This is a genomic window from Anaerotardibacter muris (genome assembly GCF_943192915.1).
GTDB classification, from domain to species: domain Bacteria; phylum Actinomycetota; class Coriobacteriia; order Coriobacteriales; family Eggerthellaceae; genus Anaerotardibacter; species Anaerotardibacter muris.
On record NZ_CALPCD010000002.1, the window covers coordinates 1 to 115,343 of the forward strand.

A 115,343-nucleotide genomic window follows, 5' to 3' on the forward strand; every position below is an offset into this window, starting at 1 on the left:
CGATGACGCCACGCGTCTCGTGAGTCGCGCAAGGCAGTATTATCCTCGCCCACGATAGCGGCGTCAAGGATTATTTTCAAAAACATCGGTAAAAAGTTTCGGCATTTAGAAAATCGCAGGTGAGATAAGAAAAGGGCACGCGATGTGCCCTTCATAAGTCGTTCACAAACTGGATCGATGTGCTATTTCTGAGCGCGCTCAGCCTCCTTTTGAGCCAGGCGCTCAAGGGAAACGATCTTGGTGACGAACGTGCCCTCTGAAACGATATCTCCTTCGTCGTCGCGCACCTCGATCTTCCAGAACTGCTTGTTCTTCTCTTGGTGGTCGAAGGTTGCGATCGCACGAATAGCACCGAACTTGCCAGGCTTCTTATGATCGATCTCCATGTGCACGCCGAACACACGCTCTTTGGAGAAGTCCGCGCGCAACTCTACCGCACGGCTCCCTGCCGCTTCGATGAGAGCTAGCGTCACGCCACCATGCAGGAAACCGAATGGCTGATAGAGATCGGGAGTCACATCGATCTCGGCCACCGTGCGGTCGGCGGTCTGTTCCGTGAAGCGAATACCGAGCTTGCCGTTGAAGGTCTCCGTATCACGCTTTCCTACGGCAACGAGGAATTCGTCCTGATTGCTCGGGTCGATCTCGTCCATCCAGCTCATCTCAGCAGCATACAAGTCGCTCATGATGCTCCCTTCACATGTGGTCTTCTTCTCTTTTCCCTAGTTTAGGCAACCTGTCCGCGCCAATCAATTCTTAGTTTTAGGCTACCTTGCAGATAAAAGACGTGGTCATTCACCTAATTTTAGCTGGCCTCACGCGTCTGGGCCTATAAGAGATGCCGATAATAGATAATGCGTCCATGTTCGTCTGAACAGGGCGTATGCAGGTGTGAGGGGTTAAACGGTCGCCTCGGGTGAGGTGATCTTCCTGTATCAATGTACAAAGAAATGCAGCTTTTAGGGGCTACTAGATGAACTAATACAGAAGCTTCTCGCACGAAGACCTCGATAAAGGAAAGACGAACGAGCTCGCATCATGCGGGCTCGTTTACGTTTACGCGCCTTCACGTTCGGGGACAGGTTCACCGTACGCGTGCGCGGTGCTGCGGATGTGAGGTAAGGGCGCAGAATTTACTTCGCATAGCTAATCTAAAAGATAGAACCCAGCCTGAGCTGGGTTCGTGTAAACAAAACTGGAGAGCAACCGCATGAGCCCGAAGGGCGAACAGGGTAGCGGGTAAATCATACACCCTTACCTTGCAGCCGCAGCACCCCAAAAGACTTCCGATTTGAACCTGTCCCCAAACTGTCCCGGACAGAATTGAACCCGTCCCCAGGTCAGAGGATGCGGCGAGATTCGATGGCGCGACCAAGGGTGACCTCATCGGCGAATTCGAGGTCGCCGCCAACAGGAAGCCCGCTGGCAAGACGGCTGACCGTGACACCCGTGGGCTTGATAAGGCGCGCAAGGTAGCTTGCGGTGGTCTCGCCTTCTACATTGGGGTTGGTCGCAAGGATGACTTCAGAGATGTTCGGATCTGAAAGACGAGCCATGAGCTCTGCTACATGAAGATCGTCAGGTCCGATGCCTTCGAGCGGAGAAAGCGCACCACCGAGCACATGATAGTGCCCCGAGAACGTTCCCGTGCGCTCGATGGGAGGGATATCGCGCGGTTCAGAGACCACGCAGATGATCGATCCATCACGCTTGGTAGACGCACAGATATCGCAGAGGTCGCCCTGAGCGTAATTGAAACATTGCGTGCAGAAATGCACCGTATCCTTCACTTCAGAGATCGCATCAGCAAGGCGGATCGCATCAGCCTTGGGGCTGTTGAGGATCCAGTAGGCGATACGCTGAGCGGACTTCGGTCCTACACCAGGAAGTCGCTCCAGTTCGTCAAGAAGGTTCTGTATTGCGGAAGCTGCGTACACAGACCTACATCAGTCCCGGGATGCTCATGCCGCCCGTGACCGCATTCATGCGCTGATTGCTGAGCTCAGAAACACCTGCGAGCGCTTCATTGACCGCAGCCGTGACCATATCTTGCAGCATCTCAACATCTTCTGGGTCGACCGCTTCAGGGTCGATGGAAAGAGCGGTGATCCTCATATCACCTGATGCCGTTGCGGTAACCATGCCGCCACCCGCAGTGGCCTCGAAGCTCATCGCTGCGATCTCTTCCTGGGCCTTGTTCAGCTCTTTTTGCATCTTCTGCGCCTGGCGCATCATCTGTCGCATATCCATAGAGAATGACTCCTCGTCTATCGTAGTGAGCGGTTATATCGTATCAAACTTCACACCGTCGCCGAAGCTTGCAGTGAGAATCTGCTTGATCTGATCACTCTCACTGACCTCGCCTTCTGGGACAGAGCTGCCGGCAGCCGCCGTCTGAGCAGGATCGCTTGTGGCTTGAGCTGCCTCAGAGGGGCTGGCTGGTACAGATGCAGGTTGAGCAGCAGGAGCTTCTGGCCGCGCCGTCGCTGCCATTGGTTCAGCTACGGGTACTGCGGTCGGTGCGGTGGGTGCTGGCACAGAGGTTTGTTCTGCGGCTGCAGGTTGATGATCTATTGGCATGCTGTCTTCGAAGAAAGGAGATTCGTCTTCGTAACGCGTCGCCGGTGCCTCCTGCGCAAGAGGCGACTGAGGTACAGGAGCTGAGGCTGGCACTGGGGCCTCTTGAGGCAAAGCTGCTTCAGGGGCTGCAGGGACCGAAGCGGGCTGACCTGCTGGCTGAGGTGCAGGTGCAGGTGCAGGTGCGGACGTAGGTGGAACTGCAGTTGCTGCGGCAGGCGCAGCAGCGGGTGCGACTTCAGGTTGAGGCGCTGGGGCTGCCGCAGGCTGCGGGGCAGCGGCAGGTGCAGACGTGGGTTGAGCCACAGATGCAGCTGCAGCTTGGGGAGTACCGCCGTGAGATTGGCCCATCGTCAACTGAAAAGGCACCGACCCACCGACCGCATCGATGAAGGTCTGTGCGAGCAGGTCCTTCACCTCCTTCTTCTGAGCCGCAGAATAAGCGAAGCTCGAATCAGGAGAGAAGACGATGTTCACTCCCCCATTGGTGGGGTCGGGCTCGATCTTCGCACCCATGAACAACACGCCACGAGCAGGATTGGTCTTACGCAAAGTAGTAGTGACCTGATGCCACATACGCTGAAGAGCAGCAGGATTGGCGAAATCGAACTGCGCAGGCGCAGCGCTCGGAGCTTGCTGGGGAGCTGATGCAGGAGCCGTTGCTTGCACGGGAGCGGCGGCTGGTGCAGGCGCGGTGGCAGGCGCTTGCGGTGATGACGATGCTGGAACAGGTGCAGCTGGCTGCGGCGCAGGCGTGGGCACCGCTTGCGGAGCGGGCGTAGGCTGAGGTGTTGGATTCGGTTGCGGCACAGGTGCAGGTTGCACCGTAGGTTCGGTCACGGCTACAGGAGCAGGTGCGGGTGCGGGCTGCGCTGCAGCGGCCGCCTGCGGTGCTGCTTGCGCTGCCTGCGAAGCTGGAGCAACGACCACGCCAGAAGGCATGGAGAGCATCTTCATCTCCACTTCTTCCAAGCGTTCAGCAAGCGCCTCCATGGTCAGATCGGATTCAGGGCGAAGCAGACGCGTGAGCGCGATCTCGAACGCAAGGCGTGAATTCGTGGTAGCACGCAGCTCCTTCATAAGATCGCCCAATACGCCTAGAGCACGACTCAAGCGCTCAGGACCGAACAGTTCGAGTTCAGATTCCATGGATGCGCGTGCGGTGCTGCTGACCGAGATCTCCACATCGGCGTCGGTCAAGCTCAAAAGGTAGAGGTTACGCATATGCTCTGCCAGATCCTGCACGAATTGAGCGATGTCAGCACCTGTTTCCACATAGCGCGAGACCCAGGTGAAGCACGCTGCCGCGTCGTGTCTGCCAAGCGCTTCCACGATCTCGAACAGACCTTCATCATCGAGCGTGCCCAAGATATTATGCGCGCCATCGAGCGTGACGCGGCCTTCACCGAAGGCTGCTAATTGCTCAAGAGAAGTGAGTGCATTGCGCATGCCACCACCCGCTTGATGGGCGATCAACTCGAGTGCTTCAGGGTCGAACTCGATCCCCTCTTGCACGCAGACCGCACCAAGACGCGCAACGATCTCATCCACGCTCAAGCGGTGGAAGTCGAAGCGCTGACAACGTGACTGGATGGTGTCGGGAACCTTTTGCGGGTCGGTGGTACAAAGGATGAACACCACGTGACTTGGGGGCTCTTCGAGGGTCTTGAGCAGCGCATTGAACGCTGCGGTCGAGAGCATGTGAACCTCGTCGATGATGTAGATCTTATACGTGCCACGCGAAGGTGCATAATGCACGCGATTGATGATCTCTTCGCGCACATTCTCCACACCCGTTCGGCTCGCTGCGTCGAGCTCGTAGACATCAGGATGGGTACCAGAAGCGATTAGCTCGCACTCTTCGCACGTACCATCAGGAGCGACCGTTGGAGCAAGCGCACAGAGCAACGCCTTTGCAAGGATGCGCGCCATGGTGGTCTTGCCCGTACCGCGCGGACCGCAGAACAGGTAAGCATGCGAGAGCTTCTCTTGCTCGATCGCATTCCTGAGCGTACGCTCGATGTGTTCCTGGCCAACCACATCTTCGAACGTGGACGGACGATATTTCCTATACAGTGCCTCTGCCATAGCTCTTATGCCTTCTCTTTCTTATTCTTCTTCGAGCTCAATGCCGTTTTGATCGCACCGATGATAGCCGGTGCGACCGATACTGCAACGATGCCGAGCACGATCACTTCGAAATGCTCTTGTACGAACGGAACACCGCCGAAGAAGTAGCCTGTGAGCACGAATAGGCTGACCCATGCGATGCCGCCGATGGAATTGAACAGCGTGAATTTGGAGAAGTTCATATGCCCCATGCCCGCGATGAAGGGTGCGAAGGTGCGGAAGAATGGCATGAAGCGCGTAATGACGATGGTAAGACCACCGTACTTCTTGAAGAAATAGTCGAGCTTGTCCATGCGTTCAGGAGTGAGCGCCTTCACCTTACCTGAATCGATGATGCGCGATCCGAAGAAGCGCGCGATCCAATAATTCGAGGTGTTACCCAAAATGGCTGCCGCGTAGAAGACCACAAGCGACGCTACGATATTCAAGCCTCCGCCATCAGCCGAGAACACACCTGCCGCGAAGAGTAATGAATCGCCTGGTAGGAAGGGAAAGAACACCACGCCCGTTTCCACGAACACGATGAAGAACAACGGTGTATATACCCACACGGGACCCAGAGCGATGATCCAGCCAGCGATGAACGCACGCGGGTCCTTCAACAGACCGATGAAGAAATTGATGATGTCCAACAGGCTTTCCTTCTCGCGAGGCGCACGCGCCACGGTTCGTTTCGCTTCTAGGATAAAAGACGAATATCCCGAATAGGCAAGGGCGCTCGTCAGCGGTCCCTTATGGCTGCTTCCTCCCGGACCTGACCAGGTTCGGAACTTGGCGCCGCCCAAGCCCATTCGAGATATTCACATCATGCACTGAGTGCAACGGTTGAAAGTATACCTGAATTGAAGGCGCGCTACAAAGGCAGGCCTGCCTGGCGCAAAACTTCCATAACGCTGCCGAGCATATAAAGACTGCCGCAAACGCAGATGAGCGGTGGGTTCGCCTTATTGCCCGCAAGCTGACGAGCACGATCTAAAGCCTGATGAACACCGAGTGCAACATCCGGTGCAGCACTTATGGGAAGAGGACGCTGCTCTGCGGTGGCAACGTCTTGGAGAACGCGAGCAAGATCGGCGGCAGAGAGCGCGCGAGGATTGAGTGGCGTGATGGTGATGATCTCACTGGCAACACGAACCAGGATCGGAGCCATCCCGCGATAGTCCTTATCTTCGAGCACGCCAGTGACCACGATGCGCTCGTTGTTGGGATAAGCCTGGTCAAGAGCGCCAGCGAGCGCTTCCATGCCTGCAACATTATGTCCCCCATCGAAGATGATGAGCGGATCTTCGCACACACGCTCGAAGCGTCCTGCCCACCGAGCCCGTAAAAGTCCCTGACGAATGGACTCTTCGGAAATATTCCAGCCGCGGGCGCGAAGCACATCGATCGCAACGAGCGCCGTAGCTGCATTGATGGATTGATAGGCACCGGCAAGTCCGAGCTTCAGATCCGTGCGGTCCCCATAAGTGAGCAGACCTGACGCGAAGGCAAGCTGCATAGGTTCGACCACTTCGAGCGTCGTGGCCTTCGCATGAGCGCTCTGTTCGAGAACTGCGAGCACTGATTTGCCTTGAGGCGCGCTGACAACAGGAACACCTCGCTTGATGATGCCCGCTTTTTCATGCGCGATCTGCGCAAGCGTTGAGCCGAGCAGTGCACAGTGATCGAGCGCGATGGGTGTGATGACCGAAACTTCTACGGTCTCGATCACGTTAGTGGAATCCAGTCGTCCGCCCAGACCCACTTCCGCCACTACGATATCGCACTGCTGTTGGGCGAAATACAGGAACGCTACTGCAGTGAGCAGCTCGAATTCGGTGGGATGCTCTTCCATGGCCTCGGCCGCGATGCGTACCTGTTCGGTCACCTTACCGAGCGATCCATAGGGGATGTTCTCGCCATTCACCCGAATGCGATCTTCGAAGCGATAGAGCGCAGGACTTGTGAAAAGACCTACCCGATAGCCTGCCTGCTGCATCACTGACGCGATGAACGCGCAGGTAGAACCTTTCCCGTTCGTTCCTGCCACGTGCACGAAGCGAAGCGAATCTTGAGGGTTTCCTAAACGCTCCAACAGCTCGCGCGTGCGATCGAGCCCTAAGCTCACATTTTGCCATCGTGGCGCATTGATATAGGCGATGGGGTCGATCAATTGACCGGCTTCCAGTCTTGGCCGACCACCACCTGGATGTCGGTCTTCAAGCTGTAATACACGCTGCCATAGACCGCGCGCCCTATCCCAAGATCGGCAACGATGGCCTCTGCGGCAGCTTCATCGTCTTGGCTTCGGTAGATAACGAGCGTTTCGGTATAGACGAAGGAATCGGCATTGCCCGTATCCTGGATGGTATAACCGTGCTGCTCAAGGATCTGGGCCGCTTGCGCTGCAAAACCATCGGTGCCTGAACCGTTTTGGACCACGATAGAGAGCTTGCTCTTATCCACGCCCGAAGTATCGATGCTCGTGTTCGGGTCGCCACCATTCAAGAAACGTTCCTTGGTCTGCGCCCACGTGGACGTATTCGGCGCGAAGCAGATGACATCATTGGAGAAGTACTGCGAACCAGGCATGGTGGAGGTGTAGAATGCTGCGCCATTGCCATAGATGGAAGCAAGGCTCGAGAGCAGGTCATAGGACATATCGGTCTTGATCGCCGAAGACACCACATCAGAATCGTTGATCCAGCCGAGGCCTTCTTTGGAGGTCATCTTATTGAGCAAATTGAAGAACAGCTCGAGCTGATTGTCCATACGTTGCGTGCGACCACTGGTGAAATTCGTCGCACTGACGAACGCGACCGCCTGCTCACCCGTAAGGTTCTGCTGTCCTGGAGGCACCACTACATGACCCACGCGCGGGTCATCGACACGATACTGGACATTCACCTCAACACCACCGATATCGTCCACGAGCTTCTCGAGGCCCTCTTCAGTGATACGCAGATAGTGTGCGAAGTCGATGTCGGTGTAATTCTTCACCGCGCGCACCAGTTCAGCCTCTCCCCCATGGCGGACCATATTGCGAAGCAGATCCTGTTCTCCCTGGTTGTAGCTGACCTTGATGTTGTTCGGGATGTTGAGCAACGAGAATTCGTTGTTCTGCTCATCGATGCGCAAGATAGAGATGAAGCTTGCCGCTTCAGAAGGTTCTTCATAGTTAGAAAGACCAACGAGCAGCACGTAGTAGGGCTGATCTTCTTCGACCGCCACCAATTCATTCGAGACTGCTTCGTCATTGAGGGCCATGGATGCTGAAGCGAACGTGCGGAAGGCGCACGATGCGATACCGAATACAAGAAGCGCCACGACCACTATGACCACACCTGCAAGGATGAGGTTATTACGGCGGCGACGCTTCATGAACTCTTGAGCGCGCGATCTGCTGCCAGCATGCTGGCTCGTGCGCTGATCGACAGAGTTCGTGGAAACTTCCATCTGATGGATCTCTGCTGAACGCTTGTTGACCGAGGCAGGAGAACGACGGCGCGTAGAATGCTTAGCGGTGGTGCCGCGAACTGACTGACGGAGCGTTGGGGCCGATTTGCTCGAGCGTCTCACGCTCGGACGGCGAGATGTGGATGATCGGGGCGTGGCATGGGTGCCGAACACAGCCGGCGAGCTCGTACGCTTCGAGCGGCGCGATGGCCCCGAAGAACGCGAAGGGCGCGATGAGCTGCGTTTTGTAGGCATAGATTCCCCACCATGATCCGAGCGCAGGGTAAGAACCTCGCCCGACTAGTCCGTTTAAGCTTCAATTACAGGATTCATTATAGGTCATTAGACCGTGATGCGCTCCACGCTCGCGCCCAGCGAGCGCAATTTACCCACGTAGTCCTCGTAGCCACGATCGATATGGTAGATATCGTGAATGCGCGTTTCGCCTTCCGCTGCCAAACCAGCGATGACGAGCGCAGCGCCACCGCGCAAGTCTGGCGAAGAGACCGGAGCGCCCTGCAGACCCGAGACACCAGTGATGAGCGCATGATGACCATCGAGGTTGATGTCCGAGCCCATGCGGTTGAGCTCAGCTGCGAACATGAAGCGATTCTCGAAGATGTTCTCAGAGATGACCGATCGGCCTTCAGCCAAGGCAGTGAGCAGGCAGAACTGTGCCTGCAAGTCGGTCGGGAATCCAGGATGCGGAAGCGTCTGGATGTCAGTAGCTTGAAGTGGTTCGGTACGCTGGACCGTGATGGAATCTTCAGAGGTGGTGACCGTTGCGCCCATTTCCTCGAACTTCATCATGACCGTACGCAGGAAATCGGGGTCGATACCTTCGACCGTGATGGGGCCACCCAACAAAGCACCGATAGTGAGGAACGTACCCGCCTCGATGCGGTCTCCCACTACCCAATGCTCGCAAGGATGCAGGTCTGCAAGCGGCACGCCCTGGACCACGATGGTAGAAGTGCCAGCACCCTGGACCTTGCAACCCATCTCGTTGAGCATGTTCGCCAGATCGACGATCTCAGGTTCGCGAGCCGCGTTGTCGATGACGGTGGTTCCTTCGATGGTGACCGACGCCATCAGCATATTCTCAGTAGCACCCACGCTCGGGAAATCCAAGAACACCTTGGCAGGATGGAGCCCGTTAGGCGAGGACGCGTAGAGATAGCCATGATCGTTAGCGAACGTGACGCCGAGCGCTTCGAGCACGCTCAAATGGATATCGATCTTGCGCTCGCCGATCTTGCAGCCGCCAGGCATCGCCACGCGAGCCTTACCGAAGCGACCGATGAGCGGCCCCAAGATAGAGATGCTCGCACGCATCTTCGAGACCAGTTCATAAGGCGTTTCGAAGCCAGTGGCATCTGCGGTGTCGATAGCAACGGTATGACCCTCGCGCTCGACCGTAGCGCCTAAGCTGCGCAACACTTCGATCATGATGTCGATATCAGAGATGTTCGGAACATTATGAAGAACGGACCTGCCTTGCCCGAGCAAAGCAGCAGCGATGAGCTTAAGGGCGGAATTCTTTGCCCCGCTCACGCGAACAGTTCCGGAAAGATTGCCGCAACCGCGTGTGACGATTATTTCTTCTGCCATAGCGCGCGTCCCATCATCAGCATGGATCTCTCACCCATTATAAAAGAGAACCCTCTGCTTGCTAGGCTTTCGCAAAACAAACAGAGGGCCTTTGAAGGTTTGGAGCTTGGATTATTCGCCCAAGACGAAGCGGGTGAAGCTGACGATCTCGATAGATGCGCCCAGATCCTTAGCGACCTGTGCGGTGTAGTCGGCAACGGACTTATCGGGATCCTTCACGTAAGCCTGCTCGGTGAGCACGTTTTCCTTGTAGTACTTCTCCAGACGGCCAGTAGCCATCTTCTCCTGGATGTTCTCGGGCTTGCCAGATTCAGCAGCCTGAGCCTTGTAGATCTCCATTTCGTGGGCGATGATCGCAGGGTCGACCGCGTCACGAGTTGCAGCGACTGGAGATGCTGCAGCGACCTGCATAGCGATATCGCGACCATAGGTCTTGAATTCATGCTTGAAGACCAGCTCAGGGTCGCCCAAATTGAACTCGACCAGAACGCCGATCTTGCCGCCGCCATGAACATAGCTTGCAACAGCACCTGTTGCCTGAGCGGCATAAGCGAAGCGTGCGAGCTGGATGTTCTCGCCCAAGGTATGGATAGCGTCAGTGATAACAGCCTCGACGGTCTCGCCTTCAACGTTAGAAGCACGCAGTGCCTCGACATCTGCAGGAGCATTCTCGAGAACAGCCTTCGCGATCTTCTCTGCATAGTGATGGAACTTCTCGTTCATGCCCACGAAGTCGGTCTCGCAGTTGAGCTCGACCAGAGCGCCAGCGCGCATGTCTTCGGTAACGCGAGCGACAACAGCGCCTTCGTTAGTAGCACGACCAGCCTTCTTCGCTACAGAAGCAAGACCTGCGGTACGAAGAACGTCAACGGCCTTGTCCATATCGCCATCGGCTTCAACAAGAGCCTTCTTGCATTCCATCATGCCTGCGCCGGTCATCTCGCGGAGTTCTTTGACCATAGCTGCGGTAACTTGTGCCATAGGTAGATCCTTTCTTGAAAGAGAAGGCAGGCCGACCATCGAACCTGCCCCTAGTTGATCAGTGAAGCGAAATGCTCGATTAACGAGGCATTTCCTCGGGGTTACCCTGAAGCTCTTCGTTGACAGGAGCCTGTTCTTCGACGACCTCTGCTGCTTCAGAAGGTGCTGCCATTTCCTCGACGGTAACCTCGGTGCCCGTACCAGCGATGACCGCATCAGCGATGAAGTCGCACAGCAGACGGACCGAACGGATCGCGTCGTCGTTAGCGGGGATGCCGAAATCGACATCATCGGGATCGCAGTTGGTGTCAAGAGTGCCTACGATAGGGATGCTCAGACGACGAGCTTCATGGATAGCGATCTGCTCGCGATTGGTGTCCACAACGAAGACTGCATCAGGGATGCGCTTCATATTGCGGATGCCGTTGAGGTTGGTCTGGAGCTTAGCCAGTTCCTTCTTCAGCAGGATCTGCTCCTTCTTGGGAAGCTTCTCCATGCGACCATCAGCCTCCATTGCCTCGAGCTCTTCCATGCGCTTGACGCGAGACTGGATGGTGACGAAGTTGGTGAGCATGCCGCCCAACCAACGGGAATTCACATAGGGCATGCCGCAGCGATTAGCAGCTTCAGCAACGGATTCCTGAGCCTGCTTCTTGGTGCCAACGAACAGCACGGTGCCGCCTTTAGCAGCGATACGGGATACCTCGGAGAATGCGGAGTCCAGACCATAGAGGGTCTGCTTGAGGTCGATGATGTAGATGTCGCCACGATTGCCGAAGATATAGGGCTTCATCTTAGGGTTCCAGCGACGGGTCTGATGACCGAAGTGCGTGCCTGCATCGAGCAGGGCTTTAAGATTGATCTTTGCCATGGTTCTCCATTCGTTAGTCCTCTGCACGGCTTCATCCCTGTTCCGCAACCTATTGGGCCACTAGCGAACGCAGGTCCACCATGCATGTGTGATAGATCAGCCGCTCCAAACGATCCGCGTATGAAGCAGCCTTGCTATTGTAGAGGAAGAACCCGCCCCTGCCTAGTACATACTTCGTGAACGGAGCAATGCGAACCGCAGCACCGAAGAGTCAGACGCCTGCGAGGTTCATATTCTCCCGCTACCCTGCTCGCCCTTCGGGCTCGTGCGGTCGCTCGATGTCCTATTAATCAAAATTTGCGCATCGAGAGAATCTGATACCTCACTGGCACCTGACTCTTCTTGCAGCCGCAGCAACCAGGGAGACTGCCATTCCTATGACAATCGGTCGCGGAGGGCTTTTAGCTTGTTAACGGTTTCACTGTTGAGACGATCGGCGACAGTGGCCTTGCGCTTGGTGCGCGCCTGGTTGTCGGATTTGGCTTCATCTTGCAGGTCATCTGCTTCCATGGAGAAGCCATTGGCGCTCATGCGCGTGACCATACCGCCGAAGACCGTATCTTGAATAGTGGCATCGCTCGTGACCACCAATACTTCGTGATCGCGCTCACGTGCATCATGGGCCAGCTTCTCGATCACCTTATCGGCGCTTGACCCATAGGGCGAGAACATCACCTTTACGCGGCCGATCTTCTGAACCTTCCCTGCCGATTCCGCGTTCTCTGCTGCATCGAACACCACCGTGACCGACTCGTACTCGCTGCCCGCAAAAGCCGCGACATCACTGATCAGCGCCTCACGAACTTGGTTGTATTTCTCGAACGTGTAGTCAGGCTGAGCGCGCATGGAACGATAGCGCGAACCACTGCGCAATACGTTATAGCCATCAACGATCAATATCTTCGTGCGTTTCTCTGCCATCGCTTGCCTTCGGTCTGCTCGTCTGCGCTTTCAGGTGCTACCTGCGCTCATGTTCAAGGCTTACCCTTGATCTTGCACGCGCGCCTGACGCATCCACTCATACATGCACGCGGTCGCCGCCTGAGCCACATTGAGAGAGCCAACTTGGCCTGCCTGCGGAAGACTGACCAAGAAATCACACTGCTCTTGCGTAAGGCGTGCAAGACCATTTCCTTCATTGCCCATGACCAAAGCGAGCTTGCCTGCCATGGGTGCATCCCAGATGCATTGCGGCGCTTTCTCGGTAGCGCCCGCCACCCAAAACCCGCTCTTCTTCAAGCGGTCGATGAACTGTGAGATATTGGCTACCTGAGCAACAGGAATATGCGAGACCGCACCTGCTGAGCTCTTATAGGTAGCTGCGGTAACTCGTGCGCTGCGCTTGTTGGGAATGACCAAGCCACTCGCTCCCACCACTTCGGCCGAACGCGCGATAGCACCCAGATTGCCCGCATCGGTGATGTGGTCGAGCACGATGATGAGCGCATTTCCGTTGTTCTCTTCGGCATGCGCCAACGCTGCATCGATGAGCGACTGAGCGCTGACATATTCATAAGGACGCGCTTCGAGCATGACGCCCTGGTGCGATCCTCGCTCTGATCGTTTATCCAGTTCAGCGCGCTTTACCTGCTTCACGGAAAGACCCATCTTGTGGGCTCGCTTCACGAGGTCGCTCATCGCTTTGTCGCCATGAGTGCCTTCTGCTACATAGAGGCACTGGACTGGCACGCCCACTTTGAGCGCCTCGAGAACAGGGCGCTTTCCTTCGATATATTCAGCCATAACGATCCTTGGTGTTCGGGTTCGACAACTGGCCCGACCTTTCTCATTCGCACGGGGTGCAAGACGATCAGCTTGAGCCAGTGAGCCTTATTATCTAACATTCTCCCAACAGTGACCAGCGCATCTGCGGTCAGCGCACCGGAGAGTGCTAGAATTCAGCCCTATGGAATTACTTCTCGACATCTTGAGCGACGCTGCCATCGACACCCTGCGCTTGGTGCCGTTCCTCTTCGTCACCTATCTGATCATCGAAGCCATCGAGCATCGAGCCAGCGATAGGACCGAAGAGCTGATCAAGAAAGCTGGCGTGGCGGGTCCGTTGGTCGGTGCGCTCGTGGGCATCTTCCCCCAATGCGGTTTTTCGGCGGCTGCTTCTACGCTCTATGCAGGACGCGTGATCACGCTCGGCACGCTCATCTCGGTCTATCTAGCAACCTCCGATGAGATGCTGCCCGTACTATTGGCTGAACAGGCCGACCTTAACATCATCGGTATGATCATGCTCTCGAAGCTGGTCATCGGCATGTTCATGGGCTTCTTGATCGATGCCATCCAGCGCTTCGTTCGCCGCGAGCGTCACGAGAAGATGAATATCCACCATATGTGCGAGCACGACCATTGCGGTTGCGGCGAAGAAGAAGGCGGTATCTTGCGCAGCGCCATCTCTCACACGCTGCAAGTGACCTTCTTCGTATTCCTCATCACGCTGGTGATCGATGGTCTCATCGACATCGTAGGACAGAATACACTAGCCGCATTCCTCGATACTCAGCCCGTGCTGTCGGTCTTGGTCTCCGCCACCATAGGTCTGATCCCTAACTGCGCGGCAAGCGTCGTGATCACCGAGCTGTTCTTGGAAGGCACCCTCTCCACGGCATCCATGATGAGCGGTCTGCTCGTTTCTGCGGGCGTGGGCATCCTGGTCCTGTTCCGCGCGAACCACTCTGCAAAGCAGAATATCGGCATCCTGGCCATCCTCTGGGGCACCGGCGTTGTTTGGGGGCTCATCTTCATGGTCGCGGGTATCACGTTCGCATAAGCGATAACGATGAATTTTTCGAGCTTGCGAACGAGCATGGTAATTTCCGCTTTATAATGGGCATATCAGTCTGTCAACTTTCGGTTCTCTGATAAGGACGTGAGACCTATCGCGACGAACGATACAACCAAGAACACCATCCTGATCGTCGATGACACGAAGATGAATCGTGACCTGCTCATCGACATCCTTGAAGATAAGTACAACATCCTCGAAGCTGAAGATGGCGAACAAGCCATTGCTATCCTGCAGCAACATGCAGCAGAGATCTCGCTGGTGGTATTGGATATGGTCATGCCCAAGGTCGATGGCTTTGGCGTGCTCGAGGCCATGAACAAATACCGCTGGATCCAGTACATCCCCGTCATCTGCATCTCCACCCAGGATGACCCTGAATTCATCGAACGCTCTTACAACATGGGCGTTACCGACTTCATCAATCGCCCGTTCGACGAGCTCATCGTCATCAGACGTGTGGATAACACGGTGAAGCTCTATGCCAAGCAGCGTCAGTTGATGAACATGGTCGCTAACGAGATCCTGGAAAAGGAGCGCAATGGCAACCTGATGGTCACCATCCTTTCGCATGTCGTTGAATTCCGAAACGGTGAGAGCGGCATGCATGTCATCAATATCGGCAAGATCACCGAGATCCTACTTGCCGAGATCGCAAAGCATACCAGCCAGTATCACCTGTCCTACACCGATCGCGACTTGATCGTGAAGGCTTCCGCCTTGCACGATATCGGCAAGATCTCCATCGACGAGCACATCTTGAACAAGCCCGGCAAGCTTACCGATGATGAATTCGAGCACATCAAGACGCATACGGTGATCGGTCACCAGATGCTCGCCGATGTGCCCTTCCAAGAAGAACCCCTTATCAAAGCTTCTCGAGAGATCGCGCGTTGGCATCACGAACGCTACGATGGTCGTGGCTATCCTGATGGATTGAAGGGCGACGAGATCCCTATTTCAGCACAGGTGGTCGCACTGGCAGACGTCTACGATGCGCTCACGAGCGAGCGTGTGTACAAGCCAGCCTTCAGCCACGAAAAGGCTGTTCAAATGATCTTGAATGGTGAATGCGGCTCCTTCAACCCACTGCTCTTGGAATGCTTGGTCGAAGCTCAAGACACCATCCAACAAGAACTGAGCAAGCCCGGTCAAGTATTCGACAGCTTCGAAGAGCTACAGGCCATCACTCCCGCGATCCAGAATACCGAATCGCTCGACGTGACCGAATACGTGCTCGGTCAGCTTGATACCGAACGCCAGAAGAATCACTTCTCGGCAGAAGTATCGCGCGAGCTGCAATTCGACTACAACGCTGCTTTCGATACGCTCTCCATCCCTGTATGGGCATCGAAACGCTTCGAGGTCCCCACCTCTATCTCGAACCCGACCGAAAACGAGAAGCTCATCGAAGTGGTGGGAGCAGATACCATCGAAGGATTGCGAGAAGCGATCCGTCAGACCACTCCGCATGATCCGCTGATCAGGCTCGATTTCACCATCAACGATAACGGCGATCGCTACGATTGCACTATCGTGGCCAAATCGCTCTGGGCTTACGACGACGAAGATGAAGCCCAGCTTACCGGCTATATCGGCAAGATCTTGCGTCGGGATAAACCCAGTGATTGGCTCGAAGCACCTTTCGAACTTTCGAGCGGTCACGGTACTACCTATATCCATAATGTCACCCCCGAAGAAACGAGCAACTAATGGCTAATCCTGTACCTACTGAATGTGTTGAAGCGCTCTACCAAGTCACTGGCGGTGACTACGAAGGCGTCGTGGCACGCCTGCGCAACAACGATCGCATCGCGAAATTCGTCACCATGTTCGCGGACGACCCCAGTTATCAGAACCTTATCTCGAACATGGAATCTCAAAACTGGGAAGAAGCTTTCCGCGCTGCTCATACCTTGAAGGGCGTTGCGCGCGACATGGGCTTCATCGTGGTTTCAGAGAATGCCAGCGAGGTATGCGAAGCGCTCCGCGCTAACAACCCCGATCTTGCCAAAGAGCTGCTTCCAGCACTTCAGGAAGAATACACCCGCGTTGCTGAGGCGATCGCGGCATTCCGCCAGTAGGCGATCGGGAGTTAGACGACCCTAGACGATCAAAAGCTTTCGCGGCCGCTATCAATGATGCGGCGCGGACACGCTGACGATGCCGACAACGCTGGCAAGCGCGCTCGAAGGGCGTGTTAGCAATGCCACAGCACCGTCACTCCTCTTCCTGCGGTAGCCTTCTGTGACCGCCGCATCCCTCAATACCAAAGGCCGTAAGACGAACAAACCCCGTCGCTTCATTGCAACGGGGTTTGTTATTGCACGATATTCGCCCGACAAGATCGAGCAGGCCATCGGGAGACGATAGCCCAATGCGCACGGGCAAACTTCGAACTACTTCGAACTAGATACCCTCTGCGTCGAAGCGCTTCTTGAGTGCTTCCTGATGGATGCCATACTGCAGAGCGATCTCTTTTTCGACCTTGCCTTCCTTGACCAAGTCGAACAGGCTCTGATCCATGGTGCGCATGCCAGCTTCGTTGTTCGCCGCGATGATGCTGTCGATCTGATGGGTCTTCTCTTCGCGGATCAGATTACGGATGGCAGGATTAACGCGCATGATCTCGAAAGCAGCGACCATACCGCCATCAACGCTGGGCACTAGCTGCTGACTTACCACAGCCTGCAAGACCATGGAGAGCTGCATGCGGATCTGACGCTGCTGATTCGCAGGGAAGGAATCGAGGATGCGGTCGATGGTATTCGCGCCACCCGTAGTATGCAACGTGGAGAAGATGAGCTGAGCCATCTCGGCAGCGGTCACCGCAGTGCCGATAGTATCCTGGTCGCGCATCTCACCGAGCAACATGATATCGGGAGATTCACGCATGGCAGAACGGAGTGCCTCGGAATAGGTAGCGATGTCGGTGGGAACTTCGCGCTGAGTGACGATGCACTTATCATGACGATGAACGAACTCGATAGGATCTTCCATGGTGATGATGTGACCGCTACGTTCATGATTCAAACGATCGATCATGCATGCGAGCGTGGTGGATTTACCAGCGCCTGCAGGACCCGTGACCAGCACCAATCCCTTTTGGAAATCAGCACAAGCCATGACTTCATCAGGGATGCCATAAGCTTCAGGGGTTGGGAGCGTGAACGGGATGATGCGGATGATGGCACTGAGCGAACCGCGCTGACGGAAGACGTTCACGCGGAAGCGGCCAAGGCCAGCGACCGCAAAGGAGAAGTCGTCGTCACGATTGTACGAATTGAGGAACGGTTCGATATCCCTTTCCGCAAGGCCGTAGATAGCACGAACGACCTCGGCTGTGTCAGCAGGCATCAGCGGTGCATCCCAGCGCACCTGCTTTCCGTCGACCTGATAGGTCAAGGGCAAACCAGCGATGACGAAGATGTCGGATGCATTCTGATCCACCATTTCCTGCAGTAATTCCCTAATCTTCATTTCTTCTTTCCTATCCCTTCGTAGCGTGTTCGATCCCGCTATTGATTCCGTTGATCCGTTCGATGTTCTTTCGATGTGAGCTATGAGCTTGACCAGAAGATCACATCGGGGTCGTCTTCATTCCATTCGGTCGAGGCGCGCCAGGCGATGACCTGATACCCCGACTTGTTCGGTATTGACACTTCTATATCCAAACGCCTGCCTCCAGGCTGTTCGAATGCAACCTTCAGCACGCCATTCTCGAACGTAGCGCCTTCAGGCAGATCGAGAGAATCGAGCGCTGCTGCGACCGTCGGTGATGCTGCGAGCGCTGCATCAAGTCTGGCAAGGAAGGTCTGGCCTTCAAGTTCGTTCGCATACATCTCGATGGTGGATGCTTCCTGACGCGAGGTGATGGACTCTTCAGCCCGCGAAGTAGTGAGTGCGAGCACGGCCATAACCGCCAAGCACAACACGATAGTGAGCACGAGGATGCTCACTGGCCCGACACGGACCGATCCCTGTCTTCCTGCCATCAACGCTCACCCGCCTTCACATACCGAGCAGTCTCGAGTTCGCAATAGAGCGTAGGGCCTTCTTCAGGACTTGAATCTTCAATATCGTAGACGCTGATGGTAGCCGTATAGAGCGTACCAGTGGACTGAGGCTCATCGGTGACCGAAGTGTAGGCGACCAGATCATCCACCACTTCTACTTCAGGCACGCTCAGTGGGTCGGCGGCGAAAGCTTCAGCCACATCAGCGGCAAGATGCACCGCTTCAACACGGCTGTAGTTATCTTCACCCTTCTGCTCTGCATAGGCGAACATCTCGATGAGCACCGAGAAGCAACCGCAGACCAGCGCCAACAAGATGAGCATCTCGATGATGAATGCGATACCTGAGCGACTGTGGGTCTGCTTTTGAGTAGTGGCACGAAAGAGCGGCTTCATCATGCAGCCCCCTCTTCACTACGCAGTGCGATATCAACACTGCCGCTGTCGGTATAGATGGTGAGCAGATTGTCCGAATAGGTGAAATCGAACAGCTCGGATTCGAACAGCTCGAGCGCTTTCTGAGGAGCGTAAGGGGTACCTGCCAGCGCATATTCATAAACGATCGAACCGCGATAAGAATACAGACGAGTCTCATAGCTTCCCGCGCCTTCCACGGTCTCGAAGAATACGAGCGAGCGACCTTCGGGGCCTTCACCTACGCGGATGGCATGATGGATGTCGTTGGAATGGATGACATTAGCAAGAAATGATTGTTCGACACGCTGCGTGCTCTCATCTTCCGCCAGATTGTTGAGCGACTGGTAGACATTGATGCCGAAGAAGAACGTGAAGAGTAGCACTACGATGAACAAGCCGAAGAGGACCGCAGCGAACATGCGATTGGTCGATTCGCTCTTGGGCTTCTTCGTGGAACGCAGCGCTGAAGGCTGGAAGACCGCATTGGTCTGGTCAACTTCGCCGAATGCGAAACGCGCTGGCGTCGAGAGTGCATCGGTGAGCAGCGGTGTTGCGATGGTCATATGCTTCTTCGAGCGCTTCATCGAGGCACCACCACGATACTAGGAAGCACGTTGCTGCCGAGCACCTCATAGATGACGACATAGTCTTCATGGTTCACGCGAAGATCGTAATTGTCTTCGAGATAGGAAAGATTCGTAGGGAACGATCCTTCGATAGCCGCACACTGCATCGCCGCATTCAGGATGGTATTACGGATCGAGGCTGCACCCTGTTCACGCGCGTTCGAGAAGACGACGTTGAGAGCGATAACGAGCGCAATGACAAGAGCGCACACCACGACCACCACGGTGATGATGCGATTGCGCGTTTTATTGCGCTGCTCTTTCGTTGGTTCCTTATACACGCTTGATCCTTATAACCTTGGATTCGCCATTCATTGAACGCAAGATCGGGTGTGACCCGCCGCTTAGCTGATCGACCCCATGACGCCGATAAGGGGCAGCATGACCGAGATGAGCGTTGCGCCCACCGCTACGGTAAGGAATGCCGCCATGATAGGCTCGACGCTGTCGATGACCTCGTCGATGTCGGAGATGGCTTCATTGAAGAACAGCGAGGAGAGCTGGATGAGCACATTATCCAAGCTGCCCGAACGGGAAGCGACCGTGAGCATGCGCACATACACCGCATCGAAGAGCTCGACCTCACTGATGGCTTGCACGATACTACGCGGATTTTCGCTATCGATCATGAGCTCATAGGTCTTCGCAACATTGCCCTTCAAGCGGTCATGGGTGACCGTTGCACGCGAGGCATCCATGGCCTCATCCGTATTCAGGCCCGATGCGATGTAGATGGCGAGCGCTGAAACGAAGCGGGAAAGGGCCAATTCATACATAGCATCGCGCGTGAGCGGTATCTTCTCGAGCCACTTCAAGAGCGACTGCCTGCCGCCTGGGAAGCGGGTCATGATCATAGCTACAACGAACACGATAGCCAAGACGAGCGTGACGACCAGCGCGACCCAGCCGATACCGATCGCGATGCTGACCTCGTTGAACGAACCAGCGGTGAGCGAACCAGAGAGGCGTTCGTAAACGCCGATGAACACTGGCAAGATGACGATGACAGCAAAGAGCAAGATGACGCTCATGATGCAGAGGAGCGCAGTGGGATAACCAATGCTCGAAGCGATCTTCGAGAACAGGCGCGACTCTTCGCTGTAGTAGACGCTCAAGCTACGCAGCACATCTTCCAGATGGCCAGAGCGCTCGCCCACCGCCACCATGTCGGTGGCATAGCGCGGGAACACGCCCGTATCCTGCATGGACTGCGCGAGGCTCTTGCCGCTGATGAGGCTTCGGTAGATCTGCTTGCAAGTTTTACCGAATGAGGTATCGCCCATATCATCGGCGAGCATATGGACCGCTTCATCGGTCTGGATGCCAACCGAGAGCATGAGTGCAACGCTATCGCAAAAGACGCTGACCGCAGCACTATCTGCAAGACGCTGTGCCATGATGTGTGCTCCTATCTGGCCCTGGCGAACAGGGGGCCAAACTATGGTTAGTGGCGCAGCTACCTTGACCACGCCAACGATTTCACTAGCTCTCTATTGTAGCGTTAACTCCATGAAAATACGCCGTGAACAGTCTATACTTGAAGAAATAGTAAGGTAAACGTGCAATTTTCTTGAGTTTGTTCGACAGCGAGCGCGCTTGCTTTCGATTTGCGCGGCATCTCGCTATAATGGTTCGACTAGGCTTGAGGGTCTTTCATGTCCTCTGGCCTGAAGATTCGCTGACACCATCCTGTTTGAGATGGGCACAGGAAGAGGGTCCCTGATCGGTGACTAGAACGCGCAACATATCTTTGCTCAGCTTGCTCTTTGCGCTGATCGCATGCGTGATATGCGCTTGTCTTCTGGTGGGCTGCGGCGGTGGTGGCGGTGCTACCAGCGAAGGAACCGCCGAAGATACCGCGGGCGACCCTTTCACCCCACCGAGCAACATCGCGCTGTCGGTCTTCAATGCTTCGGCAGCCACTGGTCAGAACAATGCATTCATCGACATATCCCAAGCATCCTTAGGATATGTGGGCGCCTCAGCAACTTCGGGCAGCCGCCTGAAGCTCCAAGTGACCAAGAACGGTCAGTCCATGAATTACGACATGCCCTCGGATGGCACACCTATCATCGCTCCGCTTGACATGGGCAATGGCACCTACACCATCTCGGTCATGCAGAACACATCGGGCTCGCGCTACGCTGAGCTGTATTCCACCAGCGTGAATGCCAAGCTCCAGACCGAACAAGCGCCTTATTTGGTTCCCAATGTCTTTTGCGATTACGATGAGAACAGCCAGGTGGTCTGGAAGGCCCGCGAGCTGACCCAAAACGCTGAAAATGAAGGCGATGCACTACGGCTCATCTACGAATGGATCGAGAACAATGTTTCATACGATAATGCGAAAGCCGAACAATTAGCGGGTAAGTCGGGCTATATCCCCGATCCCGATGAGACGCTCCAGACCCAGCGTGGCATCTGCTTCGATTATGCTTCATTGGCTGCTGCGATGCTTCGCAGCTTAGGGATCCCCTGCCAGATCGTGACTGGTTACGTTTCACCTGATGGCGTTTATCATGCCTGGAACATGGTGTGGATAGATGGCAGCTGGAAAGCCGCCCACTTCACCGTGAATCCTAAAGATTGGACCCGGGTAGACCTGACCTTCGCCGCTAATGGCGCGGGCTCCACCGTAGGCGATGGCAGCAATTACACCGACCGCTACGTCTACTGATCGCATGATCGGGAGCGGCGCAAGAACATCTGGGGCACTTTTGCCTCCGTCCCGCCTCCGTCCCCTTTTCGTCCTGGACGGTTTTCAAAACACGATTGGTGTGGCTTCAGGAAATACGTTATAATCTTGACCTCGTAAGGAACGGTCATGTATGGCTCGTTCTGAGCGAAGAAACTGGGCCATCGTCCAATGGTAGGACTCTGGTTTTTGGTACCAGCTATGTAGGTTCGAATCCTGCTGGCCCAGCCAGTTTCGACACAAGAAAGCCCCTCTGATCAAGAGGGGCTTTTGTTTTGCGCACGGCAGGCTTTTCTCAAAACAAGGTCAAGATCCAAAACGCCAAGATCAACTTACGCCACGGAAAAGATGACCTGTGGTCGTGCCATCGGCGCGAGAGACACGATCACCACTCTTGAGAGCGATATCGCGAGCACGCACGGCACGGGCAACCTTCTTGGTCACCTGCTCAACATTCATCAACGTCGTGTCCACCATGAAAGCAGAGATGCCTGCTGCGATAAGATCGGGGGCAGCGTGTGCCACATCGAATTCGACCGCGTTATACAAATGGCTGCGACCGAACGCGTCAGTAACGACGGGCAGTTCGTAACCTTTGCGATCCTTCAGGAAATGCGGGCTCTTTCGGCGTGCGCAATGTTCGCAGTCTTCATTACACGGCCCCTGGCTCATGAGCAAGCAATGCTCGGTCACCATCAGTTCAGTCTGACCGATGATGGTAAGACCCAACGGCACAGGGCTGACCTCCCCTAACTCTTCGATCTGATAGAGCGTCAACTCTGGCGAGAGCCACACTCGATCAGCACCGAAGTCGTGAGCCAGCTGCAGATCGATGCGGTTCGTGAACGGCAAGAATGGGCCGATCTCGAGCGCTGCTCCGAGTTCGGTGGCATGGATGACCTGACCGAGGTTCTGAACCATGACCGGTTTATCTTCCTTCACGCGATTCCACACATCGAAGCCGCCACGACGCTGCTCGTCACCATCGTGTGAGACCACGGGCATCACAGGGATGCACTGCTTCGGATAACCCGCTTGCTCAGCGGTCTCAGAGCGTTGGCCAGCGATGATCGCTTCACCGCGACGATAGTTCAACACGGGAACATAGATCAGGTCGGCACCTGCACGTTTTGCTGCACGCGCACACGCAGGATTCGTGGCAAGTACCGCGACCTTACAAGAACCTTTGCGGATACGCGGGGCATAAACGCGCGATGGCGCCCTCTCGAGCGAACGGTGGTCGAAGGGAGCGAGCAGTGCCTTCTCGAGCTGCTCACAAGCACGAGCACGTAACTTGTGGAGCGCGGAGAAGCCGATGCCAACGCCTTCATCGAGCTCGACCTCAACCGAAGAAGCGATGAAGGGCGTCGAGCCCAGACGATCGATATGCTCGACCACCTCCTCACGCGATACCGCCTTGGTACGCGCTGGCTCAACCATATCGCCTTCGACATTCACGCTCACCACATCAGGAAGCGCTGCAACGGCAGGAGCATCATCAGCTTCGAGCGCTCCCCCACGCCAGGGATTCGACGTAGAGACCTCGATAGAGAGCGGCTCGCCAAGAGCAAGCTTCGCCCTGATCTGGATGGGGATGCGCGAATCTGAAGCGCTATCGTGGAATGCCGCTTCTGCACTGCGTACACGAAATACGCGATCACCCTGACCGAGCGGCTTCTCTACCTGCATGACCACATGACCGTCAGGCAGCGTCTTCAGTTCAGAAACCTGGTGGATGACGTGTCCCTTATTGGTCCAGAACTCGATCACATCACCTTCGACGAGCGAAAGCGCTGGATCGATCTCCACCCGGCTCCCCTTCACCTTCACCACGCGACCCGCGAAGCTCCCGCGGTTATTCGGGCGACCGTAGCCCATGATCTCGTTGCCTCGCTGACCTTCAAGATAAGCCGTAGTGAATCCGCGCGAGAACGCATCAGAGAGTTGCTGGAGCTCTTCCTCGGTGGCGCGAGGCGCATTTCTCCAATCAAGATCCTCGAACGAGACGTCGTCATCGAGCTGCACGTGTGCCCACGTATAGAAGCGGTCGAGCACCGCGCGATAGACGCGCGTGACGCAGCTGACGTATTCGGGCGATTTCATGCGGCCTTCGATCTTGAGCGAAGAGACCCCCGCATGGATGAGTTCGGGGATTATCTCAGCTGTGCATAGATCCTTGGGCGAGAGCAGATGTTCACCAGGTGCCTCGAGCGGCTTGCGCAACGCCTTGTTCCGTAGTTCATAGGGCAGACGACATGCCTGTGCGCACATACCTCGATTAGCCGAACGACCTCCAACCATCGACGACATGAAGCACTGTCCCGAATAGCATACGCACAGCGCACCATGCGCGAAGCATTCGGTCTCTATGCCAAGATCGGCAGCGAAGTGGCTCAGATCAGCCACTTCAGCAAGCGAAAGCTCGCGCGCGAGCGTGACGCGTTTGGCACCGAGCGCGGCTTCGGCCACGATGCCGTCTTTAGTATGCGTGTTCATCTGAGTAGAGATATGCACGCGCGCACCAGGAATGGTGCGGGCGATCTCTTGCGCGAGACCACAATCCTGCACGATGAACGCATCGACACCTGCACGATAAGCCTGCCGCGCCAATTCGAGAGCATCCCAGATCTCGGAGGGCAATATCACGGTATTCACCGTCAGATACACCCTCACACCACGCAAGTGGGCATACGTGCAAGCCTCCTGCAGCGTTTCGATGGTGAAGTTATCGGCACTGCGACGCGCATTGAACGATGATGCGCCCAGATAGACCGCATCCGCACCCGCACTCACCGCTGCATGAAGGCAGGTCATATTCCCTGCTGGCGCTAAAAGTTCGATTCGTTTCATGGCTTCCTCTGAATATGGCACTGCACCAGAACAGCGCATGCGCTTCCCCGTGCAGGATCTACGAATATGATGTCGGCGGCATGTCTCACCTGAGCTTAGCCGCTACACGCTCAGAAAGACTGTCGGGCGAACCTAGGCGTCGGAAGCTTTCTGATCAGCGTTCTGGATCGCTTCGATGCCTGCTTCATAATGAGAGCGCACATCATCCAGGCGACTGCCATAGGTGCCATAGTCGAATTTGCCGTTCTCAGGTGCCTTCACGTCTTCGTAGAGCGCCACATAAGCCGCGAAAGCGCTCTGCAATTCCTCAACACCCTTCACATAATCGGACTGGATGTCCTTCATGTCGTCAGGCACCGAAAGATCCTTGAGCTTATCGACTGAATTATTGATATTGGCCAACTGCGTGCTGAGCGAAACGACTTCGCCATCTTTGATGATGGTGGCGAATTCGGTCATCTCTGCATCGATCTCTTCCATGATCTGGTTCACATTCGCCATGTACTGGCGGTTGAGCGTTTGAGGGTCGTTCGCCTGAGTGGCGCCCGATGCACAGCCTGTCAAGAGCAACGCACAAGCAATGCCAAGCGCCGCCAAGATGCCCGCAAAACGGGCCTGAAGAGAGATCGTTTTCGTCTTGTTCGTCATAGCTTCCTTCACTTTTTTCCTTATGGGAGCAGCTCCCTTGAGATCCGTCTTTTGAAGATGGTGCCTGCTTCGACCGATGAAGTGCCGCGTGCACAAGAGCAACTTGAAAGGACCCGCCAGAGCAACCATCTTTCGCTCGATGGCTGTAAGCGAGCATGCAGCTCTGTAGCCCTGTAGCTCTGCCTGTGGTCTTAGGTGCCTGAAGCAGCCCCTTCACCGGCTGTTCCTCCACCGCCTGAAGCAGGTGGTGTGGTGGTCCCGCCGCCAGCGCCCTCTCCGGTGCCACCAGCGTTGCCGCCTTCACTACCTGTTCCGCTACCGGCTCCTGCAGAGCCCGTACCTTCGTTAGCAGTGCCTTCATCATCAGGCTTCGTGGTCTCTGCGGGCTTCTCTTCTTCTGGCTCTTCGCCTTCAGCAGAAACATCTTTGCCCGACGAACCCGAGCCGTGACCGATATCGGTCTTAGTGAACTTGATGGTGCCCGCGCCTTCAGGGAAGTCTTCCTTTTCAGCATTGCGCAACAGCTTGTTCACAAAATCGCCGAAGATGCTGTCGGCAGCCACCCAAGAGGGCATGGATTTCTCGTTACGATCACCGATCCAGATAGCGACCGAGATCTGAGGTGTGATGCCACAGAACCATTTGTCGCGATAATCTTCAGAAGTACCCGTCTTGCCTGCAACAGGCTGATCGCTATAGAGTGCTGCGTTGCGACCCGTACCACGCTGAACAACACCTTCCATGACCTCGACCGCAGCCTGGGTCAGGTCGGTGCTGATGACCTTTTGACCCTGCGTGTCAGCGCGATAGATGACATGGCCAGAAGAATCAGTGATCTCCTCGATGCAATTCGCTTTATGCAGCGTGCCGCCATTGGCGATAGTGGCATACGCTTGCGCCATCTCAAGAACGCTGACCTCTTCTACGCCTAGCGTGATCGAAGGTACGGCATCGAGGTCAGATTCGATACCGCACTTGTGTGCCATATCGACCACTTTCTGGGGACCGATCTCGGTGCAGAGTTCCGCAAAGCCCGTATTGGATGAGACCGCGAACGCGCTCTCGATGCTTCGCGTGCCGTAGTTCGCGTTACCGTAATTAGCCACTTCCCAGTCGCCGATCTTCACCTTCGAAGTGCAGTTCAGATTCGTCTCAGGAGAATAGCCTTCATCAAGGGCTGCCAGCAGCGTGAAGGTCTTGAAGGACGAACCTGCCTGACGCTTTGCCTGGGTGGCAAGGTTGAATTCATCGGTATGGAAATCTCGACCGCCTACCATGGCTTGGATGAAGCCCGTATCGGGATCGATAGCAACCAGCGCCACTTCCAAATTGTCGGGCAGACTATCGAGCTTGCGATCGACCGCAGCTTCAGCCAGATCCTGCGTATTGGGATCGAGCGTGGTCTTCACTACCAAGCCGCCCTTGAATACTTCGTTGACCGAATAATCTTGCAGCAGCGTATCGCGCACGTAGCTGGTGAAATAGTCGTACTTCATGATGCCATTGGTGGATTCTTCGCGCGTGACATTCAGTTCGAGCGGAGTCTCACGAGCAGCATCGAATTCTTCTTGGGTGATGTAGTTGTTGCTGAGCATGCGGTCGAGCACCAGGTTGCGGCGCGAAAGACAAGCATCAGGGTTGTCGATGGGATTGTTGTAGGTGGGCGACTGCGGGATACCGATGAGCGCAGCGGCCTCTGGAAGCGTCAGGTCCTTCGCGGGCTTCGAGAAATAGAGCTGCGAAGCTGCTTCGATGCCATAAGCGCCCTGACCATAATTGATGGTGTTGAGATACATTTGCAAGATCTCATCTTTGCTGTACATCTTCTCAAGCTCAAGAGAGATGTATGCCTCGCGAACCTTGCGCTTGATGGTCGATTCGGTTGCTTCGTCGGCTAGAACAGTGTTTCGCACGAACTGCTGGGTGATGGTGGATGCACCTTCCCTACCCGTACCGGTGATATTCACCACGATAGCGCGAGCGATGCCCATCAGGTCAACGCCGTCATGCTCATAGAAGCGCTCGTCTTCAGTAGCGACCGTACCTTCGAGCACGTATTTGCTCATCTCGGAAAGATCGACTGGATCGCGATTCTCGACATAGAATTCAGCGAGCAGCGTTTCGCCATCATTGGCATAGACGCGGGTCTTCTCCGCGTAGTTGAATGCAGTGGAATCTTTGTAATCGGGCAGATCCTGAAGCCAGACCGTGCCTGCAGCTACTGCTGCGACCGCACCAGATCCGAGGATGACCAGCACGATGCCCAGAGCGATCATTGCTTTGCTGAGCGGCTGGCGTTTTTTGCGATGGGCCCTCTTCTTGCGAGTACGAAGCGACATCCTACCTCCATAGATATACTGCTCCGTATTTTATCACGGGCGCGCCACTTGCAAGCACACCAACTACCGTGTGGGGGTATTCACACGGTTTAGTCATACATCGCAAGGAATTTGTAAGGTTTTTATGGTGGAAAGCCGTCATACAGCGACAGACCGCGAAGGATCGCAGCTTCCTGATGACCAGCACCGCCAGAACGCAGTAAGCTCCTGCCAGGACGCCCGTTCGCCTAGCGGGGCGGCTCCCATTCGAAGAACCAGTCATTATCGTTCGTGTACGCATCTTCAGCAAGCTGCATCTGCTGATGCACGGCATCGTTGCCCGTGCCGCCAAAGGTATTGCGCGCCGCGACGATGCTCTCCAGGTCCAGCGCTTCGGTGATGTCCGCTTCGAACAGATCGCTTTCAGCTTTGAAGTCTTCCAGGCTCAGATCGTCCAGGTCGCAACCGCGCTTATCACACAAAAGCACCAGATGGCCTACCACTTCATGAGCCTTGCGGAAGGGCATGCCCTTCTTAGCCAGGTAGTCAGCCACATCCGTTGCTGCAAGATAACCCTTGCGCGCTTGCTCGACCATCGCTTCCTTGTTCACCTTCATGGTGGCGATCATGCCTTCCATGCAGGTCAGGCAATCGAACAAGGTGCGTGCAGCATCGATGACGCCTTCCTTATCTTCCTGAAGATCCTTGTTGTAGGCAAGCGGGAGCGACTTCATGGTGACCAAGAGCGCCACCAGATCGCCCACGACCCTGCCCGACTTGCCACGGATGAGCTCCGCGAAATCAGGGTTCTTCTTCTGAGGCATGATCGATGAGCCGGTCGAATACGCATCGGAGAGCGTGATGAAACCGAATTCAGACGTGGACCACAAGATGATCTCTTCGGAAAGACGCGAAAGATGGATCATGCTCACGCTGGCCGCATAATCCAGGTCGAGCAAGAAATCACGATCGGATACCGCATCGAGCGAATTAGGGATCGTACCGCTAAAGCCCAGCATGTCCGTAGTAGCGAAGCGATCGAGCGGATAGGTGGTGCCAGCGAGCGCAGCAGATCCGAGCGGATTCATGTTGGCTGCATCATAAGCCTGACGCAAACGACCGAAGTCGCGCGTGAACATCCAGTAGTATGCCAAGAAGTGGTGCGTGAGCAACACAGGTTGCGCATGTTGAAGATGCGTATATCCAGGCAGATAGACGCCTTCGTTCTGCGCTGCCACCGCCAGAAGCGTCTTGCGCAGCTTCAGGTTCGCCTCCATCAGCTCGCGTGCGAGCTCTTTAGCATAAAGGCGCGTATCGGTGATGACCTGGTCATTGCGCGAACGACCCGTATGCAAGCGTGCGCCCGCATCGCCGATGCGCTCGGTGAGCACCTTCTCGATGGACATGTGGATGTCCTCGTCGTTGATGTCGAACGTGAAGTCACCTTCGTCGATATCGCGCTCGATCTGCTCGAGACCGTCGACGATAGCCTGAGCGTCATCATCGGAGATGACGCCTTGCTTGGCGAGCATGCGCGCATGCGCCATGGACCCTGCGATATCTTGCTTGTACATTGCCTTATCAACAGGAAGCGATGCGCCGAATTCTTGCGTGAATTGGCTTACTCCTTGCTCGAAACGCCCAGACCACAGTGCCATCTCTACTCCACAACCTCGCCATCGGTCTTGCCATGCTCGCTGCGGTTCTTCGCCCATACGCGGGTGGAAAGACCATACAGATCGATGAAGCCCTTGGCAGAATCGCGATTGAAGGTATCGGCTGCATCATAGGTTGCCAGGCCATAGTCATAGAGCGAGAAGTCTGACTTGCGACCCGTGACCGTGCAAGTGCCCTTGTAGAACTTCAGGCGCACAACGCCATCGAGGCAGGTCTGGGTGGTGGCCAGGAACTGATCCATAGCGTGCTTGAGCGGCGAGAACCACTGACCGTTGTAGACCAGCGTTGCCCAATCCTGCTCCATATGCAGCTTGTAGCGCAGCACTTCACGCTCGAGGCACATATCTTCCAGTGCGCGATGAGCAGCGATCAACGCCAGGGCACCAGGAGCTTCGTAACATTCACGGCTCTTCACACCAACCATTCGATTCTCGATCATATCGATGCGACCGAAGCCGTTGGAGCCTGCGATATGGTTCATCTTCTCGATGATGTCGAGGTATGACATCTCCACGCCATCGATAGCGCAAGGAACGCCGCCCTTGAAGGTGATCTCGACCTCCGTGGGAGCGTCAGGCGCTTCTTCGGGAGAAACGGTCATGGTGTAGATATCCAGCGGAGGTGCAGCCCACGGGTCTTCGAGCACACCGCACTCGATAGCGCGGCCCCACAGATTATCGTCGATGGAATAGGGCTTTGCTTTGGTGGCCTCAACAGGAACATCGTGAGCTTCCGCATATTCGATCTCCTCTTCACGGGTATGAAGGTCCCATTCGCGAACAGGAGCCAAGATCTCGATGGAAGGATCGAGGGCCTGGATGGACGTTTCGAAACGCACCTGGTCGTTACCCTTGCCCGTGCAGCCATGAGCGATGTACTTCGCTCCTTCCTTATGAGCGATATCTACGAGGAACTTCGAGATGAGCGGACGCGAAAGGGCCGAGACCAGCGGATACTTGTTCTCGAACTGGGCGTTCGCAGCGAGCGCCTTGGTAAGGTAATCCTGAGCGAAGATCTCGCGCATGTCGATAACATAGCATTCGATAGCACCGGTCTTGAGCGCCTTTTCCTTCACGGCTTCAAGGCCTTCGTGCTCCTGGCCGACTTCGCCGACCACTGCGATAACGTCGAGGTCCTTTTCTTCCTGGAGCCATTTGATGCAGACCGAGGTGTCCAAACCACCGGAATACGCAAGTACGACTTTATCTTTTGCCATGTTTCTTCCTTCCTGAACTGGCTTTGTTTCCATCAATGCATTGTAGCGTTCGATACGCGTGCACGCTACTGGAGAATCTATTCAGCATCCTTTGCAGAATCGCTGTTCTTCGTGCCTTCAGCCGAAGCGTCGGAGGCGGGATCCGAAGGAGCGCTTTGGGCACCTGATAGTTTCTCGACAGCAGCTGCCTGGAGCTTATCGCCCAGCTTGCCTTCGACCGAGCCCACCTTTTCTTTCAGCATATTCATGACATCTTTGAAATCTGCATTCAAGCCTTCAGCTTCTTTGAGCAGATCTTCGTACTCCTTTTGGGCGGCAGCAGCTTCCTCAGCGGCCTTCTGAGCGGCTTTAGCTGCTTCGACCTCCTTCTGCTTGGATGCTTCGAAGATGCCTGGCAGCGCCTCGATGAGCTTGTCGATGTCGGCCTGCGTGACGATGAGCGGCGGCAGGAAACGCAGCGTGTGATCACCGGTCGCATTCAGCAGAAAGCCCGCATCGAGACCAGCCTCCACCACGAAAGGAGCCTTGAATTCTTCTTTGATATCGGCACCGATCATCAAGCCTGAACCACGCACGTCAGTGACAGCATCGAGCGCGAGCAGCTTCTCAGCGAAGTAGTCGCCCATCTCTTCGACACGCTGACCGAAGTTCTCCTTGGAAAGCGTATCGAGCGTAGCGAGTGCCGCCGCCATGGCCAGATTACTACCACCGAAGGTGGAGCCATGATCGCCTGGCTCGAAGGCATCAGCCACTTCGATGCGCGCGATGCAGCCGCCCGTAGGCATGCCCGAAGCCACGCCCTTAGCGAAGGTGATGATGTCGGGGGTGATGGCGGCATTCTGGAATTCGAAGGGCCAGGTGCCACAGCGATAGAAACCAGTCTGCACCTCATCGGCGATGAAGAGCGCACCGTTGCGACGCGCAAGCTTCGTTGCCTCGAAGAGATAATCAGGGTCGATGGGATGCACGCCCGATTCGCCCTGAATGGGTTCGACCATCATAGCTGCGATCTGACCTGGATATTCCCACCAGATATTGCGCAGCGCGTCCATGTCATTGGGAGGGATGGCAACGAATCCCTCTGGCAGCGGAGCGAACTTCTCCTGCTTTGCGGGCTGTGCGGTAGCTGCCAGCGTTGCCAGCGTACGACCATGGAAGCTGCCTTCCAGCACCACGATGATATGACCACCGCTCGATTCCTTCTTCGCCCACAAACGCGCCAGCTTGATGGCACATTCGTTAGCTTCGGCGCCAGAGTTCGCGAAGAACGTCTTCCAAGGTGCGCGGAAGAAGCGCGGAACGCATTCATTGGCCATATCAGAGATGAGCTTGGCAACTTCGCCACGCTTCTCGATGTAGTAATAGTTGCTCACATGGATGAGCTTTTGAGCTTGTTCGGTGATAGCGTTGACCACCGCTGGATGGCAATGACCCAGACTATCGCAACCGATGCCCGCGATGAAGTCGAGATAGGTCTTGCCTTCATCATCGGTCACTTCCATGCCTTTGCCTTCGACCAAGCACACAGGCTTACGTTTGAACGTAGGCATGACGAAGGTGTCGTCAAGTTTCGTCACTTCTTCAAAAGACATTGCATTTGCCATTGAGCTTCCCCCTGCTCGTCCCTTAGAGATTTTCCATCAGACGAGACGCCAGCAATCCAAGCGGTGCGTAATCGTCCTTCATGTTATGTTCATCGTCATTATATATGAGCGTACCCGCGCCAGCGGACGTGAGCAACTCGAGCAAGAGCGAGTGTGGCTTGGTGCCGTTGATGATATGGGCGCGATGGACACCCGCCTCCAATGCAAGCACGCAAGACTGGAGCTTAGGGATCATGCCCTTGCTGACCGTACCAGCGTTGAGCATAGCGCGCGTTTCATCCAGAGACATGCGAGATACCAGCGTATCCTTGTCGTCGAAGTCTTCGTAGAAGCCATCAACATCCGTAAGGAAGATGATCTTGTGCGCACCGATGGCTCCAGCGACCGCGCAGGCCACCGCATCAGCATTGATATTGAACGATCCGCCATCTTCGCCCTTGCCCACCGAAGCGATGATGGGCACGTAGTCTGCATCGATGAGCGTCTTCAAGTAGGCGGGGTTCACATCGATGACCGTGCCCACACGACCAAGTTCAGGGCTGCGCTGCTCGGCGATGATGGTGCCTGCGTCAGCGCCATTCACACCCACGGCCAGGTTGCCATGCTGGTTCATAGCGCGCACGAGCTCTTCGTTCACCTTGCCCACGAGCGTCATCTTCACCACTTCCATGGCTTCAGCCGAAGTGACACGCTGACCATTGACGAACTCGACATCCAGATCGAAGCGGTTCATGTTCTCGGTGATGGCCGCACCGCCGCCGTGTACGATAACAGGGTTCACGCCCATGATCTTCAGCATGACGATATCGGACATGACCGCATCGCGCAGCTTCGGATCGACCATAGCAGCACCGCCATATTTGATGACGATGGTCTTTCCGGTCTGATTCTTGATCCACGGGAAGGCTTCGATCAGCACCTCCGCGGTATGGGAAGAAGTAAGCTTTCTCTCTTTAGCGTAATTCATGGTAATTCTCCAACGGTCGATAGGTTCATTTAACAACAAGTGTTGTTACGCACGGGTAACGGAGCGCTTATGTTCGGTAATCGCCGTTGATACGCACGTAGTCGTAGGAGAAATCGCACGTCCACATCGTGGTCGATGCATCGCCTGCACCAAGATCAGCTTCCAGCACGATCTCGGGCTCTTCGAAGTGTTTGAGAGCTTCGTCTTCGTCGAATTCGAGCGCAAGACCTTTACGACAAACAGGGATGCCCATGATATCGATGGACACGTCTTCTTGGTTGAAACGCGCACCCGAACGCCCGAGCGCACCTGCGATACGACCCCAATTAGCATCGTGGCCGAAGATCGCAGTCTTCACGAGCGGCGAATTCGCCACCGTACGCGCGGCTAGATCTGCCTCCTCAGCGCTGCGCGCACCCGTGATCTTCACGGTAACGAGCTTGGTAGCGCCTTCTCCATCGCGAGCCATCATGCGTGCGAGCGTCTGGGTAACGTAGCTAAGCGCCGCTACGAATTCGTCGAAGGCCTGCGTGCCCTCTTTGATAGCAGGAGCTTGCGAAGCCGCCTTGCCGCTTGCGAACAGGAAACAACAATCATTGGTTGAGGTATCGGAATCCACCGTGATCTTGTTGAAGCTCTCATTCACGCACGTTACGAGCGCGGTGTGGAGCGCTTCAGGAGAGAAAGGAGCGTCAGTGGTGAGCACGGAGATCATGGTTGCCATGTTGGGCATAATCATGCCCGATCCCTTGGACATACCACCCACGGTGAAGCGCTTGCCCGCATAGGCTGGATCTGCGCTCACGTAGCTGACCGCTACTTCTTTGGAGACGGTATCGGTCGTCATGATGGCGCGAGCTGCATCAGAGCCACCCTCCGTACTGACCTGCGCACGCAGAGCATCGATGGCACTATATGGTGCCAGATCAAGGATCTGCCCGATCACGCCTGTAGAAGCCACCAACACGTCATCTGCACTGCAGCCGATAGCTTCACCGACCAATTCGCAAGCCTGCTGCGCAGCCGCAAGTCCCACTGACCCGGTAGCCGCATTAGCATTGCCTGAATTGATGACGATGGCGCGACCAAGACCATATCCACGCTGATCAAGGTGAGCCTTCGATACCTGGATAGGAGCAGCGCAAAAGACATTCTGCGTGAACGTAGCTGCTACGGGACACAGCTCGTCTGCTTCAACGAGCGCTAGATCCAGGCGGTTGGGGTCGCGGCGAAATCCCGCGTGGATGCCACCAGCTCGAAAGCCTGCAGCACTGGTCACGCCGCCGTGCTCGATGATCTCAAGGTTATCATTCGGTGCTTCTGATGAAGGATGTTTAGCCATGGTTCTTTCCTTATAGATGATGCGCTGCGAGCGTCACGAAGATCGCTCGTAGATAAGTGTACTTGTTCGGGATGAGGAACGCTCGATCTGGTTTGCAGTTCGCAGGCAATGGAGCCGAGAAACACTGCTATGCGTTTAGACGGGCATAGCTACCAGGTCGAGCCCGCATCGCTGCTCGAATCCGCAGACGATGTTTGCGCACTGGACAGCCTGGCCAGCAGCCCCTTTGCAGAGATTGTCGATAGCGCAGACAGCGATGAGCGTGCCCGTGGTCTTCTGGAAGGCGATGCCGATATGAGCATTGTTCGTGCCCACCACCGAAGCGGTGCGCGGCATCTGGCCAAGTGGCAAGACCGTTACGAAAGGATAGTCTTCGTTGTAGGTTGCTTCATAGAGAGCATGGAGCGTCTCGAGGGTATGCTCTTCGCGTGCTCCAGCAGAAAGCTGCATGGTGACCGTAGAGAGCAAGCCGCGATTCGCGGGCGCAAGATGCGGCGTGAAGACAAGGCGGTCCTGCAATCCAAGGATCTGCTCGATCTCGGGCGTGTGACGATGGGATGCCACACCATAGGCCTCGAAGTTATTGTTCGCGTTGCAGAAATGAGTGCGCGGCGTTGCACTGCGGCCCGCACCACTCACACCAGAGATAGCATCGACCACAACGATCCCTTCGGTCAATTCGACCGCAGGATAAGCTGCGAGCGAAGTTGCCGTGGGATAGCAGCCCGCACAAGCCACGAGCGTTGGATGATGCTGAGCATGGAGCTTACGTGCTTCGAGCAGCGCAGCTTCGGTGATCTCGGGCAAGCCGAAGAAAGCATGTTCGAGCAATTCGGTCTGCGTATGCGGCGTGCCATACCACTGTTCGAAGATGGCGGGGTCCTTCAAGCGAAAGTCAGCCGACAGATCGAACACCGAAACATCTGATGCCAACAGGTCAGGCACGAGTGCCATAGCTGCAGTATGCGGAGTTGCCATGAATACCACATCGCAATCAGCCAGCGTTGCAGTGTTATGAGCTTCGAACTCAAGGTCGCATACGCCTTTGAAAGCTGGATACAAGTCCGCGATAGCCACACCTTCATCAGTGGAAGACGTGATGACGCGCAGATCGAATTCAGGATGGCGAGAGAGGATTCGCACTAGTTCAGCTCCCGCATATCCAGCAGCGCCAATGATGCCCGTTGCTAATCCCATAAGCCATTCCTTTCTTATCTCGCGTCTCGATCAAGATTCTGATTCGCTAATGATACCCCTTTACCGTACCAGCCAATCCTTCTTTTCCGAGAACGACCCGCGCTTGTCGCGTGCACCAGCATCATAGCTGCAAGAGGTGGGGTCGTAGATTCATTCTGAACACAAGCAAAAAAAGAACCCGGTCGAATAACCGGGTTCCGTAAAATGCATGAGGCAGTGCAGCGCATGAGCCCGAAGGGCGAACAGCGGAACGGATGAATCCGAGACCTCACCCCTTGCAGCCTCGCTGTTCGCAGAGACGAACCTTGAGCTAGTCGAGAACCTCTTCAAGGGTGATCTCGAAATTCAGATCCTTGCCTGCCATCTCATGGTTCATGTCGAAGACCACTTCTTTGTCATTGACCTCGACCACCTTGACCGGGAACGCCTGACCACCAGGAGCCTGCATGTAGACCGTCTGGCCAACAGGCAGATCATCGACATCAGGCACGTTCTCGCGCGGGATGCGCTGCACGAGCTGCTCATCGCGTTCACCATATGCTTCAGCTGCAGGGATGTGGACCTTCTTGGTCTCGCCCACTTCCATGTCAACGACTGCGGCATCGAAACCAGGGATCATCATGCCCGCCATTGAAGTGAACTCCAGCGGCTCGCCGCGCTCTACTGACGAATCGAATACCGTGCCATCATCGAACGTGCCCACATAGTGAACGCGTACTTTCTTACCTTCATTGCTCATGATGTTTCCTTTCATTGGAAGAGCATTTTCTTTTGCTGGAAGTGTAGCGCATATTGCCAGCCAGCCTAATTCCTGACACAGAATCGTCAAACAAGAACACGCAACCACTGCCCGCTAACCACCATCGCTCGCCTTCGATGCAGAGCTCATACCTTTTGCGCTCTGCGATCATGAACAGCATTGATATGCCCGCGCGATCGATGATGCACAGTTACCGATGTTCGACTCGCTCAGTGCGCCGTGGTCGATGAACAACCTGCTATCAAGATAATCCGATCTTGATAGATCAAGAGCATCCGCCCGTCCAATGAGGAAATCTTCAAGCGGCTCGATCAGCAAGCCTTCTTCTAATGCTGCATCGGCAAGCTCACGTGCAGATACCGGCCCATCGACGCGCAAGAGCCCGTGCGACCCCGCGAATGCATTCTCTAAGACCAGATCCGTCAGCTTCTCCTGCCTCATTGCTCGCGCAAGTTCTGTAGCATTTGCCCGGAAATGAGTGCGTAAGCGATTTATGTGCCGTTCATACTCTCCCGACTCGATGAAGCGCGCCAAAGCTAGTTGGTCGATGGCATTCGCAGTACAAGAATAGAATCCGAAGTGCTCGCGAAACTTCTGGGCTAGAACGTCCGGGAGCACCATGTAGCTCATGCGAAAGGCTGGTCCGAGCGACTTGGTGAAGGTATTGAGATAGATCACTTTTTGCTGTGCATCGATGCTCTGCAACGAAGGAATGGGGCGACCAGAGAATTGCAGCTCACTATCATGGTCGTCTTCGATGATGAAGCGTTCATCGTCGCCTGCAGCCCAAGCCAAAAGCTCATACCTTCGAGAAATGCTCATGATCTGACCCGTAGGATATTGATGAGTCGGCATGACGTGAGCAACGCTCGCCCCCGATGAGCGAAGGCTATCGAGCTCGATACCATCTTCGTTGAGCGGAATGGGCGCTATGGTCACATCGTTTGCTCGATAGATGCGTGCAAGACGACCATATCCAGGGTCTTCGAGCGCGTAGCGATGACCGCGGCCGATCAATTGCACGATCAATTGATAGAGCACTTGTGAACCAGCACCGATCACAACATTATCAGGGTTCACTTCCATGCCTCGATAACCCAAGAGGAAACGAGCGATGGCCTTGCGTAGCGCGCGCGATCCAAAAGCCCCCGACTCAGAAACGAGCACTTTCTCGTCAGCGTTGGTGAGCACCTTGCGCACATGAAAAGCCCAACGATCATAAGGGAAGAGGCCCTTGCTTGGCGCTCTCCCTGACAGATCGATGTCCACGGACTTGCTCGCGCGTTCGCGTTCCATATCAATTGGATGCTTCAGGCGAAGAGCGCTCTTTTGCTGGTGATCTTGATCGATCGAGCTGTCGAGCGCGTAAGACTCTCGGGGCACGCCTACGCTGTCATGCTCGTGACGCTTTCGAACATCGCGCAACTGTGCGATATCGTTAACGTAATAGCCTCGCCTTTCGATAGACCGAATATATCCTTCTGCGATCAACTGGCTGTATGCCCCTTCAACGGTTATAAGGCTCACTGCAAGGTGCTGGGCGAGCTTACGCTTAGATGGCATCCTTTCCCCAGCATGCAGAACGTTCGAGATGATGTCGTTCTTGATCGACTCATAGAGATATTCATATAGAGGTCGTTCGCCTCTTTTTGCTAGGTCATACGTGATCACGAGAATACCAACCTCATCGTTAGGAAGAATGAGTCGAAACAAGTATATCTGGATTTGCACTGATCATAATCTGGTTATATCAGATTATGCATTTTTGGCTATATGAATAGGTTCAATAACCTTTAACGTTATCACCATGTTCGATTACACGAATAGCGACCATTGAGGAGAAAGCCATGAACGATGCATCCGATATTTCGACAGCGCAAACAGCCTCCCCTGACCGAACTGCGCTGAACCGCCAATTGGCGCAAATGCTCAAAGGTGGTGTGATCATGGACGTGACCACACCCGAACAAGCGCGGATAGCTGAGGCTGCTGGAGCATGCGCTGTCATGGCACTTGAGCGCATTCCCGCCGATATTCGCGCGGCTGGTGGCGTTTCACGCATGAGCGACCCGAAGATGATCAGATCGATCCAAGAAGCGGTCAGCATCCCCGTGATGGCGAAGTGCAGGATCGGGCATTTCGTAGAAGCGCAGGTGCTCGAAGCGATCGAGATAGATTATATCGACGAATCAGAGGTGCTCTCTCCTGCAGATGACACGTTCCATATCGACAAGAAGCGTTTTGCCGCGCCTTTCGTGTGCGGAGCACGCGATCTAGGAGAAGCTCTGCGTCGCATTGCAGAGGGTGCTTCCATGATCCGTACGAAAGGCGAGCCAGGGACCGGAGATGTGGTGCAAGCAGTGCGACATATGCGCATCATCAATGGCCAGATCGCCAAAGTATCCTCCTTGCACGAGGATGAGCTCTACGAAGAAGCCAAAAGGCTCGCAGTCCCGCTCGACCTCTTGCGCGAGGTCCATAAAACCGGAAAGCTCCCCGTGGTCAACTTCGCAGCAGGTGGCGTAGCAACTCCAGCGGATGCCGCCTTGATGATGCAATTAGGAGCAGAAGGCGTATTCGTGGGGTCAGGTATCTTCAAGTCGGGTGACCCAGTCAAGCGAGCGAATGCCATCGTGGGCGCGGTCACCAACTATACCGATGCAGAACTTATCGCTCGCCTCTCCGAGGACCTGGGTGAAGCGATGGTGGGCATCAATGCTGAAGAGATCGAGATCATCATGGAAGAACGCGGGCAATAGCATGACCTGCGCGATCATAGCCGTACAAGGCGCATTTGCCGAACACGAAAGACGCCTTGCTGCACTCGGCGAGAAGGTGTTCGAAGTGCGTCAGGCGTCTGATCTGAAACAGCCTTTTGACCGCCTCGTGTTACCAGGAGGAGAGAGCACGGCACAAAGCAAATTGCTGAGCGATCTTGGGTTATCCTGCTCGCTGCATGACCTTATAGACCAAGGAATTCCTGTGCTCGGCACCTGCGCAGGATTGATCTTGCTTGCACAAAGCATCGATGGTCGCGGGGATATTCACGACCAGGCCAACAAAACTTCTGAATTGGATTCACCTGTCGAACAACTGAAAACGCTTCCCGTAGGAGTGATGCGAAACGGATACGGCCGGCAACTTGGAAGCTTCAGAACAGTCGGGAGCTTTGCTGGCGAAGGCCACATTCCGATGACCTTCATCCGCGCGCCACGCATAACCCAGCTCTACTCTCCTGAAGTGAAGGTCCTTGCCGAAGTTAACGGATCACCCGTTGCCGTGCGATTCAAGAACCAGCTCGCTGTTGCTTTTCATCCTGAGCTCGATGATGATCCGCGTGTCCTCGAGTATTTCCTCTCGATATAGGGGCGCATTCTTCCACGGACCTACCCGAAGAACTCTATGGTCTTCCGAGCGATGAAAGGCGGCGAAGCACGTTATTCGACCTCATCTTCTGGATGCGGGTGTTGATCGAAATACCCTGTCTGGCCTCGGACGTTCCAGGCACACGCTACCAAGAAGAGCAAGATGGCCAAGGTGAGCACTGCCGCGGGATTGAGCTGACCCTGAGATATCTTGCTTGCCAGATCCCACAAAGCCAGCAACCCATCGAGAGAAACGATCCAGAAGAACAAGGTGATCTTGGTAGGATCTTTCGCGCCGATAAGGCCCGAGATAGCCACAGCAAGCCCGACCACGCCCGCTACGAGCGTCTCCCCGCCTAAGACGATGCTCGGGATAAGATCGAACGATTTCATACCGAAGAATTCCGCCAGCACCATGAACACAACACCCACTACGCACAAGAGCACCGCCAAAGCGAACATGACCACGCAAGCGTAGTAGGTGCGGCGCTGCCATTTCGTGAACGAGCTCTTATCAGCGGAGAACAGCTTCACTGGCTTCCTTCCTGGATCTTTGTCCTTCGTTTCTCTCTTAGGATTTTGTCGCAAACATGCTCTTAGCAACCATGCGCTGATGTTGGCAAACTACGAACGAACTTCGGCCCCTGTTGCACCGCATACCTTCTTGATCAGGCGTTCGTGCTGCTTATTGACCTCTTCGGTCGTGAGCGTCTTTTCAGGAGAACGATATTCCAGCGCATAAGCCATGGACTTCTTGCCCGCGCCCAAGCGATCGGCATCGCGATAGACATCGAAGAGCTGGATGCTCGAAAGCAGCTTGCCACCTGCCGAGGTCATCACCTGGATGAGCTTCTCATTGGTAACGTCTTCATCGACCACCAATGCGATGTCCATGGTGACCGCCGGGAACAGCGGCACGTCCACATAATCGCGCGCAGGCTGGCTCGTCTTCACCAGCGCATCAAGATCAAGCTCGAAGGCGACTACGGGTGCATTCGCATCGAAAGCATCGACCGCAAGCGGATGGATCTCGCCCACCCAACCGAGCACCGTGCCACCCGAGAGCACCTGCGCAGCACGGCCTGGCTGCAGATGCGGTGCTTCTTCGGCAGAGAGCGCTTTGAAGCGAACTTTTGGCGTAGCCAGTTCACGCAGCAGATTCTCAATGACACCTTTGCCATCGAAGAAATCGAACGCTGCAGGCGATGCATTCCAAGCAGGATCGCCCATAGCACCCGCCATCACAGCAGCCACGCGTTCCTTCTCCTTTGGTTTCTTCTTGCCGTCAGCAGCGAAAAAGACGCGTCCTGTTTCATAGAGCTGGACGTTCTTCACGCCATGGCTCTGGTTGTAAGCCAGTGAATGGAGCAGGCCAGGGATGATGGACTGACGCATGATGGACTGTTCTGCATTGAGCGGATTGAGCAGCTCAACAGGCATGCCAAGATCGGTCTTATCCATGCGCAGCTTATCAAGATCACCTGGTTCAGCGAAAGAATAGGTGACGGTCTCATTCAGGCCACTAGCGCGAAGAGTGTCGTTGATCTTCTCGATCCGCTGCTCTGCTAGGGTGCGCTTGCCGATGCGGCCAGCGCCCGCAGGTAGCGTAGGCTCGATGCGATCCATGCCATAGAGGCGAAGCACCTCTTCATACAGATCGATCTCGCGCTCAAGATCGGGACGGAATGTTGGCGCTAACACATGGAGCAGCTCGCCTTCAGCGCAGTCTGCAGCCTTGGATGTCTCAATATCAGCGATAGTGACCGCACAACCCAAGCGCTTGAGTGTTTCGATGATGTAGTCACGCTCGATATGCGCACCCATCATCGCATTGAAACGCGGGATGCGGAAATCGAGCATGACCGCTTCGGTCTGCTGCTCCCACACGTCAACGATGCCGGGGCGCACGGTGCCACCCGATATCTCTGCGATGAGCGCTGCAGCAGCATCAGAAAGTGCTGCGATAGGGTTGTCGTCAACACCACGTTCATAGCGCAGCGAAGATTCGCTGATCAGACCCAGATTACGACTCGTACGACTCGTATGCGCGCGACTGAAGGTAGCGGCCTCGAGCAGGACCGTGGTGGTCTCATCGGTTACTTCTGAATCAAGACCACCCATAACGCCTGCCAGCGCCACTGCGCGCTCAGGCGTTGCGATAACGGTCATATCAGGCGTAAGATCGCGCTCTTCCCCATCAAGGGTAACGAGCTTCTCACCCTCTTCGGCAGGGCGAACGACGATGTGAGCCTTGCCTTCAGCATTCTTAAGCTTGTCGAAATCGAACGCGTGGAGCGGTTGACCGAACAGGAACAGGATGTAGTTCGTCGCGTCGACGATGTTGTTGATGGGACGTGCGCCAGCCGCAATGATGCGCTCTGCCAGCCAGTCAGGGCTCGGGCCGATCTTCACGTTCTCGATCACGCGTGCGGTGTAGCGATCGCAACGTGCAGGATCAGATATGGTCACTGAAACAGCATCGGCAGTAGGCTCAAGATCCTGATTCTCGCCCAGGTTGAAGATCGGGTCGTTCAAAGGGTCAGTGAAATCACGTTCGTACATAGCGCCCACTTCGCGAGCCATGCCCTTCATGGACAAACAATCTGGGCGGTTCGGAGTGATCTCAAGATCGAGAATCTTATCGGAGAGCTGCATATAGTCCGCAAACGGCATGCCGATAGGCGCATCTGCGGGCAAGATCATGATGCCATCATGGTCGGACCCCAAGCCCAGCTCACGTTCGGAGCAGTTCATGCCGTTGCTCACTACGCCACGGAGCTTGGATTTCTTGATCTTGAAGTCGCCGAATTCGGCACCGACCATCGCTACAGGGATCTTGTCATTCTCGTTGAAGTTCTGCGCACCGCATACGATCTGCAATGGCTCGGGATTACCGTCTTCGCCAACGTTGTTCTGACCCACGTTCACCTGGCAGACCCACATATGATCCGAATCTGGATGCGCCTTCTTCTCGACGATCTGGCCAACTACCACCTTATCGAAGGTCGCGCCTGCAACTTCAACACCTTCAACGCCCGTGCCCGTTAAGTCCAAACGGTCACAGAACGCCTTCAGGTCCGCAGGCACTTCAACGTATTCACTTAACCATTTCAAAGAAACTTTCATTTTTTATCCTTTAACTTCAAACCAATTCCAGTTCGAATACTTACTCTTTCTATTCCCTGACTTCCTTGATCGGTACGGTCAGCGAGGGTTCGTCTCGTGCATATGATTGCCATGTTGCGCGGCCGAGCGCACTTCGCACTAAGGGGAAGCGCAAGAGCGGCGAGCGTGCGAGCGAGACGAAGCCGCGTCATCAATGCAGTTCTTAGAACTGCCTCAGGAAGCGCATATCCCCTTCGAGCAGCATGCGCAGGTCAGGGACGTTGTACTTCAAGCACGCCACACGCTCGACACCTACACCGAACGCAAAACCCGAATACACTTCAGGATCGATGCCTGAATAGCGCAACACGTTAGGGTCGACCATGCCACAGCCCAAGATCTCGAGCCAGCCAGTGCCCTTGCAGAAGCGACAACCTTCGCCGTGGCAGATCCCGCAGCTCACGTCCACTTCCGCAGACGGCTCCGTGAACGGGAAATAGTGAGCACGGAAACGCGTCTTGCGCTCCTCGCCGAACATCTGCTTACAGAAATAATCGAGCGTGCCCTTCAGGTCGCCGAACGTGATGCCTTTGTCCACCACCAAGCCCTCGATCTGATTGAACTGTGGAAGATGAGAAGGGTCGGCCACATCACGACGATACACCTTGCCTGGTGCGATGATGTAGATGGGCAGTTCCTGGTCCTCCATCGCGTGAACCTGCACGCCTGAAGTCTGCGTGCGCAACAACACGTCCGACTCGCCCTTCACGTTGGTGGTATCACCCGATAGGTCGCGCACATAGAACGTGTCCTGCATGCTGCGAGAAGGATGGTCGGCTGGCGCATTGAGCGCTTCGAAGTTGTAATAGTCGGTCTCGACCTCGGGGCCCGTTGCCACCGAATAGCCGATCCCCATGAATACTTCCGCGATCTCATCAGTGATGCGGTTGATCAGGTGACGCGTGCCCATCTGCTGAGCACGACCTGGTAACGTGATATCGAGCGCATCAGCCTGCATGCGAGCCTCGAGTTCGGCACCTGCGAGCGCCTTCTTCTGCGCCTCGAGCGCCGATTCGATCTGGTTGCGCGCAATGTTCACCGTCTTGCCCACTTCGGCGCGCTCTTCAGGAGCGACCTGGTTCATGGAGCGCAGATAACCTGTTAAACTGCCCGATTTTCCTACGACCTTGATGCGGATCGCTTCCAGTTCATCGGTAGTGGCCGCCGCAGCGATCTCTGCGAGCGTGGCCGCCTGCAACGCAGTGACTTCATCAATGACCGACATACACTCTGCCTTTCTTCGTCATATCCTCGTTCTTCGTAACTCTGTCTTGCTCGCGGATGTTCCAGAGCGCTCCTGGCTCCGCGGCACAAAAAAAGAGCTCTTCTCATGCCCTTGTCCAAGGACGAGAAGAACTCTCGCGGTACCACCCTGGTTACCTTCGCGCGGCATTCGATGCCTCAGCCTGCGAAGATCGCTCGTATTCGCTCTGTAACGGGAGCTCCCGATGTAACTTACTAGGATCGGCCCTGCTCTGGCATGAGGTCTGCTCTGGCAGATGCGCGTCCATTCGGCCACACTGCTGGTGAAGGGAATCATGCTTCGAGCCGTTAGGTCCTTTCAGCCAGGGGACCCTCTCTGGGAACGACCGCGCGAGGCATGCTGTCTTCGTCATCGCATTTGAATGTGTAGAGAAGTATAGCGCATCCCGCGCGCACGCTACAGGAAAAGCCCGCCAGAAACCGCCGATTGGCAGCATGATTTTGCTACAATGAGCACACCTTATCAATCACCAGTGGACCAGAGGCTGCAATGATCGATCTTGCGAAGCTCACCTATAACGAAGCAGGTCTTATCCCCTGCATCGTACAAGATGCCGATACGGGCGAGGTGCTGATGATGGCCTGGATGAACCAAGAGGCCATCCGTCGTACGATCGAACAGAGGACCACCTGGTTCTGGTCTCGTTCGCGCAATAAGTTCTGGCACAAAGGCGAAGAATCTGACAACACCCAACAGCTTGTCGATCTTCGGTATGACTGCGACGAGGACACGCTGCTCGCGCTGGTCGACCCTGCAGGCCCTGCTTGCCACACTGGCGCCCAGAGCTGCTTCTATCGCTCATTCTTCGACAAGGCCGAATAGCTACGGGCGCTGCACCTGCCACCACCATCAACGGGAGGAACCCCCCATGACACAAGATTGGAAAGAGCTCTACCGCCAAAAGGTCATCCCAGTAGAGGATATCGTGAAGGTGATCCCACCGCACAGCCACTGTTCGCTTTCCGATGGTGCTGCTGACCCGCGCGCCATCACCCGCGAGATCGAGAAACGCTATGCGGAATTCACCGATGTCTCATTCATGCAGGGCCCCCCAGGTGAGCGTATCGATATGTTCGATCCGCAGATGAAAGGCCATATCCGCTACGAGCCCTTCGTTGGTCCCGTTGGTCAATACAAAGACTACTGGGAAGGCGTGCGCACGGGGGTTTCCGACTATCTGCCGTCTTATTTTTCCAGCATCGAGCGCTTGATGCGCGATGGGCACTACCCTATCGATGTAGCCATCGTGTCGCTTTCTACACCTAACGATCAAGGCTATTGCACGCTTGGCGTTTCATGCAGCTATCAGCGCGCAGCTATGCAGGCAGCGAAGATCGTCATCGCGGAGGTGAACAAGCAGATGCCTCGCATGTTCGGCGAAACGAGCGTGCATGTGAGCGAGCTTGATCACATCATCGAAGCCGATGAACCGCTGCCGGTCATCCCTGATGCACCTATCGGTGATGCTGAGCGCCAGATCGGTGAATTCTGCGCATCGCTCATCGAAGATGGCTCCACCATCCAAGCAGGCATCGGCAAGCTTCCCAATGCTGCGCTCGATGCGCTCGTGGGCAAGAAGGATCTGGGCGTTCATAGTGAACTGTTCACTACGAAGATGATGGATCTTGCTGAAAAAGGCGTGATCACCGCATCGAAGAAGACATTGCACAATGGCATCAACATCGCCACGGTGCTCGAGGGTACCAAGGAGCTCTACGACTGGTCCAACGATAACCCGTTCGTGCAGCTCTTTCCGGTAGGGTACGTGAACAACCCAATGGTCATCGCGCAGAACGATAAGCTCGTTTCCATCAATTCCTGCATCGAGGTCGATCTGTTCGGGCAGGTAGCTGCTGAATCGTTCGGCCACAAGCAAGCAACTGGAGCAGGCGGTCAGGTGGACTTCGTGCGCGGCGCGACCATGAGTCGCGGTGGCAAATCGATCATCGTCATCAATTCCACGGCGGCGCGCGGCACGGTCTCGAAGATCCGCGTGTTCTTGACGCCAGGAAGCCTTGTTACCACGCCACGCAACGAGACCCAGTTCATCGTGACCGAATACGGCATCGCTGATCTGCGCGGTAAGACGAACAAAGAGCGCGCTAAAGCGCTGATCAACATCGCGCATCCCGATTTTCGCGAGTCTCTGGTCGAAGAGTTCATGAACTACTTCGGCTTCGATCCCCTTCGCTGAATGCTGAGCGACTAGAACGCTATCTTCGCCGCGGACTGTTCTTCTTCTTAAGGGGTATGCCCCGTTGCATCGCATGCCTTAAACGCGTGCGCTTCTTCACTGCGGCAGCTGTTAGCGCGGGCCGTTCGTGATCGCCCACTACGCTGAATTCATCGGTCGTACCGAAGATGTCGTGCTCGGGGATATCTTCGAGCACATGCAGCTCCTCGAGCTGATGGATCTTCTCATCCAGTCGCTCGGCCGTGGCGTCGATATGGCGAATGCGCGCAGTGGTATCGGCGTCCGAATGATCAAGATCCGACACGGACACACTCATCGCATCTTCGTCTTCTGAAAGATCGAGCATGGCAGCCAGGTCGGCTGCACTGCAGGTCTCAAGCGGCTCGCCCCATCCAGCACCTTCGATGCCCTCAGCTACCAGCTGCTCAGGGATGCGGCGTGGATCGAGCAGCATCACTGCGTGCTCTGCATCCATCGCGAACTGGTAGTTCGCCTGCAAAACGCGCTGCACTTCATCGCGCAGGTGGCGATCCGATTCCGACCACTTCTTGCGCATCTTCGTCTTGTTCTTGTGAATGCTATAGGAAGCGATCGCCCGGTTAAGATCATGCGCCAGCTCTTCGAGCAGCCACGCATTCATATGCGTGTAATAGAGCAGCTGGACCGTACGCCACAAACTCACATGGCCCAGATCAAGACCCTGATGGATATGGGCCGCCAAACGTGCATCGATACGCTCGAGCTCTTGTATCTTGGTCTTGATCGCGGTACTGCGCTTCGTACGCAAGATACTGAACACCACCATCATCACGAACGTTACCGCAACGAACACCAAGAAGAGCCGCCCGAACAGAGCATCCTCAAGGGTCGCTACGGGATAGAGCGCGGTCAACGCCATCTGCGTGCCCGCCATCGTGTTCAGGATAGGATGGATATCCATGAGGATGATCAAATAGCTGATCGGCACCATCGCATACATACGATAAGGCTCAGGGATGAATTGCACGAACAGCATGAACACGCCCAAGCCAACGAGCGTGCCGAAAGCATTATCGATGGTCGATCGCAGCGTTTCATCGTTGTAGGTGTTGGTCACCGCAAAAGCCGTGATGGGGATCCAGATGCCGAACTGTGCGCCAGAAAGATCCGTGAAGAACAGGTCGGCCAAGACCGCTATCTCTACGATGAGCGCAAGCCGCAGGGCAAAGCGCGTTTGCGTATGCTTGAAGCTGAAGTTATCGCACAAGAAGCGTAGGCGATAGCGCAAGCCCTTGAACAACGGGGTCGTCTCATCATGCTGCATGCTGGTATCGCGAAGCGTACGAATGAGCGCCTCGAGCACCGTGCTCCATGATTCCTCGTAACAGCTCTGGTTCAGATGATGGGTCTCAAGAAAGCGCTCGAGCCGATCGGTCATGACCAGCAGATCATGGTTGCTCTTGCCGTATTCGCAGAAGATCGCTGCCAAGTCGAAAAGATAGGTGCGCTCAGTGCTATCGATAGCCGCGCGGTTCTTTGCAGCTGCATGAGCGATATCGGCGATCTGTTCGCACGCCAAGAGCAGTGCGAAGGTATAGCACTGACGTCCCGATAGCAGCCCATTTTGCCGAAAGACCGTGCCATATTCGAGGCGCGCATATTCTTGGGCTATAGCAAAGGTGCTCTTGGGATGCAGGTCGGGCGCAGCTTCATTCGGACGCCCCGCACTTTCCGCAAGCGCCTGCAGTTGCTCCCCTACATCGCTGAAGGCTCGACGCAGGTACGCTTCATCACGCGTGAAGGCATCCAGCTTACCCGTCTTGCGATAGACCGCGCGCATCAGGTAAACGAAGAGTGCCGTGAACACGATGGAGACTACCACCGCCATCAGGCGTGATGGCATCCCTTCAAGACCCGTGGGATAGATGAGCAGCAGCAGATACCCCATACCCAGCCAATAGAAATTGCGCGGCAAATAGTCGTCCGAATTCATGATGGTGATGAAGAACAGATAGAGCGGCGTTACCACGATGAACGCCAACTGGCTGATGCCCGCGAGCGACGAGCACACGCACATGACGATCATCCAGCATGCGCGACGAAAATAGTTCGCAAAAGAAAGCCCCGGCTCATTGACGATGGTTCGCGCGAAAAACAAGAATACGATGCCGATCAGTGCATCGGATACCCCAAAGGCCGCATACATCGCAAAGAAGAGCACCACGAAGAACGCGATGAACGGGATCGCGTCAAGGACTCTGCGTCCGAGCGACTTGCTATATGAGACCACGTTTCCTGCCATAAGGGCATTCTATCAACACTGTGGCCCGCATGCGCCGCGCACAACAACCGCCAACATTTCGTAACAAAACCCGATCGATCCTGAGAAGCCTCTTCGAGGTGACGTTGCGATGAGCCTCTTCTCGGCTACACCTTGACCGGTTTTAGGTAATCTTTGGCAGCTTCAAGCAGCTTGGAAGTTCGCATCAAAAAACGCCGAAAGCTCAGCCTTCGGCGTTCGATGTGGCCTGTCCCCAAAGTGTCCCGGACAGTTTGGGACCTGTCCCTAGGTTATTTGCAGACGAGGACGGGAATGTCAGAATTGCGGAGCACGCCGAAGCTGACACTACCGAGCATGCCGCGAATGGCACCCAGACCGCGCGAACCCATGCAGATCAGATCGCATTCATAGCGCTGGGCCGTCTCGATGATGGTCTCGACCGTATAGATGCCATAGATCACTTCAACGGTCAGGCTGCCCTTGAAATCTTTCACCAGGCCTTCAACATCAGCCTCGAGCTTCTTATCGCTCTCTTCGGTGCGCTCTTGTACCGCATCAGCGAAGTCTTCTTTCGAGACCAATGACACACCCATGCCGAAACCAGTTTGATTGAAGCTGCTGAAGACCAGGTCTTGGGGCGGTGCGCTGATCTCTGCGATATGGATCGCCGCATCCGCGTTATCGCCGACCATCTTGATGGCTTCTTTCACTGCAACTTTCGCATGATCGGATCCGTCATAAGGAACCAAGATATTAGTAAATGCCACGATGGCCTCCTTTTTGCGATCACGTGCTCTTATATCATAGCCTGATTATAGCCTGAATCCTTGCGCCTCGCCTAAAGTTCGTTCCGATTCGTATGAATGTCGCTATATTGGAATGGTGAAGAGAGTATGAAGATAGAGCCTTGCGCAAGACTCTCGGATACTTTATCACTCTACTGTGCTAAAGTAGCTACTTGACACAACATGCCCTACTAACTCTAAAGGTGGCTCGGAGAAGATGAATTTTGTAACGCCTATCGGTTTTCGTGATGTTATCAGCGATGAAGCTTTAGTCAGAGAGGAACTGACCTATCGTGTCCAGCGCTGCTTTGCCGAACATGGCTACAAGCCTATCGAGACCCCTACCCTCGAAGTGCTCGATGTGATGGAAGCTGGCGGCCATGTGCCCGCATCGCCTTTCAAGCTCTTCGATTCCCGCGGTGATCTTCTGGCCATGCGTCCCGACGTTACCATGCAGATCGCACGCATGTGCGCTACCCGCATCACTTCGTTCGAACCCGCCGTGAAGCTGCGCTATACCCAGCGCGTCTTCCGTGAGAAGACCGCTGAAGCTGCGGCGCGCGAGGTTACCCAGATGGGCGTGGAATGTCTTGGCGAAGATGGCGTTGAAGCTGATGCTGATATCATCTCGCTCTTTTCTGAGGCGCTTTCGGTGACGCGCTTGCACAACTACCGCATCGCGCTCGGTTCTGCTCGCATCTTGAACGAACTTGTTTCGCGTTGCAATATGGATGCCGCCTGGCAAGATGACGTATATCGCGCATTCCATACTTCCAATTTCGTAGCGCTTGCCAACCTTACGGATACCACCCAAGGGAACACGCCTGCCATCCAGGCGCTCGCCCAACTTCCGCTCCTACGCGGAGGCAAGGATGCACTTGCCAAGCTGCGCAACGTGCTCAAGCCTCTTGGTTGCGAAGAAGGCATCGATGAGCTCGAAACGCTCTACGATAAGCTGGTCGAACGCGGCATGGAGAACATCATCCTCATCGATTTCACGGTGATGAGCTCGTTCGATTACTACACGGGCATCGTCTTTGAGGCATATGAGCCTGGTCTGGGCTCACCCATTGGTGGCGGTGGTCGCTATAACAATCTATTAGCTGCTTATGGCGGCGTTGCGGTTCCTGCAGCGGGCTTCGGGTTCTATCTTGAACAGGTCATGGAGGCTTTCTCTCTCGAGAAACAAGCAGATGACCGCCCCTTGCGCATCGCGGTCCCTAAAGGCTCGCTCAACGAAGACGCCATCGCAGCTCTTGATGCGGCGGGTCTTGATGTGGACGGTCTAGCCGATGCAGGCCGCACCCTTATGCTAAGAAATGGCGATGTGGAATACATCATCGTGCGCCCCACCGACGCCCCTATCTTCGTATCGCTCGGCGCAGCCGACTGCGGCATCTGCGGCGAAGATTCGCTCGTCGAAGCTGGCGTCGACGTGGTGGAATTGGTCGATCTGGAATTTGGCGGCTGTCGCTTCGTGGTGGCGGAATCTGCTGGCACCAACGACAAAGTTGAGAAACGTTATCGTGAACTGGGCTCGATCCGTATCGCAACGAAATATCCGCATATCGCACGCTCGCACTTCGACAAGAAGGGCAAGCAGGTCGAGATCGTGAAGCTCCACGGCAATATCGAGCTTGCCCCCATCACGGGCATGGCTGAACAGATCGTGGATATCACTGCCACCGGCACCACGCTGCGCGAGAACAATCTGGTGGTGGTCGAAGATGTGCTCGCATCTACGGCGCGCTTCTTCGCGAACCCCTGCTCATACCGCACGAACCCCCGCGTTGCAGCGCTCGCTGGAGCGCTCCGCGCGATCGATAAGGAGAACTAGATGAGACGAATCACGCTCAAACCAGGCCAAGTCTTCAAAGAGAGCCAGCTTCAACGTGTCGGCGCATTCGATGCGCGAGCATTGGTCAGCGCCACTACCATCATCGAAGCAGTGCGCCAACGCGGTGACGAAGCTCTGCGCGAATTCACCGAGGAATTCGACGGCGTGAGGATCGATAACTTCCGCGTAAGCGATGCCGCGATCGATGAAGCTATCACCAAGGTCGACCCGCAGGTAGCAGACGCCCTGCGCGTTGCTGCAAAGCAGATCCGTGATTTTCACGAGCGCCAGCGCCAACAGAGTTGGTTCACGGTACGTGAAGACGGCGCGTTGGTAGGAGCCAAGATCGAACCGCTCGATTCTGTGGGCATCTATGTTCCTGGCGGTCGTGCGCTCTATCCCTCTTCGGTGCTGATGAACGCTATTCCTGCATCGGTCGCTGGTGTGCAACGCATCGTGTGCGTGACCCCACCCACCAAAGATGGCACGCTCGATCCTGCCATCTTGGAGGCTTGTCGTATCGCCGGCGTGACCGAGATCTATTCGGTCGGAGGCGCTCAGGCTATCGCAGCACTTGCCTATGGTACCCAGTCCATCAAGAAGGTGGACAAGATCACAGGCCCTGGCAACGCCTTCGTAGCAGCAGCGAAGAAGGTCGTCTCGGGCGATGTGGGCATCGATATGATCGCAGGCCCCTCTGAGGTATGCGTGCTCGCTGACGAGACCGCACTTCCCGAATTGGTGGCCATAGACCTGATGGCTCAGGCTGAACACGACCCACTGGCAAGCTGCTATTTGGTCACATTTTCCGAAGAGTACGCCAGCCAGGTCGAACGTGCGATCGACAAGCTCATCAAGGATTCCACGCGCGAAGAGATCACCAACCAGTCGCTTGCCAACAAAGGCCTTGTGGTGATCTGCGATTCGCTTCCCCAAGCGATCCAGACCATCAACGTCATCGCACCTGAGCATCTCGAGCTGCACGTTTCGCACGCCATGGACCTGCTCGGTTCTATCCGCAATGCAGGCGCTATCTTCCTGGGTGAATGGACACCCGAAGCCGTGGGTGACTACGCAGCGGGCCCGAACCACACGCTGCCCACAGGCGGCACCGCGCGCTTCTCTTCCCCGCTGTCCGTAGATGAATTCGTGAAGAAGTCGAGCGTCATCCAATATTCTGCAGCAGCGCTAAAAAACGATGCGAAAGCCATCGAGACCATCGCCGATCATGAAGGCTTGTGGGCTCACGCTCAAAGCGTGCGCCTGCGCATGAAGCTCATGGACCAAGGCCATGCAACGGTCGAAGGCACTGCGGCCTCCGCTATCGACGAAGAGAAGAGCCGTGACTAAGATGGCTGCACAAAAGCGCTCCGTGCGCGAACCGCGCCCGGTCTTGGAAGGTGTCATCCCTTACGACCCGAAATACCTTCCTGCAGAAGTGATGATCTCTGCCAACGAAAATCCACGTCCTGTTCCTGCTGAGATACAGGAGCGAATCGCGCGGGCCATCGCTCAGGTGGATATGAATCGCTATCCCGATCCGCTGGCCAACGACCTGCGCACGATGATCGGCGAAGCCTGGGGGTATTCGAAGGACTATGTGCTGCTCGGCAATGGCGGCGATGAACTGCTGTTCAATATCGCACTCGCCTGGGGCGGCCCAGGGCGCACCATGCTCACCTGTCCTCCTACGTTCTCGGTCTATGAGACGAACGCTTCGCTCACGGAGACCAACGTGGTCGCCATTGCGCGCAAGCCTGATTTTTCCCTTGACGAACAGGCTATTCTCGATCGTGTTCGTAAAGGCGACATCGACTATGTTACCATCACCAGCCCCAACAACCCAACAGGCGGCGCAGCGAACATCATGTTCATCAAGCAGCTGCTCGAAGCAACCGATGCACTCGTGATGGTCGATGAAGCCTACGGCGAATTCGGTGGCGAGAGCATGATCCCCTTCATCGATGAATATCCCAATTTATTGGTGCTGAAGACCTTCTCCAAGGCCTACAGCCTTGCAGGTGTGCGCCTGGGTTATATCATGGCTCAACCTCAGGTCATCCAAGAATTCATCAAGGTTCGCCAACCTTATTCGGTCGATGCCATCTCTCAAGCTATTGGTGAAGTGGTCTACGAAAACCGCTCGGCGCTCCAACCGCAGATCGATAACATCATCGAAGAGCGCGACCGCTTGGCAGAAGAGCTTGCAAAGATTCCAGGCATCAAGGTCTTTCCCAGTGATGCGAACTTCCTTTTAGTGCGCATCCCTAATGCAGGCCGCATTTGGCAAGAGCTCTTCGATCGCAGCATCCTGGTGCGCGACCTTTCCGCTTCATCAGGACTGGAAGATTGCTTGCGCATCAGCATAGGCACCGAACAGGAAAATGATCGCTTGCTGGATGCCCTAGGCGACATCCTTGGACGCAGCCAGTAGAATAAAGACGACCGACCATAGAAGAAGGATCCAACCATGACTTCTCGTACCGCCACCATCACGCGCACGACCAAAGAGACCGATGTGACCATCGCACTCAACATCGATGGCGCAGGCTCGACCTCCATCGATACGGGTATTCCGTTCTTCGATCATATGCTCGATGCATTCGGCCGCCATGGCCTGTTCGATCTGGACGTGAAGGCGAAGGGCGACTTGGAAGTTGATGCGCACCATACCGTTGAAGATGTAGGCATCGTGCTGGGCCAGGCGTTCGCTGAAGCCATGGGTGCGAAACGTGGCATCACCCGTTTCGCATCCCAGGCGCTTCCCATGGACGAGGCGCTGGTGATGGCCGCTATCGATATATCCGGGCGCGGTCAGATGCATTTCGACGTGCTCGTTCCACCCGCTATGATGGGCCTGTTCGACTCATCGCTCGCTAAGGAGTTCTTCATAGCTTTCGCTACCAACGCAGGCATCACGCTGCACGTGGTCTCTTTCAAGGGAGAGAATGCTCATCACTTGATAGAAGCCGCCTTCAAAGCAACTGGTCGCGTACTGCGCAGTGCGCTCGAGATCGATCCGCGCGCAGCCGATCAACTGCCCAGCACCAAAGGGTCGCTTGCATGATAGCCGTCGTTGACTACTGCAAAGGCAATCTGAAGAGCGTTGAACGCGGTCTGCAAGGGGTGGGTGCCGATGCACGCATCACCGATGATCCGCGCACGATCCGAAAAGCCGATGCTATCGTGCTGCCTGGTGTAGGCTCATTCGCCGATGCTGCTCGCACCATGGCTGAAACAGGTCAGATGGACGCTATTCGTGAAGCCATCGCCCAGGGCAAGCCTTTCTTGGGGATCTGCCTGGGAGAGCACCTGCTCTTTGCAGGCGGCACCGAACATGCAGGCAGCGAAGGCGCGGTACCGGGCCTGGGCCTGATCGAGGGGATCGCTGATAAGATGCCTGCTACGGATGCGCAAGGCAATTCGTACAAGATTCCCCACGTAGGCTGGAATTCAATCGAGTTCGTTGATGCAGCCTGCCCGCTCTTCGAAGGCATCCCTGATGGCGAATACTTCTATTTCACCCACAGTTATTGCGCACCCAAAAGTACCGCGACCGTGGCCACTACCACGCATTCGGTCACGTTCCCCTCGGTCGTCCAAGTAGGCGACCGCGTCTTCGGTGTGCAATTCCATCCCGAAAAATCGTCTACGGCAGGCGCTCAAGTGCTCGCGAATTTCGTAGCATTGGCCAAGAGCAAGACCGCAAGGTAGGGTACGCCCTTCCTTGTTCAGTAAGGAGCAATCATGCAGCTACTTCCCGCGATCGACATCCTCGACGGTAAGGTGGTGCGTCTAGCAAAAGGCGACTACAACGCCGTGACCGTATACAACGAAAGCCCTATCGACCAGGCGAAAGCCTTTGAAGACATGGGTGTTGAATGGTTGCATGTGGTCGATCTGGATGGTGCGCGCACGGGAAACCCTTCCAACCTGCCCATCATCGAAGACATTCTGGCAAAGACCATGTTGAAAGTGGAAATGGGTGGTGGGATCCGCACCATGGACACGCTCCAACGCATCTGGGATGCAGGTGTATCGCGCGTGGTCCTGGGCACATCGCTCATCAGCGATCTTGATTTCGCGCGTGATGCTATTGCGAAGTTCCCCACTATGCTCACTGCAGGTATCGATGCACGCAATGGTGAAGTGTCGGTCGACGGCTGGAACAATGGCAGCGGCATTGCAGCTGAAGAACTGGTAGCCAAAATGCGCGATCTTGGTTTCAAGCATATGGTCTATACGGATATCAGCAAGGATGGCATGCAGACAGGACTTGATGTGGATGTCTACGTTCACTTGGCCAATATCTTCGGGAATCCCGTCATCGCATCAGGCGGCGTGGCAAGCGTAGCTGACATCGAACGCCTTGCTCCTGTGGCCGCGAGCATCGAAGGTGTTATCACGGGCCGCGCAGTCTACGAAGGAACGCTCGACGTTCCTGAAGCATTAGCTCTATGCGAAGCTGCCACCAAACGCGCGATGGCCGAAGGCATCAAGCCTTGCTCGAAGGAATGCGGAGCCTGCGATGCTAACTAAACGCGTCATCCCCTGCATGGATGTGAAAGATGGTCGCGTCGTCAAGGGCGTGAACTTCGTGAACCTGCGCGATGCAGGCGATCCTATCGAGCTGGCTCAACGCTACGACGAACAGAAGGCTGATGAGGTCATCTTCCTGGATATCACCGCAACCAGCGACGGTCGCGCTACCACCATAGATATGGCTTCACGCGCAAGCGAAGAGCTGCACCTTCCCTATTGCGTGGGAGGCGGCTTCCGCAGCGTTGCCGACATCCGCACGATGATCGCCGCTGGAGCCGACAAGGTCTCTGTCAATTCCGCAGCCATCGCCGATCCAAGCCTGATAACTGCGGCGGCTACCGCTTTCGGCACCCAAGCGATCCTCTGTGCGATCGATGCGAAGCAGGTGCCAGGCAATCCGAACAAGTGGGAAGTCTTTGTAGCAGGTGGCCGCAAGAACACGGGCATCGATGCTATCGAATGGGCCACTGAAGCTGCCAAGCGCGGCGCTGGCGAGATCTTATTGACCAGCATGGACCGCGATGGTAGCAAGGACGGGTTCGATCTGGCGCTCACCCGTGCTGTTGCGCGCGCGGTGCCCATCCCAGTGATCGCATCGGGCGGCGTAGGAAAGCTCGAACACTTCGCTGAAGGTGTGATCGAAGGCGAAGCTGATGCAGTGCTCGCGGCTTCGGTCTTCCACTTCGGCGAACTGACCATCCGCCAGGTGAAAGAATACATGGCCTCCCAAGGCATCCCCGTCCGTCTGTGAGCGAATATGGGGACAAGGGTACAAACCATCTTGATGACCTTGGTCTATGCTGGGTTAGCCATTAGCCTTACAGGAGTACTGTCAACCGCGCTGATCGAGAACTTCCCCCATCAGATCTTTGGTATCTCATTCTTCGCGCTGCTCATCTGCCACCTTATTCTGAATCGATTTTGGATCCGCCACTCGCTTACGGGAAGATGGGATCTTCAGCGAGCGATCTTGATGATCGTCGATGTAGCCCTTGCAATACTATCGATCGCTCAGGTTGTGAATTGCGTCTTGCTCTCAAGCTTCTTTTGGAGCTTACTGCCTCAAGATGTCGCCTTCTTCTCGAGCAGCTTGCATATGTGCATCGGGACGTGGATCTTCGTGCTAGCAGCACTCCATCTTGGACTGAATGCCAATGCTCTGATCGGCAACAGGTTGCACTTCCATCGCACAGGAATGGGAAAGTTGCTCAGGACGAAAGGCAATGTTGCGTTGCTGGTCGTTTGGGTGGCACTGGCAGCAGTTGGCGCATATGGCGTCTTCGAATTCTTCCAGTTGGGCATGGGGCAGTATATGCTCATGCTCGATGGCGCTCGGGTCGAAAGCGGCATTGCCTTGATCGGTCGCTTCGCCCAATATCTCTGCGTAGGGATCGCCATCGCTGAGATAACGCACTGCGTATCCGTATCTCAGCAGAACCGAAAGCGAGGCTGTTCGACGGCGCAAGAAAAGTAAGACTAGACGTCTCTCGCGTTCTTCTTGAAGCTTTCGTCTAGCTTGCCAGCAGAATCTGCACCGCTTCGCCATTCTTCGCGCGAAGGCACGCATCCATCATGGAAGATCGCACCATCATCGAAGGCTTCTTCATGATGATGCATCGCATCGCAAAAAGGCTTGTTCATCGATTTACCGCAACGACACAACGCGTAACGATTTTGCGTTTCGTACACGAAACCGTCTTGTCCGACCAGCTCGACCCCGCCGCGAACGAAGAGCGGGCCCGAGCAATTCAGCCCGACATCCTCCAAGACGATGATGCTCGGTTCGTATTCAGGCTCATACACAACGCCCGTTTCTGCGTCTTCGACAACAAGCCTTCCTGAAGGACAATGCCATGCAGCATTGATCTGTTCCTGTTTCATCTCGCCATCGAAGGTGCCTGACATATTCCAGACCGACTTATTGTCATAATGGCAAAGGCGGACGAAAGCGCACCTGCCATCGTCATACATCTTCAGGCCGTTACCTTCATAGACTTGTGCGCGTTCGCGATAAGACGCACGGCTGGCCGTTTCGGGGCCTTCGAATTTCGGCGATTCGGTCATGTGGCGATAATCGCAAAACGGCATGGTCTTCGACCGACCGCATCTACAGAGCAGATAGTCCCCTTTTCCCGTTGGGATCTGCCGCATACGGCGATGCTCCAAGCACAGCTCATCCTCGCTCTTACCTACCGCATTCTGATAGAGCGGGATCCCGCCTTCGACCACATAAGCTCCGTCGGTTATGACGATCCTTTGTTTTGTCACGGTTTCCCTCTAGGAATCAAGCTTCTGGGTAAGGAGTTCGTTGATGACCTTCGGGTTGCCCTGGCCCTTCATCTCCTTCATGCATTGACCAACGAAGAAACCAAGGAGTCCCGTCTTGCCGCCCTTGTATTGTTCGACCTTATCGGGGAATGCCGCAAGCACCCCATCGACAACAGCCTCGATCGCACCAGTATCCGAAACCTGCTCCATGCCACGGTCGGCAACGATAGCCGCCGGGTCCTTGTCCTCTTCCAGGATAGCGGCGAAGACCTCTTTACCCTGCTTGGACGAGATCTTGTCCTGAGCGATCAGAGTGACCAACTCGAGCGCACGCGGGGGCGTGAGCGCGGTCTGTGCTAGATCGGTGATTTCGGGGTTCGTATTCAGATACGCTGCAACATCGTTGATGATCATATTCGCGAGCGGCTTGGCCACTTCACCTGCGCCTTGCAAGCGCATGCATTCCTCGAAGAAACGCGCAGTGGTGCGATGTTCGACCAAGTGACGTGCGTCATAAGCCGAAAGACCATAGTCTTCTTCGAAGCGCTTCGCCTTCTGATCGGGCAGTTCAGGCAGGCGCTGACGCACCTCTTCCACGAACTCGCGTGAGATGTCGAATGGCGCCATGTCGGGCTCAGGGAACAAGCGATAGTCGTCCGCTGTTTCCTTCACACGCATCACGATAGTGCGCTTCTTGGACGGGTCCCAATGGCGTGTTTCCTGATAGATGATGCCGCCTTCTTCGAGCACTTCCGCCTGACGGCAGATCTCATATGCCAGGCCATCGTGAAGGTTCTTGAAGGAATTCATGTTCTTCAGCTCGGTCTTCGTGCCCAGCTTCGTCTCGCCACGGCGACGCAAGCTCACGTTGCCATCGCAGCGCAGCGAACCTTCCTCCATCGAACAATCTGAAATACCGATAGCCAGATAGATCTGACGAAGCTTCTGCATGAACAGGCGTGCTTCTTCAGGGGTACGCAGCTCAGGCTCGGTGACCAACTCGATGAGCGGCGTGCCGCATCGATTGTAGTCGATGAGCGAATGGGTGGCACCTGCGATACGGCCTTCCCCACCGCCAACATGCACCATCTTGCCAGCGTCCTCTTCCATATGGATGCGTTCGATGCCAATATGCGCAACATAGCTGCCGTTTTCCTGTGCTTCCTTGAGATCCACGCGCTCTTTCGCAGCTGCACCGTCCACCTCAAGATCGAGGTGTCCACGCATGCAGAATGCCACGGGACCCTGCGTGATCTGGAAGTTCTTGGACATGTCGGGGTACATATAATTCTTACGATAGAACATCGAGTGCTGCTCGATATCGCAATTCGTTGCCAAGCCCGCCAGCACGATCGATTCGATAGCTGCGCGATTCGGCACGGGCAGTGCACCAGGCAGGCCCAGGCAAACAGGACACGTATGCGTATTAGGGTCTGCGCCGAATTCGAGCTTGCAGCCACAGAACATCTTGGTCTCGAGCGTGGTCAATTCCGCATGGACCTCCAAGCCGATGACCGCTTCCCAATCTTGGAGCACTTCTTCGAGCTTCTTCACGTTACTCACCAGCCTTTGCAGGATCGACCTGAGCGAATGCAGGAGCCACTGGAGCAGCACCGTAGCAACGCTCGAGCTCAGCAGCTACACGGAACATGTTCTCATCGCGGAACGCTGGGCTGATCAGCTGAGCACCGATCGGCAGCCCGCTCTCTGCACCCAAGCCTACGGGAACGCTCATACCGCCGTTGCCAGCGATATTGATGGAGATAGTGAACATATCCGAAAGATACATGCTGGTAGGATCATTGATCTCGCCGAACTTGAATGCCGTGCGGGGGCTGACCGGTGCCAAGATGCAATCGACCTTGTGATAGGCATAAGTGTAATCTTGCGTGATCAAGGTGCGCACCTGCTGTGCGGGATAGTAGTACTTGTCGTAAACGCCCGAAGAGAGCAGATAGCTTCCTAGCATGATGCGCCTACGCGCTTCCAGACCAAAGCCGCCAGCACGAGAGAGTTCATATTGCTCGGCCAGATCTTTGCATCCCTCGACGCAATAGCCATAACGTACCGAATCGAAACGCGCCAAGTTCGAGAAAGCCTCGCACGGACCGAGCACGTAATAGGCGCTCATAGCCGCCTGCGCGTTGGGAAGTTCCACCTCGATGATCTCTGCACCTGCATCCTTGAGCTTTTGTGCAGCTTCTTCGATGCGCTCTTTCACTTCAGCATCCAAGCCTTCAGCTTCCATGAACGAAGGCACGATGCCGATACGCATGCCTTCGACGCCATCGCCCAAGTTCGCCGTGAAATCAGTGTTGATCGATTGGCTCGTGCAATCCATACGGTCCTTACCGCCCGCCACGAGCGCATTGAGCGCCAATGCGGCATCTTCGACCGTGCGTGCAAACGGACCTACCTGGTCGAGCGAGCTGCCGAATGCCACCACGCCATAGCGTGAGACCACACCATAGGTCGGCTTCACGCCCACAACACCGCAGAAACTAGCTGGTTGGCGGATCGATCCGCCCGTATCAGAACCGAGCGTGACCGTTGCCAACCCAGCCGCGACCGCAGCCGCAGAACCGCCCGATGAACCACCTGGCACACGCTCAAGATCCCAGGGGTTGAGCGTAGGACCAAAATACGAGGTCTCAGTCGAGGATCCAAAGGCGAATTCGTCCATGTTCAGCTTGCCCAGCGGCAGCGCACCTGCCTGCAGCACACGCTCCACGCAGGTTGCCGTATAGGGCGAAACATAGTTTTCCAGCATATGCGACGAACAGGTAGTATGCGTGCCCTCCATGTTCATGTTGTCCTTGAAGGCTACCGGCACACCTGCCAACGGGCCGAGCTCGTCGAAGGTTCCGGCCGCCAGCGCAGCATCGACTGCCTTGGCCGCCTCAAGGGCCGCTTCAGGCGTGAATTCAAGGTAAGAATGGAGCTGTTCATCTGCTCTCGCAATATGATCGATGCTTGCCTGCGCCACTTCAGCAGCGCTGAAATCGCCCTGCTTCAAGCCGTTTTGGATCTCGGGGGCACTCAGGGAAGTGAAGTTCATGCTATTCACCCCCACCGAGGATCGCAGGGATCAAGAAGCTGCCATCTTCTTGCTTGGGCGCATTCTCGAGCGCCACTTCTTGCGTGAAGCTGGCGCGTTCGTTGTCGGAGCGCACCACGTTCACCATGCCACCGATGGGATGGAACGTAGGCTCGACTCCTTCCAAGTCGTATTCAGTGATAGGTTTCAGGCTATCGATGATGTTGTTCAGATCAACCGTCATCGCAGCGACCTCTTCATCGGTCATACCGATGCGCACGTACGCAGCTATATTGCGTACGTCCTTTTCCGTAACGTGTTCTGTCATGGGCGATCCTTTGCATGACGAGCGCTTCGCTCGAGTCTCAAATTCGTTCGATCACAACTTGCATTAGCGCTTTCAATGATAGCAAATGATGCTTTCGCGCCGATGCGTGTGAAGCGTCAGTGAACATATTTCATGAGAGCACGGAGAAATTGTAGAGACACGCGATGATCATACGGAACAAAATGGTCTCACCTGCACTTTGTTCAAAATGACCGTCCCAAGTCGAAGGCAATCCATTAGAATAGTGGATGAGCTTAGCGCTTTTGCCTATCCATTCGCTAAGCTACCTTGCAGTTGAGAGGGGCTAGACATGATGAGATTCACCAACATTCTCGTACCCTATGATGGGTCCGTTCATGCCGATCGCGCACTCGATGTTGCTGGCGATTTTTTGCGCAGCAATCCCGAAGCGCGTGTCAATGTGATCAATATCACCTACGTTGCGCTCGATGCGACCGACTTCAATCCTGATCCACCAAGCGAAGACGAACAGTACAACCTGCTTGGTTTCGAACAGTATGAAGCGGCCTTCAGTGCCGAGCAGAAAGCTGCACACCATAAGATGTGCCAGGCAGCGAAAGATATCTTGCCCGATATCGATCCTAGTCGCGTCATCTGCGACACCATCATCCGCCCTTCGGCTGTTGAAGGCATCGAGGACTATGCGAAGCGCAACAAGTGCGACCTCATCATCATGGGTCGTCGTGGCTTGGGTGGCTTGCGCCAGTTCGTTGGTAGCGTGACCAAGGAAGTCCTCCACAAGGTCGATCTTCCCGTCATGACCGTCAAATAGCTCTGACCACATACCGCAGCATCATAAAGAAAAGCCCCGATTCGCTCGGGGCTTTTTCATGCTGATATTCAGTCGCGAAGTGGAATGATCGCCTAGCTGCAGGCAACTTAGTTATAGGTGATCTCAGTCTCGCCAGCAAGCGGTGTGGTGCGGACCACAAGATCCCCTTCAGCATTCGGCGCAGTAGTGACTTTATAAGATATCGAGGCCTTAGCTCCCATAGCAAGATGAATCCACGCATGCCAAAGGTCGTTGCCTTGATAAGTTGTTTCATTCACCTTATCGTCGCCTCCTGCAGTAATCGCAAAGGGGTGATCAACGTACTCGGAAGGCGTGACGAACAGACCCTCCGTAGAAACATCGGATATTTTGCCGTCAGTTGGGGCTAACAGATAGACAAGAAACTGCATGCTGCCATTGGTGTGACCGTTGGTCACATAATTCGGAAGCGTTGCAACTTCAGCTTCGGTAAGCCCGTCATAGAATTCAACGCGCACATCATACGTAGTGGACCCGTCAGCGTTCTTCTTACCTGCGCTCACGTCAATATCGGAAGTAAGGTAATAGTACATCTTTCCGCCATAGCAGGCAGACATATAGATACCCGTTTCAGGGACGGTCGGGTCGCTCGAGACCGTACCAGCAAGACCGAAGTCTTCGAGCATAGCCTCTTCTTGAGCGTTAGCCATATAGATCGCGATACGACCCTCTTCGAAAGAATTCTTCAGCACATTGACAAGCTTAGCGATGTTCACCTTGCCGATATTGCCGAACACTGAATCCGCAGCTGTCGCAGCTACGAGCGCGAAGATCATATCTTGGTCGGAACCCTGAGGGTACTTCTTATACACTCCATTGAGCAGGAAGTTCGAGGTGTTCGATCCATCAAGCACATCTCCGCCTGGCGTAGTCACGCTCGATCCAGTGAGCGCCATCATGCGCTCCAACACCACGGTATCCATGGCAATAACGCCATCCACTTTGCCGTGCCCATTGGCCTCCCAGATCTGAGACTCGATCTGACCTACTCGCTTGAAATCGATGATCTGCGTAACGTCGCGAGAGTCGACCGAAGTCTCCCAGCGGAACAAGTTGATATCTTCTTGAGTAGCAGCTGAAACGGACTCTGCCAAACGCGGGTTTTGATCAGCTCCCACGAAATCGCCCAGACTGATCTTGCCATTATTGAGCGTCATCACACCAAACGAGCCCGCAAAGCCTACCGAAGAGCGCATCTCCGCACTAGAGCAAGCGATGATCAAATAGTTTCGCGCGCCATCAGCGCCGAGCATCTCAGGCAGCGTATCCTTCAATTCAGTAGCATAATCAGCCACTGGACCAAGCGCCGACATGATGTCCTTCACCTGCGCGATGGGCTGTTTCAGCTGATCGATAGTGGGCTCTGGAGCAGCGTTGAGCTGGGTCGCATATTCAGAGAGAACGGGGCCAGAGTCCGAGACAACGGTGAGCAGATCCTCGATCACCTGCACGTTGATCGAGCCATCAGAGCCCATAAGACCAGCCAGGCCATTGGATGGGAATACATCCATGGCTGGTACGAGCACATCGCTGGTAAGCACATAAGCAGAATCAGAAACGATGCGTACCGTGTTGATATCGCTGCCGACGAAGGGAATGAGCGTAGCAGCAGCCCATAATGGGCTTGAGGTATTATCATGCAGCTTCGAAGCAGTCTTGGCCATCTGCTCGCTCGTGGTCTTGGCTGAGGCCATATCACCGCTCACGACTTGGCTCTTCAACTGGCTTGCCTGGCTTACCAGAGCCTGAGCATCATCCTTTGCATCCATTGCGCTCGTTGCGAATGCCGCACCAGAGATACCGAATACCACGACCAACACCAACACCACTGCGATGATGATCTTCGGACGCTTATTGTTGCGCTTCTTCTTACGGCGCAGACGAGCAACTTCTTCTTGCCTGTTGGCATAAGGAACTGGGCCGTCATTCTGATCGAATTTGCTATAGGGATTGGCGGGAAATTCTCGCGCGGGTCTCTGGAAGAAAGGGTTTGGCTCTTCAGGAGCGGGAACCCGTCCGTGCTTGCCGCGAGGGCCAGTGTTTGAGGATCTTGCCACGCAGTTTCTCCTTGGCATATCGTGAATACGATGCACAGCTCACGCTGTTACAGTATTCCAATGATACCAATTCACGCTGGCATGAGGAAAAACCTGCATGAAATTATAAAAATGAACGGTGCAGCCAAGCGCCTGATTGGTGGACGCGATCACGGCTCGACGCGCTCGGCCACAGGCTCCTTTTGGATGAGCGGCGCAACAGCGCGGGTGATGGCGTCAGAGACCGCGGTGGATTTCGAACCATCTTTGATCATGAGCGAGATGGTGCCATACAAACCATGGTCGCCAACCTTGCTGAAGGTGACCGTTGGATCCTTCGTTACCTTATTCACCGATTTCGCTGCCTCGAGCGCAGTCTTGGCAATCTGATCAGCCAAATCGTCAAGATTCTTCAGGTCTTTCTTCACCACGATAGGCACTGATACATGGCGCAATGAAGGCAGGTGCGTGACCGCATTGCTTGCCATGACCGAATTCGGGATGATGACCGTTTGGTTGTTCGTATTATGAATGGTGGTATAGCTCCAGTTGATGTCTTTGACCACACCCTGATTCCCCGATACGCTTACGTTATCGCCTGGTTTGACAACATGAGTGACGGTTATCTGCAAGCCGCCGAAGAGATTCGACAAGGTATTCTGAAAACCGAGCGAGATGGCGATGCCGCCAACGCCCAGAGCAGCGATGACCGCGTTCATGTTCACATCGAAGCACACATCGGCTATGAAGCAAACTCCCAAGCCCCACACCACGATGCGCACGATGTTCACCACGATCGATGCTTGCGAAAGCGAGGTATCTTCGATCGAGAGCAAACGCTGCAGCGTCTTCACCAATAAATGGCTGATGAGTGCCAAGATCGCTACGATGATCGCAGCGATGATGATGCGCCCGATCACATTCGAGTCCGTGATCTGAGTGACAAGATCAGAAAGGCTCTTCATCACATCCATAGGGGTTCCTTTCAGCCATTTGCGCTGCCACCATTCGACCTATGCATCGCATAGCAGCTGCCCTGAAGCAACTCGACCGAAGTTGCTCTAGTTCATAGTCTAACGGTATCATGAGAGATCGTGAGCTTTGTTATGAAGCTATTACCTGAAACGAACCGGCAGGCGGGGATAATGGATCTGAATAACATCGATTTCAAAGGTTCATATGGCACTTCCGAGCAGATTCCCGCATCTAAACTGCCTGAAGTTTCGTTCGTGGGGCGCTCCAATGTTGGGAAATCATCACTCATCAACAAGCTACTGAATCGCAAGCAGCTTGCTCGCGTGTCCCAGGTTCCTGGTAAGACAAGCACCATCAACTTCTTCGGCAACAATGATATCGACTTGGTCGATCTGCCTGGCTATGGCTATGCGAAAGTATCGAAATCAGAACTTGGCCGCTGGTCAGAGATGATAAATGGATATTTCGACCAATACCGTTTCTATGCGTTAGTGGTATCGCTCATCGACATTCGCCACCCCGCCTCCAAGCTTGATGAACAGATGATCGAATTCTTGAAAGCGTGCGAATTGCCCTTCGTTGTTGCCCTGACCAAGGCAGATAAGGTGAGCAAGAACCAGGCGAACAAGCAGATAGCGGCACTGCGCAAACAGCTTGACCTCGGGCCCGATGTTCCGATGATCTTGACCTCCTCTGAAAAGGGTACGGGCATGGACGAGCTGCGCAAGACCATCTTGGCCGCATGCCGCTAGCTTTCTCCCGTCAACAGAAGCAATGCTATTTCAGGTATGCTGTAACCCTCATTCGATTTCGAGAAACGAGACCTTGTGCTGAAAGTGACCCTCTATAGCGACGGAGCCGCACGTGGAAACCCTGGCCCTGGCGGCTATGGCGCAGTGCTCACCTTCGTTGATGGTGCTGGTGCGCTCCACACCAAAGAGCTTTCCCAAGGTTATGAATGCACCACGAATAACCGTATGGAATTGCTCGGGGTCATCCGCGGGCTTGAAGCACTGAAAACACCCTGTGAAGTGGATGTTTATTCTGATTCGAAATATGTGGTCGATGCCTTCAACCAACACTGGGTAGAAGGCTGGCTGAAACGCGGCTGGAAGAATTCCAAGAAAGAACCCGTTAAGAACAAGGATCTGTGGCTGCAGCTGCTCGAGCTAATGAAGACGCACACCGTCACCTTCCACTGGGTGAAAGGCCATGCAGGACATCCCGAAAACGAACGCTGCGACGAACTAGCGACCACCGCCGCCGATGGCGAAGCCTTGATCGCAGACGAAGGCTTCGAAGCCTAACGCCTTAATATTTGCTTGCGCAAGCAGCGAGGATGCATAGGCGGGGTCGTAGATTCATTCTGAACACTAACTTAAAAAGACAGAAGGAACCCGCAAGGGTTCCTTCGTGTAAAAATGCATGAGGCAGTGCAGCGCATGAGCCCGAAGGGCGAACAGCGAAACGGGTGAATCCGAGGCCCTGCCCATCAGCCTCGCTACTTTCGAAGCAGCCTTACAGCCAAGACATCCTAGGGATCTACTTCACGCGACGGACGAGGTAGGCACCTTCGAGATCTGCCATCTTGGCCAGTACATCGTCTGCCAATTCTTCCTTCACGTTGATGAGCGCATAGCCATGCTCATCGCGCGTCTGGTTCGCGAAGTCGAAGGTCGCACCCGCTTCTTCCAGGATCGCCGTAACCTGACCGATCGCTAGATCCGCAGAGTTGTACAGCACAGCAATGCGATGCTCACCTTCAGGACACACGCCCAAAGAGCATGCTGGGTAATTCACGGAGTTCACGATGTTGCCGTTATCGATATAATCCATCAGCTCGAGCACGGCCATCTTCGCGCAATTGTCTTCCGCCTCTTCGGTAGAAGCACCCAGATGCGGCAGTACGATGGCATTGGGCATCTGCATGACCTCAGGCGTTGCGAAGTCGGTCACATACACACCAACCTTGCCCGAAGCAAGCGCATCGGTCATCGCAGCCGGATCGACCAGCGTATCACGCGAGAAATTCAAGAACACCACGCCATCCTTCATCAGCGCGCAGGCATCCTTGTTGATCATACCGATAGTGCCCTGAACAGCAGGAACATGGATGGTGATGTAATCGCAGGTGCGATAGATATCCTCAACCGCGGTGGTGAACTCGACCGCAGGCTGAAGCCTCCAAGCTGCAGTGGGCGAAAGGAACGGATCATAACCGAGCACATCCATGCCCAGACCGAGCGCCGCATTGGCAACCTCAGCACCGATCGCGCCCAGACCGATAACGCCCAGCTTCTTGCCCATGATCTCTTGGCCTGCGAATTCTTTCTTCGCACTTTCAGCATCCTTGGCAATATTGGGGTCTTCAGCGTTGTCACGGCACCACTCGATACCGCACACGATACCGCGGCTACCCAGCAACATGCCGCATAGCACCAGCTCCTTCACCGCGTTCGCGTTCGCGCCAGGCGTGTTGAACACCACGATGCCTTCTTCAGCACAACGCTCGAGCGGAATATTGTTCACGCCAGCACCTGCGCGCGCGATGGCCAGCAGGTTATCCGAGAACTCCATATCATGCATAGCTGCGCTGCGCACCAGGATCCCCTGAGCTTCATCGGCCGCATCGGTAAGCGCATAATCGCTCGTGAGCAGATCGGTTCCGTAAGCAGAGATATTGTTCAAGCAGTGGATGTAGTTCATGTTGAGCCTTTCAAGTTCCGTATCGTTCATTCGCATTCCGCGAAGCAATTACCCGTTGAAGTTCGTAGCGCCCTGAGCGTTCTGCGGCTCTGGACCCGAAGCATCCTTGCCCATCTCGAAGGGCAGTCCCTTCTTCTCCATAGCACGATATTCTGCGGTTGCCGTGAAGATAACGTCGGAAGACGAATTGACTGCGGTCTCCATCGAGTCTTGCACCACACCGATGATGAAGCCGATGGCAACCATCTGCATAGCCACATCGTTTCCGATGCCGAACAGCGAACATGCAAGCGGGATGAGCAAGAGCGATCCGCCCGCAACGCCCGAAGCGCCGCAAGCCGCCACTGCCGAGAGCACGCTGAGCAAGAAAGCCATGACCGGATCGACCGACAGACCGAGCGATGCCGCAGCGCACATGGTCATGACCGTGATGGTCACCGCGGCGCCCGCCATATTGATGGTCGCACCAAGCGGGATCGAGACCGAATAGTTATCCTTCTCAAGACCCAAACGGCGGCACAGTTCCATGTTCACTGGAATGTTCGCCGCAGAGCTACGCGTGAAGAATGCGGTAATGCCAGAATCCTTCAAGCAGCGAAGCACCAAGCGATACGGGTTCTTGCGCGTTGCGATGAAGACGATGAGCGGGTTGGTGACCAGAGCGATGAACAACATGCAACCCACGAGCACCAGAATAAGATGGCCGTAAGAGATGAAGATGTCAGCGCCGTTCTCGGAAACTGCCACATAGACCAGACCCAAAATGCCGAAAGGTGCGAAGCTGATGATCCAGCCAACCACCTTCGAGATAGCATCGGATACCGCCGTGAACACATCCTTCACGTTCTGACTTGCTGCACGAAGAGCAATGCCCAGTACGATGCCCCACGCAAGGATACCCAGATAGTTCGCGTTCATCACCGCGCCAACGGGGTTCGACACCACATTCATGATGAGCGTAGTGAGCACTTCGCCAAGCCCTTCAGGCGATGCCTGATCGAGCACTGGTTCCACTGCTGGAACCACCGTAGGGAACAAATAGCTGGCGCATACTGCCACCAGCGCCGCGACCAGCGTACTGACCACGTAGAGGATAACGACCGTCCCCATGGACCCAGCACTACGCGCATTCGCAAGAGCACTGATGACCAAGAAGAAGACGAGGATGGGCGCGACCGCCTTCAACGCCGCAACGAACACATCACCCAGAAGCGCGATGACCTCGTTGCCTGCTGGCACCAAAAAGCCCAAGATCGCACCGATGATCAGGCCGACCAGGATGCGCTTGACCAAACTGATGCTGTTCCATTTCTTCAAAACGTTCATACGAACAAGCCTTTCATAATTCCAAACAGGGAAAGTTTAGCGCAAGAGCGCACGAAAGCCGCCATGTTTACGTCTGAGGAAAGCTAAATATAGTTAGCGGTGCACCTTCGACCAGAAAACCAAGCCGAAAAGAGCGAAATGGGCGCACAAGCCGCTTCTAACCAGAACGCTAGATGCTCCACTCGAGCAAACGGCTTAAGAATCGCTTGAGCTCTGCTGTTTGCGGCTGATCGAAGATGCGCGCCGCATCGCCGTGTTCCAATAAGCGACCATCATAGAGGAACGCGACCTTGTCACACGCATGGCGCGCGAAACCCATCTCGTGCGTAACGATGATGAAACGTGTGCCCTCATCCTTCAGATCGCGCACAACATCGAGCACTTCGGTGGTGAATTCAGGGTCGAGTGCGCTCGTAGGTTCATCAAGAAGGAGCAAACGCGGACGCACCGCCAAGGCTCGCGCAATAGCCACGCGCTGCTTCTGCCCACCTGAAAGTTGTGCAGGGCGCTTCTTGAGCGAATCTGCTAGACCAAGCCGTTCGAGCAATTCGAGCGATCGGCTCTGTGCTTCATCTTCCGAAAGGTGATGGACCGTCCGCAACGGAAGCGCCACATTTTCGAGCGCATCCAGATGATGGAACAAACCGCCATCTTGGAATACGAAACCGAGCGTGGTGCGATAGTTGCGCAACGCTGCTTCATCGAATTCGATCGGATCGCCATCGATCTCCATGCTTCCTGAAGTGGGAGCGAGCAAGCCTCCAATGATGCGCAGCAAGGTCGACTTACCTCCGCCCGAAGGACCGATGATCGCAAGCGAAGCGACCTCTTCATCGAACGAGATGTCGTGAAGGACCTCAACGCCATCGAATGACCTGCAGAGATGCTCGAGCTTAACGCGCATAATCGAGCTTCTTCTCGAAATGACGGCTGATCGCCATGATGGGTAACGTGAGCACTAAGTACAGCGCGCCAAGCAGCAAGAACCCGCCGAAGAAGTTATAGTTCGTTGCCGTGATCTCGCGCATCGTTTGCGTAAGCTCGATCACTGCGATGACCGAGAGCAGCGACGAATCTTTGATGATGGATGCCACCTGCCCTGTCAGAGCTGGCAGTGTGCGCGCCACCAGCTGCGGGGCGACCACATACCGCATCGTTTGCCAACGCGTGAATCCTACTGCCCGCGCCGCTTCAAGCTGTGTTGGATCGAGCGACATCAAGCTGCCGCGCACGATCTCTGCAATGTAGGCACCCGAGAAGAATGACAGGATGAGGATGCCTGCGAACACCCGATTGTCCACGCCCCACGCAGTGCCGATGATGTAATAGAAGAAGTAGACCTGAACGATCAACGGTGTTCCACGGATGATCTTCACATACAGGTCGCACAGATAGCGCAGCGGCAAGAAGCGAGCACCTTGACCGAGCGCCACCAAGATACCGATGATCAGGCTTGCAACGAGCGAGGCTGCTGAAATGCCGACGGTCATACAGAAGCCATCCCAGATGCGGGTGCGATATTGCGCAACGAAGTCGAAATTCACCGAGATGCCCGCAAGGCCGAGCGAGACCCATACGAGCGCTATTACCGCCACGCATACGAGCAGGTAATTCAGCGCTGTCTTGCCTGGTCGCACGCTTCCTGGATCTGTAGCGAACAGGAAGTTGCCCAGCGGGCGCTTGCGCACCTGCGGAGAACTTCCTGTCTTTTGTTCGCTCATGCTAAAACTCGCTCTTCTTGCATCGATCGCTCATTTTGACCACTTGTATCGACCACTCGTATCGATCGCTTGCGTTAACTTGCGGTGATCATTCAGCACGGTGCAAGACTCATCGAGCGCTCGCACCGCACTATCACATTCAATACTACTCGAATTTAATCCTCGAAATCGAAGAACCACTTGAATCCGTATTGGTCGAATGCCTTCTTCTCTTCAGCAAGATACTTCTCGGTCAGGCGGTCGAATTCGCCATCTTCTTTCGACTTCGCGATGAATTCATTGAGCTGATCGAGCAGTTCCGTATCGCCCTTCTTCACTGCGATGCCCCACTCCTCTGCATCCTGGAAGGGAATGAACACGGCCTCAGTGGTATCGGGGTTCGCCTGATGATTGCGATAGATGGTCAGCTGGTCATACAGGAAGCCATCAGCTTTGCCCTGAACCACCTCGGTCACGCATGCGCTCTCGTCAGCAAGACGCACGATCTGAGCATTGGTCAGATTCTTCGTAGCGTATACATCGCCAGTCGAGCCCGTCTTCACCGCAACCTTCTTGCCTGGCTGATTCAGGTCATCGATCGAAGCGATGCCTGAATTCGCGTTCGCCAAGATCGCAAGTTGCGCCATCGCATATGCGTCAGAGAAATCAACCGATTCCTGGCGCTCAGGCGTGATGGTCATCGAGCTGATGACCAGGTCGGCCTTGTCTGACTGGAGCGAAGGAATAAGGCCGTCCCATGCGGTATTCTCGATCTGCACGTCATAGCCGTAAGCCTCGCCGAAGTCGCGGATGAAATCGACCGCCAACCCTTCGGGATCGCCGACATCATCCTTCGTCTCGAACGGCGGATAGGCCAGCTCCATGGCCACTTTCAGCGTCTTGTTAGAATCGCTCGATGCTTTCTTGTCATCCGATGAGCATGCGCTCAATCCGCACAGAAGGATCATCGAACAGGCAATGACCGCTCCGAACAAAAGCGCACGCAGGCCCTTTGCTTTGATCTTAGCTATGGTTGTCATCTTGGTCTCCTTGCTCTAGCCGTTCTTCTACATTGGTCTGGATCGTTTCCATAGTGCGATAGGTCGCCTTCAGATCGTTCGCATCGATATTGTGCGAGATCACGGTGATCAGCTCGGTCGAGATTCGTTCGACCGCAGGTTGCAGCGCCCTGCCTTGCGCGGTCAAAGTCACTTCCCTGATGCGCCGATCGCTGGGGTTTTCGCTCTTCTCAACATATCCAGCCGCGATGAGCTTGCGCACGAGCGCAGTCACCGTTGAGGGGTCGCGCCCGATCGCTTCAGCGATCTGAGCCATCGACATGCTCTTGTGCGTGAAGAGCTGAATGAGGATATCACCATGCGAAGAGACGATATCGGTAAGGCCTTCTTGCGCCATCAACTCCACGAGCAACCGCGTCATGTCGCGATGCGTGCGCGCCACCACGCTAAGGATATCGCCGAATGAAGCGTTGCCCATCACGCATCGCCGCCCTTGCTCACCACCGCATCGGAGGGGCACACATGATAGCAGTTGCCACATTCATCACAACGCTCACCGCGAATGCGATAGGGCGTACCTGGTTCGATGGCCTTATGCGTGCACGCATCCAAGCACGCACCGCATTCGATGCAGTCTTCAGTGATGGTGAGCCCTGGCTGCACGAAGCCTGCCCCGCCCCATGCAAAACGCTCGCGCAAGATCTTGTGATCGCGATGCACCATATTGAAGTCGTAGTCATAAAGCTCGCCCCAAGCGCGCTCGAGCACGAGCACGCGCGTTTCGGGATACTTGTTGATATCGTAGATGGCCACATTGAACTGCGGGTTAACAGCTGACTTTGCCTGCACCTCGTCCGCATCGAGCAAGCGCACATCACCCGAGACGCGCACCATGAACCCAGGCTGGAAATGAGGCATATTGTCGTCGTCCCATTCGCAAGGTGCGCTGGTCTTCTCGCCGCACACGCTCAACTTGCCGCCTTCGACCAGCTGGCGAAAGAACGGCTTCACCTCCATGGTACGCAAGTAGAGACCTTCTTCGTCGCACGCGAAGAAGTGCGCGATGCGCGAATCCACGCCACCCTTTCCGTCCAAAGTAGCAAAACTGCAGCATCCGATCTGTTCGAACAGATCATAGACCTGAGCTATCGAGAGCATAGGCGATCCTTCCCTTACCTAGTTTGCTTGCACGGCTTTTGCTTGCACAGCTCGCGCACGATGCCGACGCGCGATCGCTTGAGCGTATTGCGCCATCAGATCGAGGTGGAACAACTCCGTACAGTCTTCCGAAACATTCGACACGCTGTTCGCATCGATGATGAAGTTGCCCTGCTGCGCCTCGATCACGTCGAAGCTGCCGAACTGAATACCGAGGATATCAGCCGCTTTGATCACCTCATCGACCACCTCTTGCGGGCATTCGGGGTAAAGCTCGTACGTTGAGCCTTCATGGTAAGAAGAAAGACCGTTTGCAGCCACCGAGCGCTTCACCACGAGCACGATAGCACCATCCACCACTTCGATGCGTGTAAGGAATCCACCTTTAGCTACCAGGTAGTTCTCCACGATGAACTCGAGCGCAGGGGCATTGTTGAGGAACTCAGCTGCTTCTTCGACCGAGTGGAGCACCGCCGTATGAGTGGTGCGTCCGCCACAATTCGGCTTGATAATGCAAGGATAGGGCCACGCATCGAACACATGTGACGAAAGAAGCGCTTCAGGGGTTCCGCTCGCGATGATAGCGGGTACCGAAAGCCCTGCTTCACCGAGCGTTTCAGTTGCTAGACGCTTGTCAATCTCAAAAGCATGCGCTCGACCAGGATTGATGAGCTCGATCCCCTGTTCGTCCACCAGTGCGATGAGCGCATCCATCGCCGCATGTGACCGATCATGGCCGCGGAACGCAGCGCTCGCAAACACGCGGCTGATCAGCAGATCGCACTTTGCCGCCTGCTGCAACGCGTCTGGTTCTTCCATATCGATCATACGAACTTCTTCGGGGTCTAACAGCGCGCGAAGCTCGTCGCCAAGCTTCCAATCAGACCATTCGTTCGATTCGTACAAGATTCCGATCACGCCGCCCCCTTCCATGAAGATCGCTCATCACATTACTTTGACATCAAAGTAATGTCAAGGATAGGCAGCTCATAAGATATTTTGCGACAAGATCGCGGCAGCCTATAGAAAATAAAAAACCAGGCCAGCCAAAAATAATGACTGACCTGGTGGTTTCCAACTGGTGCGGGCGAAAGGACTTGAACCTTCACGAGCCGGAGCTCACTAGCACCTGAAGCTAGCGCGTCTGCCAATTCCGCCACGCCCGCGTGAGTGGGTGCTGTTCAGCATACCCCACAAACCACCCCATCGCAACCGAAAATTCCTGAAACGACCCGTCATTTCTGTGAAAAACGCCGCTCGTTTCGCGAATTCAGTCCTCACAAGGTTTTCTATATGACGATTGCATAGATTTAAGCCGCTTTACGCTCGAATTATGGCAATATATCGATAGTTCTATGTTGAAACGCACCCGTAATCTGATAGGAGAACCTCCATGGGACTTTTCTCGAAACTTGAGCGCCGCGTCGAAGACAGCTTCGAAGGCATGAACGACAAGCTCTTTGATGCCCCCATCTCTCCTGTTCAGATCACGAAGAAAGCCGAAAAGCAGATGCGCCGCGAAAAGATGGTCGGCGCCGGCAAGGAATATGCCCCTACGCTCTACACCGTGCTCGTGAATCCCGATGATGATCGTCGCCTCTTCGGCATGTACCCTACGCTCGCAGGCGAAACTGAAACCTATCTACGAGCCAAGGCAAACGAAGAAGGCTGGGTCATGGACGGCGCCCCTTTGGTGCGCTTCATGGTCGATGACAATCTGCGTCACGGCAAGTTCGACGTTATCGCAGAGTTGGTGTCCGCCCCCATCGTGGCTCAATTGCGCAATGAGGAGCTCGAGCGCTACGGTCTTGCCCAGCAATCTGCTTACCGCGGTGCTGGTCAGGTGCAGCCTGGTTATCATCCTCAGCCGCAGCAGCCCGTTGGCGGATATGCAAGCTCTGGCATCGATGTTCCCGTTTCTGGTGCTGCGGGAGGCGCTGGCATGGCCGCTGCCCACGGTGCTCACCAGGCGGCTTCTGTTGCCGAGCCCATCCCTATCCCGAATACGGTCATGTTCGATCAGGAACCACAAGCAGAAGCACAGCCCGCTGCTGCTTATTTAGTGAACGTCACTACCGACCGCTCCTTCCCCTTGAGCAATTCCCGCGTGCTCATCGGCCGCGCCACTAACTGCGACATCGTCTTGGACGACCTGAACGCGAGCCGCACTCACGCTGAGATCTTCCGCGAATCGCCCACGGTCTGGGGCCTGGCCGATCTTGGCTCCACCAATGGCACGCTGGTGAACGGCAAGCATATCGCTTCGGTCTTGCTCAACGATGGCGACCGCATCACGGTCGGCACTACCACCTTCGTCTTCACGTTCCAGTAAGCCTCCTAGGGACGCTGCCGTTGTTCTCCATTGATCGATCAGCGCTCAGACGCCCGTTGTTCGTAAGTTAGGTGCTCCTGTGATAGACATTGTCCTATTAATCGGTCGACTCCTGTTCGTAGTCCTGCTCTACTTATTCCTCTTCGCCATCATGAAGACTGGTATTGGTCTGGTGAAAGGCCAGCGCAAGAAGGAGAAGACCTGGTCCGTGGCAGTAGAGAAAGGCCCGAAAGAACTACGCGGAGCTGCTATCGATGTTCATGGCCCTGTTGTGGTAGGCCGAAGCCCTGGCGCCGATATCGTCATCGGGGCCGAATACGTTTCCTCGCGCCACGCGCGTTTCGTGCTCATGGGTCAGAATCTCTTCATCGAGGACATGGGGTCGCTCAACGGAACCGCCGTCAATGGCATGCATATATCCGAGCCAACAGCACTCAAGAACGGTGATCGCGTAATGGTAGGCGATGTGACCATAAGGGTAAGGTACGCTTAAATGACCACTAAGAACGAAACCGAAGCGACAAGCCTAGATTCCTCTTTTGGCAGTCGCACCGATGTAGGCTATGTCCGTGACCACAACGAAGATAGCCTGGTGGTTGCCCCTCCCCTCTTCGCCGTAGCAGACGGCATGGGTGGTCATGAAGCTGGCGAAGTGGCTTCCGAGATAACCGTGAATACCCTTGCAGAACTAGCGCCCGACCATCTGGATGCTGAAGGACTTACTGCCGCGGTCGAAGCTGCGAACTATAACGTGATGAAGGCCCCACGCCAAGGCATCGGACGCGATGGCATGGGCACCACGCTCACCGCTGCTATGCTCGAAGGAGAGCGCCTGCTCATCGCTCAAGTGGGCGATTCACGCGCTTACCTGCTCCATGGTGGCAACCTCCAGCAGATCACCCGCGATCATTCCTTGATGGCAGACCTCATCGAGGCGGGCCAGATAACCCCTGAAGAAGCGAAGGTCCATCCTAATCGCTCGGTCATCACGCGCGCCATCGGATCGGACATCCACATGCGTCCCGATATCTACGAACTGAATGTTTCGGCGGGTGACCGTCTGCTCTTATGTTCTGATGGTCTGAGCACCATGGTCTCCGACCACGCGATCCAGGCTATCATGCGCCGCCAAGAAGACCCGCAAATGTGCGCCGATGAACTAGTGAACGCTGCGCTCGAGAATGGTGGCGTGGACAACGCTACCGTGATCGTGGTCGATGTGGCGGGGTTCAGCGCTGCACGTGAAGAGAAGAAGGCCCGCAAGAACCGTGCCATGTACATCGGTCTGGCCGTCGCACTGATCGCGATCCTCTTCGCTGCAGGATTCGGCGGGTGTTCCTATATCAATAATTCCGCTTACCTTATCGAAGAGAACGGTACCATCAGCGTCTATCGCGGCGTTCCTGATGAATTCATGGGCATGAAGCTCTCTAGTCTTGAGCGCACCACCGATCTTGAAGTGGACAAGCTGCCTCCTGGGGTGGCCAATCGCATCAAGGAAGGCATGAGCGTTGCAAGCCTTGACGAAGCTAACAGCCTGATCAACGACTACCAGCTTGAGATCGCGCGCACGGATGCTGAAGCAGCTCGCGCTGCAGCAGCGAACGCTGGGAACGAGAGCGCCTCTACGAATTCGAACGCCACCCCTGGCCACAGCGCCGACGGAGGTGACGCCCACTAATGACGCGTCGCAATATCGAACTTGCGCTGCTGTGCATCGCCGCACCGCTCGCCATCTTGCTCTTCGCCATGATCGCCCTGAACCAGGGTGAAGAGCTTGGTTGGGCAAGTTTGGGTGTGCCGGTCGGCATCTTCGCGTCATTCATCGTTGCTCATCTGGCCATTCGCAAGTTCGCGCCAGGCGCAGATCCAGCGATCCTACCCATCAGCTTCGCGCTTTCCAGTATCGGCATCGCATTCGTTACGCGCTTAGCCCCCGACCTGGCTATCAGGCAGGTAGGCTGGCTCTTCTTGGGTATCGTGTTCATGGTGTTGGTCATCGTGTTCATGCGCAACATGGATCGTACGGCCAACTATAAATATACCTTGATGATCATCGGTCTTATCCTACTGCTCTCGCCGCTCTTGCCTGGCATCGGCCGCGAGATCTACGGCAGTAAGATCTGGCTTTCCATCGGCGGCTTCTCATTTCAACCTGGCGAGATCGCGAAGATATTCATCGTCTTGTTCTTGGCAGCCTACCTGGCCCAGAACCGCGAGATGCTCTCGGTGTTCACCCACAAGATCGGTCCCTTCAAGTTCCCCGACCTGCCCACTATCCTGCCGCTTCTTATCATGTGGCTCATCTCCATGGCCATCGTCGTGTTCGAAAAGGACTTGGGCTCAGCGCTCATCGTCTACTTCGTCTTCTTGACCATGCTCTATGTAGCTTCTGGCAAGAAGTTCTACCTGATAGTAGGCTTGGTCACCATCGCTATTGGCGCAGTGATCCTGTTCTTGTTCTTCAGCCACGTGCAGGTACGCGTGGACACCTGGCTCGACCCCTTCGCCGATCCTACCGACACAGGGTATCAGCTGGTCCAATCCATCTTCTCCATGGCTGATGGCGGTCTGTTCGGTGTTGGCATTGGCAGCGGCCTTGCCGACAACATCCCCATCGTCGAATCCGACTTCATCTTCGCGGCCATCGCCGAAGAGACTGGTCTTCTGGGCGCTGCGGGCGTGCTGCTGCTCTATCTGTGCTTCGCGATCCGTGGCCTGGTCACAGCGGCGCGCGCGAAGTCGGATGTAAGTTCGTTCATTGCAGTTGGCCTAACCGCCACTATCGTGTTGCAGGCCTTCATCATCGTTGGCGGCGTTACGCGCCTCATCCCGCTCACGGGTCTTACGTTGCCCTTCGTGAGCCAAGGTGGCTCTTCCCTGCTGGCAAGCTTCATTGCTGTGGGCTTCCTGCTGAAATGCGGCGACCAGTCCACTGGTCTGAACTCCGAGATAGCCCAGGGCACGGGCGGGATCCCCTCTGAGGGTGTGCTCGGCCGCGTTTCGCTTGGCAAGCGCATCACCAACACCATGATCGCTTTCTCGGTCATGTTCGCGCTGCTGGTGGCCAACCTCACCATGATCATGGTAGTGCAGGCCGATGAATACAAGAACATGCCCATCAACAACCATACCTTGGTGAAAGAATCGAAGACCGAACGTGGCACCATCTCTACCTACGACAATGTGGTGCTCGCTCAGAGCATCGAGCAACCCGATGGCACCTACAAACGCGTTTACCCCGCTGGCACGCTTGCTGCTCATATCGTTGGCTATGCTTCTGAGAAATACGGCACGGCTGGCATCGAATCGAGCTACAACGACACCCTGAAAGGCGAGCGCAATTATGCATCTTGGACCGATGTACTGAACGCCACCACGGGCAACAATGCGGCGGGCAACGATGTGAAGCTCACCATCAATTCAACGATCCAAAAGGCCGCACAAGAAGCACTCGAGGGCTTTTCGGGCGCGTGCGTGGTGATCGACCCGAAGACTGGAGCCGTACTGGCGCTGGCTTCTTCGCCCACCTATAACGCAGGCGACATCGAAGAGCTGCTGCAGAACAGCTCGAATGCAGCGGATTCTTCAGCGCTCTACAACCGCGCCACCCAGGCGCTCTACCCGCCAGGATCCACCTTCAAGATCGTCACTTTGACAGGCGCTCTCGAGAACAACGTGGCTACCGAATCGAGCGTTTTCTCAGCACCCAGCTCCATCGAGATCGGCAACGGTGATATCACCAACTTCCACGATCGCAGCTATGGCGAGATCACCCTAGCGCGCGCTACCGAGCTTTCCGCGAACACGGTGTATGCCCAGGTCGGTGAACGTATGGGTTCGAAGATGCTCGTTGAGGCGGCGCACGATTTCGGCTTCAACCAAGACGTTAAATTCGACCTTCCGCTCGTTGAATCGCTCATGCCCAACCCCGATGAGATGACCACCTGGGAAACCGCTTGGGCTGCTGCTGGCGAACCGGTCGGTGAACACGAAAGCCCCGCTGGTCCGCAAACCTCAGTGCTCGAGATGGCCATGGTCGGTTGCGCCATCACCAATAATGGCGTGATCCAGAAGCCTTACCTGGTGGATAGCATCTATAACGCTGAAGGCAAGTGCAGCTTCACCGCTCAACCCTCCACACTCATGACGGCAACGAATTCCGCGATCGCTAATCGCGTCAAGACCATCCTCGAAGGTGTGGTCGCATCGGGTACGGGCACTGCAGCCGCCGTCCCTGGTGTCACCATCGCAGGCAAGACTGGTACCGCAGAAACAGGCAAGGCGATCGACGACAGCTGGTTCGTGGGCATGGGCCCCTCGAATAATTGCAACGTAGTGGTGGCTATCGTGCTGGAGGAAGGCGCCGATCTTCCTGGCGGTGCCGCATCGCGTGCCCGTGGCGTGCTCCAAGCTGCCCTTCAAGTACAAGGTGTCATCAAATGATCACTAAACCGCACGAATATGATGGTATGCTAGTAAGATACATATTTCTTGCTAGTACATGGGTTCCAAAAGGAGATTAAACGTGGCCGGAAGCATGATTGGCAAAACTCTGAACGACCGCTATCAGCTCACTGAACGCGTGGGCATCGGCGGCATGGCTGAAGTGTACCGCGCTCACGATGCAGTGCTCGATCGCGTGGTAGCCGTGAAGGTCATGTTGCCGCAATATGCAGCGGATCAGACATTCCAGCAGCGGTTCCGTCAAGAAGCCGCATCAGCAGCAAAATTGCAAAGCCCCTACATCGTTAGCATCTACGACTGGGGTCTGGATGCAGATGATGAGACCTACTACATCGTCATGGAGTTCCTCAAGGGAACCGACCTGAAGACCGCCATCAAGGAACGCGGCGCCATCAATCAGCGCAAAGCGGCCGAGATCGGATCACAAGTTGCCCAGGCACTCCAAGTTGCGCACGACGGTGGCATCATCCACCGCGACGTGAAACCGCAGAACATCATGATCCAGCCCGATGGCAACATCAAGGTGATGGACTTCGGCATCGCGCGCGCAGGCGATGCAGGCCTTTCTCAGACCGCAACCGTGCTGGGAACCGCCCACTATATCTCCCCTGAACAGGCACAAGGCAAAGAGCTCACGGGCTTGAGCGACGTTTACTCCCTTGGCATCGTGCTCTACGAAGCCACCACGGGCCGCTTGCCCTTCGAGGGCAATGACTCGGTCAGCGTGGCCGTGAAGCAAGTCAACGAGATGCCACCCGCACCACGTTCGATCAATCCAGATATCGACCCTGTGCTCGAAGCCATCATCATGAAGGCCATTGCCAAAGACCCAGCAGAGCGCTTCGACAGCGCTCAGGCCATGCGCCAAGCATTGAACGACTTCCTTGCGGGCCGCCCTGTTCCTGGACTTGGCGTGAACAGCGATAAGACTCAGGTCATCGCTGGAAGCATCCCACCGATGAACGGTACGGTTGCTATGCCTCGCACCGAATCGAGCGCACAAGCGCTCGGCCAGACCACGGCCTATCGCAACAACACCACTCCCCCGAAGCAACCGCCGAAGAGCTCTAAGAATAAAGTGATCATCGGCGTTGTGATCGCAGCGATCGTTGCGATCATCATCGGCGTTCTCGCCTTCGCGCTTGGCGGCAATGAAGAACGTCAGATCGTTCCCGATGTGACCAACATGTCCGTTGGCGAAGCGAAGACCGCACTCGAAGATGCCGGTTTCAAGATTGGTGCCGAAAATCAGGTCTTCAGCTCGACCATCGACGAAGGCCTGGTAGTGAGCACGAACCCGCCAGGCGGCCAGGAGGCCGCGAAGGGCACGCGCATCGACCTGAATATCTCCAAGGGCACCGAGCAAGTTCAGGTCCCCGATCTTAAGGGTCAGACCAAAGATGAAGCTCTGCGCACGCTTTCCACCTATGGATTGAATGGCCAAGAAGGCGAAGCGGTCTTTTCGGATAACGTGAAGGAAGACTGCGTCGCCGAACAGGAACAGCCTTCTGGCAGCATGCTGAACAAGGGTGATACGGTGGTATTCCACCTGTCCAAGGGTGCCGAGAACATCGATGTTCCGAACGTAGTGGGTGCCAGTGCATCGAACGCTGAATCATCGCTGAAGAGCGCCGGTTTCCAGGTGAAGACGAGCTATCGCTACAGCAGCGATGTTTCGGAAGGACGCGTCATCTCGCAAGACCCTTCGGGCAAGGCTGCGAAAGGCTCGACCATCACCATCTATGTCTCCAATGGTCCCGAAGAAGCAACCGTACCGAATGTGGTCGATAAATCAGAAGCCGATGCTCGATCCGCGCTCGATGCAGCAGGTTTCAACGTCACCATCCGCACCTCACATAGCGCTGAAGTTGCAAAAGGCCTTGTCATCTCACAGGATAAGCTTGGTAAAGCAGAGAAAGGAACCACCGTTACCATCGTGGTCTCCAGTGGTCCTGCGTAAGCCATTCCCCTTGCCCACCGAATGGGCAACCCACGCGAGCCGCTCATATTCACCTTGGGCTTCGTGATAGAATGGCAACCACTATTCCATCTGTCCCCGTAGCTCAGTGGATAGAGCGTCGGTTTCCTAAACCGTGCGTCGGAGGTTCGAATCCTCTCGGGGACGCCAATCATCCAAGCGGCAGCCGCTCAGCTGCCGCTTTTTCATTGTGCTGTTGCGCGCACCAAAGGGCACTGTTAGCATTTGTGTTGCTGTTTCAGGGCGAGGTGAAATTCCTCACTGGCGGTAATGGGTGATCGAGAGCGAATGGCTCCGCCCAGAGCCCGCGACCCCTTGGCACACATGCCAAGGGTTGATCTAGTAAGATTCTAGAGCCAACGGTGATAGTCCGGATAGAAGAGACAGGAGGCCCCTTGATGTCTGCGAACGCAGCGAAACAACCATCTAACAACACGAACATCTGGAGCACACGACAGCTCGTCACCATGGCACTCATGGTCGCCATCGGTGTGATCTTGTCATTCATCGAGTTCCCGCTCCTGCCAGGCGTCACGTGGCTGAAGTTCGACGCATCCAACATGCCCGCCATGGTGGCTGGCTTTGCCTACGGTCCTGGTGGTGGTATTGCGGTGGGCGTCCTCACTGCTATCCTGCACGGCCTCTTGATGGCTGACTTCAGCGGTGCTGTGATGAACATCATCGTCGTGGTGTTCTATGTTCTGCCAGCGGCGCTCATCTATAAGTACAAGCATACCTTCGTGGGCGCTATCATCGCGCTAGTCGTGGGTACCATCTTCGCTGTTGCAGGCTCTATTGTGGGCAACCTCATCATCACCCCTGGTTGGCTGGGCGTACCCGTCGATGCGGTCATCGCCATGATCTGGCCCGTCTTGGTACCGTTCAACCTTATCAAGGGCATCATCAACTCAGTGCTCACGCTGATCATCTACAAGTCCATCTCGAACCTCATCACGCCTAAGAAGGACCAGAAGAAAGGTCGCGCGTAGATGATCTCGTTCGAGAACGTCACCTTCACCTACACCGATGAAGAGCACAACGTCCTTGAGGATATCTCTGTTGAGATCCCTCAAGGACAGTTCGTGTGCGTGCTCGGCGCGAATGGCTCGGGCAAATCAACGTTCTCGAAGCTGATCAATGCGCTCTTGCTTCCCGATTCTGGCACCGTCATGGTCGATGGGCTTGAAACTTCCAACAGCGAGAATACCTTCGCCATCCGCTCACGTGCGGGTTCCGTGTTCCAGAATCCTGACGACCAGATCGTGGCCAGCCTTGTAGAGAACGATGTAGCATTTGGGCCCGAGAACCTGGGTATCCCTAACCCTGAGCTGCGACAGCGCGTTGAGAACGCGCTCGCCCAAGTTGGCCTGACCGGCTTCGAGAAACGAGAGACCACCGCCCTTTCTGGCGGACAGAAACAACGCGTGGCTATCGCAGGCGTCCTAGCCATGGAGCCGCAGATCCTCATCTTCGACGAAGCATCGGCGATGCTCGATGTGCGCGGCCGTCGCGGCCTGATGCGTGTGTGCAAGGAACTGAACGCTCAGGGCATGACCGTGGTCATGATCACCCACTACATGGAAGAAGCCGCGGAAGCTGACCGCGTACTGGTGCTGCGCGAAGGCTCGATCGTGCTCGATGGCACGCCTGAAGAAGTGCTCACCCAAGATGCGGTACTGCGCGAGCTCAACCTTGATGTTCCCTTCGCAACTCACCTGTCACGTCTGCTCCAGGACCGCGGCGTCGATATTCCCACCTATGTTGACCAAGATTCCCTGAAGGAGGCGCTATGGCACTGGTATTCGACCACGTAAGCTACACCTATGCGCCCCTGACCAAACGCCAGATAAAGGAAGGTCAAGAGCAGCTTTGGGCGCTCGAAGATATTTCCTTTGAGATCGAGGACGGCGAATTCCTTGCTATCGCAGGGCACACAGGCTCGGGCAAATCGACCCTGGTCCTGCATCTTAATGGCGTGATGAACCCCACCAAGGGAAAGGTCCTTTGGAACGGACAAGACCTGGCCGACAAGAAGGTTGCCGACCAAGCACGCGGCGATATCGGCGTGGTGTTCCAATACCCCGAACATCAGCTCTTCGCTGCCACGGTCTACGAAGATATAGCATTCGGTCCGCGCAACTTAGGGCTTTCTGCCGATGAAGTGGAAGAGCGCGTGAAAGAGGGTCTTGAGCTGGTCGAGCTTGACTACGATGTCTTCAAGGACCGATCACCCTTCGAACTTTCAGGAGGTCAGCAACGTCGTGTGGCGTTCGCTGGCGTACTGGCCATGCGTCCCACCACGCTCGTGCTCGATGAGCCCGTAGCGGGCCTCGACCCTGCCTCACGCAACGATTTTCTTGACCTTATCAATAAGCTTCATGAACGAGGCATCACCATCGTGATGGTCTCGCACAACATGAACGATATCGCACGATTAGCTGATCGCGTATTGGTGCTCAACGGCGGCAAGATCGCTGGGTTCGGCACGCCTGAAGAGGTGTTCTCGCATGCTGCTAAGCTGCGCGAGATCGGTCTGGGCGTGCCTGATGCGCAACTCATGGCCAACGAACTACGCGAAATGGGCCTACCGCTCGAAGAGAGGCTCTATTCCCCTGAACGCCTGGCGAACGCCGTCGCTGCGCTACTCGAAGGCAGGTAACACATGAACCTGCAAACGATCTTCGGTAGGTATGTCTCTCGCGACTCGATCGTGCACCGCATGGACCCGCGTGCAAAGCTGCTGCTTTCCATCCTGTTCATGGTAGTGGTGTTCGTAGCTCAAAGCTATGCGGCGCTGGCAGTGGCGGCCGTGTTCACCTTCGGTATGTTCTTCTTCGCGAAGATCTCGGTCAAGCAAGCGTTCGTGAGCATCGCACCACTAGCTATCTTGGTGGTCTTCACGGGCTTGCTGAACATATTCTTCGTACAAGGTGGTCAAGTCTATTTCCAATTCGGCATCATCTGCATCAGTGAACAGGGCTTGAAGCAATGCTTGTTCATCGTCATTCGCCTGACATTGCTGCTGTTGGGAATGAGCTTGCTCACGCTCACCACCACCACGCTCAACATCACTGACGCTTTCGAGCGCCTGCTCGATCCGCTCAAGCGCATCGGTGTGCCTGCGCACGAACTTGCCACCATGATGGGCATCGCTCTGCGCTTCTTACCCCAGTTCGCCACCGAGCTGCAGACCATCTATCGCGCGCAGATATCTCGTGGTGCGAACTTCAAGACCAATGCGCGAGGCACTTTCCAGATGATGGTCGCGCTCATCGTGCCGCTGTTCACGAGCGCGTTTCGTCATGCAGAAACGCTGTCGCTAGGCATGGATGCGCGCTGCTATCACGGCGGCGAGAACCGAACATCGTTGCGTGATCTGCACTATTCCAAGCGCGATCTGGGCGGTCTTGTCTATCTGCTCATCGCGCTCGCATGCGTGATTGCAGTGAATATCGTAATGGCTCATTTCGGCTGGTGATGAACACTCGTGAAGAATAGCGGCTTGGTGCCGCAAGGATAAGAAGGAGTATCCCCATGGATGAAGTAGTAGACTATCTGACTCGCATTCCCGCATGGTTCCTTGCCACGTGCGAAGGGGATCAGCCCCACGTACGTCCTTTCAGCTTTGCCGCCGAAGACGATGGCAAGCTGTGGTTCTGCACGGCAACGAACAAGGATGTGTATCTGCAACTTGAAGCCAACCCTAAGTTTGAAGCATCTGGCTGGCAGCCAGGGCACCCCTGGATCGTAGTGACTGGCGAAGCAGACTTCGATGGCGCGCCGAGCGAAGCTGTTCGCGTTGAAGGCTACGAGCACATGACTGGCCTTGGCGAGACCTACGAAGGCCCCAACGATCCGCGCCTTACCTTCTTCTCCGTCCGCAACGGCGTTGCCAAGATCGCCGATATCGACGGCTCCGAACGCACTATTGAGCTGTAAAAGTCGCAAAGCGATCAAACCACCTATCATCTCAAATGGGGAGCATCATAGCTCTCCATTTCTAATTCGTTCTTCTTTTCTTGACTTTTAGGAAAAAAAGGAAAGAATAGGAAAAAAAGGAAAAATTGGGAAATAAAGGAAAACTGCAATGGAGCAGTTCTGAGAGGTTACGATGACTGAAGCGCTATTCTCTCCTTCTTTTGGAAACCGTCCCCATGAGCTTGTAGGAAGAGAAGCTATTCTCGACAACATTCTTACTGGGCTGAAAAGCCAGCCCGGTAGCAAGGACCGTGCCGTGGTTATCCTCGGTCAACGCGGTAGTGGCAAGACTGTTCTTCTATGGGAATTAGCGGACCGTGCATCAGAAGCCGGATTCGTTGTTGCTACCCCAACTATCGTTACCGACGGAATGCTTGAGCGTGTTGTAGAAAAAATCCAAGACGCAGGTGAGAACTGCCTGCGAAAAAAACGCGTGCCCATCTCAGGCGGCAACTTAGGAGTGCTCGGTTTTTCTGTAGGGCTTCAATTTACGCCAGAGATTCAGGACTCAAAGAGCTTCCAGTATAAGCTTACCCAGCTTACGCGAGCGCTTAGCAAGCAAGGAAAGGGCATCCTTATTCTTGTAGATGAGCTGCAGGCGAATTCTCCTGATATCCGTCAGTTGATCATTGCTTATCAAGAGCTTGTTGGCGAAGGGCAGAACATCGCCATAGTAATGGCAGGATTGCCTGGCGCAGTATCCGCCACCCTCAACGATAAAGTTCTCACATTCCTCAATAGAGCGAAGAAGGTCGTTCTTGAGCCTCTTCCTTTTTCAGATGTTGACGCATTCTATCTGAACGCATTCAAAAAACTGGGGCTGGATGTGCCAGGCGAATTACGACGCGAAGCATCCACTGCCGTACAGGGGTCTCCCTATTTGTTGCAACTCATAGGCCACAACGTTTCTCTTTATGCAGGATCAGAAAAGACCATTGACGATGCAACGATGAGCGAGGCCATCAAGAGCGCTCAAATCGACTATGAAAATGACGTATGCAAAACGACCCTTTCTGCTTTGTCCGACAAAGATAGAGCTTTCTTAACCGCAATGGCTAAAGTTGGAACTCCAGCAAAAATGTCTGAGGTCGCGCTCGCAATGGGCGAATCCCAAGATTATGCGCAAAAATACCGCCGTCGCCTTATCGATGCTGGCGTGATCGAATCTCCCGAACGCGGAAAGGTTGATTTCGCAGTCCCCTACTTAGAAAAATACCTCGAACAGGATATCTGATCAAAAAGACTCGCCAAATGGCTGGTAATCAAACTCTGAGGCTTGAAGCCGATGGTCACGTCTGCTTCTCATTTGTTATTGGTAATTTGCGCACTGCCATAGCAGAATGCGCCTAGCTTTCCGTCTTGATGGTTGGTTCTTCTTGTTTCTATATGCCAAGGACTTTTTTCTTCAGCGCATCAAATTCAGCCTGGTCAATCACGCCCGAATCAAGAAGAGCTTTCAGCTTTAACAATTCGTCTGCTGCGCTTTGTTGTTGCGTTACAATAACCTGCGGCTGCTGCGTATCTTTTGGTTTACTTACAACATCCTGAAGCTTGTCATATATCACGGTACCGAGCACTTTCGCTACCCTAATGCTAATTCGTTCAGAAGCAGTGATTAACTCGATAACGCTTCCAGTCACCTGATTGGAAAGGCTTACGTCTAACAAGTTGGAAAGACTGATAGCCTTCTCGTGCGTATATGCCATAGCTTTCTGAACGAATAAAATTCTCTCAGTCGTAAAAGCACATGCAATTCCGCTATTACTCTTAGAGAATGTTGTCGTATCAGACAGCAAGAGAGCTGGAAAGACCATTTCAGCTTTTTCATCAGGTCTTATGTTATCTAGCAATAACTCGAAATGCTTTTTGAAATATGGACCGGTGAAATAACTCCCACCATAAGGAAGTTGTTTATTCTTAGAAAAATACTTGTATGCGTCTTTTCCAGAACTAAATAGTTCGTTCATTAGCAACTCCAATCAAGCATCAAAGTCTTCATCAAGGCTCAGTGTATACCAAACTACGCAGCCATGAATCTCAAGTTGTTTGTACTTCTCGTTGTTCTCTTTGAGCACAATCGATTTTCGTCTCCAAAAGTCTCCAAAAAGGTTCACTTGACAACACCATGATAGAATGGGTTCGCAGGTCAAACGTCTCCAAAATTCTCCAAATTTTATGACAAATTATGAGACGTTACGAAACAAAAAATAATACTTAAACTGGTGTTTTGTGTTTGAGTAGATGGCGGAGAGCTGGGGATTCGAACCCCAGATACCCTTTTGGGGTATACTCGCTTAGCAGGCGAGCACCTTCGGCCTCTCGGTCAGCTCTCCACTTAATACAGACAAGTTGAAATGATACCGCTCGATAGGGCAACTTGCAAGGAGGAACCCGTGCCGAACCGCTCACTTCTACACAGCGAAACCATTCTTAAAGTCGTGGTTGCTGTGGCATTTTGCCTCTTGGCTGGAATCTTCGCGCTGGGGAATCCAACCCCAGCCCACGCAAAATCCTACAACATGCCAAACGTGAACATCGAAGCTAGCGCCAGTGATGAAGGGGACCTTACGGTCACTGAAACGCGTACCTTCGATTTCGATGGCAGCTTCACCGCTGTTTGGTGGTATTTCGACAACCTCCCCTACGGCGCCGCCATCCAGATCGATGGTGTCGAGATCACCACTAACGGCAAGACCACCAAGCTCTCATCAGTGCCGTTCCAATCCAGCTGGCGAAGCTCAGGTGGTCCTGGAAAGGCCGCTTATTCATTCGACGGCGTAGAAGATGCTGCCTATGTTTTCTTCGATATCTCCGACACCACCGCCGATATCACGCTTCATTACACGGTGCTCAATGCGGTCCAGGTCTACGCCGATACTGCCGAGCTCTACTGGCAATTCGTGGGCGAAGGATGGGCGGAAGACTCTGAGAATATCTCGCTCACGTTGAATCTCCCGATCCCAACTGGCGAAGACATCGTTAAGGGCGAGACGCTTTCTGCCTGGGGACACGGTCCGCTCGATGCCACGGTACGGATCGATGATGCTACTGGCCAGATCACCTGCGACGTTCCGCATCTTTCAGCCGGTTCTTATGCCGAGATTCGCGTGGCATGCGATCCAGAGTGGTTCGCTGGCGTACTGCAAAGCGACGCGAACGCGCATTTCGATACCGACCGCTTAGACTCCATCAAGAACGAAGAGCAAGCGTATGCAGACCAAGCGAATAAGGAACGTGCAACCATGCTCATATCACTGATCGTTGCGATCGTGGTGTGCCTTGCAGCCTGCATCTGGGCGCTCTGGTCGTTCAACCGCTATGGCAAGGAGCTCAAACCGAACTTCACTGACAAATACTGGCGTGATGTTCCCGTTAAGGGTGAGCAACCAGCAGTTATCGGTCGCCTGATCCGCTTTGACGAAGAGAGCAATACCGATCTTACGGTCACGTTGTTGAACCTTATCAACAAGGGTGCCGTGCTCATCAACAAAGGCACCTACGAAAAGTCTGGCATGCTCGGCAACAAGACCGTCGAGGACTACTATCTCTCAAAAGCTCCTGGCTACGAATCGAAGCTCACCAACGAGATCGACCGTCTGGCGTTCAACTTCGTCTTCGACACGGTAGGTGGAGGCGCAGAGTCGGTCTGGCTCACCTCTATCTCGCAGTTCGCAGAAGAGAACCCAGCCGTATTCAGTGACAAGATCGCCGCCTGGCAAGGTGAAGTGACCGCGCGTACCATCCAGGGCGAATACTTCGAGCCTTACTCCAAGGCCAAACGCAGTACCATGGCAACGGTGGCTATCTTCTTATTCGCGCTTCTCTTGCTAGCCAGCATGTTCTTCGACAATTTCTTCTTGCTCATACCAGGCATCATAACCTTGGTGCTGCTGCTCGTGCTGAGCCGCTTCATGGACCGACGTACGCAGAAAGGTGCCGACGACTATGCCAAATGCCAGGCGCTGAAGCGTTGGTTGAAGGATTTTTCGCGCCTAAACGAACGCCCCGTGATGGATATCAAGGTATGGGGTGAATTCTTGGTGTACGCCTACCTATTCGGCGTGGCTGATGAAGTGATCGATGAACTGCGCAACACCGTTCCAGAGCTCTTCGAGCAGGATGCATCTCTTGCAGCGACCAGCTATTACGTGCCCTGGTGGTACATCTATTCGACCCACAGCATCGCTGGCGGCGGCCTGAACAGCTTCGCTGATAGCTTCTCGCGACAGGTGAATGATTCGTTTTCTGCAATTTCGTCCGGTGCCGATGGCAACTTCTCAAGCGGCGGGGGCTTCGGCGGTGGCTTTTCCATGGGCGGCGGAGGCGGCTTTGGCGGTGGCGGTGGCGCCCGCTAACGGGGATGCTCCAAAGGCCAAGGCTTAACCAAAGACCAAAGCCAAACCCAAGGGCCTAACGAATCCGTGCGAGCAGATCCTCTCGCACAAAAGAACTAGAGCGCTTTCTCGAACACCACGAAATTCGGACCCGTGATAGCGGTATAAGGCCCATAGTTCAAATGCGCGTTGCCGATATTCGTAAAGCCGAGCGCGGTGTAGGTGTGCTGAGCACCAAGGTTCTTGAGCAGCGTGTCAAGCCGAAGCACCGTGAAGCCATCTTCGCGTTTGGCGCTTGCAGCAGCCTCTACCAACGGTCGCGCAAGCCCTTTTCCGCGGAATGCTGGGTGAATGGCGAACAGATGCATCACGGCTACTTGGTTCGGCTCAGCCTCGATCTGCCAGGGAACATCCTCATAGCCTGATGCCTGGTCATTGTCCACCACCAGAGCGCCAGCCAGTTCTCCGTTCACCGTCCCCACGAAGAGCGATCCAGTTGCAGCCGCTTCGCAAAGCTCCTTAGCCGAAGGATGTTCGCCAATGATCCAGAGCGGATCGTTGTCGGTGCCAGCGACCGTTTCCTGCACAGCTGCATACATTGCAAGCAACTCGTTCACATACTGGTCGGTCAGATCCTCTGAAGTTGGACGCGAAATGACCAAGTGTTCCTGCAAATCTGTCATGGGCACCTACCTAGCACATAGCGAATCGGAATGAAATCTCAAACAAGGCTCTATTATCGCTCAATGTTCAGGATATCCATAGCCCTCTATCGTTTCTCTCAACTCTCGAAAAGAAACGAAGCGTGCTATAGTTTTAACAAGTTGAACGAAGGCGCAGCAAGCGCCATCACGCTGAGGAGTTCGCATGGATAAGACAAGTTGTATCACGCTCATTGGCATGCCTGGTGCAGGCAAATCCACGCTTGGCGTTGTGCTGGCAAAGATCATCAACTTCAACTTCATCGATGCTGACCTGCTCATCCAGACCCACAGCGACAAGACCCTGCAAAAGATCATCGATGCCCTTGGCCCTGAAGGCTTCATCGAAGTTGAGAACGAGGTCTTGAGCACGCTCCAAGCTGAACGCAGCGTTATCGCAACGGGCGGTTCGGCGGTCTACTCCGACGAAGCCATGACCCATCTTGCCACCTTGGGTCCCGTTGTCTACCTGCGTGTTTCTTACGATGAACTGAAGAACCGCCTTGGCGGCTTGCACGAGCGTGGCGTTGTTATGAAGGGTGGATCGAACATGAACCTTCTTGACCTTTACGAAGAGCGCACCCCGCTCTACGAAAAATACGCCGACATCGTACTGGATATCGACGGCCTTTCCGTGCGCGACGCGGCCAACAAGCTGGTCGACATGCTTTCTCTGGTTTAACGCAGGATTAACGCGAAAACCGCGGAAACTTCCGCTACATCGTCTAAAATTGCATATACGAATGTACACACCTTGAAGTAAGGCGGACGCGCTATGCAGCACTCCGGACGAATCAGCGGAGCAACCAAACTGATCGGGCTCATTGGCAGCCCCGTGCAGAACTCTGGATCCCCAGCCATCCACAACGCCGTGTTCGAGCACCTTGATCTCGACATCGCCTACATCGCATTCGATGTGGACAACACGCGTCTTGAAGCCACCGTACGCGGCATGGCAGCCATGGGCTTTTTGGGCTACAACGTCACCACGCCTTGCAAGACCTTCATCCTTCCCTTCCTGGACGAGATCTCTGAAGTTGCCGAGATCATGGGTGCGGTGAACACCGTGGTCATCCAAGATGGCAAGTCGCTGGGTGACAACGCAGACGGTGCAGCTTTCATCCGCAACCTAGTACTGAACGGCATCGACATTCGTGGCAAGAAGATAACGGTCATGGGTGCAGGTGGCGCAGGTTCAGCGCTCATCACCCAAGCAGCACTCGACGGCGTTGCCGAGATCGACCTGTTCAACCGCCAAGACGAATTCTACGCAGGCGCTGAGGAGCTGATCGAGCGACTGAAGAGCCATAGCAGTTGCAACGTGACGCTCTACGACCTAGCCGACGAGACCCAACTGCGCAACTCGATCGCAGGCTCGACACTGCTTGTGAATGCGACCAACGTGGGCACGCCTGAAGTGCCTGGGTGCTTGGTCACTCAAGACATGTTGCACGAAGGACTGATCATGGCTGATACGGTCTACGTTCCGCGCGATACACAATTCGTGGAGCTTGGTCGCGCCAATGGCAACAAGGTCATCGATGGTTCAGGCATGTTCTTGCAACAAGCTGCCATTGGCGAGCGCTTATGGATCGGTCGCGAGATGCCGCTCGATTTCGTGAAGAGCACGTTCTTCCCCGACGCTCCGAATCCCCTTGTTGAGCTGCTGAAATCGTAAGCGTCCAGCGCATGCGGCCTTCCCCCGCCCACAAAAAAAATGGCCCCGCTCAAACGAGCCAGGGCCATGCAAGAACAATGGCGGAGGAAGTAGGATTCGAACCCACGGTACCTCTCGGTACAACGGTTTTCAAGACCGCCGCTTTCAACCGCTCAGCCATTCCTCCGTATGCAAAACTGCGACCCCTAGGATAGCACAAAATAATGCAAACCACCCAAAGTAGAGACATCGAATATATGCAGCTGGCACTCGAAGAAGCGCGCGCTGCAGCTGCAGCCGATGAAGTTCCTATCGGTGCAGTGGTGGTGCGCGATGGCCACGTGATCGCCGCTGCCCGCAATACGCGCGAAGGGTCGCGTAACCCTGCAGGGCATGCCGAATTCACGGCGCTGCTCGAAGCTGCTGCACATGAAGATGCGTGGCGCCTTTCGGGCTGCACGGTCTATGTTACGCTCGAGCCTTGCATCATGTGCGCGGGCCTGATGCAGCAAGCGCGTATCGAGCGCTGCGTCTATGGCGCGTCAGATCCAAAGGCTGGGGCGCTGGGTAGCCTCTATCAGATCAATGCCGATGAGCGCCTGAACCACACCTTCGAGGTGGAATCGGGCGTGCTCGAAGATGAATGCGCGCAGCTCCTGAAGGATTTCTTCGCCGCTAAACGCGCGCAGAACAAAGCCAAGAAGAAAGAAGGGCTCTCATGAACTATGTGAAGCTCATCGCTCCTGCGAAGATCAACCTCGTGCTCGCGGTCGGGCAGAAGCTTCCCGATGGGTACCACGAAGCGCATACCATCCTGCATGCGCTTGCGCTGCACGACACCATCGAGATCCGCCGCACTACGCTGGCGATGGATCCCCTGTTCGGCGGTCCAGCGGCCGAACAACCCACAGATAATGAAGGCGGTCTGTCGATCCGCATCACCTGCGAGGCAACCAATGGCGTGGATAACCTGGATATTCCCGCAGAAGAGAATATCGTTTACAAGGCCGCGATGCGCCTGGCAGAGCGCTTTGAACGCACGGAAGCGGAGCATCTTGATATCGCGATCGAGAAGAAGATCCCCCACGAGGCAGGTCTGGGTGGAGGCTCATCAGATGCTGCGGCAACCTTGAAGGGCCTTGCGCTGCTATGGGACATCCCGCTCGATCATCCTGCGCTTGTTGAAGTAGCCGCGGGCCTTGGAGCGGATGTACCGTTCTTCTTGTATGGCGGCTGCGTGTATCTGGATAACAAAGGCGAACACTTCGTTCACACGCTCGAACCGCGCAAAGGATTCCTTACGCTCGTGCGTCCTGAAGGTGCTGGCGTTTCCACTAAGGAAGCCTATCAACGATTCGATGAAGATCCCGAATTCCCTACGACGAACTATCTGGCGCAGATCGCCGCGATCGAGGATGCGGCTGCGGTTGAGCCATGGAACAATCTCACACCCGCTGCACTGAAGATCAAGCCCGAACTCCAAGAAGTCTTCACCCTGCTCGGGGAGCAGGTTGGCGCCAGCTCGGTCGTGCTTTGCGGTAGCGGATCGGCAGTCGCAGCCCTTTGTGAGAGTTACGAAGCGGCATCTGCTCTTTCGCTCGAAGCCCTCAAAAAAGGGTGGTTCGCACGCGTCACATCCTTCGCCTCGATCGGCGCTGAAGTGCTGAAGAGCTTCTAGCTGCGCTAGACCTTATCGAGACTGGTACAATAGCACCACACGCTCAAAGGAGAGATCATGATCATTCTCATCGTTGTTTTGGTAATAATCCTTGCGCTGGTCATTGCCGTGATCGCGCTTTACAACAATCTGGTCCAGCTGCGCAATCGCGTTGACAATGCGTGGTCGCAGATCGATGTGCAGCTTCAGCGCCGCTTGGACCTTATTCCGAATCTGGTCGAAACCGTAAAGGGGTATGCGGCTCACGAGCGCGGCACCTTCGAGGCCGTGACTCAGGCGCGCAGCGCAGTGATGAGTGCTCCCACGCCCGAGGCCAAGATGGAAGCCGACAATGTGCTCTCGGGTACACTGAAGAGCCTGTTCGCGGTGGCCGAGGCCTACCCCGAGCTGAAGGCGAATACCAACTTCCAGCAGCTTCAAGCTGAGCTGACCGCCACTGAAGATAAGATCAGTTACATGCGTCAGAGTTACAACGACACGGTGATGATCTACAACAACGCCATCCAAACCTTCCCCGGCAACATCATCGCGGGCATGTTCCACTTCACCAAGCGCGACGGCTTCGATGCGAATGCGGCTGCTTCTGGTGCGCCTGTGGTTTCGTTCGGCCAGGGCAACGCGCCCGGCACTCCACAGGTGAACTTCGCGACCGCTCCTACGGATGCCCCGCAAGCTCCATCGATTCCTGCGCAAGCCCCTGCACCTGCTCAGTCGGCAGTGCCGGCTAACGACGCTCCTGCAGACAGCAACCAAAACTAATGTTCAACGTTCTCATTGTTGGTTGCGGCGGCTTCATCGGTGCCGCCTTGCGCTATCTTGTCTCGATCGGCGTATCAGGCGTGTACGCGCACGTCTTCCCCTTGGCCACACTCATCGTGAACATCGTGGGTTCGTTTCTTATCGGCGTATGCTCGATCTGCCTGCCGCATGTTTTCCCCGAAAATAAGGAAGCGATGCTGTTCTTGACCACCGGCGTGCTCGGCGGCTTCACCACGTTCTCTACCTTCAGCCTGGAGACCATCCAGCTCTTCGAAGATGCTCAATATGGTATCGCCGCAGGCTATATGGCACTTTCGCTCGCAGCCTGTATCGCCGGCGTCTTCGCCGGCCGCCTCCTCGCCCGCACCCTCTGCTCATAACTGGGACAAAAAGGGGCCGGTCCTCATTTTGTCCGGGTTCGATCTCTTGCGAATCAACTATAAGAGGTCGGAGAGTTCTAGCCATTCTTCTTCTAGGGTGGCTAGTTGGGACTGGAGGTCGGTGATGCGGGACTGGATCTTGCCTAAGGCAACATAGTCGCTCGGGTCAGCTTCGGACTGTTCGGTTTGGGCGTCGGCGATCTTTCCTTCGAGGGTTTGCATGCGACGCTCGAGTGAGTTCGCGCGCTTACGCACTTCGCGCTGCTCGCCGCCAGAGAGCGTCGGCTTCGTTGGTGCACCCTCACCCGCCGCAACACCCCCAGATGAAGCCGTCTCACTAGCATCCGCTCCTTCTTCAGAAGCATCAACACCACCTGCAGCGAACTTGCGGTCGCCGCGGTTGCGATGTGAAGCTTCCAGTAGTTCCAGATACTCATCGGCACCGCGCGGCACGTGGCGCAACTTGCCATCGATCAACGCGAACTGATGGTCGGTCACGCGCTCCATCATATAGCGGTCGTGTGTGACCAGGATGAGCGTACCCGGCCACGTGTCGAGCATGTTCTCCATCGCCACCAGCATATCGATATCCATGTCATTGCTCGGTTCATCCAAGATGAGCACATTGGGTGCATCGAGCAAGATGAGCATCAGCTGCATACGACGCTTTTGTCCACCCGATAGGGCTTTCACCTGGGTGTTCAGGTAAGCTTTCTCGAAGCCCAACTGCTCCAGCAGCGCGGCGGGCGAGACCACCTTGCCATCCACCACATAGCTTGACTGGTAGCGATTCAATACTTCTCGCACGAGCGAATCGCCCAGCTCTTCCAATTCAGAGAGCGCCTGGCTCAGAAACGCTATCTTCACTGTCTTGCCTACCTCGACCTTGCCATGCTGGGGCTTCAGATTCCCCCGCGCGATATCGAGCAGCGTTGATTTGCCTGCGCCATTTTCTCCCAGCACACCATAGCGATCACCTGGTCCGATGAGCCACGTCAGTCCTTCCAGCACAGGCTCCTGCGCGCCATCGAAGGTGAAGTCGACATCGGTCAACTCGATGCACTTCTTGCCCAGGCGCGAAATTGCTGCACGCTTCAGCTCGACACTATTGCGGATCGGAGGCTCCTGCGCGATCAACGCGCGCGCAGCTTCCACATGGAACTTCGGCTTGGTCGAACGCGCTCGTGCGCCACGAGAAAGCCACGCCAGCTCACGGCGCGCCAAGTTGCGACGCTTCTGTTCGGCCTGCTCGATCTGCCGATCACGCTCAACGCGCTGCTGAACATAGGCAGAATATCCACCTTCGAATGACTCCACGCGCCCATCATGCACTTCCCACATGGAATTGCATACCTCGTCCAAGAACCAGCGATCATGCGTGACCACCACCAGCGCACCCTGCTTCTTCGCGAATCGCCGCTTCAGATGCTCTGCTAACCAATGGATGGCCTCGATATCAAGATGGTTCGTCGGTTCATCGAGCAGCACCACATCTGCATCGCTCACCAACACGCGCGCCAAGTCCACGCGCCTTCGCTGGCCGCCCGAAAGCGTGCCGACCTGAGCATCAGGCTTCAGATCGCCCACCAAGTTATCCAGGATCGCGCGAATACCCGCATCCGATGCCCACACGTATTCAGGAACATCCCCCACGATGCTCTTCAGCACCGTGGCATCATCTGCAAGCCCATCCTTCTGCGCGAGCGCCACCAACCGTACGCCACGCGTGCGCAACACGCGCCCATCATCAGGCTCGATCGAGCCCTCGAACAAACACAGCAAGGACGACTTACCATCGCCGTTCTTGCCCACTACCCCGATCACATCACCATCATCGATACCAAGCGAAAGCGATTCGAAGATAGTCTTGGTCGGATATTCCAAATGCACATTTTCGCATCCTAGAAGAAATGCCATGAAGCTCCACTCGCGCGCGTCATATTCACCAAACAGCGTCCTGCTCAGCGAAAAGATTTTCATACAACGTCTATTCTTGCCGTAAAAGCCAACGCAAACAAGACCAAAAGCATACTTTGCTAAACTCGAATGAGCGTTGTTCTGCGTATGGCCCCTTTGGCTACTTCGAACTGCGAGCACGCAGAAAGGGCATGGAGATGCAAGAACAGCGATCGAAGATAGGCGTAGTGCTCATGAATACGGGCACGCCCGCATCCCCCAATGCCCGAGACATCAAACCCTATCTTGCTGAATTCCTTGCCGATCCTCGTCTTATCAGCATGCCGCGTTTTCTTTGGCTGCCCATCCTGCATCTTTTCGTGATCAACGCGCGTCCGAAGGCGACTGAGAAGCGCTATCGCGCGATCTGGACCGAAGAAGGCTCTCCTTTCATGGTGAACTCCCTGAATCAGGCGAAGAAGACCCAAGAAGCGCTCGAGCGCCAAGGACTGGATATCCCCGTGCGCTTCGCTGCACGCTATGGCAAACCGCGATTGCAGCATGTGGTAAGAGAGCTACAGGCCGCTGGCTGCACCTCTATCTTAGTGGTCCCTCTCTTTCCTCAGACCGCGTACTCGACAACAGCCTCCTGCAAAGACAAGGTGGCCGCCGTAGCTGCTCGCTTTCCCGATCTTTCGTTCGAAGTGATCGAAGGCTATGCGACTGATGAAGGTTATCTGGATGCGCTCACCTCCTCGATCGAAGAGGCTTGGAACTACGAACCGGGTGCGAAGCTTCTTTTCAGCTTCCACTCCATCCCGCTGCGCGATGTGCGCAATGGCGATAACTATCCCCAGCAGGTCGAGGCAACGGTGGAAGCGGTCACGAAGCAGCTTGGTATCCCAGGCAATAGCTGGGCCATCTCCTATCATTCTCGTTTCGAAGATTCACGCCGCTGGCTTGGGCCAAGTCCCAAGAAAGTGCTCGAAGGCTGGGTGAAGCAAGGTGTGACCAACGTTGCCATGGTAACGCCAGGGTTTTCGTCCGATTGCCTTGAAACGCTGCTGGATGTGGATGTTGAACAGCGTAACTTCTTCTTTGCCCAGTGCGCTAAGCAGGGCAAGGAATGCACGTTCACCTACATTCCTGCTCTAAATGATCGCAAGGATCATATCGATTTCCTGGTGCAGCTCATCAAGAAGAATCTAAGGTAAACCGCAAGCAGCTTTTCGCCCGCGCGAACATCCCCGACAGATCACAAAAAAACGAGCCGCCTTCTCGTAGAAAGCGACCCGTTCTTTAGCAAGGTGCTAATGCCTGATCTTAAGCAGCTGCATTCTGTGAATCCGAGTTAGTAGCAGCTTGAGTGTCGGCCTCGACGCTCCTCTTGCTAGCAGGCTGAGCATTTCTGAGCCACTTGCCGTTCTTGTCGACGTAGTACTTACCACCATCGACCCAAGAACTGGTAGCCATCACGCCATCGGAACCGACCCAATACTGACCGCCGATCCAACGATTCTTAGCCACGGTGCCGTTTGACGTGGTGTAGTACCACTTGCCACCCGTCTTCACCCAGCTATTCATCTTCATAGCGCCAGAGCTGTTGAAGTAGTAGTGATCGTCGTTGATCTTCTGCAGGCCAGTCTGCATGACGCCGTTCCAATCGAAGAAGTAGTACTTACCGCTGATCCAGGTGAGCGTACCTGTGTACATCGCGCCAGAGCTACCGTAGTAATACCACTTGCCGCTCTCCTTGTTCCAGCCTGTCTTCATGGCACCAGAAGAAGTGAGGTAGTAAACATCACCACGCTGGACCCAGTTAGAGTCGTAATAAGTCAAGTCGAGCTTACCAGTCTGCATAGCAGTTGTGGTGGGATCCATGTAGTACCACTTGCCGCTGACCTTCTGCCATCCAGTCTTCTTGGCACCATCGTTCTTGCCGCCATAGTAGTACCACTTGCCGCTGACCTTCTGCCAGCCAGTCTTCATCCAGCCATTGCCATCGAAGCGATAGGTCTTACCATTGATGGCGATCTCTTCGTTGCGCGGATATGCTTTACCTTTAGCTGCCGCAACTGCAGGAGAATACTTGTACCAATAACGCGATCCAGATTTGATCCAGCCACCTGCCTGAGACGAGGAAGCCGTTCCAGTCGAAATAGTGATCGACTTGATCCTGATAGTGCTGTTCGGCTTCTCGCTGGTTGTTGCAACGTTGTTGAGCTTGTTCACCACATCCATGCCGCTGATAACATGACCGAATGCAGCATACTTGCCATCAAGTGCGTTCGTGTTCTGCGTGCTGGTGGTAGGAACGATGAAGAACTGCGAACTTGCACTGTTGTAGTCACTAGCACGCGCCATGGAAATAGTGCCTGCTACGTGCTTGATCGGATTGACCACGCCATTGGCAGAGAATTCACCTTTGATCTTGGTGCTCGATCCACCCGTACCGTCACCTTTCGGATCACCGCCCTGGATGGCGAAGTCCTTTGCAACGCGATGGAAGGTCAACCCATTATAGAAACCACTTTTAGCAAGCTTCACGAAATTGTCGACCGTGATCGGAGCAGCATTACGATCAAGTTCCGCCTTGATCGTGCCGAAGCCTTCGACCTCGATGGTCGCAATGTAAGTATCGTCTGCGTAAGCCTTTTCAGGCTCCTGCATGAACGCGGCACCTACACACATGAGCAAGCCCGCGATGAGCGCAACAAAGGATGCTTTGGCCACCGCGAACGGTGTCTTTTTCACATTCTCCATTGAAACCCCTTTCAGTGCCGAAGCACTGTGATCGAATTCGTATAAATGACTATCGCATGATAACGTGCGCATAGTGCTAGGTCTATACGTTGGAGCCGACACCACAGAAAGACCATTATGTCCGAAAACTGGGACAAGGACTCCTTATCTTGAACGGCAAGATGTCACGCTAAATACCACCTTTCATCAGGTGATACACACCTATCGATCCCAGAACCGCTCCAGATTTGCCAAAAACAAGAGCGGCCGCCCTTCATGGACGACCGCTCGATTTGTGAAGCTCTGATGAAGACGCCTGGAATGAACCCCGAATGCGCCCTTTAAGATGTCTATTTCACGACCAGGATCGGCACGGTGGATTCGCGCAAGACCGCGTAGCTCACCGATCCGATAACGCCGCGGATAGCGCCCAGGCCACGAGAACCCATCACGATAAGATCTGCTTCGATCTCTTTGGCGAATTCGATGATGTCATCGGCTGGCGTATAACCCGGGATCACATCGATGGTTACCTGATCTTCGATGCCATCGATAGCCATACCCAAGCCTGCCTTGACCTTCTCAGATTCCTCCGCGATGGTACGGTTGTAAAGATCCATCACGTCCTCAACGGACAGCAGATACTGTTCAGGGTCGAAGGAAGAATTGTTGAAGCTTGCCGGCAGCTGAGCATTCGGATGGGTGGTAACGAAAACCACATGGATGCGTACCTCTGGATCTGCCAGCGCGAAATCGCGCGCCTTCATCACCGCATCGACTGCATGATCAGAGCCATCATATGCAACTACGATATTGTTGAAAACCATTGGAGTCCCCTATCTATCGCGAACCGCCAGCATCGCTGACGCACATTCCCCTCTTCAGACCGTAAAAACGGTACGCATCCAGTCTAGCACCTTCTTTCTGTTTTCTTCCACATAACAGCTCATTTTCATCGCTCTTCTGATAACATTTCCGTATGAACTGGGCAAACGAGACAAGGATGAACTATGTCGCCAAGAAATAAATTCATTTCTGCCCAAGACACCCGCGAACACGTTACCCGTGAAAAGCTTCTCGAGACTGCCATCGATCTGGTGAACCAGCACGGTATGCGCTATCTCACCATCCGCAATATCTGCGATGAGGCTGGAATTTCTACGGGCAGCTTCTACAATCTTTTCGACGATAAGGACGACCTTATCGCTTACTATCTCAGCAACATCTTCACCTCCTACAAGCAGAAGGCTGAAGATCTTGCAGAGACCCACACGGCACTTGAGCGTGTGGTGCTGATCTATCGCTTCTATATCGATTGTGTTTTGGAAACAGGCATCGAGTTCATCACGGGCCTGTATTCATCCATCACCAACCCGGCGTTCAACTTCCTCGAACGCGACGCTGACAAGGAGCTCGTGCTCGACCGCGTACGTCAAGACCTTGAAGAAGGTGTTACCTCGGGCGAAGTGAAGGCTGATCTTGATATCAACGAAGCCTTGCTACGCATCGCTATCATCATCACTGGTAGCATCTATTACTGGTGCGCATTCGAAGGTCGCATCGACCTTACCTATCAGGCCGATTCCATGCTGCAGAACTATCTGCACTCCATCGCCACTGACCGCGACAGACCCTTCAACGTCCCCCCTATCCCCCGTAACGATCAGGCGTTGATCTAACTCGCATTTCACGAACCAAGAGAGGACGCTTCGGGGCCAGGTTCCGAAGCGTCCATTTTTTACGCAGTAAAACCGTGCACGGTGCTGTGGATGTAAGGTGAGCGTGCAGAACTTACTCTGAACACTAACTTGAAAAACAGAATCGATCGAAGATCGATTCGCACAACAATGCATGAGGCAGTGCAGCGCATGAGCCCGAAGGGCGAACAGCGGAACGGGTAAGTTATGCACGATTACCTTGCAGCCACAGCACCCCAACAATCTCACCAAAACAAAAGGGCCCCTGCTTTCGCAGAGGCCCTTTAGCTGGTACGAATTCGAGAACCAGATTAGACGTACTGATCCTCTTTCTCCTTTGCCGCCAGCTGCACCTTGCACCAGCGCAGCTTACGCGTCAAAACAGAGCGGGAGATAACGCTTTCCTCAGACAGATTCGCGATGCGCTCTTCCAAGGCAGGGATCTCCTTATTGAGCTTATCAACGTTGATGCGGTTGAGAGCTCGCGTCTTATCGCAAAGAACGATAACGCGCTCACCGAGCACCTGAACATAACCACCCATGATGGCAGCGCTCAGAGTGGTTCCACCCTCCTGCTTGGTACGAGCCCAGATGACGCCATCCTTAAGCGCGGAGACGAAAGGCTCGTGGTTCGCCATGATGCCCAGCTCACCTTCGGAGCCGGGAACCATAACGGAATAGAGGGATCCAGAGTAGAGCACCTGGTTCTTTGCTACAACATCACAGATAATCTCGGACATGATTTACTCCTCGTTCTTGAGCTGCTCGTAGGCCGCGTAGACCTCGTCGATGCCGCCCTTCATACGGAAGCACTGCTCAGGGATCTCGTCGCAATTGCCCTTGAGGATCTCATCGAAGGAACGAATGGTGTCCTCGAGCTTGACGTAAGAGCCGTCCTGGCCAGTGAACTGCTTCGCAACGTGGAAGTTCTGGCCGAGGAACTGCTGGACCTTACGAGCACGGTTAACGATGATCTTCTGTTCTTCAGAAAGTTCATCCATACCGAGGATCGCGATGATATCCTGCAGGTCCTTGTACTGCTGCAGGATCTCCTGAACGCCGATCGCAACGCGATAGTGCTCTTCGCCGACGATGTCGGGATCGAGTGCGCGAGAGGTGGACTCCAGCGGGTCGACCGCAGGATAGATGCCCAGCTCAGCGATGGAACGCGAAAGAACGGTCTTAGCATCCAAGTGAGTAAAGGTGGTTGCCGGAGCGGGGTCGGTAAGGTCGTCCGCGGGAACGTAGACAGCCTGCACCGAGGTGATGGAACCAGTCTTGGTCGAGGTGATGCGCTCCTGCAGTTCGCCCATCTCCGTAGCCAGGGTGGGCTGATAACCTACTGCGGAAGGCATACGGCCGAGCAGTGCGGATACCTCAGAACCTGCCTGGGTGAAACGGAAGATGTTGTCGACGAACAACAGAACGTCCTGGCCCTGATCACGGAAGTATTCCGCTTCGGTAAGGCCAGCCAGACCAACACGAAGACGTGCTCCAGGAGGCTCGTTCATCTGGCCATAGACCAAGCAGGTCTTATTGATAACGCCAGAGTCGCTCATCTCCAGGAAGAGGTCAGTACCTTCACGAGTACGCTCGCCTACACCGGTGAATACCGAAGTACCACCATGCTCCTGAGCGAGGTTGTTGATGAGCTCCTGGATGATAACGGTCTTGCCAACGCCTGCGCCGCCGAACAGACCCGTCTTACCACCCTTGATGAAGGGCTCGATCAGGTCGATCGACTTGATGCCAGTCTCGAAGATCTCGGTGGTGGTGGTCAGTTCGTCATAAGCAGGAGCCGAACGATGGATCGGCATCCACTGCTTGATGTCAGGCATGGGCTTGCCGTCAACAGGCTCGCCAACTACGTTCCAAATGCGACCCAGGGTCTCAGGACCGACAGGCATCATCATAGGTGCGCCGGTGTCCTGGACTTCAAGGCCACGAGTAAGGCCGTCCGTAGACGACATCGCAACTGCACGGACCAAGTCGCCAGGGAGGTGCATCTGAACCTCCAAGACCAACTTGATGTGACCAACGGGGGTTTCGGTATCGATGTGAAGCGCGTTATAGATCGCAGGCATTTCGCTCGGTGCGAACTCAACGTCAACAACAGGACCGACGACACGGACGATATGTCCGATACCACCCTTGGCTGCAGGTGCATTATTTGTTTCTTCAGCCATTAGTCCTCCAAAGCTTCGGCGCCACCAACGATCTCGTTGAGCTCTGTGGTGATTGCGCCTTGACGTACACGGTTATAAACACGATTGAGCGTCTCAATCATTTCATTGGCGTTATCCGTCGCATTCTTCATAGCGTTACGACGAGCAGCCTGTTCGGCTGCAGCCGAGTCGATCAGTACGTAGAACAGGTAACCTGCCATGTACTCCGGCAACAGTTGGTCCAGAACCTCGGTCTCGTCAGGTTCGTATTCGAACGAGCCCTGCAGATCGGGGTTGTCTTGGTCGGTCTCGGTGATAGCACCGTAATTGAAGACCGCACCTTCGGGCCTGAATGAAGCCAGGTTGATCGGCAACAGGATCTCTTCGACAAGTTGCTGTTCCGCGGCGTTCTTGGAGTGGTTGTAGAGCACGAACACTTCATCCAATTCACCAGCGGTGTACTTCTCGATGCAGTAGTCGGTCAAGGTATCGGATTCCTCGACACGGGGGTCTGCGGAGAGGTCCCTGAAGGCCAGAACGGTATCGGCCTTGCGGTACTTGAAGTAGGCGATCGCCTTCTTGCCGCAAGCCGCGATAGTGACGTTCTTACCTGCTGCCTTGCATTCCTTCATGATCTTATCGGCACGACGCAGCACGCTGGAGTTGAAGCCGCCTGCCAAGCCACGGTCAGAGGTGACCGCGATGATGAGGGTATTCTTGATCTCATCATGAGGCTTGGTGAGGACCGCATTCGTCTCACCCAGAAGCGAGAGGTTCGAGAGCAGCTCGTACATAGCGTTACGATAAGGAGTCGCGTGCTCCACGCGTTCGGTGGAGTGGCGGATCTTCGCTGCTGCGACCATCTGCATGGTACGCGTGATCTGCTTCGTCGATTCGACGGAATTGATGCGCCTTTCGATATCGTGAAGGGTAGCCATAGATGCCTTCCTTACGCGATGAACTGAAGCTTGAAGGCTTCGATCGCTTCGCGAAGTTTAGCCTCTGAATCGTCGGTGAACTTCTGTTCATCGCGAACCATAGCCACTACTTCACAGTAATTGATACGCAGGTAGTCAAGCATTTCCGTACGGAAGCGAACGATGCTCTCCACAGGCAGGCTATCGAGGAAGCCCTCGTTGCCAGCCCAGATAGCGATCGCTTGCTCTTCAACAGGCATGGGCATGAAACGACCCTGCTTCAGAAGCTCGGTCATAGCTGCACCACGAGTGAGCTGCTGCTGGGTTGCCTTGTCCAGGTCGGAACCGAACTGGGTGAAGGCCTGCAGCTCGCGGAATGCCGCGAGGTCCAGACGCAGCGTACCTGCAACAGACTTCATGGACTTGACCTGTGCAGAACCACCAACGCGGGAAACGGAGATACCAACGTTGATAGCAGGGCGCTGGCCCTGGAAGAACAGGTCGGTCTGCAGGAAGATCTGACCGTCGGTGATGGAGATCACGTTGGTCGGGATGTATGCAGAAACGTCGCCAGCCTGAGTCTCGATGATGGGCAGTGCGGTCAGTGAACCTGCACCGTTCTCATCAGAAAGCTTAACAGCGCGCTCCAACAGGCGAGAATGCAGATAGAAGATGTCGCCTGGGAATGCTTCACGTCCGGGAGGACGACGCAGGGTCAGAGACATCTGACGATAAGCAACTGCCTGTTTGGTAAGGTCGTCATAGACGCAGAGAACATTACCACCAGGATTGTCGGCATTGGCGGGCTTGCCGTCCTTGCCGTTGTACATGAAGTACTCGCCCATTGCGGCACCAGCCATAGGAGCCAAGTACTGCAGCGGAGCTGCGTCTGCAGCGGTTGCCACGACGATGATGGTCTTGTCCAGAGCACCATGCTTTTCCAGAGCTTCAGCAACGTTAGCAACAGTGGAAGCCTTCTGGCCAACAGCAACATAGACGCAGATCATGTCGTCATTGCGCTGGTTGATGATAGCGTCGAGCGCGATGGACGTCTTACCGGTCTGGCGGTCGCCGATGATGAGCTCACGCTGACCACGTCCGATGGGGATCATCGAGTCGATAGCGATGATACCAGTCTGCATCGGCTCTTCAACAGGCTGACGCTCGTGAACGCCAGGAGCCTTGAACTCGACCGGACGATAGCCGTCGGCCTCGATCGGGCCCTTGCCGTCGATCGGCATACCAAGAGGATTGACTACACGGCCGAGCAATCCGCGACCGGAAGGAACCTCCAAAATCTTACCAGTGGTGCGTACCTGGTCATTCTCTTTGATTGCAGTGAGGTCACCCAGGAGTACGGCGCCAACTTCCTCTTCTTCGAGGTTCTGAGCCAAACCATAGACAACGCGGCCGTCTTCAGCGACAAACTCGAGAAGTTCGCCTGCCATGGCACCTTTAAGACCGTCGATGCGGGCAATACCGTCGCCGATTTGGACAACGACGCCGGTCTCGCGAGAATCAACACTGGTGTTGATAGCATCAAGCTGCTTGCGCAACGCTTCATCGATAGACTGTGCGGTGATTTCAGTCACTAGCATTCACCTCCATCTGTCTTTTCTTTCAGCACAATGCGCGCACGATCGAACTGGGAGCGCAGGCTCGCGTCGATGTAGTTGCCCATTGTGGACATGACGATGCCGCCCATGATGGAAGGATCGATGTGCTCGACGAGCACGCAATCCCTACCGAGGTCGGCTTTAATCTTGTTCTTAATTACAGTTCGCAAGTTGTCATCAAGATCAACAACCGTCGTTACATCAACAACATTGAAGTCGAGCTTGGAAACGATGAGCGCTTCATAGTCGGCATAGACGCGGCGCAGCTTTTCAACGTCGCCACGAGAAGCCATGACCGAAAGCAGGTCTACCAACACGGGGTTGTAGCCCTCGAACACCTTACGCGCCAGCTCAGAGCGCTGTTCAGGGGTGAATACCTCGTCGTCAAGGGACAAACGAAGCTTGATGTTGGTGGACATGAATTCCAAGATCTGGACCAATTGGTTGCGAACCTCAACGACAGCATCTCTTCCGCCAGCGTTGTTAGCGCCGTTGAGAGCAGCGTTGGCATAGGCTGCGATAATTTCATTGATGACGTGACGATTAGGCATTTAGACTACCTGCCTCTTTCACGTAGCGCTCGATGAGCTTGCGATGCTCTTCGTCGCTGAAGTCTTCGCCGATTACACGCGTAGCAACGTCAACGGACAGGTCGACCACAGAACCCTTGAGTTCCTCGATCGCCGACTGCTTTTCAGCCTCGATAGCAACTTTTGCCTTAGCAACGATCGCAGCGGCCTCTTCTTGGGCCTTTGCTTTCATCTCGGACTCCATTGCTTCACAGGATTGACGAGCATTATTGAGCATTTGCTGAGCTTGGGTCTTAGCGCCCTCAAGCTGTTCGCGGTATTCTGCCAGCACGCGTTCGCTTTCCTGGCGAGCCTCTTCGGACTTCTCCAGGGAATTCTTGATGGTGTCCTCGCGCTTCTTCAGCATGCCGTCAAAGAGCGGCCAGCCGAACTTCGCCAGGATGATCCACAAGATGATGAAGGCGACGAGCATGGGAATGAATTCGTCCATCTGAGGAAGGATCGCACCGATTCCCGCGCCATCTTCAGCAGCGAATGCAGGCAGAGGGCAAATTGCAGACGCACCGAGCAACGCGACAAAGCCGCTAGCGCAGTTGCGTACATATTTGCTTGCTGTTGCGTTCAATTCGCTTGCCTCCTTCTTTACTATCGGAAAATTCGTATCTGTATGAGCGATTAACCGATGAAGAAGAGAACCAAGCCGAGCAGTGCCAACGCCTCGGACATTGCAGCACCGATGAAGAAGTAGCCCATGAGCTGACCCTTCATTTCAGGCTGACGAGCTGCAGAGACGCACAAACCGTAGGTAGCGATGCCGATACCGATACCAGGACCGATAGCTGCGAGGCCATAGCCTACAACCTTGAGTGCGGCGAGCGCAATACTCATTTCAATCACGATTACCTCCTTTTTTGAATGAAGGCCTATTCCCTCATTCACGTCTAATATTTCCAGCTGCTCTTTCTTTTCGTACCAGCTGAACACCGAATTCGTTTTGCCTGTTCATGCTTGGGCAGACCTTAGAGCTCTACGCTCGACAGGCGGGGTCCTAACACCCCAAGGCATGCCCCCCTGCGGACCAGTCCGCAGGTCCTTGATCCTCGTTCCTAGTGAGGATGGATGGCCATACCGATGTAGGACGAGGACAGGATGGTGAACACGTATGCCTGCAAGAACGCAACGAGCGTTTCGAGAGCGTACATGAAGAACAGCAGGAAGAACCAAGCGATGGACGGAAGACCGACCAGCAAGTCACCGCTGAAGATCGCGGTCTGCAGGAAGATAGTGGTTGCCAAAGAGAAGACAGCCAAGATCATGTGACCTGCGAGCATGTTGCCATAAAGACGGACGGCCAGCGTAAGAACACGGATGACCATGGAGACGAATTCAAGGAACCAGATGATGGGGATCATCGGAGCAGGAATGCCATGAGGCGCGAAGCTCTTCATGTACTTGAAGAAGCCAAGCTGTTTGAATCCGTAGAAGTTGAAGTAGATGAAGGAGACCAGTGCGAGCGCCCAGGTGATGGAGATGGTACCTGTTGCTGCCTTCGCACCAGGGATAAGGCCGACCACGTTCGCGATCAGGATGAAGAAGAACAGCGATGCCAAGAACGGAATATGCTTCTTATAGCCTTCACCGATAACATCTGCGCCAACGCTGTTGGAGATGAAATCGTAGCCATATTCCAGCGCCGCGGTGAACTTCTTGTGTGGGATGAACTCGAGCTTTCGAGCACCGATGAGAACCACGAGCAGAACCAACGCGAATGCGATGAACATGTACAAGGTGTACTGGGAAATGTTCCATCCGCCGATGGAGAAGAGCGTTACAGATTCGAAGTTAGCATACAGACCTTGCGCATGCTCGACGAATTTCTCCAATGCTTCACCCATTGAGATTCCTTACCTTTCCTCTACTTATCGTTAGCGCGCTTCTTCTGGAGCACGTTCTTGTACAGTACGTAGACCACAGTGGCCACAATAAGGACGGCAATTTCAGCGATAGCGAACGGAAGGACCATGTCACGCGCCACCATCGCACAAACGACGAGCGCAACGGCTACGATGATCAGCGAAACGCTTGCTCCGCCCAGTCCGTAAAGCCCCGCATTGAATGGAGAGGTAGAAGTGGAGCGGCGAGAGAGCCTGAGCGCAACGAACAATGCCAGGAAACCCACAAATCCTGCGATGATCCCCAATACGATTGCTGCGATCATTCAACCAACTTTCAAATCTGCACAAATTGCACACTTTTTGAGCCTTTTGAAGCATAAACCAACGGTTCAGAGGCCGTTGTTTGCTTCCGATAAGGTGCTCGATTCAAGGGTAAGTGGTGAAATGAATGTGTTCAGATCATTCGTGGTCGAAAACGCGCAGAGCAATGCCCGATTCTTCGAGCAGTTCCATGGCAAGCTCGTCGGGATAAGGATTCTTATAGATGATCTCTTTGATGCCTGCGTTGATGAGCATCTTGGCACATACCACGCACGGCTGCGTGTTGATGTAGATGACCGAGCCTTCGATGTTGATGCCATAGCGGGCAGCCTGCAACAGTGCATTCTGTTCCGCATGAAGACCGCGGCAGATCTCGTGGCGCTGACCTGACGGAACGCCAAGCTGTTCGCGCAGGCAACCAGTCTCGGCGCAGTGGCGAAGACCAGTGGGCACACCGTTGTAGCCCGTGGCTAGGATGCGGCGATCCTTCACGATAACAGCCCCGACCGCACGACGCATGCAGGTGGTGCGCGTAGCTACCTCTTCGGCGAGCTTCATGAAGTATTCGTCCCAGGATGGGCGCGTATCGAGGTGGGTCTGTGCGGTTTCGGCATTGGTCATGACAAGCTCCTTTGAGAGCGCCGCGCAAGAACATCGTGCTAGAGCATCGTGCTAAGGCATCGTGCATACGAAACGCGGGCGCATAGTACATGCTATCAGTGTACCAACCCTGTCAATCAGCCGATTGGGGACGGGTTCATTTTTGTCCGGGACAAAACAGGGACAGGCTCAGACTCCTGATCGAGAATTTGAACCTGTCCCCAAAGTGTCCGGGACAAAAATGAACCCGTCCCCCGGTCAGTCGTTGATGGCTAAGGTGCCGAAGATGCGATCGCCCGCATCCCCGAGGCCCGGCAGGATGAAGGCGTCATCATTCAGGCGTTCGTCAAGGGCAGCTGTGAAGATGCGTACATCAGGATCGTATTCGAACACGCGCTGCACGCCTTCAGGAGCAGCCACCATCACCACGCAGGTAAGATGCTTCACCCCGCGATCACGGAGCGTCTTGATAGCGGCGATGAGCGAACCACCCGTGGCGAGCATCGGATCGACCAGCAGCACGGAACGTTGCGCGATGTAGGGCGGCATCTTCGCCAGGTATTCGATGGGTTCATGGGTCTCTTCATCGCGATACATGCCCAGATGAGCGATAGGTGCCGTGGGGATGAGCGTCGTGAAAGCGTCCTGCATGGCAAGACCCGCGCGCAGGATGGGCACGATCACTGGCTCGCGACCACTGATGGTCTCACAGGTGGTAGTAGCAAGCGGCGTTTCGACCTCGATGCTGGTCGTAGGAAGCGTGCGCGTGGCCTCATAGACCTCGAGCATGGTAAGTTCGCGCGCAACATCGCGAAAGATATTGGTGGGAGTACGCTTATCGCGCAGCACCGAGAGCTTGTGCGCGATCAAGGGGTGATCGATCACCACCAAGCGATCGCCGAATTGCTCTGCAACTTCCTGCTTCTTGCTCATAAGGTCTCCTTCGAATCTGGGACCAAGGGATGAAGACAAGCGTGCCTGGGACACTTCTGCCTCCGTCCCCGAATTGAATGTTAAAGGCCCGGATAGAGCGGATGGGCCGCGATCAGCTTCTCGATCTGGGTCGAGATCTCGGCTAGTTTCACATCGTCTTCAGCGTTGAACACGGTCTGGGCGATAAGCTCGCCGATCTGATAGAACTCTTCAGCATTGAAACCACGCGTGGTGCCCGCGGCTGAACCTACGCGAATGCCGCTGGTCACGAAGGGCGAACGTGTTTCATTAGGGATGGTGTTCTTGTTCACGGTAAGGCCCACGCGCTCGAGCACCTTTTCAGCATCCTTGCCGGTGATGTTCGCAGGATTCAGGTCGACCAGGCACAAGTGATTGTCCGTGCCACCCGAGACCAAACGCAAGCCGCCATCGGCCATGCCCTTACCAAGCGCCGCAGCGTTCTTCACCACGTTATCGATGTAGGTCTTGTATTCGGGCTGGAGCGCTTCTTCGAATGCGACCGCCTTGCCTGCGATAACATGCATGAGCGGGCCACCCTGAGAACCAGGGAACACTGCCTTGTCGATCTTGTTTGCTAGCTCTTCGTTGTTGGTAAGGATGAAGCCACCACGCGGACCACGCAGGGTCTTGTGGCTCGTGGAAGTGACGATATCCGCATAAGGAATGGGGCTGGGATGTGCGCCCGTTGCCACCAAGCCTGCGATGTGAGCCATGTCGATCATCAGGTAAGCGCCCACTTCGTGCGCGATCTTGGCCATGCGCTCGAAATCGATAACGCGGGGATATGCTGAAGCGCCACCCACGATCAGCTTCGGCTTATGCTCCTTGGCCAAGCGCTCCATTTCATCGTAGTCGATGCGCTCGGTCTGAGGGTCCACACCATAAGCTACGAACTGATAGTCCTTGCCCGAGAAATTGACCGGAGAACCGTGGGTAAGATGTCCGCCATGATCGAGCGAAAGGCCTAAGATGGTATCGCCCAAGTTCACGGTAGCTGCGTAGGCAGCCAGGTTAGCATTCGCTCCACTATGAGGCTGAACGTTAGCGAAACCGCACTTGAACAGCTCTTTCGCGCGGTCTCGTGCCAGATCTTCCACGATGTCGACCTTTTCACACCCGCCATAATAGCGCTTGCCCGGATAGCCTTCAGCGTACTTGTTGGTGAGCACGCTGCCTACAGCCTCCATCACCGCACGAGAGGTGAAGTTCTCCGAAGCGATCAGCTCTACGCAACCGCGTTGGCGCTGCAGCTCTTCATTGATAGCAGTGGCGATCTGCGGGTCTTGCTGTGCCAGGATCGATTGGGTCATCATGTTCTCCTTTCGTGCCTGAAGGCTTGCTTCAGGGGGATTTCTTTGATAAATGAGGTGCGCTTTTGAAGGGCGCAAAGATTGCCGGCTATTCTTCGGCCGATTCATCGGCAGCATCGGCAGCTGGCGCTTCACCCTGCGAAACGGGCAACTCTACACCAAGCGAAGTCAGCGCCTCGAAAGGAGCGATGTAATAGCCTGAAAGGTTCTCTGTCGAACCCAGCAGCGCATCACGGTACAGGCCATTGTCTTGGCTGGCCACCACGCTCCATGCGTCATCGTACTTCTGTACCTGGATCATGCACTCAACGAGCGTAGGCTCGTTCGACTCGAACATGCTCTGCAAGAGCAAACGGCCATATTCGCACGGATCTTCAGTCTGACCTGCCTGAATAGCGATACTGTTGCTCACCAGCCAGGTAACGTATTCATTCGACCACTGCCTGATGATCGGTTCGAGCTGACGGCACGTGATCTTGGCGTTCACTTCACCAGCATCTTCGTCGACGTTCAGTTCCACATCGCCCAGGCTATAGCTGAAGCCTTCGAGCCACCAATCGAAGAACTCTTGCTCGGAAACACCGATCTGCTCAAGGCTCTGCGCCTCGACGACCTCTGGAATGTACCCGATAGCCTCGGGATCCTTCTTATCGAGCGCACCCATTTCGGCGATAGCAGCATTAGCTGCGAGCTGACCAGCAGGCGGCTTGCAACCAGCCAAGCAAAAGGCCGTGGCAAGGAACAATGCGCAAGCGACCAGCGCCAGCACGAACTTCTTCGTAGGGCTAGCCGACAGCGGGCTGATAGTAGAGATGCGATCCGATTTCATAAGGTCCCTTCGAGTCATATACCTGCAATCTGTTCGAGCGATCATTCACTATCGAGCGCCATCATCTTCTCCACGCGCTGTTCGTGGCGACCGCCGCCGAACTCAGTAGCGATGAAGGTGCGCAAGATCTCTTTGTTGGTCTCAAGGTCGACGAAGCGGCCTGAGAGCGTGATGATGTTGGCGTTATTGTGCTCGCGACACAACGCCGCGAATTCGGGGGTGATGATGTTGGCAGCACGAATGCCGGGCACCTTATCTGCTGCCATGGCCATGCCGATGCCCGTACCGCACACGAGCACGCCATAATCGGCAACGCCATCGGCTACATCGCGCGCTACGCGCACTGCGTAGTCGGGATAGTCTACACGGTCATCCGTTTCGGGCCCACGGTCTATCACGTCATAGCCTTGCTCGATCAGGAAGCTTGCCAGCTGGTTCTTCTGCTCGAATCCTGCATGATCCGCGCCGAGTGAAAACACCATGAACGCTCTTCTTTCTGTGAGGTGGTTCGCCTTGCTTGCGCGCTATTCGGGGCGCTGAGGCGAAGCGTTTTCAGGATGTTCTCATTATACGTAAGCCCACTGCGCCCGCACCCACACTCTGGGGACGGGTTCATTTTTGTCCGGGACAAAATGGAGACAGCTTCAAATTGGGAATTCCCGAGACAAATTGGGGGCGTAGCCCTTTTTGTCTACACGGGGTTTGTGGACAAAAAGGGCTACGCCCCCAAATTGTCTACGGGTTACAGTTCGATGGAGCCTTGACGGATGACATTGGGAGTAGGACCAGTGCAATCGACTACGGTCGAGGCGATGCCTGATCGGGTTTGGCCCAGAATGGCCGGGAGGGTGCTTTTGAGGGCTGCGGGAACTTCGTCTAAGGAAGCGGGGGTGGGCTGGCCGGAAAGGTTGGCGGACGTGGCAGCCAAGGGCCCGACCGCTTTGATGAGCTGGAGGGTCTGATCATGATCGGGCATGCGCAGCGCGATGGTTCCGTTGGAAGCGCGATAAGCAGCAGGCACTTCATCGGAGGCCTCGACGATGAGCGTAAGGGCACCTGGCCAGTGATGAACTGCTAGGTCTTTCGCCCAAGCAGGAATGTTCTTGCCGTAGAGCTCAAGGTCCTGCGGGCTTCCCACAAGCCATGCGATGGGCTTGCCATCGGATCGCTGTTTCAGGTTGTAGAGCTCCACTGGTGATTCGGCAGCCTCAACAGCAACGCCTAGGCCATAGACGGTGTCGGTTGGGAACAGTGCAGGCTCTCCTCTGCGGAGTGCGTCTACTACGCTTTCGAAGGATCGGGCGTCGTTGCTGTTGTCGTTGTCGTTGTCGTTGTCGTCGATATCGTCGTTGCTGCCGTTATTGTCGTCGTGGCTCTTGCTGCTCTTATTTCGGCCAAGATCGATGCTGCGAGCACGCCCATGAATAGCCATATCATGGCCATCATGACCAGCTTCTTGCTCCTGATAGCGCGCGGCAACCGCTTGAGCCACTTTGAGTCCATCGACCGCAGCCGACATGATGCCACCTGCGAACCCGGGGCCTTCCCCACAAGGATAGACTCCTGTTTGCAGCTCGAGAACATCATCGCCATCCGCGACCTCATTTTGAATCTGTCCCTGAACCTGTCCCTTTTTTGTCCCGGACAAAAATGAACCCGTCCCCAGGGCTTGGAGGGTGTCGTCTCGGCAGATGCGAACAGGTGAAGATGAGCGTGTCTCGGGAGCAGTAAGGATCGCGGCTGGGTCGTCGAAACCAGCGATCTTCTTGCCCATGAGCGGAAGCGCTTCGCGCAAAGCGTTCGTTATGAAAGGCGGGAGCACTTCATCAAGCGGCGCTTCGACCACGCCGCGTTCATAAGTAGGTTCGCATGAGGCTTGATCGCTTGATGCGCTCGGTACGGATGACCGCCCAGAACCACCCAAGAATGCTCCCACGCGCTGGATCGGCGCCTGATACGGAGCGCCACCAGCTTGTCGCGAAACCTCGAAAGCGCGTTGTTCGACTTCACGCTGAAGCGCGACACCCGCAAGCACATCATCGCTCTTCAGATCGGCAGGATCCACGTTCACCAAGA

108 protein-coding genes, 5 tRNA genes, 1 other RNA gene and 1 riboswitch (1 of these 115 running past the window's edge) are annotated in these 115,343 nt (G+C 55.1%); of the genes, 42 read left to right on the forward strand and 72 right to left on the reverse strand.

The window, feature by feature from the left end; translation table 11 throughout:
* Nucleotides 1-182 precede the first annotated feature (182 nt).
* The 13 genes from NFR25_RS01870 to rlmB all read right to left on the reverse strand — a co-directional run bounded on the left by NFR25_RS01870 (nt 183) and on the right by rlmB (nt 13,348).
* Entirely contained in the window at nt 183-686 is a 504-nt protein-coding gene (locus NFR25_RS01870; protein ID WP_251197565.1) for a PaaI family thioesterase, read from the reverse strand.
* Between the two features lie 654 nt (nt 687-1,340).
* Nucleotides 1,341-1,937: a recombination mediator RecR gene (gene recR, locus NFR25_RS01875; protein ID WP_251197566.1), complete on the reverse strand. Its 597-nt coding sequence runs from the start codon at nt 1,935-1,937 to the stop codon at nt 1,341-1,343.
* Between the two features lie 4 nt (nt 1,938-1,941).
* The gene (locus NFR25_RS01880; RefSeq protein ID WP_251197567.1) at nt 1,942-2,250 is read right to left on the reverse strand and encodes a YbaB/EbfC family nucleoid-associated protein; all 309 of its coding nucleotides are present in this window, start codon (nt 2,248-2,250) and stop codon (nt 1,942-1,944) included.
* 33 nt (nt 2,251-2,283) lie between these two features.
* Entirely contained in the window at nt 2,284-4,665 is a 2,382-nt protein-coding gene (dnaX, locus tag NFR25_RS01885) for a DNA polymerase III subunit gamma/tau (protein ID WP_251197568.1), read from the reverse strand.
* A gap of 5 nt (nt 4,666-4,670) precedes the next feature.
* Complete coding sequence (locus NFR25_RS01890; protein WP_251197569.1) at nt 4,671-5,339, reverse strand: VTT domain-containing protein; 669 nt, start codon at nt 5,337-5,339, stop codon at nt 4,671-4,673.
* A 67-nt stretch (nt 5,340-5,406) separates the two neighbouring features.
* An RNA gene (gene ffs, locus NFR25_RS01895) (signal recognition particle sRNA small type) lies at nt 5,407-5,500 on the reverse strand.
* Between the two features lie 60 nt (nt 5,501-5,560).
* Entirely contained in the window at nt 5,561-6,859 is a 1,299-nt protein-coding gene (locus tag NFR25_RS01900) for a bifunctional folylpolyglutamate synthase/dihydrofolate synthase (RefSeq protein WP_251197570.1), read from the reverse strand.
* Nucleotides 6,856-8,397 (reverse strand): LCP family protein, encoded by a 1,542-nt coding sequence (locus tag NFR25_RS01905; RefSeq protein WP_251197571.1) that lies wholly within the window; start codon nt 8,395-8,397, stop codon nt 6,856-6,858. Before NFR25_RS01905 ends, NFR25_RS01900 begins: the two co-directional genes overlap by 4 nt.
* Before the next feature lie 87 nt (nt 8,398-8,484).
* On the reverse strand, nt 8,485-9,753 hold the full coding sequence (gene murA / locus NFR25_RS01910; protein ID WP_251197572.1) for a UDP-N-acetylglucosamine 1-carboxyvinyltransferase: 1,269 nt from the start codon (nt 9,751-9,753) through the stop codon (nt 8,485-8,487).
* Between the two features lie 111 nt (nt 9,754-9,864).
* Nucleotides 9,865-10,734, reverse strand: coding sequence for a translation elongation factor Ts (gene tsf / locus NFR25_RS01915; protein ID WP_251197573.1), 870 nt, complete (start codon nt 10,732-10,734; stop codon nt 9,865-9,867).
* 79 nt (nt 10,735-10,813) lie between these two features.
* The gene (rpsB, locus tag NFR25_RS01920; protein ID WP_251197574.1) at nt 10,814-11,605 is read right to left on the reverse strand and encodes a 30S ribosomal protein S2; all 792 of its coding nucleotides are present in this window, start codon (nt 11,603-11,605) and stop codon (nt 10,814-10,816) included.
* A gap of 375 nt (nt 11,606-11,980) precedes the next feature.
* Nucleotides 11,981-12,526 (reverse strand): NYN domain-containing protein, encoded by a 546-nt coding sequence (locus NFR25_RS01925; protein ID WP_251197575.1) that lies wholly within the window; start codon nt 12,524-12,526, stop codon nt 11,981-11,983.
* Between the two features lie 60 nt (nt 12,527-12,586).
* On the reverse strand, nt 12,587-13,348 hold the full coding sequence (rlmB, locus tag NFR25_RS01930) for a 23S rRNA (guanosine(2251)-2'-O)-methyltransferase RlmB (protein ID WP_251197576.1): 762 nt from the start codon (nt 13,346-13,348) through the stop codon (nt 12,587-12,589).
* A gap of 163 nt (nt 13,349-13,511) precedes the next feature.
* Here rlmB and NFR25_RS01935 point away from each other — a divergent pair, with 163 nt between their 5' ends.
* From NFR25_RS01935 to NFR25_RS01945, 3 genes are all read left to right on the forward strand, one after another.
* On the forward strand, nt 13,512-14,387 hold the full coding sequence (locus NFR25_RS01935; RefSeq protein WP_251197577.1) for a putative manganese transporter: 876 nt from the start codon (nt 13,512-13,514) through the stop codon (nt 14,385-14,387).
* A gap of 99 nt (nt 14,388-14,486) precedes the next feature.
* Nucleotides 14,487-16,115 (forward strand): HD-GYP domain-containing protein, encoded by a 1,629-nt coding sequence (locus NFR25_RS01940; protein WP_251197578.1) that lies wholly within the window; start codon nt 14,487-14,489, stop codon nt 16,113-16,115.
* Entirely contained in the window at nt 16,115-16,486 is a 372-nt protein-coding gene (locus NFR25_RS01945; protein WP_251197579.1) for an Hpt domain-containing protein, read from the forward strand. Before NFR25_RS01940 ends, NFR25_RS01945 begins: the two co-directional genes overlap by 1 nt.
* Before the next feature lie 325 nt (nt 16,487-16,811).
* On the opposite strand, the gene NFR25_RS01950 is transcribed toward NFR25_RS01945, so the two are convergent.
* The 6 genes from NFR25_RS01950 to NFR25_RS01975 all read right to left on the reverse strand — a co-directional run bounded on the left by NFR25_RS01950 (nt 16,812) and on the right by NFR25_RS01975 (nt 20,857).
* Complete coding sequence (locus tag NFR25_RS01950) at nt 16,812-17,882, reverse strand: type IV pilus twitching motility protein PilT (protein ID WP_251197580.1); 1,071 nt, start codon at nt 17,880-17,882, stop codon at nt 16,812-16,814.
* Nucleotides 17,883-17,962: 80 nt separating this feature from the next.
* Nucleotides 17,963-18,397 (reverse strand): hypothetical protein, encoded by a 435-nt coding sequence (locus tag NFR25_RS01955; RefSeq protein WP_251197581.1) that lies wholly within the window; start codon nt 18,395-18,397, stop codon nt 17,963-17,965.
* Complete coding sequence (locus NFR25_RS01960) at nt 18,397-18,816, reverse strand: hypothetical protein (RefSeq protein WP_251197582.1); 420 nt, start codon at nt 18,814-18,816, stop codon at nt 18,397-18,399. The genes NFR25_RS01955 and NFR25_RS01960 overlap by 1 nt, the downstream gene beginning before the upstream one ends.
* Complete coding sequence (locus NFR25_RS01965) at nt 18,813-19,418, reverse strand: DUF4860 domain-containing protein (RefSeq protein WP_251197583.1); 606 nt, start codon at nt 19,416-19,418, stop codon at nt 18,813-18,815. The genes NFR25_RS01960 and NFR25_RS01965 overlap by 4 nt, the downstream gene beginning before the upstream one ends.
* Nucleotides 19,415-19,741 (reverse strand): hypothetical protein, encoded by a 327-nt coding sequence (locus NFR25_RS01970; RefSeq protein ID WP_251197584.1) that lies wholly within the window; start codon nt 19,739-19,741, stop codon nt 19,415-19,417. The genes NFR25_RS01965 and NFR25_RS01970 overlap by 4 nt, the downstream gene beginning before the upstream one ends.
* A 63-nt stretch (nt 19,742-19,804) precedes the next feature.
* A complete protein-coding gene (locus NFR25_RS01975; RefSeq protein ID WP_251197585.1) occupies nt 19,805-20,857 on the reverse strand; it encodes a type II secretion system F family protein in 1,053 nt (350 codons plus the stop codon).
* Nucleotides 20,858-21,186: 329 nt separating this feature from the next.
* Between NFR25_RS01975 and NFR25_RS01980 the strand changes: the two genes are divergently transcribed.
* Nucleotides 21,187-22,137 (forward strand): transglutaminase-like domain-containing protein, encoded by a 951-nt coding sequence (locus tag NFR25_RS01980; RefSeq protein WP_251197586.1) that lies wholly within the window; start codon nt 21,187-21,189, stop codon nt 22,135-22,137.
* A gap of 175 nt (nt 22,138-22,312) precedes the next feature.
* Nucleotides 22,313-22,386, forward strand: a tRNA-Gln gene (locus NFR25_RS01985).
* Between the two features lie 96 nt (nt 22,387-22,482).
* Here the strand turns inward: NFR25_RS01985 and NFR25_RS01990 are convergent.
* The 11 genes from NFR25_RS01990 to pdxR form a co-directional block, all read right to left on the reverse strand.
* A complete protein-coding gene (locus NFR25_RS01990; RefSeq protein ID WP_251197587.1) occupies nt 22,483-25,005 on the reverse strand; it encodes a U32 family peptidase in 2,523 nt (840 codons plus the stop codon).
* Nucleotides 25,006-25,137: 132 nt separating this feature from the next.
* Complete coding sequence (locus NFR25_RS01995; protein ID WP_251197588.1) at nt 25,138-25,665, reverse strand: hypothetical protein; 528 nt, start codon at nt 25,663-25,665, stop codon at nt 25,138-25,140.
* Between the two features lie 179 nt (nt 25,666-25,844).
* Nucleotides 25,845-27,992, reverse strand: coding sequence for a transglycosylase domain-containing protein (locus NFR25_RS02000; protein WP_251197589.1), 2,148 nt, complete (start codon nt 27,990-27,992; stop codon nt 25,845-25,847).
* A 227-nt stretch (nt 27,993-28,219) separates the two neighbouring features.
* Nucleotides 28,220-29,629 (reverse strand): argininosuccinate lyase, encoded by a 1,410-nt coding sequence (gene argH / locus NFR25_RS02005; protein WP_251197590.1) that lies wholly within the window; start codon nt 29,627-29,629, stop codon nt 28,220-28,222.
* 2 nt (nt 29,630-29,631) lie between these two features.
* Nucleotides 29,632-30,864: an argininosuccinate synthase gene (locus tag NFR25_RS02010; protein ID WP_251197591.1), complete on the reverse strand. Its 1,233-nt coding sequence runs from the start codon at nt 30,862-30,864 to the stop codon at nt 29,632-29,634.
* Between the two features lie 77 nt (nt 30,865-30,941).
* Complete coding sequence (locus tag NFR25_RS02015; protein ID WP_338024367.1) at nt 30,942-32,468, reverse strand: acetylornithine/succinylornithine family transaminase; 1,527 nt, start codon at nt 32,466-32,468, stop codon at nt 30,942-30,944.
* Nucleotides 32,469-32,490: 22 nt separating this feature from the next.
* Nucleotides 32,491-33,435 (reverse strand): acetylglutamate kinase, encoded by a 945-nt coding sequence (argB, locus tag NFR25_RS02020; protein ID WP_251197592.1) that lies wholly within the window; start codon nt 33,433-33,435, stop codon nt 32,491-32,493.
* Between the two features lie 67 nt (nt 33,436-33,502).
* Entirely contained in the window at nt 33,503-34,777 is a 1,275-nt protein-coding gene (argJ, locus tag NFR25_RS02025; RefSeq protein ID WP_251197593.1) for a bifunctional glutamate N-acetyltransferase/amino-acid acetyltransferase ArgJ, read from the reverse strand.
* Between the two features lie 135 nt (nt 34,778-34,912).
* On the reverse strand, nt 34,913-35,974 hold the full coding sequence (argC, locus tag NFR25_RS02030) for an N-acetyl-gamma-glutamyl-phosphate reductase (RefSeq protein WP_251197594.1): 1,062 nt from the start codon (nt 35,972-35,974) through the stop codon (nt 34,913-34,915).
* Nucleotides 35,975-36,284: 310 nt separating this feature from the next.
* Complete coding sequence (locus NFR25_RS02035; RefSeq protein WP_251197595.1) at nt 36,285-36,713, reverse strand: FKBP-type peptidyl-prolyl cis-trans isomerase; 429 nt, start codon at nt 36,711-36,713, stop codon at nt 36,285-36,287.
* A gap of 168 nt (nt 36,714-36,881) precedes the next feature.
* Complete coding sequence (gene pdxR, locus NFR25_RS02040; RefSeq protein ID WP_338024369.1) at nt 36,882-38,465, reverse strand: MocR-like pyridoxine biosynthesis transcription factor PdxR; 1,584 nt, start codon at nt 38,463-38,465, stop codon at nt 36,882-36,884.
* A gap of 116 nt (nt 38,466-38,581) precedes the next feature.
* Here pdxR and pdxS point away from each other — a divergent pair, with 116 nt between their 5' ends.
* Both pdxS and pdxT read left to right on the forward strand, forming a co-directional pair.
* Entirely contained in the window at nt 38,582-39,493 is a 912-nt protein-coding gene (gene pdxS / locus NFR25_RS02045) for a pyridoxal 5'-phosphate synthase lyase subunit PdxS (protein WP_251197597.1), read from the forward strand.
* 1 nt (nt 39,494) lies between these two features.
* On the forward strand, nt 39,495-40,100 hold the full coding sequence (gene pdxT / locus NFR25_RS02050; protein WP_251197598.1) for a pyridoxal 5'-phosphate synthase glutaminase subunit PdxT: 606 nt from the start codon (nt 39,495-39,497) through the stop codon (nt 40,098-40,100).
* Between the two features lie 71 nt (nt 40,101-40,171).
* On the opposite strand, the gene NFR25_RS02055 is transcribed toward pdxT, so the two are convergent.
* The 3 genes from NFR25_RS02055 to pheS all read right to left on the reverse strand — a co-directional run bounded on the left by NFR25_RS02055 (nt 40,172) and on the right by pheS (nt 44,489).
* On the reverse strand, nt 40,172-40,633 hold the full coding sequence (locus NFR25_RS02055) for a hypothetical protein (RefSeq protein WP_251197599.1): 462 nt from the start codon (nt 40,631-40,633) through the stop codon (nt 40,172-40,174).
* Nucleotides 40,634-40,723: 90 nt separating this feature from the next.
* Entirely contained in the window at nt 40,724-43,225 is a 2,502-nt protein-coding gene (gene pheT, locus NFR25_RS02060; protein ID WP_251197600.1) for a phenylalanine--tRNA ligase subunit beta, read from the reverse strand.
* A gap of 202 nt (nt 43,226-43,427) precedes the next feature.
* Entirely contained in the window at nt 43,428-44,489 is a 1,062-nt protein-coding gene (pheS, locus tag NFR25_RS02065) for a phenylalanine--tRNA ligase subunit alpha (protein WP_251197601.1), read from the reverse strand.
* 105 nt (nt 44,490-44,594) lie between these two features.
* Between pheS and NFR25_RS07390 the strand changes: the two genes are divergently transcribed.
* The 3 genes from NFR25_RS07390 to NFR25_RS02075 all read left to right on the forward strand — a co-directional run bounded on the left by NFR25_RS07390 (nt 44,595) and on the right by NFR25_RS02075 (nt 46,722).
* Nucleotides 44,595-44,726: a hypothetical protein gene (locus tag NFR25_RS07390; RefSeq protein WP_275556928.1), complete on the forward strand. Its 132-nt coding sequence runs from the start codon at nt 44,595-44,597 to the stop codon at nt 44,724-44,726.
* A 291-nt stretch (nt 44,727-45,017) separates the two neighbouring features.
* Nucleotides 45,018-45,350, forward strand: coding sequence for a phosphoribosyl-AMP cyclohydrolase (gene hisI, locus NFR25_RS02070; RefSeq protein WP_338024370.1), 333 nt, complete (start codon nt 45,018-45,020; stop codon nt 45,348-45,350).
* 46 nt (nt 45,351-45,396) lie between these two features.
* The gene (locus NFR25_RS02075; protein ID WP_251197602.1) at nt 45,397-46,722 is read left to right on the forward strand and encodes an acetyl-CoA hydrolase/transferase family protein; all 1,326 of its coding nucleotides are present in this window, start codon (nt 45,397-45,399) and stop codon (nt 46,720-46,722) included.
* Nucleotides 46,723-46,741: 19 nt separating this feature from the next.
* On the opposite strand, the gene NFR25_RS02080 is transcribed toward NFR25_RS02075, so the two are convergent.
* Both NFR25_RS02080 and NFR25_RS02085 read right to left on the reverse strand, forming a co-directional pair.
* The gene (locus tag NFR25_RS02080) at nt 46,742-49,003 is read right to left on the reverse strand and encodes an FUSC family protein (protein WP_251197603.1); all 2,262 of its coding nucleotides are present in this window, start codon (nt 49,001-49,003) and stop codon (nt 46,742-46,744) included.
* A 269-nt stretch (nt 49,004-49,272) separates the two neighbouring features.
* Entirely contained in the window at nt 49,273-49,749 is a 477-nt protein-coding gene (locus NFR25_RS02085) for a universal stress protein (protein ID WP_251197604.1), read from the reverse strand.
* A 235-nt stretch (nt 49,750-49,984) separates the two neighbouring features.
* Between NFR25_RS02085 and hisG the strand changes: the two genes are divergently transcribed.
* The 8 genes from hisG to NFR25_RS02125 are packed head-to-tail and all read left to right on the forward strand — an operon-like array spanning nt 49,985 to nt 57,620.
* Nucleotides 49,985-51,604 carry an ATP phosphoribosyltransferase gene (hisG, locus tag NFR25_RS02090; protein ID WP_251197605.1) on the forward strand — a complete coding sequence of 540 codons (1,620 nt, stop codon included), beginning with the start codon at nt 49,985-49,987 and terminating at the stop codon, nt 51,602-51,604.
* On the forward strand, nt 51,605-52,954 hold the full coding sequence (hisD, locus tag NFR25_RS02095; RefSeq protein ID WP_251197606.1) for a histidinol dehydrogenase: 1,350 nt from the start codon (nt 51,605-51,607) through the stop codon (nt 52,952-52,954). It abuts the gene before it with no gap.
* Nucleotide 52,955: 1 nt separating this feature from the next.
* Nucleotides 52,956-54,038, forward strand: coding sequence for a histidinol-phosphate transaminase (gene hisC / locus NFR25_RS02100; protein WP_251197607.1), 1,083 nt, complete (start codon nt 52,956-52,958; stop codon nt 54,036-54,038).
* Between the two features lie 36 nt (nt 54,039-54,074).
* A complete protein-coding gene (gene hisB / locus NFR25_RS02105) occupies nt 54,075-54,671 on the forward strand; it encodes an imidazoleglycerol-phosphate dehydratase HisB (RefSeq protein ID WP_251197608.1) in 597 nt (198 codons plus the stop codon).
* Entirely contained in the window at nt 54,668-55,318 is a 651-nt protein-coding gene (gene hisH / locus NFR25_RS02110; protein ID WP_251197609.1) for an imidazole glycerol phosphate synthase subunit HisH, read from the forward strand. Before hisB ends, hisH begins: the two co-directional genes overlap by 4 nt.
* A gap of 33 nt (nt 55,319-55,351) precedes the next feature.
* Nucleotides 55,352-56,143 carry a 1-(5-phosphoribosyl)-5-[(5-phosphoribosylamino)methylideneamino]imidazole-4-carboxamide isomerase gene (gene hisA, locus NFR25_RS02115; RefSeq protein WP_251197610.1) on the forward strand — a complete coding sequence of 264 codons (792 nt, stop codon included), beginning with the start codon at nt 55,352-55,354 and terminating at the stop codon, nt 56,141-56,143.
* Nucleotides 56,133-56,897: an imidazole glycerol phosphate synthase subunit HisF gene (gene hisF, locus NFR25_RS02120; RefSeq protein ID WP_251197611.1), complete on the forward strand. Its 765-nt coding sequence runs from the start codon at nt 56,133-56,135 to the stop codon at nt 56,895-56,897. The genes hisA and hisF overlap by 11 nt, the downstream gene beginning before the upstream one ends.
* 33 nt (nt 56,898-56,930) lie before the next feature.
* Entirely contained in the window at nt 56,931-57,620 is a 690-nt protein-coding gene (locus tag NFR25_RS02125; RefSeq protein WP_251197612.1) for a hypothetical protein, read from the forward strand.
* Nucleotides 57,621-57,622: 2 nt separating this feature from the next.
* Here NFR25_RS02125 and NFR25_RS02130 read toward each other — a convergent pair whose 3' ends face one another.
* The 4 genes from NFR25_RS02130 to gatC are packed head-to-tail and all read right to left on the reverse strand — an operon-like array spanning nt 57,623 to nt 61,779.
* Nucleotides 57,623-58,414 carry a CDGSH iron-sulfur domain-containing protein gene (locus NFR25_RS02130; RefSeq protein ID WP_251197613.1) on the reverse strand — a complete coding sequence of 264 codons (792 nt, stop codon included), beginning with the start codon at nt 58,412-58,414 and terminating at the stop codon, nt 57,623-57,625.
* 9 nt (nt 58,415-58,423) lie between these two features.
* Entirely contained in the window at nt 58,424-59,968 is a 1,545-nt protein-coding gene (gene gatB, locus NFR25_RS02135) for an Asp-tRNA(Asn)/Glu-tRNA(Gln) amidotransferase subunit GatB (protein WP_251197614.1), read from the reverse strand.
* 1 nt (nt 59,969) lies between these two features.
* The gene (gatA, locus tag NFR25_RS02140) at nt 59,970-61,472 is read right to left on the reverse strand and encodes an Asp-tRNA(Asn)/Glu-tRNA(Gln) amidotransferase subunit GatA (protein WP_251197615.1); all 1,503 of its coding nucleotides are present in this window, start codon (nt 61,470-61,472) and stop codon (nt 59,970-59,972) included.
* Between the two features lies 1 nt (nt 61,473).
* Nucleotides 61,474-61,779, reverse strand: a complete 306-nt coding sequence (gene gatC / locus NFR25_RS02145; protein ID WP_251197616.1) for an Asp-tRNA(Asn)/Glu-tRNA(Gln) amidotransferase subunit GatC — start codon at nt 61,777-61,779, stop codon at nt 61,474-61,476.
* Nucleotides 61,780-62,089: 310 nt separating this feature from the next.
* On the opposite strand from gatC, the gene NFR25_RS02150 reads away from it, so the two are divergent.
* A complete protein-coding gene (locus NFR25_RS02150; RefSeq protein ID WP_251197617.1) occupies nt 62,090-62,572 on the forward strand; it encodes a universal stress protein in 483 nt (160 codons plus the stop codon).
* A 107-nt stretch (nt 62,573-62,679) separates the two neighbouring features.
* On the opposite strand, the gene NFR25_RS02155 is transcribed toward NFR25_RS02150, so the two are convergent.
* Together NFR25_RS02155 and NFR25_RS02160 are read right to left on the reverse strand one after the other, a co-directional pair.
* A complete protein-coding gene (locus NFR25_RS02155) occupies nt 62,680-64,668 on the reverse strand; it encodes a DUF4012 domain-containing protein (RefSeq protein ID WP_251197618.1) in 1,989 nt (662 codons plus the stop codon).
* A 149-nt stretch (nt 64,669-64,817) separates the two neighbouring features.
* On the reverse strand, nt 64,818-65,621 hold the full coding sequence (locus NFR25_RS02160) for a mechanosensitive ion channel family protein (protein ID WP_251197619.1): 804 nt from the start codon (nt 65,619-65,621) through the stop codon (nt 64,818-64,820).
* 171 nt (nt 65,622-65,792) lie between these two features.
* Between NFR25_RS02160 and yihA the strand changes: the two genes are divergently transcribed.
* Together yihA and rnhA are read left to right on the forward strand one after the other, a co-directional pair.
* Complete coding sequence (gene yihA, locus NFR25_RS02165; RefSeq protein WP_251197620.1) at nt 65,793-66,374, forward strand: ribosome biogenesis GTP-binding protein YihA/YsxC; 582 nt, start codon at nt 65,793-65,795, stop codon at nt 66,372-66,374.
* Between the two features lie 78 nt (nt 66,375-66,452).
* The gene (gene rnhA, locus NFR25_RS02170) at nt 66,453-66,929 is read left to right on the forward strand and encodes a ribonuclease HI (RefSeq protein WP_251197800.1); all 477 of its coding nucleotides are present in this window, start codon (nt 66,453-66,455) and stop codon (nt 66,927-66,929) included.
* Nucleotides 66,930-67,164: 235 nt separating this feature from the next.
* Here the strand turns inward: rnhA and NFR25_RS02175 are convergent, their stop codons facing one another.
* The 9 genes from NFR25_RS02175 to NFR25_RS02215 all read right to left on the reverse strand — a co-directional run bounded on the left by NFR25_RS02175 (nt 67,165) and on the right by NFR25_RS02215 (nt 74,697).
* Nucleotides 67,165-68,358 (reverse strand): 3-phosphoglycerate dehydrogenase family protein, encoded by a 1,194-nt coding sequence (locus NFR25_RS02175; RefSeq protein WP_251197621.1) that lies wholly within the window; start codon nt 68,356-68,358, stop codon nt 67,165-67,167.
* Between the two features lie 18 nt (nt 68,359-68,376).
* On the reverse strand, nt 68,377-69,654 hold the full coding sequence (gene sstT / locus NFR25_RS02180; RefSeq protein WP_251197622.1) for a serine/threonine transporter SstT: 1,278 nt from the start codon (nt 69,652-69,654) through the stop codon (nt 68,377-68,379).
* 169 nt (nt 69,655-69,823) lie between these two features.
* Complete coding sequence (locus NFR25_RS02185) at nt 69,824-70,558, reverse strand: amino acid ABC transporter ATP-binding protein (protein ID WP_251197623.1); 735 nt, start codon at nt 70,556-70,558, stop codon at nt 69,824-69,826.
* Nucleotides 70,548-71,375 carry an amino acid ABC transporter permease gene (locus NFR25_RS02190; protein WP_251197624.1) on the reverse strand — a complete coding sequence of 276 codons (828 nt, stop codon included), beginning with the start codon at nt 71,373-71,375 and terminating at the stop codon, nt 70,548-70,550. The genes NFR25_RS02185 and NFR25_RS02190 overlap by 11 nt, the downstream gene beginning before the upstream one ends.
* Before the next feature lie 155 nt (nt 71,376-71,530).
* On the reverse strand, nt 71,531-72,394 hold the full coding sequence (locus NFR25_RS02195) for a transporter substrate-binding domain-containing protein (RefSeq protein WP_251197625.1): 864 nt from the start codon (nt 72,392-72,394) through the stop codon (nt 71,531-71,533).
* Complete coding sequence (locus NFR25_RS02200; RefSeq protein WP_251197626.1) at nt 72,378-72,851, reverse strand: MarR family winged helix-turn-helix transcriptional regulator; 474 nt, start codon at nt 72,849-72,851, stop codon at nt 72,378-72,380. The genes NFR25_RS02195 and NFR25_RS02200 overlap by 17 nt, the downstream gene beginning before the upstream one ends.
* Complete coding sequence (locus tag NFR25_RS02205; RefSeq protein WP_251197627.1) at nt 72,851-73,531, reverse strand: 4Fe-4S binding protein; 681 nt, start codon at nt 73,529-73,531, stop codon at nt 72,851-72,853. The genes NFR25_RS02200 and NFR25_RS02205 overlap by 1 nt, the downstream gene beginning before the upstream one ends.
* Before the next feature lie 18 nt (nt 73,532-73,549).
* Nucleotides 73,550-74,449, reverse strand: a complete 900-nt coding sequence (locus NFR25_RS02210) for an ATP-grasp domain-containing protein (protein ID WP_251197628.1) — start codon at nt 74,447-74,449, stop codon at nt 73,550-73,552.
* Nucleotides 74,450-74,610: 161 nt separating this feature from the next.
* A tRNA-Leu gene (locus NFR25_RS02215) sits at nt 74,611-74,697 on the reverse strand.
* 227 nt (nt 74,698-74,924) lie between these two features.
* Here NFR25_RS02215 and NFR25_RS02220 point away from each other — a divergent pair.
* The 12 genes from NFR25_RS02220 (at nt 74,925) to NFR25_RS02275 (ending at nt 87,520) form a co-directional block, all read left to right on the forward strand.
* On the forward strand, nt 74,925-75,863 hold the full coding sequence (locus tag NFR25_RS02220; protein WP_251197629.1) for an FhaA domain-containing protein: 939 nt from the start codon (nt 74,925-74,927) through the stop codon (nt 75,861-75,863).
* 79 nt (nt 75,864-75,942) lie between these two features.
* Nucleotides 75,943-76,356 (forward strand): FHA domain-containing protein, encoded by a 414-nt coding sequence (locus tag NFR25_RS02225; protein ID WP_251197630.1) that lies wholly within the window; start codon nt 75,943-75,945, stop codon nt 76,354-76,356.
* Complete coding sequence (locus NFR25_RS02230) at nt 76,357-77,544, forward strand: Stp1/IreP family PP2C-type Ser/Thr phosphatase (RefSeq protein ID WP_251197631.1); 1,188 nt, start codon at nt 76,357-76,359, stop codon at nt 77,542-77,544.
* Entirely contained in the window at nt 77,544-80,309 is a 2,766-nt protein-coding gene (locus tag NFR25_RS02235) for an FtsW/RodA/SpoVE family cell cycle protein (RefSeq protein WP_251197632.1), read from the forward strand. Before NFR25_RS02230 ends, NFR25_RS02235 begins: the two co-directional genes overlap by 1 nt.
* Nucleotides 80,310-80,391: 82 nt before the next feature.
* On the forward strand, nt 80,392-82,290 hold the full coding sequence (gene pknB, locus NFR25_RS02240; protein WP_251197633.1) for a Stk1 family PASTA domain-containing Ser/Thr kinase: 1,899 nt from the start codon (nt 80,392-80,394) through the stop codon (nt 82,288-82,290).
* 92 nt (nt 82,291-82,382) lie between these two features.
* Nucleotides 82,383-82,458, forward strand: a tRNA-Arg gene (locus NFR25_RS02245).
* Between the two features lie 80 nt (nt 82,459-82,538).
* A riboswitch (FMN riboswitch) is annotated at nt 82,539-82,698 on the forward strand.
* A gap of 8 nt (nt 82,699-82,706) precedes the next feature.
* On the forward strand, nt 82,707-83,297 hold the full coding sequence (locus NFR25_RS02250; RefSeq protein WP_251197634.1) for an ECF transporter S component: 591 nt from the start codon (nt 82,707-82,709) through the stop codon (nt 83,295-83,297).
* Nucleotides 83,298-84,122 carry an energy-coupling factor transporter ATPase gene (locus NFR25_RS02255; protein ID WP_251197635.1) on the forward strand — a complete coding sequence of 275 codons (825 nt, stop codon included), beginning with the start codon at nt 83,298-83,300 and terminating at the stop codon, nt 84,120-84,122.
* Nucleotides 84,098-84,967, forward strand: coding sequence for an energy-coupling factor transporter ATPase (locus NFR25_RS02260; protein ID WP_251197636.1), 870 nt, complete (start codon nt 84,098-84,100; stop codon nt 84,965-84,967). Before NFR25_RS02255 ends, NFR25_RS02260 begins: the two co-directional genes overlap by 25 nt.
* 3 nt (nt 84,968-84,970) lie before the next feature.
* Complete coding sequence (locus tag NFR25_RS02265; RefSeq protein WP_251197637.1) at nt 84,971-85,786, forward strand: energy-coupling factor transporter transmembrane component T family protein; 816 nt, start codon at nt 84,971-84,973, stop codon at nt 85,784-85,786.
* A gap of 56 nt (nt 85,787-85,842) precedes the next feature.
* The gene (locus NFR25_RS02270) at nt 85,843-86,247 is read left to right on the forward strand and encodes a pyridoxamine 5'-phosphate oxidase family protein (RefSeq protein ID WP_251197638.1); all 405 of its coding nucleotides are present in this window, start codon (nt 85,843-85,845) and stop codon (nt 86,245-86,247) included.
* Nucleotides 86,248-86,419: 172 nt separating this feature from the next.
* Nucleotides 86,420-87,520, forward strand: a complete 1,101-nt coding sequence (locus tag NFR25_RS02275; RefSeq protein WP_251197639.1) for an AAA family ATPase — start codon at nt 86,420-86,422, stop codon at nt 87,518-87,520.
* A 148-nt stretch (nt 87,521-87,668) separates the two neighbouring features.
* Here NFR25_RS02275 and NFR25_RS02280 read toward each other — a convergent pair whose 3' ends face one another.
* Nucleotides 87,669-88,253, reverse strand: a complete 585-nt coding sequence (locus NFR25_RS02280; protein ID WP_251197640.1) for an SHOCT domain-containing protein — start codon at nt 88,251-88,253, stop codon at nt 87,669-87,671.
* 275 nt (nt 88,254-88,528) lie between these two features.
* Nucleotides 88,529-88,619 (reverse strand) — tRNA-Ser (locus NFR25_RS02285).
* A 186-nt stretch (nt 88,620-88,805) separates the two neighbouring features.
* Here NFR25_RS02285 and NFR25_RS02290 point away from each other — a divergent pair.
* On the forward strand, nt 88,806-90,641 hold the full coding sequence (locus NFR25_RS02290; protein ID WP_251197641.1) for a DUF2207 domain-containing protein: 1,836 nt from the start codon (nt 88,806-88,808) through the stop codon (nt 90,639-90,641).
* A gap of 95 nt (nt 90,642-90,736) precedes the next feature.
* On the opposite strand, the gene NFR25_RS02295 is transcribed toward NFR25_RS02290, so the two are convergent.
* Nucleotides 90,737-91,303, reverse strand: a complete 567-nt coding sequence (locus NFR25_RS02295; protein ID WP_251197642.1) for a GNAT family N-acetyltransferase — start codon at nt 91,301-91,303, stop codon at nt 90,737-90,739.
* A gap of 184 nt (nt 91,304-91,487) precedes the next feature.
* Here NFR25_RS02295 and NFR25_RS02300 point away from each other — a divergent pair, with 184 nt between their 5' ends.
* Both NFR25_RS02300 and NFR25_RS02305 read left to right on the forward strand, forming a co-directional pair.
* Nucleotides 91,488-92,003: a shikimate kinase gene (locus NFR25_RS02300; protein ID WP_251197643.1), complete on the forward strand. Its 516-nt coding sequence runs from the start codon at nt 91,488-91,490 to the stop codon at nt 92,001-92,003.
* 93 nt (nt 92,004-92,096) lie between these two features.
* Nucleotides 92,097-92,999, forward strand: a complete 903-nt coding sequence (locus NFR25_RS02305; protein WP_251197644.1) for a shikimate dehydrogenase — start codon at nt 92,097-92,099, stop codon at nt 92,997-92,999.
* Nucleotides 93,000-93,077: 78 nt separating this feature from the next.
* Here the strand turns inward: NFR25_RS02305 and NFR25_RS02310 are convergent.
* Nucleotides 93,078-93,165, reverse strand: a tRNA-Ser gene (locus NFR25_RS02310).
* A 37-nt stretch (nt 93,166-93,202) separates the two neighbouring features.
* On the opposite strand from NFR25_RS02310, the gene tadA reads away from it, so the two are divergent.
* From tadA to crcB, 4 genes are read left to right on the forward strand one after another with little or no spacing between them, the layout of a single operon-like run.
* On the forward strand, nt 93,203-93,700 hold the full coding sequence (gene tadA / locus NFR25_RS02315; protein WP_251197645.1) for a tRNA adenosine(34) deaminase TadA: 498 nt from the start codon (nt 93,203-93,205) through the stop codon (nt 93,698-93,700).
* Entirely contained in the window at nt 93,697-94,656 is a 960-nt protein-coding gene (locus tag NFR25_RS02320; RefSeq protein WP_251197646.1) for a 4-(cytidine 5'-diphospho)-2-C-methyl-D-erythritol kinase, read from the forward strand. The genes tadA and NFR25_RS02320 overlap by 4 nt, the downstream gene beginning before the upstream one ends.
* Before the next feature lie 57 nt (nt 94,657-94,713).
* Nucleotides 94,714-95,415, forward strand: coding sequence for a LemA family protein (locus tag NFR25_RS02325; RefSeq protein WP_251197647.1), 702 nt, complete (start codon nt 94,714-94,716; stop codon nt 95,413-95,415).
* Nucleotides 95,415-95,795 (forward strand): fluoride efflux transporter CrcB, encoded by a 381-nt coding sequence (gene crcB / locus NFR25_RS02330; protein WP_251197648.1) that lies wholly within the window; start codon nt 95,415-95,417, stop codon nt 95,793-95,795. Before NFR25_RS02325 ends, crcB begins: the two co-directional genes overlap by 1 nt.
* Before the next feature lie 57 nt (nt 95,796-95,852).
* Here the strand turns inward: crcB and NFR25_RS02335 are convergent, their stop codons facing one another.
* Nucleotides 95,853-97,712, reverse strand: a complete 1,860-nt coding sequence (locus NFR25_RS02335) for an ABC-F family ATP-binding cassette domain-containing protein (RefSeq protein WP_251197649.1) — start codon at nt 97,710-97,712, stop codon at nt 95,853-95,855.
* A gap of 197 nt (nt 97,713-97,909) precedes the next feature.
* Between NFR25_RS02335 and hemH the strand changes: the two genes are divergently transcribed.
* Nucleotides 97,910-98,905: a ferrochelatase gene (gene hemH, locus NFR25_RS02340; RefSeq protein ID WP_251197650.1), complete on the forward strand. Its 996-nt coding sequence runs from the start codon at nt 97,910-97,912 to the stop codon at nt 98,903-98,905.
* Between the two features lie 109 nt (nt 98,906-99,014).
* Here hemH and NFR25_RS07425 read toward each other — a convergent pair whose 3' ends face one another.
* Nucleotides 99,015-100,454: a peptidylprolyl isomerase gene (locus tag NFR25_RS07425; protein WP_338024372.1), complete on the reverse strand. Its 1,440-nt coding sequence runs from the start codon at nt 100,452-100,454 to the stop codon at nt 99,015-99,017.
* Between the two features lie 329 nt (nt 100,455-100,783).
* Nucleotides 100,784-101,260, reverse strand: coding sequence for a universal stress protein (locus NFR25_RS02355; protein WP_251197651.1), 477 nt, complete (start codon nt 101,258-101,260; stop codon nt 100,784-100,786).
* Between the two features lie 183 nt (nt 101,261-101,443).
* Here NFR25_RS02355 and NFR25_RS02360 point away from each other — a divergent pair, with 183 nt between their 5' ends.
* Nucleotides 101,444-102,112 (forward strand): TetR/AcrR family transcriptional regulator, encoded by a 669-nt coding sequence (locus NFR25_RS02360; RefSeq protein ID WP_251197652.1) that lies wholly within the window; start codon nt 101,444-101,446, stop codon nt 102,110-102,112.
* A 329-nt stretch (nt 102,113-102,441) separates the two neighbouring features.
* Here the strand turns inward: NFR25_RS02360 and atpC are convergent, their stop codons facing one another.
* From atpC to NFR25_RS02440, 15 genes are all read right to left on the reverse strand, one after another.
* Nucleotides 102,442-102,870, reverse strand: a complete 429-nt coding sequence (gene atpC / locus NFR25_RS02365; protein ID WP_251197653.1) for an ATP synthase F1 subunit epsilon — start codon at nt 102,868-102,870, stop codon at nt 102,442-102,444.
* A 3-nt stretch (nt 102,871-102,873) separates the two neighbouring features.
* On the reverse strand, nt 102,874-104,316 hold the full coding sequence (gene atpD, locus NFR25_RS02370; RefSeq protein WP_251197654.1) for a F0F1 ATP synthase subunit beta: 1,443 nt from the start codon (nt 104,314-104,316) through the stop codon (nt 102,874-102,876).
* Complete coding sequence (gene atpG / locus NFR25_RS02375) at nt 104,316-105,233, reverse strand: ATP synthase F1 subunit gamma (protein ID WP_251197655.1); 918 nt, start codon at nt 105,231-105,233, stop codon at nt 104,316-104,318. Before atpG ends, atpD begins: the two co-directional genes overlap by 1 nt.
* 11 nt (nt 105,234-105,244) lie before the next feature.
* On the reverse strand, nt 105,245-106,810 hold the full coding sequence (atpA, locus tag NFR25_RS02380; protein ID WP_251197656.1) for a F0F1 ATP synthase subunit alpha: 1,566 nt from the start codon (nt 106,808-106,810) through the stop codon (nt 105,245-105,247).
* Nucleotides 106,804-107,379: an ATP synthase F1 subunit delta gene (gene atpH / locus NFR25_RS02385; protein WP_251197657.1), complete on the reverse strand. Its 576-nt coding sequence runs from the start codon at nt 107,377-107,379 to the stop codon at nt 106,804-106,806. The genes atpA and atpH overlap by 7 nt, the downstream gene beginning before the upstream one ends.
* Nucleotides 107,372-107,983, reverse strand: a complete 612-nt coding sequence (gene atpF, locus NFR25_RS02390) for a F0F1 ATP synthase subunit B (RefSeq protein WP_251197658.1) — start codon at nt 107,981-107,983, stop codon at nt 107,372-107,374. Before atpF ends, atpH begins: the two co-directional genes overlap by 8 nt.
* Nucleotides 107,984-108,033: 50 nt before the next feature.
* Entirely contained in the window at nt 108,034-108,252 is a 219-nt protein-coding gene (gene atpE, locus NFR25_RS02395; protein ID WP_251197802.1) for an ATP synthase F0 subunit C, read from the reverse strand.
* 212 nt (nt 108,253-108,464) lie between these two features.
* Complete coding sequence (gene atpB, locus NFR25_RS02400) at nt 108,465-109,253, reverse strand: F0F1 ATP synthase subunit A (RefSeq protein WP_251197659.1); 789 nt, start codon at nt 109,251-109,253, stop codon at nt 108,465-108,467.
* A gap of 20 nt (nt 109,254-109,273) precedes the next feature.
* The gene (locus NFR25_RS02405) at nt 109,274-109,576 is read right to left on the reverse strand and encodes a hypothetical protein (protein ID WP_251197660.1); all 303 of its coding nucleotides are present in this window, start codon (nt 109,574-109,576) and stop codon (nt 109,274-109,276) included.
* Nucleotides 109,577-109,712: 136 nt separating this feature from the next.
* A complete protein-coding gene (locus tag NFR25_RS02410) occupies nt 109,713-110,195 on the reverse strand; it encodes a deoxycytidylate deaminase (protein WP_251197661.1) in 483 nt (160 codons plus the stop codon).
* 237 nt (nt 110,196-110,432) lie between these two features.
* On the reverse strand, nt 110,433-111,107 hold the full coding sequence (gene upp / locus NFR25_RS02415) for a uracil phosphoribosyltransferase (RefSeq protein ID WP_251197662.1): 675 nt from the start codon (nt 111,105-111,107) through the stop codon (nt 110,433-110,435).
* 80 nt (nt 111,108-111,187) lie between these two features.
* Nucleotides 111,188-112,438 carry a serine hydroxymethyltransferase gene (gene glyA / locus NFR25_RS02420; protein WP_275556929.1) on the reverse strand — a complete coding sequence of 417 codons (1,251 nt, stop codon included), beginning with the start codon at nt 112,436-112,438 and terminating at the stop codon, nt 111,188-111,190.
* A gap of 88 nt (nt 112,439-112,526) precedes the next feature.
* Complete coding sequence (locus tag NFR25_RS02425) at nt 112,527-113,267, reverse strand: hypothetical protein (RefSeq protein ID WP_251197664.1); 741 nt, start codon at nt 113,265-113,267, stop codon at nt 112,527-112,529.
* A gap of 41 nt (nt 113,268-113,308) precedes the next feature.
* Nucleotides 113,309-113,749, reverse strand: a complete 441-nt coding sequence (gene rpiB, locus NFR25_RS02430) for a ribose 5-phosphate isomerase B (protein ID WP_251197665.1) — start codon at nt 113,747-113,749, stop codon at nt 113,309-113,311.
* A 260-nt stretch (nt 113,750-114,009) separates the two neighbouring features.
* Nucleotides 114,010-115,343, reverse strand: partial view of an L-threonylcarbamoyladenylate synthase gene (locus tag NFR25_RS02440; protein WP_338024373.1) — the 3' portion only. It continues 1,147 nt past the right edge of the window; the window shows 1,334 of its 2,481 coding nt (coding positions 1,148-2,481); the start codon falls outside the window, past its right edge; it ends in the stop codon at nt 114,010-114,012.

Excerpts from the sequence above, each read along its gene's own strand:
- NFR25_RS01870 (WP_251197565.1), bottom strand. The coding sequence starts at position 686 with ATGAGCGACTTGTATGCTGCTGAGATGAGCTGGATGGACGAGATCGAC.
- NFR25_RS01880 (WP_251197567.1), bottom strand. The coding sequence starts at position 2,250 with ATGGATATGCGACAGATGATGCGCCAGGCGCAGAAGATGCAAAAAGAG.
- dnaX (WP_251197568.1), bottom strand. The coding sequence starts at position 4,665 with ATGGCAGAGGCACTGTATAGGAAATATCGTCCGTCCACGTTCGAAGAT.
- NFR25_RS01905 (WP_251197571.1), bottom strand. The coding sequence starts at position 8,397 with ATGCCTACAAAACGCAGCTCATCGCGCCCTTCGCGTTCTTCGGGGCCA.
- murA (WP_251197572.1), bottom strand. The coding sequence starts at position 9,753 with ATGGCAGAAGAAATAATCGTCACACGCGGTTGCGGCAATCTTTCCGGA.
- tsf (WP_251197573.1), bottom strand. The coding sequence starts at position 10,734 with ATGGCACAAGTTACCGCAGCTATGGTCAAAGAACTCCGCGAGATGACC.
- rpsB (WP_251197574.1), bottom strand. The coding sequence starts at position 11,605 with ATGGCAAAGATCAATCTTAAAGCCCTGCTCGATGCAGGCACGCACTTC.
- NFR25_RS01925 (WP_251197575.1), bottom strand. The coding sequence starts at position 12,526 with ATGGCAGAGAAACGCACGAAGATATTGATCGTTGATGGCTATAACGTA.
- rlmB (WP_251197576.1), bottom strand. The coding sequence starts at position 13,348 with ATGGCTGAATATATCGAAGGAAAGCGCCCTGTTCTCGAGGCGCTCAAA.
- NFR25_RS01935 (WP_251197577.1), top strand. The coding sequence starts at position 13,512 with ATGGAATTACTTCTCGACATCTTGAGCGACGCTGCCATCGACACCCTG.
- NFR25_RS01945 (WP_251197579.1), top strand. The coding sequence starts at position 16,115 with ATGGCTAATCCTGTACCTACTGAATGTGTTGAAGCGCTCTACCAAGTC.
- NFR25_RS01950 (WP_251197580.1), bottom strand. The coding sequence starts at position 17,882 with ATGAAGATTAGGGAATTACTGCAGGAAATGGTGGATCAGAATGCATCC.
- NFR25_RS01955 (WP_251197581.1), bottom strand. The coding sequence starts at position 18,397 with ATGGCAGGAAGACAGGGATCGGTCCGTGTCGGGCCAGTGAGCATCCTC.
- NFR25_RS01960 (WP_251197582.1), bottom strand. The coding sequence starts at position 18,816 with ATGATGAAGCCGCTCTTTCGTGCCACTACTCAAAAGCAGACCCACAGT.
- NFR25_RS01965 (WP_251197583.1), bottom strand. The coding sequence starts at position 19,418 with ATGAAGCGCTCGAAGAAGCATATGACCATCGCAACACCGCTGCTCACC.
- NFR25_RS01975 (WP_251197585.1), bottom strand. The coding sequence starts at position 20,857 with ATGGCACAGCGTCTTGCAGATAGTGCTGCGGTCAGCGTCTTTTGCGAT.
- NFR25_RS01990 (WP_251197587.1), bottom strand. The coding sequence starts at position 25,005 with ATGAAACGAATCGAACTTTTAGCGCCAGCAGGGAATATGACCTGCCTT.
- NFR25_RS02000 (WP_251197589.1), bottom strand. The coding sequence starts at position 27,992 with ATGTCGCTTCGTACTCGCAAGAAGAGGGCCCATCGCAAAAAACGCCAG.
- argH (WP_251197590.1), bottom strand. The coding sequence starts at position 29,629 with ATGGCACTGTGGTCTGGGCGTTTCGAGCAAGGAGTAAGCCAATTCACG.
- NFR25_RS02010 (WP_251197591.1), bottom strand. The coding sequence starts at position 30,864 with ATGGCAAAAGATAAAGTCGTACTTGCGTATTCCGGTGGTTTGGACACC.
- NFR25_RS02015 (WP_338024367.1), bottom strand. The coding sequence starts at position 32,468 with ATGGCAAATGCAATGTCTTTTGAAGAAGTGACGAAACTTGACGACACC.
- argB (WP_251197592.1), bottom strand. The coding sequence starts at position 33,435 with ATGAATTACGCTAAAGAGAGAAAGCTTACTTCTTCCCATACCGCGGAG.
- argJ (WP_251197593.1), bottom strand. The coding sequence starts at position 34,777 with ATGGCTAAACATCCTTCATCAGAAGCACCGAATGATAACCTTGAGATC.
- argC (WP_251197594.1), bottom strand. The coding sequence starts at position 35,974 with ATGGGATTAGCAACGGGCATCATTGGCGCTGCTGGATATGCGGGAGCT.
- NFR25_RS02035 (WP_251197595.1), bottom strand. The coding sequence starts at position 36,713 with ATGAGCAATGAAGGTAAGAAAGTACGCGTTCACTATGTGGGCACGTTC.
- pdxS (WP_251197597.1), top strand. The coding sequence starts at position 38,582 with ATGAACGATGCATCCGATATTTCGACAGCGCAAACAGCCTCCCCTGAC.
- pdxT (WP_251197598.1), top strand. The coding sequence starts at position 39,495 with ATGACCTGCGCGATCATAGCCGTACAAGGCGCATTTGCCGAACACGAA.
- pheT (WP_251197600.1), bottom strand. The coding sequence starts at position 43,225 with ATGAAAGTTTCTTTGAAATGGTTAAGTGAATACGTTGAAGTGCCTGCG.
- pheS (WP_251197601.1), bottom strand. The coding sequence starts at position 44,489 with ATGTCGGTCATTGATGAAGTCACTGCGTTGCAGGCGGCCACGCTCGCA.
- NFR25_RS07390 (WP_275556928.1), top strand. The coding sequence starts at position 44,595 with ATGCCCTTGTCCAAGGACGAGAAGAACTCTCGCGGTACCACCCTGGTT.
- hisI (WP_338024370.1), top strand. The coding sequence starts at position 45,018 with ATGATCGATCTTGCGAAGCTCACCTATAACGAAGCAGGTCTTATCCCC.
- NFR25_RS02075 (WP_251197602.1), top strand. The coding sequence starts at position 45,397 with ATGACACAAGATTGGAAAGAGCTCTACCGCCAAAAGGTCATCCCAGTA.
- NFR25_RS02080 (WP_251197603.1), bottom strand. The coding sequence starts at position 49,003 with ATGGCAGGAAACGTGGTCTCATATAGCAAGTCGCTCGGACGCAGAGTC.
- hisG (WP_251197605.1), top strand. The coding sequence starts at position 49,985 with ATGAATTTTGTAACGCCTATCGGTTTTCGTGATGTTATCAGCGATGAA.
- hisD (WP_251197606.1), top strand. The coding sequence starts at position 51,605 with ATGAGACGAATCACGCTCAAACCAGGCCAAGTCTTCAAAGAGAGCCAG.
- hisC (WP_251197607.1), top strand. The coding sequence starts at position 52,956 with ATGGCTGCACAAAAGCGCTCCGTGCGCGAACCGCGCCCGGTCTTGGAA.
- hisB (WP_251197608.1), top strand. The coding sequence starts at position 54,075 with ATGACTTCTCGTACCGCCACCATCACGCGCACGACCAAAGAGACCGAT.
- hisH (WP_251197609.1), top strand. The coding sequence starts at position 54,668 with ATGATAGCCGTCGTTGACTACTGCAAAGGCAATCTGAAGAGCGTTGAA.
- hisA (WP_251197610.1), top strand. The coding sequence starts at position 55,352 with ATGCAGCTACTTCCCGCGATCGACATCCTCGACGGTAAGGTGGTGCGT.
- hisF (WP_251197611.1), top strand. The coding sequence starts at position 56,133 with ATGCTAACTAAACGCGTCATCCCCTGCATGGATGTGAAAGATGGTCGC.
- NFR25_RS02125 (WP_251197612.1), top strand. The coding sequence starts at position 56,931 with ATGACCTTGGTCTATGCTGGGTTAGCCATTAGCCTTACAGGAGTACTG.
- gatA (WP_251197615.1), bottom strand. The coding sequence starts at position 61,472 with ATGAACTTCACTTCCCTGAGTGCCCCCGAGATCCAAAACGGCTTGAAG.
- gatC (WP_251197616.1), bottom strand. The coding sequence starts at position 61,779 with ATGACAGAACACGTTACGGAAAAGGACGTACGCAATATAGCTGCGTAC.
- NFR25_RS02150 (WP_251197617.1), top strand. The coding sequence starts at position 62,090 with ATGATGAGATTCACCAACATTCTCGTACCCTATGATGGGTCCGTTCAT.
- NFR25_RS02160 (WP_251197619.1), bottom strand. The coding sequence starts at position 65,621 with ATGGATGTGATGAAGAGCCTTTCTGATCTTGTCACTCAGATCACGGAC.
- yihA (WP_251197620.1), top strand. The coding sequence starts at position 65,793 with ATGGATCTGAATAACATCGATTTCAAAGGTTCATATGGCACTTCCGAG.
- NFR25_RS02175 (WP_251197621.1), bottom strand. The coding sequence starts at position 68,358 with ATGAACGATACGGAACTTGAAAGGCTCAACATGAACTACATCCACTGC.
- sstT (WP_251197622.1), bottom strand. The coding sequence starts at position 69,654 with ATGAACGTTTTGAAGAAATGGAACAGCATCAGTTTGGTCAAGCGCATC.
- NFR25_RS02185 (WP_251197623.1), bottom strand. The coding sequence starts at position 70,558 with ATGCGCGTTAAGCTCGAGCATCTCTGCAGGTCATTCGATGGCGTTGAG.
- NFR25_RS02190 (WP_251197624.1), bottom strand. The coding sequence starts at position 71,375 with ATGAGCGAACAAAAGACAGGAAGTTCTCCGCAGGTGCGCAAGCGCCCG.
- NFR25_RS02195 (WP_251197625.1), bottom strand. The coding sequence starts at position 72,394 with ATGACAACCATAGCTAAGATCAAAGCAAAGGGCCTGCGTGCGCTTTTG.
- NFR25_RS02200 (WP_251197626.1), bottom strand. The coding sequence starts at position 72,851 with ATGGGCAACGCTTCATTCGGCGATATCCTTAGCGTGGTGGCGCGCACG.
- NFR25_RS02205 (WP_251197627.1), bottom strand. The coding sequence starts at position 73,531 with ATGCTCTCGATAGCTCAGGTCTATGATCTGTTCGAACAGATCGGATGC.
- NFR25_RS02220 (WP_251197629.1), top strand. The coding sequence starts at position 74,925 with ATGGGACTTTTCTCGAAACTTGAGCGCCGCGTCGAAGACAGCTTCGAA.
- NFR25_RS02230 (WP_251197631.1), top strand. The coding sequence starts at position 76,357 with ATGACCACTAAGAACGAAACCGAAGCGACAAGCCTAGATTCCTCTTTT.
- NFR25_RS02235 (WP_251197632.1), top strand. The coding sequence starts at position 77,544 with ATGACGCGTCGCAATATCGAACTTGCGCTGCTGTGCATCGCCGCACCG.
- NFR25_RS02250 (WP_251197634.1), top strand. The coding sequence starts at position 82,707 with ATGTCTGCGAACGCAGCGAAACAACCATCTAACAACACGAACATCTGG.
- NFR25_RS02255 (WP_251197635.1), top strand. The coding sequence starts at position 83,298 with ATGATCTCGTTCGAGAACGTCACCTTCACCTACACCGATGAAGAGCAC.
- NFR25_RS02260 (WP_251197636.1), top strand. The coding sequence starts at position 84,098 with ATGGCACTGGTATTCGACCACGTAAGCTACACCTATGCGCCCCTGACC.
- NFR25_RS02265 (WP_251197637.1), top strand. The coding sequence starts at position 84,971 with ATGAACCTGCAAACGATCTTCGGTAGGTATGTCTCTCGCGACTCGATC.
- NFR25_RS02270 (WP_251197638.1), top strand. The coding sequence starts at position 85,843 with ATGGATGAAGTAGTAGACTATCTGACTCGCATTCCCGCATGGTTCCTT.
- NFR25_RS02275 (WP_251197639.1), top strand. The coding sequence starts at position 86,420 with ATGACTGAAGCGCTATTCTCTCCTTCTTTTGGAAACCGTCCCCATGAG.
- NFR25_RS02280 (WP_251197640.1), bottom strand. The coding sequence starts at position 88,253 with ATGAACGAACTATTTAGTTCTGGAAAAGACGCATACAAGTATTTTTCT.
- NFR25_RS02290 (WP_251197641.1), top strand. The coding sequence starts at position 88,806 with ATGCCAAACGTGAACATCGAAGCTAGCGCCAGTGATGAAGGGGACCTT.
- NFR25_RS02295 (WP_251197642.1), bottom strand. The coding sequence starts at position 91,303 with ATGACAGATTTGCAGGAACACTTGGTCATTTCGCGTCCAACTTCAGAG.
- NFR25_RS02300 (WP_251197643.1), top strand. The coding sequence starts at position 91,488 with ATGGATAAGACAAGTTGTATCACGCTCATTGGCATGCCTGGTGCAGGC.
- NFR25_RS02305 (WP_251197644.1), top strand. The coding sequence starts at position 92,097 with ATGCAGCACTCCGGACGAATCAGCGGAGCAACCAAACTGATCGGGCTC.
- tadA (WP_251197645.1), top strand. The coding sequence starts at position 93,203 with ATGCAAACCACCCAAAGTAGAGACATCGAATATATGCAGCTGGCACTC.
- NFR25_RS02320 (WP_251197646.1), top strand. The coding sequence starts at position 93,697 with ATGAACTATGTGAAGCTCATCGCTCCTGCGAAGATCAACCTCGTGCTC.
- NFR25_RS02325 (WP_251197647.1), top strand. The coding sequence starts at position 94,714 with ATGATCATTCTCATCGTTGTTTTGGTAATAATCCTTGCGCTGGTCATT.
- crcB (WP_251197648.1), top strand. The coding sequence starts at position 95,415 with ATGTTCAACGTTCTCATTGTTGGTTGCGGCGGCTTCATCGGTGCCGCC.
- NFR25_RS02335 (WP_251197649.1), bottom strand. The coding sequence starts at position 97,712 with ATGGCATTTCTTCTAGGATGCGAAAATGTGCATTTGGAATATCCGACC.
- hemH (WP_251197650.1), top strand. The coding sequence starts at position 97,910 with ATGCAAGAACAGCGATCGAAGATAGGCGTAGTGCTCATGAATACGGGC.
- NFR25_RS07425 (WP_338024372.1), bottom strand. The coding sequence starts at position 100,454 with ATGGAGAATGTGAAAAAGACACCGTTCGCGGTGGCCAAAGCATCCTTT.
- NFR25_RS02355 (WP_251197651.1), bottom strand. The coding sequence starts at position 101,260 with ATGGTTTTCAACAATATCGTAGTTGCATATGATGGCTCTGATCATGCA.
- NFR25_RS02360 (WP_251197652.1), top strand. The coding sequence starts at position 101,444 with ATGTCGCCAAGAAATAAATTCATTTCTGCCCAAGACACCCGCGAACAC.
- atpC (WP_251197653.1), bottom strand. The coding sequence starts at position 102,870 with ATGTCCGAGATTATCTGTGATGTTGTAGCAAAGAACCAGGTGCTCTAC.
- atpD (WP_251197654.1), bottom strand. The coding sequence starts at position 104,316 with ATGGCTGAAGAAACAAATAATGCACCTGCAGCCAAGGGTGGTATCGGA.
- atpG (WP_251197655.1), bottom strand. The coding sequence starts at position 105,233 with ATGGCTACCCTTCACGATATCGAAAGGCGCATCAATTCCGTCGAATCG.
- atpA (WP_251197656.1), bottom strand. The coding sequence starts at position 106,810 with ATGCTAGTGACTGAAATCACCGCACAGTCTATCGATGAAGCGTTGCGC.
- atpH (WP_251197657.1), bottom strand. The coding sequence starts at position 107,379 with ATGCCTAATCGTCACGTCATCAATGAAATTATCGCAGCCTATGCCAAC.
- atpB (WP_251197659.1), bottom strand. The coding sequence starts at position 109,253 with ATGGGTGAAGCATTGGAGAAATTCGTCGAGCATGCGCAAGGTCTGTAT.
- NFR25_RS02405 (WP_251197660.1), bottom strand. The coding sequence starts at position 109,576 with ATGATCGCAGCAATCGTATTGGGGATCATCGCAGGATTTGTGGGTTTC.
- NFR25_RS02410 (WP_251197661.1), bottom strand. The coding sequence starts at position 110,195 with ATGACCAATGCCGAAACCGCACAGACCCACCTCGATACGCGCCCATCC.
- upp (WP_251197662.1), bottom strand. The coding sequence starts at position 111,107 with ATGAGCAAGAAGCAGGAAGTTGCAGAGCAATTCGGCGATCGCTTGGTG.
- glyA (WP_275556929.1), bottom strand. The coding sequence starts at position 112,438 with ATGACCCAATCGATCCTGGCACAGCAAGACCCGCAGATCGCCACTGCT.
- NFR25_RS02425 (WP_251197664.1), bottom strand. The coding sequence starts at position 113,267 with ATGAAATCGGATCGCATCTCTACTATCAGCCCGCTGTCGGCTAGCCCT.
- rpiB (WP_251197665.1), bottom strand. The coding sequence starts at position 113,749 with ATGGTGTTTTCACTCGGCGCGGATCATGCAGGATTCGAGCAGAAGAAC.